The organism is Mesorhizobium sp. M8A.F.Ca.ET.161.01.1.1, assembly GCF_004792105.1.
Lineage (GTDB): Bacteria > Pseudomonadota > Alphaproteobacteria > Rhizobiales > Rhizobiaceae > Mesorhizobium.
Map to the genome: position 1 here is coordinate 49,370 of NZ_SRTD01000011.1, position 112,308 is coordinate 161,677.

At 63.4% G+C, this 112,308-nt stretch carries 115 protein-coding genes, 2 pseudogenes and 1 riboswitch (1 of these 118 running past the window's edge); of the genes and pseudogenes, 50 read left to right on the forward strand and 67 right to left on the reverse strand.

Going from position 1 to position 112,308, the window contains the following annotated elements; all coding sequences use genetic code 11:
• The 6 genes from EN804_RS24025 to EN804_RS24050 form a co-directional block, all read left to right on the forward strand.
• The coding region (locus tag EN804_RS24025; RefSeq protein WP_145972889.1) for a type I secretion C-terminal target domain-containing protein at positions 1-2,839 on the forward strand (2,839 nt) is incomplete at its 5' end.
• A 72-nt stretch (positions 2,840-2,911) separates the two neighbouring features.
• Positions 2,912-3,280 carry a hypothetical protein gene (locus EN804_RS24030; protein WP_127873133.1) on the forward strand — a complete coding sequence of 123 codons (369 nt, stop codon included), beginning with the start codon at positions 2,912-2,914 and terminating at the stop codon, positions 3,278-3,280.
• A gap of 29 nt (positions 3,281-3,309) precedes the next feature.
• Complete coding sequence (locus EN804_RS24035; RefSeq protein WP_135921538.1) at positions 3,310-4,509, forward strand: penicillin-binding protein activator; 1,200 nt, start codon at positions 3,310-3,312, stop codon at positions 4,507-4,509.
• Positions 4,469-5,218 carry a thermonuclease family protein gene (locus EN804_RS24040; protein WP_246693482.1) on the forward strand — a complete coding sequence of 250 codons (750 nt, stop codon included), beginning with the start codon at positions 4,469-4,471 and terminating at the stop codon, positions 5,216-5,218. Before EN804_RS24035 ends, EN804_RS24040 begins: the two co-directional genes overlap by 41 nt.
• A gap of 145 nt (positions 5,219-5,363) precedes the next feature.
• A complete protein-coding gene (locus tag EN804_RS24045; protein WP_135921539.1) occupies positions 5,364-6,119 on the forward strand; it encodes a GGDEF domain-containing protein in 756 nt (251 codons plus the stop codon).
• Positions 6,120-6,253: 134 nt separating this feature from the next.
• Complete coding sequence (locus EN804_RS24050; protein WP_189343688.1) at positions 6,254-7,126, forward strand: phytanoyl-CoA dioxygenase family protein; 873 nt, start codon at positions 6,254-6,256, stop codon at positions 7,124-7,126.
• An 89-nt stretch (positions 7,127-7,215) separates the two neighbouring features.
• Here EN804_RS24050 and EN804_RS24055 read toward each other — a convergent pair whose 3' ends face one another.
• Positions 7,216-8,115 carry a LysR family transcriptional regulator gene (locus tag EN804_RS24055; RefSeq protein ID WP_135921540.1) on the reverse strand — a complete coding sequence of 300 codons (900 nt, stop codon included), beginning with the start codon at positions 8,113-8,115 and terminating at the stop codon, positions 7,216-7,218.
• 125 nt (positions 8,116-8,240) lie between these two features.
• Between EN804_RS24055 and EN804_RS24060 the strand changes: the two genes are divergently transcribed.
• Positions 8,241-9,878: an ABC transporter substrate-binding protein gene (locus EN804_RS24060; protein WP_135921541.1), complete on the forward strand. Its 1,638-nt coding sequence runs from the start codon at positions 8,241-8,243 to the stop codon at positions 9,876-9,878.
• 453 nt (positions 9,879-10,331) lie between these two features.
• Here the strand turns inward: EN804_RS24060 and smc are convergent, their stop codons facing one another.
• The 3 genes from smc to EN804_RS24075 form a co-directional block, all read right to left on the reverse strand.
• Positions 10,332-13,790, reverse strand: coding sequence for a chromosome segregation protein SMC (gene smc / locus EN804_RS24065; RefSeq protein WP_135921542.1), 3,459 nt, complete (start codon positions 13,788-13,790; stop codon positions 10,332-10,334).
• 123 nt (positions 13,791-13,913) lie between these two features.
• The gene (locus tag EN804_RS24070) at positions 13,914-14,657 is read right to left on the reverse strand and encodes a DsbA family protein (protein ID WP_127278144.1); all 744 of its coding nucleotides are present in this window, start codon (positions 14,655-14,657) and stop codon (positions 13,914-13,916) included.
• Between the two features lie 164 nt (positions 14,658-14,821).
• On the reverse strand, positions 14,822-15,322 hold the full coding sequence (locus EN804_RS24075; RefSeq protein WP_127278143.1) for a DUF721 domain-containing protein: 501 nt from the start codon (positions 15,320-15,322) through the stop codon (positions 14,822-14,824).
• A gap of 53 nt (positions 15,323-15,375) precedes the next feature.
• Here EN804_RS24075 and mutY point away from each other — a divergent pair, with 53 nt between their 5' ends.
• Both mutY and EN804_RS24085 read left to right on the forward strand, forming a co-directional pair.
• Positions 15,376-16,515 (forward strand): A/G-specific adenine glycosylase, encoded by a 1,140-nt coding sequence (mutY, locus tag EN804_RS24080; RefSeq protein WP_135921543.1) that lies wholly within the window; start codon positions 15,376-15,378, stop codon positions 16,513-16,515.
• On the forward strand, positions 16,508-17,119 hold the full coding sequence (locus EN804_RS24085) for an HAD family phosphatase (RefSeq protein WP_135921544.1): 612 nt from the start codon (positions 16,508-16,510) through the stop codon (positions 17,117-17,119). The genes mutY and EN804_RS24085 overlap by 8 nt, the downstream gene beginning before the upstream one ends.
• 57 nt (positions 17,120-17,176) lie before the next feature.
• Here the strand turns inward: EN804_RS24085 and EN804_RS24090 are convergent, their stop codons facing one another.
• Complete coding sequence (locus tag EN804_RS24090) at positions 17,177-18,310, reverse strand: site-specific DNA-methyltransferase (protein WP_127278140.1); 1,134 nt, start codon at positions 18,308-18,310, stop codon at positions 17,177-17,179.
• A gap of 178 nt (positions 18,311-18,488) precedes the next feature.
• Here EN804_RS24090 and EN804_RS24095 point away from each other — a divergent pair, with 178 nt between their 5' ends.
• Positions 18,489-19,178: an HAD family hydrolase gene (locus tag EN804_RS24095; RefSeq protein WP_127278139.1), complete on the forward strand. Its 690-nt coding sequence runs from the start codon at positions 18,489-18,491 to the stop codon at positions 19,176-19,178.
• 42 nt (positions 19,179-19,220) lie between these two features.
• Here EN804_RS24095 and EN804_RS24100 read toward each other — a convergent pair whose 3' ends face one another.
• The gene (locus EN804_RS24100) at positions 19,221-19,946 is read right to left on the reverse strand and encodes a hypothetical protein (RefSeq protein WP_127278138.1); all 726 of its coding nucleotides are present in this window, start codon (positions 19,944-19,946) and stop codon (positions 19,221-19,223) included.
• A gap of 129 nt (positions 19,947-20,075) precedes the next feature.
• Here EN804_RS24100 and thrC point away from each other — a divergent pair, with 129 nt between their 5' ends.
• From thrC to EN804_RS24120, 4 genes are read left to right on the forward strand one after another with little or no spacing between them, the layout of a single operon-like run.
• On the forward strand, positions 20,076-21,473 hold the full coding sequence (thrC, locus tag EN804_RS24105; RefSeq protein ID WP_135881518.1) for a threonine synthase: 1,398 nt from the start codon (positions 20,076-20,078) through the stop codon (positions 21,471-21,473).
• Between the two features lie 14 nt (positions 21,474-21,487).
• Complete coding sequence (locus EN804_RS24110) at positions 21,488-22,780, forward strand: pitrilysin family protein (RefSeq protein ID WP_135921545.1); 1,293 nt, start codon at positions 21,488-21,490, stop codon at positions 22,778-22,780.
• 12 nt (positions 22,781-22,792) lie between these two features.
• Complete coding sequence (locus tag EN804_RS24115) at positions 22,793-23,389, forward strand: GNAT family protein (RefSeq protein ID WP_135921546.1); 597 nt, start codon at positions 22,793-22,795, stop codon at positions 23,387-23,389.
• Positions 23,390-23,392: 3 nt separating this feature from the next.
• The gene (locus EN804_RS24120) at positions 23,393-26,281 is read left to right on the forward strand and encodes an EAL domain-containing protein (RefSeq protein ID WP_127873126.1); all 2,889 of its coding nucleotides are present in this window, start codon (positions 23,393-23,395) and stop codon (positions 26,279-26,281) included.
• 25 nt (positions 26,282-26,306) lie between these two features.
• On the opposite strand, the gene EN804_RS24125 is transcribed toward EN804_RS24120, so the two are convergent.
• Positions 26,307-26,915 carry a YqgE/AlgH family protein gene (locus tag EN804_RS24125; protein ID WP_127281136.1) on the reverse strand — a complete coding sequence of 203 codons (609 nt, stop codon included), beginning with the start codon at positions 26,913-26,915 and terminating at the stop codon, positions 26,307-26,309.
• 172 nt (positions 26,916-27,087) lie between these two features.
• Here EN804_RS24125 and EN804_RS24130 point away from each other — a divergent pair, with 172 nt between their 5' ends.
• From EN804_RS24130 to EN804_RS24140, 3 genes are all read left to right on the forward strand, one after another.
• Entirely contained in the window at positions 27,088-27,894 is an 807-nt protein-coding gene (locus EN804_RS24130; protein ID WP_127873123.1) for a protein-disulfide reductase DsbD domain-containing protein, read from the forward strand.
• 84 nt (positions 27,895-27,978) lie between these two features.
• The gene (locus tag EN804_RS24135; protein ID WP_135921547.1) at positions 27,979-28,461 is read left to right on the forward strand and encodes a peroxiredoxin; all 483 of its coding nucleotides are present in this window, start codon (positions 27,979-27,981) and stop codon (positions 28,459-28,461) included.
• A 96-nt stretch (positions 28,462-28,557) separates the two neighbouring features.
• Complete coding sequence (locus tag EN804_RS24140) at positions 28,558-29,034, forward strand: DUF2938 domain-containing protein (protein ID WP_127280542.1); 477 nt, start codon at positions 28,558-28,560, stop codon at positions 29,032-29,034.
• On the opposite strand, the gene EN804_RS24145 is transcribed toward EN804_RS24140, so the two are convergent.
• From EN804_RS24145 to coxB, 13 genes and pseudogenes are all read right to left on the reverse strand, one after another.
• Positions 29,031-29,624 (reverse strand): histidine phosphatase family protein, encoded by a 594-nt coding sequence (locus EN804_RS24145; RefSeq protein WP_127280541.1) that lies wholly within the window; start codon positions 29,622-29,624, stop codon positions 29,031-29,033. The genes EN804_RS24140 and EN804_RS24145 overlap by 4 nt on opposite strands.
• A gap of 41 nt (positions 29,625-29,665) precedes the next feature.
• The gene (gene rnhA, locus EN804_RS24150; RefSeq protein ID WP_127873121.1) at positions 29,666-30,199 is read right to left on the reverse strand and encodes a ribonuclease HI; all 534 of its coding nucleotides are present in this window, start codon (positions 30,197-30,199) and stop codon (positions 29,666-29,668) included.
• On the reverse strand, positions 30,196-31,173 hold the full coding sequence (locus EN804_RS24155) for a homoserine kinase (RefSeq protein ID WP_135921548.1): 978 nt from the start codon (positions 31,171-31,173) through the stop codon (positions 30,196-30,198). Before EN804_RS24155 ends, rnhA begins: the two co-directional genes overlap by 4 nt.
• 6 nt (positions 31,174-31,179) lie before the next feature.
• On the reverse strand, positions 31,180-32,190 hold the full coding sequence (gene ispH, locus EN804_RS24160) for a 4-hydroxy-3-methylbut-2-enyl diphosphate reductase (RefSeq protein ID WP_135865340.1): 1,011 nt from the start codon (positions 32,188-32,190) through the stop codon (positions 31,180-31,182).
• Between the two features lie 87 nt (positions 32,191-32,277).
• Positions 32,278-33,033 (reverse strand): SURF1 family protein, encoded by a 756-nt coding sequence (locus EN804_RS24165; protein ID WP_189524560.1) that lies wholly within the window; start codon positions 33,031-33,033, stop codon positions 32,278-32,280.
• The gene (locus tag EN804_RS24170; protein ID WP_027142361.1) at positions 33,030-33,416 is read right to left on the reverse strand and encodes a DUF983 domain-containing protein; all 387 of its coding nucleotides are present in this window, start codon (positions 33,414-33,416) and stop codon (positions 33,030-33,032) included. The genes EN804_RS24165 and EN804_RS24170 overlap by 4 nt, the downstream gene beginning before the upstream one ends.
• An 18-nt stretch (positions 33,417-33,434) precedes the next feature.
• Positions 33,435-33,557 (reverse strand): annotated as a pseudogene (locus EN804_RS38840) (L,D-transpeptidase family protein); the annotation flags it as partial.
• Positions 33,558-33,637: 80 nt separating this feature from the next.
• Positions 33,638-34,519, reverse strand: a complete 882-nt coding sequence (locus EN804_RS24175; protein WP_127279330.1) for a cytochrome c oxidase subunit 3 — start codon at positions 34,517-34,519, stop codon at positions 33,638-33,640.
• Position 34,520: 1 nt separating this feature from the next.
• Positions 34,521-35,153, reverse strand: a complete 633-nt coding sequence (locus tag EN804_RS24180) for a cytochrome c oxidase assembly protein (protein ID WP_127279329.1) — start codon at positions 35,151-35,153, stop codon at positions 34,521-34,523.
• The gene (locus EN804_RS24185) at positions 35,153-35,320 is read right to left on the reverse strand and encodes a hypothetical protein (RefSeq protein ID WP_189522194.1); all 168 of its coding nucleotides are present in this window, start codon (positions 35,318-35,320) and stop codon (positions 35,153-35,155) included. The genes EN804_RS24180 and EN804_RS24185 overlap by 1 nt, the downstream gene beginning before the upstream one ends.
• A complete protein-coding gene (locus EN804_RS24190) occupies positions 35,317-36,261 on the reverse strand; it encodes a heme o synthase (protein ID WP_127279328.1) in 945 nt (314 codons plus the stop codon). The genes EN804_RS24185 and EN804_RS24190 overlap by 4 nt, the downstream gene beginning before the upstream one ends.
• 75 nt (positions 36,262-36,336) lie before the next feature.
• Positions 36,337-37,989: a cytochrome c oxidase subunit I gene (gene ctaD, locus EN804_RS24195; protein ID WP_127279327.1), complete on the reverse strand. Its 1,653-nt coding sequence runs from the start codon at positions 37,987-37,989 to the stop codon at positions 36,337-36,339.
• Between the two features lie 38 nt (positions 37,990-38,027).
• Entirely contained in the window at positions 38,028-39,044 is a 1,017-nt protein-coding gene (coxB, locus tag EN804_RS24200) for a cytochrome c oxidase subunit II (protein WP_167531500.1), read from the reverse strand.
• Between the two features lie 259 nt (positions 39,045-39,303).
• Here coxB and EN804_RS24205 point away from each other — a divergent pair, with 259 nt between their 5' ends.
• The 3 genes from EN804_RS24205 (at position 39,304) to EN804_RS24215 (ending at position 42,304) form a co-directional block, all read left to right on the forward strand.
• Complete coding sequence (locus EN804_RS24205) at positions 39,304-39,864, forward strand: invasion associated locus B family protein (RefSeq protein WP_127281239.1); 561 nt, start codon at positions 39,304-39,306, stop codon at positions 39,862-39,864.
• A 171-nt stretch (positions 39,865-40,035) separates the two neighbouring features.
• Positions 40,036-41,448 carry a metalloprotease TldD gene (gene tldD / locus EN804_RS24210; RefSeq protein ID WP_135916283.1) on the forward strand — a complete coding sequence of 471 codons (1,413 nt, stop codon included), beginning with the start codon at positions 40,036-40,038 and terminating at the stop codon, positions 41,446-41,448.
• A gap of 241 nt (positions 41,449-41,689) precedes the next feature.
• Complete coding sequence (locus EN804_RS24215; protein WP_246693477.1) at positions 41,690-42,304, forward strand: transglutaminase-like cysteine peptidase; 615 nt, start codon at positions 41,690-41,692, stop codon at positions 42,302-42,304.
• A 213-nt stretch (positions 42,305-42,517) separates the two neighbouring features.
• Here EN804_RS24215 and EN804_RS24220 read toward each other — a convergent pair whose 3' ends face one another.
• The 3 genes from EN804_RS24220 to EN804_RS24230 all read right to left on the reverse strand — a co-directional run bounded on the left by EN804_RS24220 (position 42,518) and on the right by EN804_RS24230 (position 47,149).
• Positions 42,518-44,995, reverse strand: a complete 2,478-nt coding sequence (locus tag EN804_RS24220) for a caspase domain-containing protein (protein ID WP_135921549.1) — start codon at positions 44,993-44,995, stop codon at positions 42,518-42,520.
• Positions 44,996-45,152: 157 nt separating this feature from the next.
• Complete coding sequence (locus EN804_RS24225; protein ID WP_127279342.1) at positions 45,153-46,388, reverse strand: class I SAM-dependent RNA methyltransferase; 1,236 nt, start codon at positions 46,386-46,388, stop codon at positions 45,153-45,155.
• Complete coding sequence (locus EN804_RS24230; protein WP_127873114.1) at positions 46,385-47,149, reverse strand: TlyA family RNA methyltransferase; 765 nt, start codon at positions 47,147-47,149, stop codon at positions 46,385-46,387. The genes EN804_RS24225 and EN804_RS24230 overlap by 4 nt, the downstream gene beginning before the upstream one ends.
• A 172-nt stretch (positions 47,150-47,321) precedes the next feature.
• Here EN804_RS24230 and EN804_RS24235 point away from each other — a divergent pair, with 172 nt between their 5' ends.
• Positions 47,322-47,723, forward strand: a complete 402-nt coding sequence (locus EN804_RS24235; protein ID WP_127873113.1) for a GFA family protein — start codon at positions 47,322-47,324, stop codon at positions 47,721-47,723.
• Here EN804_RS24235 and EN804_RS24240 read toward each other — a convergent pair.
• The 6 genes from EN804_RS24240 to EN804_RS24265 form a co-directional block, all read right to left on the reverse strand.
• The gene (locus EN804_RS24240) at positions 47,720-48,013 is read right to left on the reverse strand and encodes a hypothetical protein (RefSeq protein WP_127873112.1); all 294 of its coding nucleotides are present in this window, start codon (positions 48,011-48,013) and stop codon (positions 47,720-47,722) included. The genes EN804_RS24235 and EN804_RS24240 overlap by 4 nt on opposite strands.
• A gap of 148 nt (positions 48,014-48,161) precedes the next feature.
• Positions 48,162-50,099 (reverse strand): 1-deoxy-D-xylulose-5-phosphate synthase, encoded by a 1,938-nt coding sequence (gene dxs / locus EN804_RS24245; RefSeq protein ID WP_189524561.1) that lies wholly within the window; start codon positions 50,097-50,099, stop codon positions 48,162-48,164.
• Positions 50,100-50,171: 72 nt separating this feature from the next.
• The gene (locus tag EN804_RS24250; protein WP_135921551.1) at positions 50,172-51,092 is read right to left on the reverse strand and encodes a pirin family protein; all 921 of its coding nucleotides are present in this window, start codon (positions 51,090-51,092) and stop codon (positions 50,172-50,174) included.
• A 40-nt stretch (positions 51,093-51,132) separates the two neighbouring features.
• A complete protein-coding gene (locus EN804_RS24255) occupies positions 51,133-51,399 on the reverse strand; it encodes a DUF2277 domain-containing protein (protein ID WP_027035955.1) in 267 nt (88 codons plus the stop codon).
• A gap of 92 nt (positions 51,400-51,491) precedes the next feature.
• Complete coding sequence (locus EN804_RS24260) at positions 51,492-51,743, reverse strand: exodeoxyribonuclease VII small subunit (RefSeq protein ID WP_127280686.1); 252 nt, start codon at positions 51,741-51,743, stop codon at positions 51,492-51,494.
• A 3-nt stretch (positions 51,744-51,746) separates the two neighbouring features.
• Positions 51,747-52,673 (reverse strand): histone deacetylase family protein, encoded by a 927-nt coding sequence (locus tag EN804_RS24265; RefSeq protein WP_135921552.1) that lies wholly within the window; start codon positions 52,671-52,673, stop codon positions 51,747-51,749.
• Positions 52,674-52,851: 178 nt separating this feature from the next.
• Positions 52,852-53,034, forward strand: a riboswitch (cobalamin riboswitch).
• 171 nt (positions 53,035-53,205) lie between these two features.
• Here EN804_RS24265 and bluB point away from each other — a divergent pair.
• Positions 53,206-53,715: pseudogene (gene bluB / locus EN804_RS38085) on the forward strand (5,6-dimethylbenzimidazole synthase); the annotation flags it as partial.
• Positions 53,716-53,879: 164 nt separating this feature from the next.
• On the opposite strand, the gene EN804_RS24275 reads toward bluB, so the two are convergent.
• Together EN804_RS24275 and EN804_RS24280 are read right to left on the reverse strand one after the other, a co-directional pair.
• Complete coding sequence (locus tag EN804_RS24275) at positions 53,880-54,863, reverse strand: hypothetical protein (protein ID WP_246693478.1); 984 nt, start codon at positions 54,861-54,863, stop codon at positions 53,880-53,882.
• An 87-nt stretch (positions 54,864-54,950) separates the two neighbouring features.
• A complete protein-coding gene (locus EN804_RS24280) occupies positions 54,951-55,559 on the reverse strand; it encodes a TetR/AcrR family transcriptional regulator (RefSeq protein ID WP_135921554.1) in 609 nt (202 codons plus the stop codon).
• Between the two features lie 119 nt (positions 55,560-55,678).
• On the opposite strand from EN804_RS24280, the gene EN804_RS24285 reads away from it, so the two are divergent.
• A complete protein-coding gene (locus EN804_RS24285; RefSeq protein WP_135921555.1) occupies positions 55,679-56,899 on the forward strand; it encodes an MFS transporter in 1,221 nt (406 codons plus the stop codon).
• A gap of 19 nt (positions 56,900-56,918) precedes the next feature.
• On the opposite strand, the gene ribB is transcribed toward EN804_RS24285, so the two are convergent.
• Both ribB and aroC read right to left on the reverse strand, forming a co-directional pair.
• The gene (gene ribB, locus EN804_RS24290; RefSeq protein WP_127279981.1) at positions 56,919-58,019 is read right to left on the reverse strand and encodes a 3,4-dihydroxy-2-butanone-4-phosphate synthase; all 1,101 of its coding nucleotides are present in this window, start codon (positions 58,017-58,019) and stop codon (positions 56,919-56,921) included.
• A gap of 90 nt (positions 58,020-58,109) precedes the next feature.
• Positions 58,110-59,225 (reverse strand): chorismate synthase, encoded by a 1,116-nt coding sequence (gene aroC / locus EN804_RS24295; RefSeq protein WP_135881532.1) that lies wholly within the window; start codon positions 59,223-59,225, stop codon positions 58,110-58,112.
• A 185-nt stretch (positions 59,226-59,410) separates the two neighbouring features.
• Between aroC and EN804_RS24300 the strand changes: the two genes are divergently transcribed.
• The gene (locus tag EN804_RS24300; protein ID WP_135881533.1) at positions 59,411-59,674 is read left to right on the forward strand and encodes a DUF1344 domain-containing protein; all 264 of its coding nucleotides are present in this window, start codon (positions 59,411-59,413) and stop codon (positions 59,672-59,674) included.
• Positions 59,675-59,782: 108 nt separating this feature from the next.
• Here EN804_RS24300 and EN804_RS24305 read toward each other — a convergent pair whose 3' ends face one another.
• The 4 genes from EN804_RS24305 to EN804_RS24320 form a co-directional block, all read right to left on the reverse strand.
• Positions 59,783-60,370: a histidine phosphatase family protein gene (locus EN804_RS24305; RefSeq protein ID WP_135921556.1), complete on the reverse strand. Its 588-nt coding sequence runs from the start codon at positions 60,368-60,370 to the stop codon at positions 59,783-59,785.
• 52 nt (positions 60,371-60,422) lie between these two features.
• Positions 60,423-61,241 (reverse strand): enoyl-ACP reductase FabI, encoded by an 819-nt coding sequence (gene fabI / locus EN804_RS24310; protein WP_015318818.1) that lies wholly within the window; start codon positions 61,239-61,241, stop codon positions 60,423-60,425.
• 105 nt (positions 61,242-61,346) lie between these two features.
• Positions 61,347-62,279 carry a J domain-containing protein gene (locus EN804_RS24315; protein WP_135921557.1) on the reverse strand — a complete coding sequence of 311 codons (933 nt, stop codon included), beginning with the start codon at positions 62,277-62,279 and terminating at the stop codon, positions 61,347-61,349.
• Positions 62,280-62,380: 101 nt separating this feature from the next.
• The gene (locus tag EN804_RS24320; RefSeq protein WP_135921558.1) at positions 62,381-62,842 is read right to left on the reverse strand and encodes an RT0821/Lpp0805 family surface protein; all 462 of its coding nucleotides are present in this window, start codon (positions 62,840-62,842) and stop codon (positions 62,381-62,383) included.
• A 40-nt stretch (positions 62,843-62,882) separates the two neighbouring features.
• On the opposite strand from EN804_RS24320, the gene pdxH reads away from it, so the two are divergent.
• Entirely contained in the window at positions 62,883-63,500 is a 618-nt protein-coding gene (gene pdxH / locus EN804_RS24325; RefSeq protein ID WP_127280934.1) for a pyridoxamine 5'-phosphate oxidase, read from the forward strand.
• An 11-nt stretch (positions 63,501-63,511) separates the two neighbouring features.
• On the opposite strand, the gene EN804_RS24330 is transcribed toward pdxH, so the two are convergent.
• Together EN804_RS24330 and EN804_RS24335 are read right to left on the reverse strand one after the other, a co-directional pair.
• Positions 63,512-64,264 carry a crotonase/enoyl-CoA hydratase family protein gene (locus EN804_RS24330; RefSeq protein ID WP_127280933.1) on the reverse strand — a complete coding sequence of 251 codons (753 nt, stop codon included), beginning with the start codon at positions 64,262-64,264 and terminating at the stop codon, positions 63,512-63,514.
• Positions 64,265-64,284: 20 nt separating this feature from the next.
• Positions 64,285-66,054, reverse strand: coding sequence for an acyl-CoA dehydrogenase (locus EN804_RS24335; RefSeq protein ID WP_135921559.1), 1,770 nt, complete (start codon positions 66,052-66,054; stop codon positions 64,285-64,287).
• Between the two features lie 209 nt (positions 66,055-66,263).
• Here EN804_RS24335 and EN804_RS24340 point away from each other — a divergent pair, with 209 nt between their 5' ends.
• The 4 genes from EN804_RS24340 (at position 66,264) to EN804_RS24355 (ending at position 68,592) form a co-directional block, all read left to right on the forward strand.
• Positions 66,264-66,500: a hypothetical protein gene (locus EN804_RS24340; RefSeq protein ID WP_135921560.1), complete on the forward strand. Its 237-nt coding sequence runs from the start codon at positions 66,264-66,266 to the stop codon at positions 66,498-66,500.
• A gap of 58 nt (positions 66,501-66,558) precedes the next feature.
• Positions 66,559-66,846, forward strand: coding sequence for a DUF1778 domain-containing protein (locus EN804_RS24345; RefSeq protein WP_135921561.1), 288 nt, complete (start codon positions 66,559-66,561; stop codon positions 66,844-66,846).
• Between the two features lie 8 nt (positions 66,847-66,854).
• A complete protein-coding gene (locus tag EN804_RS24350) occupies positions 66,855-67,346 on the forward strand; it encodes a GNAT family N-acetyltransferase (protein ID WP_246693479.1) in 492 nt (163 codons plus the stop codon).
• Positions 67,347-67,482: 136 nt separating this feature from the next.
• On the forward strand, positions 67,483-68,592 hold the full coding sequence (locus EN804_RS24355) for a glycoside hydrolase family 25 protein (RefSeq protein ID WP_135881798.1): 1,110 nt from the start codon (positions 67,483-67,485) through the stop codon (positions 68,590-68,592).
• Positions 68,593-68,614: 22 nt separating this feature from the next.
• On the opposite strand, the gene purD is transcribed toward EN804_RS24355, so the two are convergent.
• Both purD and EN804_RS24365 read right to left on the reverse strand, forming a co-directional pair.
• Positions 68,615-69,892 (reverse strand): phosphoribosylamine--glycine ligase, encoded by a 1,278-nt coding sequence (gene purD / locus EN804_RS24360; protein WP_135921563.1) that lies wholly within the window; start codon positions 69,890-69,892, stop codon positions 68,615-68,617.
• Between the two features lie 164 nt (positions 69,893-70,056).
• Positions 70,057-70,878, reverse strand: coding sequence for a phytanoyl-CoA dioxygenase family protein (locus EN804_RS24365; protein ID WP_127278157.1), 822 nt, complete (start codon positions 70,876-70,878; stop codon positions 70,057-70,059).
• A gap of 90 nt (positions 70,879-70,968) precedes the next feature.
• Here EN804_RS24365 and EN804_RS24370 point away from each other — a divergent pair, with 90 nt between their 5' ends.
• Together EN804_RS24370 and ubiA are read left to right on the forward strand one after the other, a co-directional pair.
• Positions 70,969-71,880, forward strand: coding sequence for a LysR family transcriptional regulator (locus EN804_RS24370; protein ID WP_127278162.1), 912 nt, complete (start codon positions 70,969-70,971; stop codon positions 71,878-71,880).
• Positions 71,881-71,948: 68 nt separating this feature from the next.
• Positions 71,949-72,932: a 4-hydroxybenzoate octaprenyltransferase gene (ubiA, locus tag EN804_RS24375; protein WP_189343699.1), complete on the forward strand. Its 984-nt coding sequence runs from the start codon at positions 71,949-71,951 to the stop codon at positions 72,930-72,932.
• A gap of 213 nt (positions 72,933-73,145) precedes the next feature.
• Here the strand turns inward: ubiA and EN804_RS24380 are convergent, their stop codons facing one another.
• The 3 genes from EN804_RS24380 to EN804_RS24390 form a co-directional block, all read right to left on the reverse strand.
• Positions 73,146-73,712, reverse strand: a complete 567-nt coding sequence (locus EN804_RS24380; RefSeq protein ID WP_127278163.1) for a DUF6101 family protein — start codon at positions 73,710-73,712, stop codon at positions 73,146-73,148.
• Positions 73,713-73,902: 190 nt separating this feature from the next.
• Positions 73,903-75,333 carry an FAD-binding oxidoreductase gene (locus EN804_RS24385; RefSeq protein WP_135921564.1) on the reverse strand — a complete coding sequence of 477 codons (1,431 nt, stop codon included), beginning with the start codon at positions 75,331-75,333 and terminating at the stop codon, positions 73,903-73,905.
• A 9-nt stretch (positions 75,334-75,342) separates the two neighbouring features.
• Positions 75,343-76,317, reverse strand: coding sequence for an L-threonylcarbamoyladenylate synthase (locus tag EN804_RS24390; RefSeq protein WP_189524562.1), 975 nt, complete (start codon positions 76,315-76,317; stop codon positions 75,343-75,345).
• A gap of 154 nt (positions 76,318-76,471) precedes the next feature.
• Here EN804_RS24390 and EN804_RS37315 point away from each other — a divergent pair, with 154 nt between their 5' ends.
• Both EN804_RS37315 and EN804_RS38090 read left to right on the forward strand, forming a co-directional pair.
• Positions 76,472-76,942: a hypothetical protein gene (locus EN804_RS37315; RefSeq protein ID WP_348642052.1), complete on the forward strand. Its 471-nt coding sequence runs from the start codon at positions 76,472-76,474 to the stop codon at positions 76,940-76,942.
• Positions 76,943-77,276: 334 nt separating this feature from the next.
• A complete protein-coding gene (locus tag EN804_RS38090; RefSeq protein ID WP_246693480.1) occupies positions 77,277-77,504 on the forward strand; it encodes a hypothetical protein in 228 nt (75 codons plus the stop codon).
• Between the two features lie 85 nt (positions 77,505-77,589).
• Here EN804_RS38090 and EN804_RS24405 read toward each other — a convergent pair whose 3' ends face one another.
• Positions 77,590-77,886: an ATPase gene (locus tag EN804_RS24405; protein WP_135921567.1), complete on the reverse strand. Its 297-nt coding sequence runs from the start codon at positions 77,884-77,886 to the stop codon at positions 77,590-77,592.
• Positions 77,887-77,996: 110 nt separating this feature from the next.
• Positions 77,997-80,375: a glycine--tRNA ligase subunit beta gene (gene glyS, locus EN804_RS24410; RefSeq protein ID WP_135881545.1), complete on the reverse strand. Its 2,379-nt coding sequence runs from the start codon at positions 80,373-80,375 to the stop codon at positions 77,997-77,999.
• 194 nt (positions 80,376-80,569) lie between these two features.
• Here glyS and EN804_RS37320 point away from each other — a divergent pair, with 194 nt between their 5' ends.
• Positions 80,570-80,746: a hypothetical protein gene (locus EN804_RS37320; protein ID WP_189521882.1), complete on the forward strand. Its 177-nt coding sequence runs from the start codon at positions 80,570-80,572 to the stop codon at positions 80,744-80,746.
• Positions 80,747-80,749: 3 nt separating this feature from the next.
• Here EN804_RS37320 and EN804_RS24415 read toward each other — a convergent pair whose 3' ends face one another.
• The gene (locus EN804_RS24415; protein ID WP_127873087.1) at positions 80,750-81,697 is read right to left on the reverse strand and encodes a glycine--tRNA ligase subunit alpha; all 948 of its coding nucleotides are present in this window, start codon (positions 81,695-81,697) and stop codon (positions 80,750-80,752) included.
• A 203-nt stretch (positions 81,698-81,900) separates the two neighbouring features.
• Between EN804_RS24415 and EN804_RS24420 the strand changes: the two genes are divergently transcribed.
• Positions 81,901-82,362, forward strand: a complete 462-nt coding sequence (locus EN804_RS24420; protein WP_127873086.1) for a GNAT family N-acetyltransferase — start codon at positions 81,901-81,903, stop codon at positions 82,360-82,362.
• 101 nt (positions 82,363-82,463) lie between these two features.
• On the opposite strand, the gene EN804_RS24425 is transcribed toward EN804_RS24420, so the two are convergent.
• The 5 genes from EN804_RS24425 to EN804_RS24445 all read right to left on the reverse strand — a co-directional run bounded on the left by EN804_RS24425 (position 82,464) and on the right by EN804_RS24445 (position 87,322).
• Positions 82,464-84,239 carry a tetratricopeptide repeat protein gene (locus EN804_RS24425; protein WP_127873085.1) on the reverse strand — a complete coding sequence of 592 codons (1,776 nt, stop codon included), beginning with the start codon at positions 84,237-84,239 and terminating at the stop codon, positions 82,464-82,466.
• A gap of 143 nt (positions 84,240-84,382) precedes the next feature.
• Complete coding sequence (locus EN804_RS24430; RefSeq protein WP_127873084.1) at positions 84,383-84,832, reverse strand: DUF1284 domain-containing protein; 450 nt, start codon at positions 84,830-84,832, stop codon at positions 84,383-84,385.
• Positions 84,829-85,422: a biotin transporter BioY gene (locus tag EN804_RS24435; protein ID WP_127277510.1), complete on the reverse strand. Its 594-nt coding sequence runs from the start codon at positions 85,420-85,422 to the stop codon at positions 84,829-84,831. The genes EN804_RS24430 and EN804_RS24435 overlap by 4 nt, the downstream gene beginning before the upstream one ends.
• A gap of 106 nt (positions 85,423-85,528) precedes the next feature.
• Positions 85,529-86,197, reverse strand: coding sequence for a GntR family transcriptional regulator (locus tag EN804_RS24440; RefSeq protein WP_127277512.1), 669 nt, complete (start codon positions 86,195-86,197; stop codon positions 85,529-85,531).
• A 108-nt stretch (positions 86,198-86,305) separates the two neighbouring features.
• The gene (locus EN804_RS24445) at positions 86,306-87,322 is read right to left on the reverse strand and encodes a polyprenyl synthetase family protein (RefSeq protein WP_127277514.1); all 1,017 of its coding nucleotides are present in this window, start codon (positions 87,320-87,322) and stop codon (positions 86,306-86,308) included.
• A 189-nt stretch (positions 87,323-87,511) separates the two neighbouring features.
• On the opposite strand from EN804_RS24445, the gene EN804_RS24450 reads away from it, so the two are divergent.
• The 7 genes from EN804_RS24450 (at position 87,512) to EN804_RS24480 (ending at position 91,796) form a co-directional block, all read left to right on the forward strand.
• Positions 87,512-87,736 (forward strand): DUF2007 domain-containing protein, encoded by a 225-nt coding sequence (locus tag EN804_RS24450; protein WP_015318845.1) that lies wholly within the window; start codon positions 87,512-87,514, stop codon positions 87,734-87,736.
• Positions 87,736-88,536, forward strand: coding sequence for a methyltransferase (locus EN804_RS24455; RefSeq protein ID WP_127873083.1), 801 nt, complete (start codon positions 87,736-87,738; stop codon positions 88,534-88,536). The genes EN804_RS24450 and EN804_RS24455 overlap by 1 nt, the downstream gene beginning before the upstream one ends.
• 78 nt (positions 88,537-88,614) lie before the next feature.
• Entirely contained in the window at positions 88,615-89,478 is an 864-nt protein-coding gene (locus EN804_RS24460) for a S49 family peptidase (protein ID WP_127277532.1), read from the forward strand.
• A gap of 83 nt (positions 89,479-89,561) precedes the next feature.
• Positions 89,562-89,747 carry a hypothetical protein gene (locus EN804_RS24465; protein ID WP_127277518.1) on the forward strand — a complete coding sequence of 62 codons (186 nt, stop codon included), beginning with the start codon at positions 89,562-89,564 and terminating at the stop codon, positions 89,745-89,747.
• A 26-nt stretch (positions 89,748-89,773) separates the two neighbouring features.
• Positions 89,774-90,661 carry a 4-(cytidine 5'-diphospho)-2-C-methyl-D-erythritol kinase gene (locus EN804_RS24470; RefSeq protein WP_135865285.1) on the forward strand — a complete coding sequence of 296 codons (888 nt, stop codon included), beginning with the start codon at positions 89,774-89,776 and terminating at the stop codon, positions 90,659-90,661.
• A gap of 1 nt (position 90,662) precedes the next feature.
• Positions 90,663-91,217, forward strand: a complete 555-nt coding sequence (gene moaB / locus EN804_RS24475; protein ID WP_135865283.1) for a molybdenum cofactor biosynthesis protein B — start codon at positions 90,663-90,665, stop codon at positions 91,215-91,217.
• A gap of 138 nt (positions 91,218-91,355) precedes the next feature.
• Positions 91,356-91,796, forward strand: coding sequence for a hypothetical protein (locus EN804_RS24480; protein WP_127277524.1), 441 nt, complete (start codon positions 91,356-91,358; stop codon positions 91,794-91,796).
• A gap of 7 nt (positions 91,797-91,803) precedes the next feature.
• On the opposite strand, the gene EN804_RS24485 is transcribed toward EN804_RS24480, so the two are convergent.
• Together EN804_RS24485 and EN804_RS24490 are read right to left on the reverse strand one after the other, a co-directional pair.
• Positions 91,804-92,778, reverse strand: coding sequence for a hypothetical protein (locus tag EN804_RS24485; protein ID WP_135865281.1), 975 nt, complete (start codon positions 92,776-92,778; stop codon positions 91,804-91,806).
• A 149-nt stretch (positions 92,779-92,927) separates the two neighbouring features.
• The gene (locus EN804_RS24490; RefSeq protein ID WP_135921592.1) at positions 92,928-93,440 is read right to left on the reverse strand and encodes a glycosyltransferase; all 513 of its coding nucleotides are present in this window, start codon (positions 93,438-93,440) and stop codon (positions 92,928-92,930) included.
• A 151-nt stretch (positions 93,441-93,591) separates the two neighbouring features.
• Between EN804_RS24490 and EN804_RS24495 the strand changes: the two genes are divergently transcribed.
• Complete coding sequence (locus EN804_RS24495) at positions 93,592-94,746, forward strand: PA0069 family radical SAM protein (protein WP_023771004.1); 1,155 nt, start codon at positions 93,592-93,594, stop codon at positions 94,744-94,746.
• Between the two features lie 153 nt (positions 94,747-94,899).
• Positions 94,900-95,595 (forward strand): ribonuclease HII, encoded by a 696-nt coding sequence (locus EN804_RS24500; RefSeq protein WP_127280809.1) that lies wholly within the window; start codon positions 94,900-94,902, stop codon positions 95,593-95,595.
• A gap of 285 nt (positions 95,596-95,880) precedes the next feature.
• Here EN804_RS24500 and EN804_RS24505 read toward each other — a convergent pair whose 3' ends face one another.
• From EN804_RS24505 to EN804_RS24535, 7 genes are all read right to left on the reverse strand, one after another.
• Positions 95,881-96,372, reverse strand: a complete 492-nt coding sequence (locus tag EN804_RS24505) for a F0F1 ATP synthase subunit B (protein ID WP_127280808.1) — start codon at positions 96,370-96,372, stop codon at positions 95,881-95,883.
• A 10-nt stretch (positions 96,373-96,382) separates the two neighbouring features.
• Positions 96,383-96,982 carry a F0F1 ATP synthase subunit B gene (locus EN804_RS24510; RefSeq protein ID WP_127280807.1) on the reverse strand — a complete coding sequence of 200 codons (600 nt, stop codon included), beginning with the start codon at positions 96,980-96,982 and terminating at the stop codon, positions 96,383-96,385.
• Positions 96,983-97,044: 62 nt separating this feature from the next.
• Positions 97,045-97,269 carry a F0F1 ATP synthase subunit C gene (locus tag EN804_RS24515; RefSeq protein ID WP_013896722.1) on the reverse strand — a complete coding sequence of 75 codons (225 nt, stop codon included), beginning with the start codon at positions 97,267-97,269 and terminating at the stop codon, positions 97,045-97,047.
• A gap of 83 nt (positions 97,270-97,352) precedes the next feature.
• Positions 97,353-98,111 (reverse strand): F0F1 ATP synthase subunit A, encoded by a 759-nt coding sequence (locus EN804_RS24520; protein ID WP_027142301.1) that lies wholly within the window; start codon positions 98,109-98,111, stop codon positions 97,353-97,355.
• Between the two features lie 84 nt (positions 98,112-98,195).
• Positions 98,196-98,597, reverse strand: coding sequence for an AtpZ/AtpI family protein (locus EN804_RS24525; RefSeq protein WP_127281075.1), 402 nt, complete (start codon positions 98,595-98,597; stop codon positions 98,196-98,198).
• A gap of 257 nt (positions 98,598-98,854) precedes the next feature.
• Positions 98,855-100,039, reverse strand: a complete 1,185-nt coding sequence (locus tag EN804_RS24530; protein ID WP_127281074.1) for a cell wall hydrolase — start codon at positions 100,037-100,039, stop codon at positions 98,855-98,857.
• Positions 100,040-100,184: 145 nt separating this feature from the next.
• On the reverse strand, positions 100,185-101,474 hold the full coding sequence (locus EN804_RS24535) for an MFS transporter (RefSeq protein ID WP_135921568.1): 1,290 nt from the start codon (positions 101,472-101,474) through the stop codon (positions 100,185-100,187).
• A 119-nt stretch (positions 101,475-101,593) separates the two neighbouring features.
• Here EN804_RS24535 and EN804_RS24540 point away from each other — a divergent pair, with 119 nt between their 5' ends.
• Entirely contained in the window at positions 101,594-102,511 is a 918-nt protein-coding gene (locus EN804_RS24540; RefSeq protein ID WP_127873155.1) for a LysR substrate-binding domain-containing protein, read from the forward strand.
• 19 nt (positions 102,512-102,530) lie between these two features.
• On the opposite strand, the gene der is transcribed toward EN804_RS24540, so the two are convergent.
• Both der and EN804_RS24550 read right to left on the reverse strand, forming a co-directional pair.
• Complete coding sequence (gene der, locus EN804_RS24545) at positions 102,531-103,964, reverse strand: ribosome biogenesis GTPase Der (protein WP_135881555.1); 1,434 nt, start codon at positions 103,962-103,964, stop codon at positions 102,531-102,533.
• Positions 103,961-104,626, reverse strand: a complete 666-nt coding sequence (locus tag EN804_RS24550; protein ID WP_127281117.1) for a tetratricopeptide repeat protein — start codon at positions 104,624-104,626, stop codon at positions 103,961-103,963. The genes der and EN804_RS24550 overlap by 4 nt, the downstream gene beginning before the upstream one ends.
• A 216-nt stretch (positions 104,627-104,842) precedes the next feature.
• On the opposite strand from EN804_RS24550, the gene EN804_RS24555 reads away from it, so the two are divergent.
• Positions 104,843-105,847, forward strand: coding sequence for a polysaccharide deacetylase (locus EN804_RS24555; protein WP_127281116.1), 1,005 nt, complete (start codon positions 104,843-104,845; stop codon positions 105,845-105,847).
• 34 nt (positions 105,848-105,881) lie between these two features.
• On the opposite strand, the gene sbmA is transcribed toward EN804_RS24555, so the two are convergent.
• The 3 genes from sbmA to EN804_RS24570 all read right to left on the reverse strand — a co-directional run bounded on the left by sbmA (position 105,882) and on the right by EN804_RS24570 (position 108,712).
• On the reverse strand, positions 105,882-107,141 hold the full coding sequence (sbmA, locus tag EN804_RS24560; protein WP_135865271.1) for a peptide antibiotic transporter SbmA: 1,260 nt from the start codon (positions 107,139-107,141) through the stop codon (positions 105,882-105,884).
• 114 nt (positions 107,142-107,255) lie between these two features.
• Complete coding sequence (locus EN804_RS24565) at positions 107,256-108,416, reverse strand: YbfB/YjiJ family MFS transporter (RefSeq protein ID WP_135881556.1); 1,161 nt, start codon at positions 108,414-108,416, stop codon at positions 107,256-107,258.
• A gap of 71 nt (positions 108,417-108,487) precedes the next feature.
• Positions 108,488-108,712 carry a hypothetical protein gene (locus tag EN804_RS24570; protein WP_127278571.1) on the reverse strand — a complete coding sequence of 75 codons (225 nt, stop codon included), beginning with the start codon at positions 108,710-108,712 and terminating at the stop codon, positions 108,488-108,490.
• A 94-nt stretch (positions 108,713-108,806) separates the two neighbouring features.
• Between EN804_RS24570 and EN804_RS24575 the strand changes: the two genes are divergently transcribed.
• The 3 genes from EN804_RS24575 to EN804_RS24585 are packed head-to-tail and all read left to right on the forward strand — an operon-like array spanning position 108,807 to position 111,432.
• Positions 108,807-109,772 carry a LysR substrate-binding domain-containing protein gene (locus tag EN804_RS24575; RefSeq protein WP_135921569.1) on the forward strand — a complete coding sequence of 322 codons (966 nt, stop codon included), beginning with the start codon at positions 108,807-108,809 and terminating at the stop codon, positions 109,770-109,772.
• 23 nt (positions 109,773-109,795) lie between these two features.
• Positions 109,796-111,061, forward strand: a complete 1,266-nt coding sequence (locus EN804_RS24580) for an aminopeptidase (RefSeq protein WP_127278561.1) — start codon at positions 109,796-109,798, stop codon at positions 111,059-111,061.
• Positions 111,062-111,075: 14 nt separating this feature from the next.
• Positions 111,076-111,432 (forward strand): DUF488 domain-containing protein, encoded by a 357-nt coding sequence (locus tag EN804_RS24585; protein WP_135881557.1) that lies wholly within the window; start codon positions 111,076-111,078, stop codon positions 111,430-111,432.
• A 62-nt stretch (positions 111,433-111,494) separates the two neighbouring features.
• Here EN804_RS24585 and EN804_RS24590 read toward each other — a convergent pair whose 3' ends face one another.
• A complete protein-coding gene (locus EN804_RS24590) occupies positions 111,495-111,848 on the reverse strand; it encodes an ArsC family reductase (RefSeq protein WP_135921570.1) in 354 nt (117 codons plus the stop codon).
• Between the two features lie 151 nt (positions 111,849-111,999).
• On the opposite strand from EN804_RS24590, the gene EN804_RS24595 reads away from it, so the two are divergent.
• Positions 112,000-112,308: the 5' portion of a metalloregulator ArsR/SmtB family transcription factor gene (locus EN804_RS24595; RefSeq protein ID WP_127278564.1), read on the forward strand. The gene runs 48 nt beyond the window's last position; the window shows 309 of its 357 coding nt (coding positions 1-309); it begins with the start codon at positions 112,000-112,002; the stop codon falls past the right edge of the window.

A 112,308-nucleotide genomic window follows, 5' to 3' on the forward strand; every position in this document is an offset into this window, starting at 1 on the left:
CGGCGTCGTCACCTACGGCTATACCTATACGCTGACCGGTCCGTTGACCCACACCGGCCAGGGCGAGGTCAACCCGCTCAGCGACACAATCACCATGGCGGTCACCGACGCCACCGGCGACAGCGATGCCACGCCGGCATCGATCGTCATCTCAATCGTCGACGACATCCCGGTGGTTCTCGACAAGACGGATCTCTACTTCGCCAACAGCGGGACCGTCAGTGGAACCGGTGTGTTTGACTACGCAATCGGGGCTGACGGACATACGACGTACAGCAATGTCAATTCTGACTTTGCCGCCATCACATTGGCCGGTACGGTGGCCGGGAACGCTATCACGTCGCCGACCGTGACCTGGGCTTCCGAGACCTCGACAACGGCCGTGTTCAATGTCAGCTTCGACTATCTCACGGGTGGAGCATCCACCCACGAGACGGGCACCATCACTTTCGACAAGGTGGCGGGAACTTATACCGTGGATCTAGCCGACCCGATTTCGGCGGTAACGATCAGCACGGTGAGCAATTCGTCGTCGATCACCGGTTATCACGAAGGAACCTCGACGGTCGACAATAGCCAGCCGGACGTGGCGGTAGCGCAAGTCAACACAAACCTGTTTATTCAGTTTACCGGTTACGCGGAACCAGGCAGTGGCACTGGAGCCGACAACCTGAAAGCGGGTTCAATCGACGCCAACCCGCTTACTTTTGTGGACGGAGAACTGATCACCCAAGCTCCATCCTATGTGTCGATCTCCGGTACGGCAAACGGTGTCGCCGGCGACACAATGGGTAAGGGTGAAGTCATGGATATGGACTTCTTTACCACGAATCCGACCGGGCTTACGAATTTGGCTCCCACTGCCCAAGTGGATTCGATGTTCCTGAAGTTCGATGGCATCGGGAACTCCGAAGACTTCATCGTCATTCTGAAACTCTACGATACGGTGGCCGGAACCTATACGACCAAGGCAATGTACGTCGAGAATGCCGATATCTTTAAGGGCCCAGGTTCTGGCCCAGGCATCTACTCGAGTGTGACGCTCGACAACAATGATGGGCTTTTGATCATCGAATCTAACGATTACAATACTGCTGGTCAGCACTATGTGTTGGTTGGCGCGCAAATCACGCCGACCGATGAAGGCATCACCGGCACGGCCATCAACCTCAACGGCGCCATCGGTGCCGGCGGAGCGAGTACTGGCACTCAAAACCTGAGTTCCGATAGCAATGATCTTGGGTTCAAGATTTCCGATATCGGTCTCGCCAGCACCACTACGACGGCACAAAATGCCGATCTGACCTTCAATGTCACAGTAAAAGACGCTGACGGCGATACCTCAACGGCACAGCAACTGGACGTTCACGTTGTCAACGGTGTTACGTATACGGGCACTGCGGATGCCGAAACCATGCAGGGTACAGCCAACGGCGACAAGTTGAGCGGCAGTGGGGGCAATGACATTCTTTTCGGAGGCGATGGAAATGACATCCTCGTTGGCGGGGTCGGCAACGACACTCTAACCGGCGGCACCGGTGTCGATCAGTTCCGGATGGCAACAAACACCGACACGGATACCATCAAGGACTTCGTGGCGGGCACCGACAAGATCGGTCTGCTGGACACGGGGGCGACCGGAAGCGGCAGCGTCAATTTCGTCAACACCATCGGAACTTCCGCCGGCACTGCTCTCAACGCCAGCGACTTTGCGAACAGAACCTCGATCTCCGCACTCACGGCTGGAGACTCTGCGCATGTCGTTAGAATCGACGCGGCACAGACCCCGGTGCAAATTGCGGCGGCAACAGCTGCAGCGGCAACCAACGCCTATGTCCTTGTCTTCAACTCGACCACGGGGCACGGCGAACTCTGGTTCGACACAAATTGGAGCGATGCTACTGGCCGTACCCAGGTCGCAACCTTCGAAAACATCACCACGCTTGGGCAGCTTACCACGCTTACCAGCACGGATTTTGTCGTCTACAACAGCGCTACCGATCCCATCATCCTCGACCTGAATCATGATGGGTTCGCCTTCTCCGACCTTAGCCACGGTGTCCAGTTCGACATCAACGGCGATGGGGCGAAGGACCAGGTTGCCTGGAACACATCCCATGATGGCATGCTGGCCGTCGACCTCAACCATGACGGCAAGATCGACGATGGCACGGAGCTGTTCACGCCGAACTTCAATGGCGGCCACTTCGCCAGCGGCGCGGCAGCACTGGCATCGCTCGACAGCAACCATGACGGCGTCATCGACCACAACGACGCGGCGTTCAGCAGCCTGCTGATCTGGCAGGACGCCAATGCCAACGGCATCAGCGACACCGGGGAATTGTCGCACCTCGCCGACAACGGTATTGTCTCCATCAGCACGGCAGCGAACGCGGCTGTCGGCGAAATCGACGGGCAGACCGTGACCGGCAACGGCACTTTCCAGATGGCCGACGGCACGAGCGGCAACTATGTCGAGGTGGAACTCGATACATCGCTGGTTGCCTCGACGCAGCCGTCGGTTGCCATGGACGGCACTTCGGGAGCCGACACGTTCAAGATCGACAATCTCAACATCAAGGATCTGATCGTCGACTACCATGGCGACGAAGGGGATAAGATCGACCTGACGGCGCTTTTCGACAAGGCGCCGGCTGGCAACATCGCCGACTATGTGCATTACAACAGCGCGACCAGCACAGTAAGCGTCGATACCAGCGGCTCGGGCAACGCGGCAAACTTCGTGGATGTGGCCGTACTGCAGAACGCACCCGCAGCCGGTACGATCAACATCCTCTATGACGACGCAACACATACGCAGCAGCATGTCACGATTTAACACTTCTGCGTGCTTGTGCTCCCATGCTATGCATTAGCGGAACATGAAATGGCAATTTGGAGAGGGGCTTACATGAAAATTCGTTCAAGATTGCTGGGCACGGCCGCGGCGCTGCTCTTGGCTGGATCCACCGGCTTTGCCGCCGACATCATCGAAGGTCCGACGGCCGACTATTGCCGCACCGTTGGAACCTCCAATCTCGTGCTGACCGAAAACACGGTCGACCTCACGAAACAGGTCGTGAAGCTGATGGATGAGTCGATCGCCGTCGCCAAGAGCCCGGAATGGATCAACTCGTCGCGGCCGGTCTTCGTCTGGGCATCGGAAGCCAAGGTCGCCTGCGGCATGGCTTACGGCTACCTGAAGACGAACTACAAGGACGAAGACACGCTCAACAAGTGCGAGTGTTTTCACGACCGTATGGTCGAGTACATGAACTGACCGCAACAGCGAGAGCGCGCCGGCAGAAAATGGTATCTGACCGGCAGGTCCACAGCTTGCGAACGTGCGTGGTCGCTTGCGCGCTGGCAATGTCGTTGCTCGGCTGCCAATCGAAAGGCGCGGTGTCAGACGCGCTCGACCCCGCTGCCATCCAGGCCCCCAATCAGCCGGCTGCTGTTGCTGTCGCCAACGCAAGCATGGCAACGCAGTCTCTCGGCACCGGCCCCACAAAAGTCGCCATGCTGCTGCCCCTCTCCGCCTCCGGATCCGCAGGCGAAAACGGCAGAAAGATGCTCGACGCCGCCAAGCTCGCGATGACGGATCTCGGCAACCCGCTGCTGACGCTTACCGTCGAGGATACGAAGGGAGACGCGACCTACTCGCAGCAACTGGCGGTAAAGGCCATAACTTCGGGAGCGAAAGTGGTCATCGGTCCGACCGAACTGCCGGCGGCCCAGCATGTCGCGAAACTGTCCGGCGCAAACCGGCCGGTGGTTCTGGCTCTTGCGGACAATTTTGCCGGTGGCCCGGGCGTCTATGCGGTATGTCTCAGCGAGGCAGACAGCGCCGCTGCAGGCGCCGGCGCGATTGCGGCCAAGGGCGGCAAGAAGTTCGTCCTGCTGGTGCCGGCGGGCGCGAGTGCCGACATCGTCGAAAAGCGGGTTGCCAACAGCCTCAGCGTGTACGGAGCCGCACTTGCGATCACCATACCCTATACGAGCGCCGACAGCGCGACAAAGGCGGTGACGGACATGGGCTCGCTGGTGGACGCCCCCGATGCAGTGGTCGTCGCCAGCGGCGACAGCAATCCGTCGCCAATCCTGATCGCCCTGAAGGCAAAAGGCATTCCTGGAAAATCGACCTCCGTGGTTGGCACGAACCGCTGGCTGGAGTACCCGGCCAATCCACTATTCGAAGGCGCCTACATCGCGACCCTCGACCAACACGAAACAGGCCCCATTTCGGATCGTTTCAAGACAACCTTCAACTACCAGGCCGACGTCAATGTCGCCTATGCCTATGACATGGTCGCCCTGACCGCGGGCATCGCGAGCGCTGCCGGACCGACCGGCTTCAACAGGCAGGTTTTCGAGAACCCGAACGGATTTCGCGGATCGACCGGCTTGTTCAGGTTCCGCGCGGATGGATCCAGCGAACGCTCGATGCCGTTTTACCGGATTGAAAAAGGTGCGCTCAAACTGGTTGCCAAATCGACGTCCAGCTTCTAGCGAATTGGGCGCGGGCGGTCCGGCGGGACAAGCGGGGCGCCTTCGCGTGATGATCGCGGTCGCAAGCCTCGAGCTTCTCGTCGGCATCCTGCTGCTGGTCAAGGCAGCGACCCTGTTCCCTGTCGAGCGGACCGTCACCGACCCGGCCCCGGACGTCAGCGCCGACGTCGCGCGGCACCCGGTTCGATCGATCGTCAATTCAGCCCGCAAGATTGCCGAGGATCTCATCGCACCGCCGCAGGTCGTGGGGTCAGAAGTGGAGCGGGTGGAACCTCGCTTGCCCCTTGGCGACCTCGGCCTCGCGTCACAACCCAAGCCATCGATGCCCAGGGATTGGCGGGAAACACCGCTGTATCATCCGGTGGCCACGTCCTCGGCTGGTTTCGACTCCATGGGGCGGAAACTGTTCATCAGCGGAACCCAGAGCGTCGAAGCCGACAGGATCTGCCTGTTTCACGAGAGTGCCTGGCCTTGTGGACAGCGGGCGCGTGCGGCTTTCAACAACTGGATGCGCGGGCGGGCGCTGAATTGTTTCGTGCCTCCGTCGGTCGACCGCTTCCCTGTCGCGGCGACATGCAGGCTGGGCAAACAGGATGTCGGAGCCTGGCTCGTGTCGAATGGCTGGGCGTTGGCCTTGCCGGGCGGTATCTATGGCAAGGCCGAAGCAACAGCCAGGACGGCGGAGATGGGAATCTTCGGCTCCCCATAGGCGGCAGCAACCGGAGTCGCCGCAAAGGCCGGCATCGCCTCCAGAAAGCTGAGCGATCTATCCCGACGCCTCAAATTGTATTGTTCTTTGAAACCGAAATCCTAACTTGCCGGTCTTATGCTTGGCGATCCAACGGAGATCGATCATGTCCAACGCAGCAGCTGATGTCCCGGCCCATCACGAATGGAGGAGAGTCGGCTGGTTGGCTTTCCTTGGAACCATCGGCAGCCTTTGCGTCTCCCTGAGCCTGAACTATCTGCTGTTGTTCAGCGAGACGCTGACGCCTTTCGGGCGCGGCATGATCACCGCAACGCTTTTGCCTTTGGTGATCTGCCTGCCGCTTTTTGTGTTCATAGGCCTGAAACTGGCAGAGATCCGTCGCTACCGGCGGGAACTCAACAGGGCCGCTACCTTCGATACGCTGACCGGTTGCCTGAACGGCAGGGTCTTCACGTCGCTGATCGAGAGACGGGCAATCAGGCCTTCCGTTCCAGGCGAGCGATCGGGCGCCTTCCTGGTCATTCATCCTGAGCATCTGAACGCCATCAACTTGCGCTTCGGCCTGAGTTGGGGCGATGAAGCCTTGCGTCTCATAGCCTCAACCATCCGGTCTTGCGTGCGCTCGCAAGACGTCATCGGCCGCATAGGCGCGTCGATGTTCGGCGTCTTCCTTCCCGGAACGAACGAGGCCGAAGCCAGGATGGTTGGCGAGCGTATCCGCGCCAGTGTCTCGCAGGTCTATTTTTCCCCTCAGGGCGCCGAGGAGATCCTGGCCGTGACCGTCGGAGGCGTGGTTTTCGAGGAGGACCTCGACTTCGAGGACATGTTCCGGCCGGCGGAAGAGAGCTTGTCGGGCAAAGGCGGTTTTGAACTGTCACGTATTCAACGCGCTTCAGCCTGACGCCCTCCAAGACCGGTTCAGTTTGCCGCGACTTTTGCGATTATCGGGAAAGTCGATGCCAAAATCCGTGGCTTATCGCCCGCGGTCCCTTCGCTACGATCCTTGGAGATCATCAGACAGGGATAGCCAAGGACATGCTGACGGACAAGCAGGCACGCGAGGCGGTGGAGCAGTACCGCGAGGAGGGATACGCGGTCGTTCGACAATTCGTCGACGGCGACGAGATGGTCCGCCTGAAGAAGGAAACGGATGCCGTCTACGCCGAAGGGCTCAAGCATCACGCTACTTTCCGGGACGGCAATCTCAACTTCCAGATCCTGCCCGAGTCGGATTTCGGCCAACGCTACGTGCTGCAGGCCTACTGGTTTTCCTGGATCAATTCCTATTTCGAGCAATTCCGGCGCAATCCCAATTACCTGAAACTGCTCGAAGGCTTGATCGGGCGTGACATCAAGCAAATCGCCCAGCAGCTGCATTGGAAGCCACCCGGGGCCAATGTCACTGGTTATCGCTTCCATCAGGATCTGCGCTTCCGCAACCAGGCCGCCTTCGACAATGTCGCCGATGCGACAGTGACGACGGGCCTCGCCGTCGACCGAGCGACGCTCGACAATGGCTGCCTTCAGGTCGTGCCTGGCAGTCACAAGCTCGGCTATCTCGGCCTGTCCGACGAAGGCAAGGGCGAGTTGATGAAGGGGCTGACCGCCGAGGAAGAATTGCGCAAGGTCGGCATCGACCCGGCGACGATCGTTCCATTGGTCCTGGAGCCTGGCGACCTCGCCATGTGGGGGCTGCTTACCGTGCATGGCTCCTCGCCCAACCTGTCGCAGCACGACCGGGCCTTTGCCCTGTCCAGCTATGTGCGGGCCGACTCGACCCAACGCGGCGAGTGGGCGTTCAAGGATGGTGCCTCGGTGGCGCTCGGCAAGACGCCGGCGCTCTGCAAATACGAGAAGCTCTTCGAGGAGCCGGGACCGATGTACGACACCACCGCCTGGTGGAAATGACACCGCCGAGTTTGCCGTTGGGGGCAAGGGGGGCCTGGCGTTCGCGCCGGGCCTTTGCTGGCGCCGACTGGCGATGCCCCTGCCGCGCCTCAGGCGGTAAAATCCGCCGACAGCTCACGGATCAGGAAATCGACGAAGGCGCGGACCTTGGCGGCGATATAGGTCCGGTGTGGGTAGAGGGCATAGATTGGGCTGGAATCCGGGCGAAACTCGTCGAGCCGTATCTCCAGCCGTCCATCGCGGATTGCCGCATCGACCAGGAGGCTCGGCAGGTTGCCGATGCCGAAGCCGGCGATCGTCATCTGATAGGCGGCCTCGACGCTGTTGGTCGAGATGCGCCCGCCGATCGGTGCGTCAAACGGCCCGTCAGGCCCTATGAAGGGCCACGTGCCGAGCCGCTTGGCGAAATTGCTCAAGACGCAGGAATGGCTTGCCAGTTGGTCCGGATGGGTCGGTCGGCCGTTTCTGTCCCAATAATCCGGCGTGGCGCAGACATAGTTGCGGACTTCGCCCAGGCGCCGCGCAATCAGAGCGGAATCGGCCTGGCCGCCGAAACGGATGGCAACATCATAACCCTCCTCGACGATGCCGACGACGTAGCGCGCTGTCAGATCGAATTCGATGGTGGTCAGCGGGTTCTCCTCGAGGAATTTCGGCACCAGCTTGGTGATGCGCGTGTGGCCAAGGACATTGGAGCAGGAAACCCGGATCAGGCCGCGCGTCTCCTTGTGCAGGCCGCGCGTCGAATCCTGCAGTTCCGAAATCTCGTCCAGCAGGCTGCGGGCCCGCGGTGCATAGTCGCGCCCGGCTTCGGTGAGGCTGAGGCGCCGGGTCGTGCGGTTGATGAGACGCACGCCAAGATCCTCTTCCAGCTCCTTGATCGTCCGGCTGACCGCCGTCGTCGACATGTTGAGATCGCGCGCCGCCGCCGAGAGGCTGCCCAGCAGGCAGACCCGGTCGAAGACCCGCATGGCCGTCAGAAGATTCATCCTGTTTCCCCCTCGCCGCATCGGCTCGGCCGCTCGCGGTTTCCAACAAAAGACCGTGCCCAGCGCTGTTGCGGCAAGGGCATTCCACCCGATTTGGACGTAAAATCAACAATGGGAGAAACGATATGACATCCAAGCCTCTTCATCCCGCGATCGACGCCTTTGCGCGGGGTGCCAAAAACGGCGCGCTCAGCCGCCGCGAATTCCTGGCGCTGGCCAGCGCCTTCGGCGCCAGCACGGCGGTCGCCTACGGGCTCATCGGCCAGCCGGTTCCGGCCCTGGCCGACGACGCGGCCCAACCCAGAAAGGGCGGAATCGTGCGCGTCGCCATGCAGGTGATGGAGATGGAGGATCCGCGCAGTTTCAAGGTTTCGCAGATGGGCAACATCGCCATGCAGTTTCTCGAGCCGCTGGTGCGCTGGAAGCCGGATTTCACCTTCGAGCCGGTGCTGCTGCAGGGCTGGGAAATCAATACGGATGCCACGGAATATGTGCTCAAGGTACGCCCTGGCGTGAAATGGTCGAATGGCGACGATTTCACCGCCGACGACGTCGCCTTCAACGTCACGCGCTGGTGTGAGAAGGGGGCCGCCGGCAATTCGATGGCCGGCCGCATGACGTCGCTTATCGATCCCGAAACCAAAGCCGCCCGCACCGGCGCCATCACGGTTCGTGACGACCACACAGTGGTGCTGAAACTGTCGCAACCCGATATCACCATAATTCCAGCGCTGACCGACTACCCGGCGCTGATCGTGCATCGCACGTTCAATCCGAAACAGGCAGCCCTGTCCGCCAACCCGATCTCCACAGGCCCCTTTGAGCTCAAGAAGCTCGATGTCGGCGTCGCGGCCTCCGTGCGCAGGCGGCCTGAAGGCTCCTGGTGGGGCGGCGAGGTGTTCCTGGATGGTATCGACTGGATCGACTACGGCACCGACTCGGCCGCCACCGTCTCCGCATTCGAATCCGGCGAGATCGATCTGAACGGCCAGACGCAATCCTATGACGTCGCCATGCTCGACGGACTGGGCCTGAAGAAGAGCGAGATCGTCACCGCCGCCACGATCGTCTCGCGCTGCAACGTCAACGCCAAGCCTTATGACGACAAGCGCGTGCGCAATGCCATCCAGCTTGCGGTCGACAACGAGGCGGTGCTGCAACTGGGCGCCAACGGCATGGGCATCGTGGCGCAGAACGATCACGTCGGCCCGATGCATCCCGAACATGCCGAACTGCCGCCGATCAAGCGGGATCCGGCCCGGGCGAAAGCATTGCTCGCGGAAGCCGGCCAGCTCGATTTCGAGTTCGACCTGATCTCGGTCGAAGCCGACTACCGCAAGGAAAGTTCCGACGTGGTTGCCCAGCAGATGCGCGACGCCGGCTTCAAGGTGAAGCGTACCGTCATCCCGGAATCGGCGTTCTGGAACGACTGGACGAAATATCCTTTCGCCACGACCAACTGGAATGCCCGCCCGCTCGGCATCCAGACCTATGCTCTCGCCTATCAGAGCGGCTCGGCATGGAACGAGACGGGTTTCGCCGATGCCGCGTTCGATGCCAAGGTTCACAAGGCCAACGCCATCGCCGATCCGGACCAGCGTCGGGCGGTGATGAAGGAATTGCAGGTGATGTTGCAGGAGTCCGGCATCATCGTTCAGCCTTACTGGCGAAAGCTGTTCTGCCATATGAAACCCGCCTTGATGGGCTATCAGATGCATCAGGCCTACGAGCAGGATTTCACCAAGGCCTGGCTCGCCGCCTGATTGCTCATCCGACGGGGCGGTGCATTCCACGGTGCCGCCCTGCCGTTTTTTCACTGCGTGCTTCGCCTCGTGGCGACACTGTCGAGGACCGACGAGGCGCAGTTCAGGTTTCGCTTCGGACACGTCGCACAGATGCGCCCGCACGTGCCTTGCCCCGGCATGTCCGCGCGTATCCGTGGCCGCGTCGCCAGGTCCGCCGGATCGTCAGGCATACGAAGAATCCCGGTGTCTGGGTCTGTCATCGTCAAGCCGCTCCAATTGATGGCGAGAGCTTATCCTTGCCGAAATGAAGCGAAACCCGCTTTGACGGACAACAACCTTCCCTAAAAACGGGAAAATTCGCCTCGCGCACCAGCGGCAGCAGCGCGAGGGTCAGGACGCGACGGGGGCGTCACGACAAAGGCGGTCCGGATGACGGCTGATTGAGTTCCTACGGCCGCGGCGCTGTCGGCGTCAGCTTGCCTCGCGCATCGCCTCCGCGGCCTGCAAGTCGACGGAGACCAACTGGCTGACGCCCTGCTCGGCCATGGTCACGCCAAACAGCCGGTCCATGCGCGCCATGGTGATGGGATTGTGGGTGATGATGACGAACCGTGTCTCGGTGGTCTTGGCCATCTCGTCCATGAGATTGCAGAAGCGCTCGACATTGTGATCGTCGAGCGGCGCGTCGACTTCGTCGAGCACGCAGATCGGCGCCGGATTGGTCAGGAACACCGCAAAGATCAGCGACATCGCCGTCAGCGCCTGCTCGCCGCCCGACAGCAGCGTCATGGTCTGCGGCTTCTTGCCGGGTGGGCGGGCAAGAATCTCCAGTCCCGCCTCCAGCGGATCCTCGGATTCGATCAGTTGCAATTCCGCCGTGCCGCCGCCGAACAGGTGTGAGAACAGCCGCTGGAAATGGCTGTTGACCACATCGAAGGCGGCCAGCAGCCGCTCGCGGCCTTCACGGTTGAGGCTCTGGATTGCTTGCCTGAGCTTGCGGATCGCTTCGATGATGTCTTCGCGCTCCGACACGATGGTCTCCAGGCGCTCGGAAAGCTCCTTCTGCTCTTCCTCGGCGCGCAAATTGACGGCGCCGAGCCGCTCGCGCTCGATTTTCAGCCGATCCAACTGGCGTTCGATCTCGGGCATCTCGGGCATCGGATCGTCGGCTTCCAGGCCGGTGTGGCGGATGACCAGATGCGGCGGCGTGTTCAGCGTTTCCTGGATGCGCGCCTCGACTTCCAGCCGGCGCTCGTCCGCCGCCGTCAGCCGTTCCTCGGCGCGGGCGCGGGTTTCGCGCGCTTCGGCCAGCGACTGGATGGCTGATGTGGCCGCCTTGTCCAGTTCGGCCTGCCTGTTCTCCGCCTCCTGCAGACGGTCGGCGGCCGCCTTGCGCAAAGTCTCGGCCTCGGTGAGTTGCGACAGCAATGCACGGCGCTTGGCGTCGATCTCGTCGGGCGCATCGGCCAGCCGTTCGCGCTCGGCCTCGGCCTCCGCCTTGCGTTCGCCGAGCGAGGCGATCTGGGTCGAGGCGTTTTCAGCACGCGCCAGCCAGTTGCCGCGCTCGGCGCCGATGGCATCCAGACGCCGAGTGCGTGCCTCGGCTTCGCGCCGCAAGCCTTCATGGACGGCGCGCGCGTCGGCCAGTGCGGCGCGGTCGCGAGAGACATTGGCCGAGGATTGTTCGAGCTGCAATTGCAGGTCGCCGAGATCCGGCGCGTCCTGCAACAACATCTCGGCCTCGACGAAAGCCGCCGACGTCTCCTCGTGGCTGTCGACTATGCGGGCACGCGCCTCGTCCAGCGCGGCACGCCGGCTCGACAGCTCACCGCCGGCCTTTTCCGCCTCGGCCAGCGCATTGCGAGCGGCATCCAACCGATGCTGGGCCTCGCGTCCGGCCTGGCGCGTGGTCCGCTCCGCTTCGCTTGCCTGGCGGAGGGCCTGCTCGGCCTGTGCCAGCGCCTCCTCGGCCTGGCGCAGGACGAGCGTCGCCTGCACCGCTTCGGCATCGAGTTCGGCAAGCCGGTTCTTCTGCGCCAGCCTTTGTGCCGCGGCGGTCGGTGCATCGGCGCTGGCGGTCAGGCCGTCCCAGCGCCACAGCGCGCCCTCACGACTGACCAGGCGCTGGCCGGGAGCCAGAAGCCCCTGCAACCGGCGGCCGTCAGCGGCCTCGACGATGCCGATCTGCGCCAGGCGGCGGGCAAGCTGTGCCGGCGCGCGAACCATGCTGGCAAGGCTCCTGATCCCTTCCGGAAGCGCGGCGTCGCCGGGCTGGATTTCGCTTTCGCCCCAATGCGCCGGCGCGTTGCGGTCGAGCGGCACGTCGAGATCTTCGCCCAGGGCCGCCCCAAGAGCCGTCTCGAAGCCGCGCTCGACGCTGATCTGCTCCAGCACGGAAGGGAAGAGATCGCCGCTGGCCGCGTTCAGGATCTTGGCCAGCGTACGCGCTTCGGTCTCGATCCGCGCCAGTTCCGCCCTGGCGTCCTGAAGCGGCGGACGCGCGGCACTTTCGGCGCCACGAGCGTCGATGACCGACTGCTCGGCCTGCTCCGCCGCGGCCTCCGACTCTTCCAGCAACGCCAGCGCCTGTTCGACCAGGATCTGTTTCTCGGCCGGGTCCGGCAGGCCGGCCACCTTGGCGAGGATGTCCGACAATTCGCGGTCGACATCGGCGAGTTGGCGGGCGAAGCGATCGCGCCGCTCGGCGGTTTCGCGCAAAGTGCGTTCGATCTGATGGCGCGAGGCGGCAGCCTCCGCGCGCTCGGCGGTCAGCGCGGCGAGCTTGGCTTCGCTTTGCGCCAGCGTCGAGGCGGCCTGTTCGAATGCCGCGCGGGTGGTGGCCTCGCGCTCCGCGGCACCAGCGTTTTCGGAGTTCAGCGCGGCCTCTTCCGCGCGCAGGCGCTCGAGAACGTCGGCGTTGTCGCGCACCATCCGCTCTTCGCGGGCGATGTCGCCGTCGAGCTGCTGCAACCGGCGCTCGAGTTCGGCCTGACGGGTGCGGATGCGGCCGGCTTCCTCCTCGATCTGCGACCTGGCGATCGACAGCCGCTGGAAGGCGGCTGCGGCCGCGGCTTCCGCGTCGCGCAGGTCAGGCAAGCGATGGGCGGAGATGCCCTGCTCCTTGGCCGCGTTCATCTGCGTGGCGGCGCGGTCGCCAACGAGCGCCGTGGCCGTAGCCAGCGCCGAACGCGCCTCGCCTTCCTGCGTCTTGGCCAGCGTCCAGCGCAGGTGCAAGAGCGTTGCTTCGGCCTTGCGGATGTCGGCGGACAGGTTCTTGAAGCGCGAAGCCTGGCGCGCCTGGCGCTTCAGGCTTTCGATCTGGCTTTCCAGTTCGCCGACGACGTCGTCCAGGCGTTCGAGATTCTGTTCGGCGGCCTTCAGCCTCAGTTCCGCCTCGTGGCGGCGGGTGTGCAAGCCGGAAATGCCGGCCGCCTCTTCGAGCAGGGCGCGACGGGCCTGCGGCTTGGCCTGGATCAGTTCGCCGATACGGCCTTGCCCGACCATCGAAGGCGAGCGTGCACCGGTCGACTGATCGGCGAACAGAAGCTGCACGTCCTTGGCGCGTGCTTCCTTGCCGTTGATGCGGTAGAGGGAGCCCGCCTCGCGCTCGATGCGGCGCGACACCTGCAGCTCGTCGGCATCATTGAAGGCGGATGGTGCCGAGCGGTCGCTGTTGTCGAGGAAAAGCGTGACTTCGGCGGTGTTTCGGGCGGGACGCGTGCCCGAGCCGGAAAAGATCACGTCGTCCATGCCGGACGCGCGCATGTTCTTGTAGGAGCTTTCGCCCATCACCCAGCGCAGCGCCTCGACGAGGTTCGACTTGCCGCACCCGTTCGGCCCGACAATGCCGGTCAGGCCGCGTTCGATGACGAACTCGCCGGGTTCCACGAAGGACTTGAAACCAAGAAGGCGGAGGCGCGAAAACTTCATTCACGCGCCTCATACACCGGTTGCGCAAAAGTGTACCGAAGTTTTGCGATAGGGCGCATGGCGCGCGAACAGATAGAAAGGCAAGCAGCGCCGGAGCGCTGCCGCTTCAGCGCTGAGCCGATGTCAGAGCAGAGGGTCGATGATGGCCGACATTTCCTCAATCGACATCGCCCCTTTGTAGGTCTTACCGTTGATGAAGAAGGTCGGTGTCGAGTCGACCTTGAATTCATTGGCGCCACGCTTCTGGACCGATCTCACATCGTCCAGAAGTTTCTGGTCCGTCAAGCAGGCCTCGAAGGACTCCTGTGTAAAACCGGCAAGCTTGGAGATTTGCAGCAGCGCATCCTTGGTGTTGGACACGCCGACCCAGTTCGCCTGCTGCCGGAACAGGACATCGACCATCGGGAAATAGTTATCCTTGGCGCAGCGTGCCAACATGAAACCCGCCTCGGCGCTCGGATCGAACGGGAATTCGCGCAGGATGTAGCGGGCCTTGCCGGTATCGATGTACTTGGTTTTCAAATCCGGGAAGGTGGTCTCGGCGAAATGCGCACAGTGCGGGCAGGTCATCGAAGCGTATTCGACGATGGTGACCTTGGCGTCGTCCTTGCCGAGCTGCTTGTCGGGCAGCGCACCCGGCTTCAACAATTCGGCCATATCCACCGTGCCTTGCGCCTCCGGCACCTGGACCGCCGCGGGCGTGGCCGGCTTCGCGGGCGTTGCCGGGTCCGCGGGCTTGACATCCGCCGCCTTGGCCTGTTCGCCGGAATCACTGCAGGCCGCGAGCAGGGCCACCGCCGGAATGGCGGCCAGCGAAGTCAGGACGTTTCTGCGAGAGAAGCTTTGGCCAAACGGGGTGCGGCTCATACGAATCACCTGATAAGGGTTGAATTTTGCAATGCAAAGACACGAAAAAGCGAGAGTTGGCGCGAATTAAGGCATCCCTGTCCCCAATCCAATCGCGAAACCTGACAAGGGTGATCACGAATGCGCGAGATTAACGACAAACCTATGACTGTTTCCAGTCAGAACTAGGCTTTCCTTGTGCCCAAAATGGTCGCACCCAGCCTTTCCAGTGAGGCGCGCAGTCCGTCATCCTCGATCAATCCGACTGTATCGGCCAATTTCGCCTTTTCCGCCGCGCTCAGTGGCCTGAGAGCAGGTTTGGGCCGGGCTTTTCCAGAAGTCACCGGCTTCTGCACGATCCTGATGCGGCCTATCGCGATAAAGCCCAGGAAGGCGTTGACCCGGTTGATGATCTCGCCGGTCTCGTGCTGCAGGTGAAGCGCGGCCATGCCTTCGCAGGCGATGACCAGCACGGCCGGCTCGAATGGATCGTCCTCGTGCAGGCGGCGCGGCCACTGGATCTTTTCGGGCCGCGAGTGAATGGCCAGGCGCGGGCCAGCAATCTCTTCCCAGGACTGGACGAGACCGATCGAGATGCCTGCCCGCTTGCGCAGCACCGGGTCGAGGATCTCGGTGGCGAGGTCGCTCACCGGAACGGGATTGCCGAAGGGCCTTTTCCCTGCCATGTGCGTTCTCCAGCCACGACCCAGCAGACACCGGCCAAGCCTACGCAAGATCAATGGCACCAGCAGACCAGACCCGCAAGGCCCAGACCAGCAGAGCCAAGGCCGACGATACGGCGTCACGGCTGGTCGCCTGGTACGACGCGCATCATCGCGAACTGCCGTGGCGCGTGACGCCGCGCGAGCATGCACGCGGCGTGCGGCCCGACCCCTACCGTATCTGGCTGTCCGAGGTGATGCTGCAGCAGACCACCGTCGAAGCGGTGAAATCCTATTTCCGCGCCTTTGTCGAGAAATGGCCCGATGTCGAAGCCTTGGCCGCGGCGCCGACCGAGGATGTGATGAAAGCCTGGGCCGGGCTCGGCTACTATTCCCGCGCCCGCAACCTCAAGGCCTGTGCCGATCTGGTGGCGGCACGCGGCGGCCGGTTTCCCGACACCGAGACCGGACTTCGAGAATTGCCCGGCATCGGCGCCTATACGTCGGCGGCAATAACGGCGATTGCCTTCGACCGCCCGGCGGCCGTTGTCGACGGCAATGTCGAACGCGTCATCTCAAGGCTGTTTTCGATCACGACGCCGCTCAGCGAAGCCAAGGCCGAGATACGGGCCCAGGTCGAGCGCATGGTGCCGGCGACGCGACCGGGAGACTTCGCCCAGGCGATGATGGATCTCGGCGCCACGATCTGCACGCCACGCCGGCCGCGCTGCATGCTGTGCCCGCTGCGCGAGGACTGCAGCGCCGTCATTGCAGGCGACCCCGAGAATTTCCCGGTGCGGCTGCCAAAAGCCAACAAACCGCTGCGGCGCGGCGCGGCTTTCGTGGCCACGCGTGAGGACGGCGCCATTCTTTTGCGCAAGCGCCCGGAAAAGGGGCTGCTCGGCGGCATGACGGAAGTGCCGACCACCGCCTGGACAGCGCGGGTGGACGGCGCCACCACGCAAGCGGCGGCGCCCTTTCCCGGCGCCTGGCGGCACGCCGGGTCAATCACGCATGTCTTCACCCATTTCGCGCTCGAACTCGAAGTCTTTCACGCCCACATCAAAGGTGGTGCGGTGGCCGGGCACTTCTGGTCGCCTGCCAGTGAGATTTCCGGCGAGGCGCTGCCGACTGTCATGAAAAAGGCAATCGAGGCTGCGATTCCCGGCGCGACGAAAAAACCGTCGCCATCAGGTACAAAGAGGCTCCATGACTGAAATCCGCCACATCGTTTTCGACATCGGCCAGGTGCTGATCCACTACGATCCAAACATTCCGTTCAGCCGCCTCATTCCCGATGCTGACGAGAGAAAGTGGTTCTTCGACAATGTCTGCACGCATGACTGGAACCTCGAGCAGGATCGCGGCCGGACCTGGCAAGAGGCCGAGGCGCTGCTGATTGCTGACCATCCCGGGCACGCGGAAAACATCCGTAACTTCCGCCGCTACTGGAACGACATGGTGCCGCATGCCTATGACGACAGCGTCGCCATCATGCTCGGCCTGATCGAAAGCGGCCATGATGTCACCATGCTGACCAACTTCGCCTCCGACACGCTGGCCGAAGCCCAGCAGCGCTTCGATTTTCTCAACCGTCCGCGCGGCGTGACAGTGTCGGGCGATATCGGCAAGATCAAGCCCGACCGCGACATCTACGACCATCACGTGGCGGCGTTCGGCCTCGAACCGTCCGCGACGCTGTTCATCGACGACAGCCAGAAGAATGTCGACGGCGCCAAGGCGGCCGGCTGGAAAGCGGTGCTGTTCACCGATGCCAGAACGCTTCAAGCGGATCTTGAACGGTTCGGAATAAAGGCGTGATCTCTATCGCTTGCGGCGATCCGTTGAGACTTTGAATCAACGAATAAGCGGCAGGAGTCAGCCCCCTGCCCGCTCCATGCCGAGGCGGGCGATGCGGCGCAGTTCGTCAATGGGGGTAAGTCCGCCGCTGCGCTCATAATGCCAGAAGGTCCAGCCATTGCAGGCGTCCAGCCCCTGCACCTCGGCGCCGATCTTGTGGATCGAGCCGGCGCTGTCGCCGATCGCCACGGTGCCGTCGGCGCGAACCTTGGCGGCCCAGCGCTTCTTGGCGTCATAGAGCGTGGCACCGGGCGTCACCAGACCGGTGTCGATCAGGCTGACGAAGGCGACGCGCGGCTCGGCGCGCTTGCCGGTAAGCACGGTGAGATCCGCTTCGTCGAGTGGCCGCACGGCATCGATGCGCTCATTGGCGGCGTCGATATAGGCCTGCTCGCGCTCGATGCCGACGAAGTGGCGGCCGAGGCGCTTGGCCACGGCACCCGTCGTGCCGGAGCCGAAGAACGGGTCGAGCACGACGTCACCCGGCTTGGTCGAGGCCATCATGATACGGGCAAGCAGCGCCTCGGGCTTCTGTGTCGGATGCAGCTTGTCGCCATTGTCGTTCTTCAAGCGCTCGCCGCCGGTGCAGATCGGGAACAGCCAGTCGGAGCGCATCTGGATATCGTCGTTCGACGCCTTCAGCGCTTCGTAGTTGAAGGTATAGCCCTTGCCCTTCTGATCGCGCGAGGCCCAGATCATCGTCTCATGCGCGTTCTGGAAGCGGCGGCCGCGGAAATTCGGCATCGGATTGGTCTTGCGCCAGACCACGTCGTTGAGGATCCAGAAGCCGAGATCCTGCATCTTGGCGCCGACCCGGAAGATGTTGTGGTAGGAGCCGATGACCCAGATCGTGCCGTTGGGCTTCAGCACGCGGCGCGCCGCCAGCAGCCAGGCGCGGGTGAAGGCGTCATAGGCTTCGAAGCTCTCGAACTGGTCCCAGTCGTCGTCGACCGCGTCGACCTTGGACTGGTCGGGACGGTGCAGATCGCCGTCGAGCTGCAGATTGTAGGGGGGATCGGCAAAGATGACGTCGATCGACTTTTCCGGCAGGCGGTCGAGCGCCGCGACACAGTCGCCTTTCAGGATCGTGTCCAGCCATTCGGATTGCTGGGGAGCATGGGAGAGCTCGTCGAGAAGACGCACGGCTGACATTTTTATACCCAAGGCACGCGTTACTGTTTACTCCCCGTTATGGTTACCGATCAGCGTAAATATTCGGTGAAGCTTTATCGATCCGGCGCAGGAGTTTGCGAAGGCGTGCCCATTGGTGTATGCCGCGCCGCTTGAGCCCTGAGCGGCCATTTCTCCATCCTCCATCGTCCGGATCATCATGCCCCAGCCAGACCTTGTCATCTTCGATTGCGACGGCGTGCTCGTCGATTCCGAAATCATCGCCGCACGGGTCGAGGCCGAATTGATCACCCTGGCCGGATATGAAGTCTCGGCGGAGGAGATTGCCGAGACCTATGCGGGCCTGACCTTCAAGGACATACTGATGCGGATCGAGGAGAAGTCCAAGATCCCGTTCCAGGTCTCGTTGATCGATCGCGCCGAGGAACTGGTCGACCGCAAACTGCGCAGCGACGTTCGTGCCATCGAAGGCGTGCGGGAAGCGGTCGCCTCGGTCACGACGCAACGCTGCATCTGCTCCAATTCACGTTCGGAGCGGATCGAGTTCATGCTGGAGAAGGTGCATCTGCTGCCATTCTTCGCCGGACGCATCTTCTCGGCGCTGGAGACGCCGACCGGAAAGACCAAACCGGCCCCGGACGTGTTCCTGCATGCCGCCGAAAAGCTCGGCGCCAACCCGGCGAACACCTTCGTCATCGAGGATTCCGTGCACGGCGTCACCGGCGCCACGGCCGCCGGTATGCGCGTGATCGGTTTTACGGGCGCGAGCCACAGCTATCCCGGCCATGCCGATGCCCTGACGGAGGCCGGCGCCGAAACGGTGATCCGGCGGTGGGCGGAGTTGAAAAGCGTTATCGCGGCGCTGTCGGAGTGGTCTGCGAATGCTTGAGCTGCGTGCGCCCGACCGGACGCACGCCACGCTGAGGGCCGCTCAGTTCGTTGCCGCGGCTTTCTTCTTCTTGCGCTTCGACTTGTCGGTTGTAGCCTTGGGCGCGGTTTCATCATAACCGGCATAGGCCTGATAGTCCGCAGCCGTCGGCGCCGGTACGACAATATTGGAATCGGTGAAGACGAACTGGGTCGCGACCGAGGGATCGGTGACCTGGACCTGATACTGGTGGATTTGCGAATAAAGCACGTCGGTGCCGTGCATCACCGCGGTACGGATCGGCATGGTGATGGTGCCCGGAGTGAATTTCGGCCCTGGTACGATCTTGCCGGCAACCGCGATCGTCATCGTCAGTTGTCCGTCGGCACGGCTGCAATCGCGGGTCACGTCGCTGATCGATGCCTGATAAATGATCCTCGCCGAATCGTCGGGCGGTGTAGCGGCGGCGGCGTCAGCCGCTGCCTGGGCCGCTGCATCCGCAGCGGCGTCGCCGGTCTTCTTGAGCTTCGGCTTGGGCTTCCGGGCCTCGTTGACATAGGTGTTGAAGAACGCCGTGCCATCGCGCACCGTCACCCTTGGGCAGTAGGCGTTCAGCTGGCTGGCCAGCACCTTGGGGTCCTGCGGCGGCGGTGGCGCCGTCGGGTCCTTCTTGCCGAAACCGAGGTTCAAGATGCCATTGTCGCCGGATTGGCAGCCGGCGGCGGCAAGCATAAAGCCCGTGAGCGCGAGACCCGCCAAAAAGCGACCACTTGATATACGAAACGCCATGAAACTGCACTTCCCTCTCGCAAAGCTGGTGACGTATATCAACCGCGCGGCAAAAATGCGACTACAGCCGGTGCAGAAATTAACCACCTTGTGGTGAACGGAAAAACAGGCGGCAAACGGATCTGTGACATGCACTATGTGAGTACCCGCGGGGAAGCGCCCGCGCTTGGATTTTCCGACGCCGTCCTGGCCGGCCTGGCGCGCGATGGCGGGCTTTATGTGCCGCGCGAATGGCCACACTTCTCGTCATCCGAGATCCGCGCCATGCGTGGCCTTGCCTATCCTGACCTTGCAATCCGCCTGCTGACGCCGTTCCTCGGCGGCGAGATCGCCGCACCGGTCTTCGAGCGCCTGGTCCGCGAAGCCTATGCCACCTTCCGCCATGAGGCTGTCTGCCCGCTGGTCCAGACCGGCGCCAACACTTTTGTCCTCGAACTCTTCCATGGGCCGACGCTGGCGTTCAAGGACGTGGCGATGCAATTGCTTGCCCGGCTGATGGACCATGTGCTTGCCGAACGCGGCCAGCATGCCACCATCGTCGGCGCCACGTCGGGCGATACCGGCGGCGCGGCCATAGACGCCTTTGCCGGGCGCAGCCGCACCGACATCTTCATCCTGTTCCCGCATGGCCGCGTCTCGCCGGTGCAGCAGCGGCAGATGACCACGTCGAAGGCTGAAAATGTCCATGCACTGGCGATCGAAGGCAATTTCGACGACTGTCAGGGCCTGCTGAAGGATATGTTCAACGATCACGGCTTTCGCGACCGGGTGTCGCTGTCGGGGGTCAATTCGATCAACTGGGCGCGCATCATGGCCCAGATCGTCTATTATTTCTCCTCGGCATTGTCGCTCGGCGCACCGGACAGGCCGGTCTCCTTTACCGTGCCGACCGGCAATTTCGGCGATATCTTCGCCGGCTACGCCGCCAAGAAGATGGGCCTGCCGATCGACCGGCTGGTCATCGCCACCAACGACAACGACATATTGGCTCGCACCTTCGCGACCGGCGAATACCGCACCAAGGGTGTCTTTGTGACCACCTCGCCGTCGATGGACATCCAGGTTTCCTCGAACTTCGAACGCCTGCTTTTCGAGGCATCAAACCGCGATGCGGCGACGGTGCGGCGCTACATGGCCGGCCTGAAGCAATCGGGCGCTTTCACCATCGAAGCCCGGGAAATTGCCGGGATGCGGTCCGAATTCGATGCCGGCCGCGCCGATATGGACGAGGTCGCCGCCACCATCCGCTCGACGCTCGCGGGCAGCAATTATCTTCTAGATCCGCACACCGCCGCGGCCATGTATGTCGCGGCCGGCAAAGCATCGGGCGCCGTGCCGATGGTGGTGCTGGGCACTGCACATCCGGCGAAATTCCCGGCCGCCGTCGAGGCCGCCAGCGGTGTCTCGCCCGCCCTGCCCGCATGGCTAGGGGGATTGATGACATTTGAGGAAAAATACACGGTACTTCCATCCGACCTGAAAATGGTGGAAGATTACGTCAGCCGCCGTGCGCGGGCGGCGCGTTAGGGAGTACGAGCCATATGGGTGTTGAGGTAAGCCGTCTGTCGAACGGCCTGACAGTCGCCACCGAAACCCTTCCAAGTATCGAATCGGTTGCCTTGGGTGCCTGGGTCAAGTCGGGTGCCCGCAATGAACGCGAAGAAGAGCATGGCATGGCCCATCTGCTCGAACACATGGCGTTCAAGGGGACGAAGCGGCGAAGCGCCTTCGAGATCGCCTCGGAAATCGAGGACGTCGGCGGCGAGATCAATGCCGCCACCAGCGTCGAGACCACCTCCTACTACGCCAGGGTGCTCTCCGACGACGTGCCGCTGGCCGTCGACATCCTGTCCGACATCCTGCAGGAGTCCGAATTCGACCCGCAGGAACTCGAGCGCGAGCAGCACGTCATCCTGCAGGAGATCGGCGCCGCGCACGACACGCCCGACGACATCGTTTTCGACCGTTTCACCGAGACGGCCTTCCGCCACCAGACCATCGGCCGCTCGATCCTGGGCACGCCCGAAACGGTAAAATCCTTCACCTCCAAGCAGTTGCACGATTTCATCGAACGCCAGTATGGCGCCGAGCGGATGGTGATCGTGGCGGCCGGCGACATCAAGCACGACAAGTTCGTGCGCGAGGTCGAAAACCGGCTCGGCGGCTTCCGCAGCAAGGCCGACAGCACCATTCCGCAATACGCGCAATATGTCGGCGGCGATTTCCGTGAGGACCGCGACCTGATGGACGCGCAGATCGTGCTGGGCTTCGAGGGCCGTGCCTATCATGTGCGCGATTTCTACGCCTCGCAGGTGCTGTCGATGATTCTGGGCGGCGGCATGTCGTCGCGTCTGTTCCAGGAAGTCCGCGAGAAACGCGGCCTGTGCTATTCGGTCTATGCCTTCCACTGGGGTTTTTCCGATACGGGCATATTCGGCGTCCATGCCGCCACGGGGCAAAGCGACATCGCCAAGCTGGTGCCTGTCATCATTGACGAGTTGCAGAAGGCCGGCGAGAGCATCCTTCAAGAAGAACTCGACCGTGCGCGCGCCCAGTATCGCGCCGGGTTGATCATGTCCGCCGAAAGTCCGGCCAGCCGTGCCTCGCAGATCGCGCGCCAACTGCTGCTTTTCGGCCGTCCGATCGCAAAGGAAGAGTTGATGGAGCGGCTGGCGGCGCTGACGATCGAGCGCCTGACCGACCTGTCGTCGCGGATGTTCTCGACCAAGCCGACGCTTACCGCTGTCGGGCCCGTGGGTACGCTGGCACCATACGAGGCGATCCTCGATTCGCTTCCGGGTACACAGACCACGGCCCGCAGGCTCGCCGTCTAAGTCCCAAGCGCCGTGTTCGCGCTCCCTTTCTTTCGCCGTGACCTGCCGGCACTGAAGGGCAGCCTCGTCACGCTGCGCGTGCCGTTCACCAGCGACTACCGCGAATGGTCGGCGGTGCGCGGCGAAAGCCGGGCGTTCCTGGAGCCGTGGGAACCGCGCTGGACCCCCGACGAACTCGACCGCACGGCATGGCGCCTGCGCATCAGCCGCTATCGCGAGGACTATGCACAGGGAACCGCGATCGCCTTCTTCATTTTCGAGAAGTCGAGCGGCAAGCTCGCCGGCGGCATCACGCTCGGCAACATACGTCACGGCGTCTCGCAAAGCGGCCATGTCGGCTACTGGATCGGCGAACGCTTCGGCGGCCGTGGCCTGATGACCGACGCGGTCAAGGTGGTGGCCCGCTTCGCCTTCGATACGCTGAGGTTGCACCGGATCGAAGCCGCCTGTATTCCCGACAATATCAGGTCGATCCGCGTGCTTGAAAAAGCCGGATTCCGGCGCGAAGGACTTCTGCGATCCTATCTCAGGATCAACGGCATCTGGCAGGACCATTACCTCTACGCCCGGATCGCCGACGATCCGCCGGGCGCTGGAACGAAGGACTGATTTTTGACGAATTTCCTGCGAAACGGACCGCTGTTCGCCTTTCTGCTGGCGACGATGCTGACGCTGTGCGCGGCTTCGTCGGCCTTTGCCGTAGAACCCATCAAGATTGCCCGCGACGATGTCGCGCTCGACCTTTCGCGCGCCGTCGAGATCTACCGCAATCAGGGTGAGAACTTCCAGGTGTCGACCGCGCCCGGGCCGGACGGCATCGTGCGGCGCATCGAGGTCGAAGCCAACGACGCCCGCTCGACCGGCGACTGGGCGGTGTTCGCGCTCGCCAACACCACCGACCAGCAGCTCGACAGGCTGATCGTCGCGCCGCATTTCCGGCTGGTCAATTCCGGCATCTTCTGGCCGGATCTCGGCTCGACGCGCATCGCCGCCATCACGCCCAGCGAAGGCTTCGCACTCGACCGCCAGACCAGCCCCGATGCCGACGTGTTCCGGGTGACGCTGAACCCCGGCACGGTGATCACCTTCATCGCCGAGCTTGCCTCGCCGAAGCTGCCGCAGGTCTACCTCTGGGATCCGGAATCCTACAAGGACTCGGTCAATTCCTACACGCTGTTTCGCGGCATCGTCATCGGCATTGCCGGCCTTCTGGCGCTGTTCCTGACCATCCTGTTCGTCGTCAAGGGAACGTCGATGTTCCCGGCGACGGCAGCCCTCGCCTGGGCGGTGCTTGCCTATATCTGCGTCGATTTCGGCTTCCTCAACAAGGTCATCGAGATTTCGCCCGGCAACGAGCAGATGTGGCGAGCCGGAACGGAGGTGGCGCTGGCGGCGACCTTCGTGGTCTTCCTGTTCGCCTATCTCAACCTCAATCGGTGGCACGGCCATTTCAGTTATGGCGCCCTGGTCTGGATTCTAGGCCTGCTGCTGATCGCCGGCGTCGCCATCGTCGATCCGGCGGTCGCCGCCGGCATCGCCCGCATCTCGTTTGCCGCCACGGCGCTGACCGGGCTCGGCCTGATCATCTTCCTCGGCATTCGTGGTTATGACCGCGCCATCATGCTGGTGCCCAGTTGGGTCATGGTGCTGTTATGGCTATGCGGGTCATGGATGGCGATCACCGGCATGCTCGACAACGACATCGCCCAGCCAGCACTTGGCGGCGGGCTGATCCTGATCATCCTCTTGATCGGCTTCACCGTCATGCAGCACGCCTTTGCAGGCGGTGCGCTGCATCAGGGGCTGTTCTCCGACCTCGAGCGACAGGCGCTGGCCGTCGCGGGGTCGGGCGATACGGTGTGGGACTGGGACGTGCTGCGCGACCGCGTGGTGACCAAACCCGATGTCAGCATCCAGCTCGGCCTTGCTCCCAACAGCCTGGGCGGTGCCGCGCGCAACTGGCTGCCGGTGCTGCACGCCGATGACCGCGACACGTTCCGCACGACGCTCGACGTCGTTCTGGAACATCGCCGCGGCAAGGTGGCGCAGAATTTCCGCCTGCGCGGCGCCGACGGGCACTATCACTGGTTTGCCCTGCGCGCGCGCCCGGTCATCGGGTCGGACGGCGAGGTGATCCGCTGCGTCGGCACCATGGTCGACGTCACCGAACAGAAGAAATCCGAGGAGAGGCTGCTGCACGACGCCGTGCACGACAACCTGACCGGCCTGCCGAACCGCGAATTGTTCATGAACCGGCTGGAGGCGATCATCTCGATCGCCCGCACCGAGGAGAAGGTGCGTCCGACCGTCTTCGTCATCGACATCGACCGCTTCAAGCAGGTCAATGACGGGCTCGGCATCTCGGCCGGCGACACCATCCTGCTCACCATCGCGCGCCGCCTGCACCGGCTGTTGAAGCCGAAGGATTCGCTGTCGCGCTTCGCCGGCGACCAGTTCGCCCTGATGCTGCTGTCGGAGCAGGATCCCGCCCGCATCGCCGGCGTGGCCGATGCCATCAAGCACGCGATCAACAACCCCATCACCTTTGCCAAGCGCGAGATCGTGCTGACCGCCTCGATCGGGCTGATCACCTGGACCTCGGCGCAGACCTCGGCGGAGGACATGGTCAAGGACGCCGAGCTCGCCATGCATCAGGCCAAGCGTTTTGGCGGCGACAGGATCGAGCCGTTCCGCCCGGCTTTCCGCACCGTCGGCACAGATCGGCTGCAATTCGAATCCGACCTGCGGCGCGCCATTGAGCGGCGCGAATTCACGCTTGCCTACCAGCCGATCGTGCGGCTCGAGGACGGCAGCGTTGCCGGCTTCGAAGCGTTGCTGCGCTGGGACCATCCGCGCCGCGGCATGATCCCGCCGGCCGATTTCATCCCGGTCGCCGAAAGCTGCGGGCTGATTGTGCAGCTTGGCCTGTTCGCCATGCAGCAGGCGGCCGAGGATCTCGCAGGATGGCAAAAGCAGATCGGCGACGCACCGCTGTCGGTCTCGGTCAACCTGTCCAGCCGCCAGCTCATCCGCCGCGACCTGGTCAGCGATGTGCGTTCCGTGATCGCACGCGCCAATTTGAAGCCGCGCTGCTTCCGGCTCGAACTCACCGAGTCCCTGGTCATGGACAATCCCGAACAGACGGCCCATGTGCTGACCAAGCTGAAACAGCTCGGCATTGGCCTGTCGCTGGACGATTTCGGCACCGGCTATTCATCGCTCGCCTATCTGACGCGGTTCCCCTTCGACACCATCAAGATCGACAAGAGCTTCGTCGACGACAGCACGCCCAAGCGCGCCGTGCTGCTCAAATCCATGGTCAACATGGCGCATGAGCTCGGCCTGTCTGTCGTCGCCGAGGGCATCTCCGACGAGCGCGATGCGCTCGAGCTGCGCCAGATGGGCTGCGAATATGTGCAGAGCTTCATGTTCGGCGCGCCGATGCCGGGCGACCAGGTGCTGAAAACGCTGAAAGAGCAGTATCCGCTGACGCAGGCCTAGAAGCCTTGGGCGTCGGCCCGATATGTTACGCGTGGCCGGCGGCGAGGCTGAGATGCGCGAGATCGATGCCGATCGAGGCAAGGATCCGGTCGTATTTACGCTCGATATCGGCGTCGAACAGCAATTCCGGTGTTGCCGGGCAGGTCAGCCAGCCATTCTCGGCGATCTCGGTCTCCAGTTGGCCGGCGCCCCAGCCGGAATAGCCCAGCGCCATCAGCGCACGACGCGGCCCGCGCCCCGACGATATCGCCCGCAATATGTCAACCGTCGCGGTCAGGCAGATGTCGTCGGAAACGGTGAGCGAGGATTCCACGCGGTAGTCACCCGAATGCAGGACGAAGCCCCGGCTGCGGTCGACAGGCCCGCCATTGCGCACGACGAAATCGCGCGCCTGCGCCGGCAGGCGGATCGCCTCCTGCTCGTTCATGATGCCGAGCTGCACCAGAAGGTCCGGAAACAGCATCTGCTGCGTCTGATTGATGATCAGGCCCATCGCGCCTTCATCGCTGTGCGCGCAGATGTAGATGACCGAGCGCGTGAAACGGTCGTCCTTCATGCCAGGCATGGCAATCAGGAACTGATCGTCGAGAAAGCCACGGCGGGCGGCTGTCTTCTTGTGGCGCAACAAATCCATTCCAGGGAGGGTAACGCGTTTCCCGGGCGCCGAAAAGATGCGCCGTACCGGATTCGACCAAAGCCCATATTGCGGGGCCGGTCTTGGCTTGCCCACAAAGGTCACGCAAATATGATATCAGCACGGCCATGAAATCATTGCGCGGCAACGAACGGACGATCAAATCACCGCCATGCAAAGCTTGAAAATCCTGTTGCTCGGCGCCGCCATCGGATTGGCAACCGCCCTTCCCGCCACCGCCTCCTCATCCGCCTGGTACAACAGCGAAGGCGGCAAGGTACGGCTGGTGACATCAGGCAAGCCGGACGACGCCGGCCGCATCCGGGGTGTCCTCGACATAGCCCTCAAACCCGGCTGGAAGACCTATTGGCGCGACCCGGGTGACGCCGGCGTGCCGCCGCAGCTCGACATTTCGGCCAGCACCAATATCGGCGATGCGACACTGTCGTTTCCCGCGCCGCAGCGTCACGACGATGGCTATGGCAAATGGGCCGGCTACAACTATCCGGTTTCGCTGCCGGTGACGTTCACGCTGTCGACGCCGAACCAGCCGGCCGTCATCGATGCCGACGTCTTTCTCGGCATTTGCGAAACCATCTGCATCCCCGTGCAGACACGGCTGAGCGTCGACCCCGCTGCCGATCCCGACAATGCCGACGACACGGCATTGGTAAAGGCGAGTTTCACGGCATTGCCGGCGGCTGCAAAACCCGACTTTGGCATCAACGTGCTGCCGGGCAATCACGAGACGCTGGTTGTCGAGGCGAGTTTTCCTGGCGATCCGCAGGCGGCGGATTTCTTCGTCGCCGGCGAGCGCGACTATATGTTCGGCACCCCTTCCCGTGCGGAAAAGGACGGCAAGTTGATCTTCACCGTGCCGATCCTCGATCGCCCCTCGACGACGCCGACGGACGGCGGGCTTCATTACACGCTGACGAGTTCGGCGGGCGCGGTCGAAGGGCTGCTGCCTTTCCCTTGATCCAGCTTGCCCGAACAGTTGCAGGGAGCCCCCTAGTTCGCTACGCAAGCACCGTCCTTCCCCAAATCCCCAAGCGAGGAACTCATGACCCTTTCCGTTGGCGACAAGCTGCCCGAGGCGACCTTCAAGACCATGACCGCCGACGGCGCCAAGGCGATCACGTCGGCCGAGATTTTCCCGGGCAAGAAAGTGGTTCTGTTCGGCGTTCCCGGCGCCTTCACGCCGACCTGCAGCAACAACCATCTGCCCGGCTATCTCGAGAACCATGACGCGATCCTGGCGCGCGGCGTCGACACCATCGCGGTCGTTTCGGTCAACGACGTCCATGTCATGGGCGCCTGGGCGCGCTTCACCGGCGGCGAAGGCAAGATGCTGTTCCTCGCCGACGGCAATGGCGATTTCGCCAAGGCGGTCGGTCTTGACGCGGACTACTCCGGTGGCGGCATGGGCCTGCGCTCGAAGCGGTTTTCGATGATTATCGACGACGGCAAGGTCACCGCGCTCAATGTCGAGACCAAACCCGGCGTCGACGAGTCCGGCGCGGCTCATATTCTCGGCCAGCTCTGAGCTTCGACGGCCGGTCAGGCGGGGGTCGCAACGGCTGGCCTCGCCTAACAAGCGGCTGCGCTCCAGAACTGCCGGCTTTCGGGGGGAATTCCAACGATGTTTGACATCATCTGGCGCGCTATCGCGATCGGCGTCGGCGCCACTGTCCTGATGGATATCTGGGCCTTCTTCCTGCACAAGGCGTTCGGCCAACCACGGCCAAACTGGGGGCCGGTCGGGCGCTGGGTCTGGCATCTGCGTCACAAGGTGTTTCACGACGATATTGGCGATGCCACGCCCTACGCCCATGAGAAGGCGCTGGGCTGGGCTTTCCATTACTTCGTCGGCATTGTCTACGGCATCATCCTGGTGGTGCTGGCGGGCGCGGGCTGGTTGGCGGCCCCGACCTTCCTGCCGGCCTTCATCCTCGGCATCGTCACCATCGGCGCCGGCTGGTTCCTGCTGGCGCCAGGCATGGGCGCCGGCTGGGCGGCGTCAAAGCGGCCTAATCCGATGCTGATCCGCGCCCTCAACCTGGTCTCGCACACGGTGTTCGCTCTTGGGCTTTGGGGCACGGCGCTGCTGATCCGCTAAGGATTCAGGGGCTGTTCTACCCTGTCGATCGGCCGCCATCCATGGATGAGGCGGCGGGCGCCGATATCGTAGGCGAAATAGTTGCCGCCGCCCGCCGGCTGATCCGCGTCGCGGCTGATCCGGCTGTCGCTCAGCGACACCAGCAGGAGCGTGCCGACACCGCCATGTCCGACAAAGGCGATATCTCCGGCGCCGCCGGCATCAAGCACGGCCTCGACCTCGCTCACAATGCGCTGCTGCGCGTCGATGGCTCGCTCCCAGCCACGAATGCTTTCGTGCGGATTGGCGAAGAAACGGTCGGCGACCGCCTCGAACTCAGGAGGCGGCAGGAAACCCGTCGCCGACCGGTCGTTCTCATGCATCCGCTCCCTCACCTGCACCGCAAGGTCGAGGTGCCGCCCGAGCACCTCGGCGGTTTCAACGGCCTTGCGTTCGCCCGATGACACCACACGCGCGATCGATGCGATCCACGGCTGGTCCAGCATTGCATGCGCCCTGGCGCGGCCGATGTCGGACAGACCCCAATCCGGCACCGGAATGGTGGCGTCGATCTGAACCTGAGGATGGGTGATGTAGTAGGCGATCGACATGACAGAAACTCTCCGGCCGGTCAGCCCCCTCGAACAGAAGCTCAATAGCTCTGCGTAGAACGACGCGGCTTCGAAGCCAGCGGCTGCTCTGCCGGGCCATCAGGCTTTGGCGCCAGCACTGCCGGCCTGAAAGGCCCCTTCTTGAACGGCGCCATGCCTTCCCGTGCCAGTTCGTCGGCACGCTCGTTCTCGGTGTGGCCGGCATGGCCCTTCACCCAGTTCCAGGTGACCTTGTGGCGTCGGTTGGCCTCGTCCAGCGCCTGCCACAACTCGCCGTTCTTGACCGGCTTCTTGTCGGCGGTCTTCCAGCCGTTCTTCTTCCAGCCATGGATCCATTTGGAAATGCCGTCCATGACGTATTTGCTGTCGGTATGAAGCTCGACCGTGCAAGGCTCCTTCAACGCGTTCAGCGCCGAAATGGCCGCCAACAATTCCATGCGGTTGTTGGTCGTCTCGGCCTCGCCGCCGGAGAGTTCCTTGGTGGCGCCGTTGAAGCGCAGGATGGCGCCCCAGCCGCCGGGGCCGGGATTGCCGGAACAGGCGCCATCGGTAAAGATTTCAACCTGCTTGCTCATGATGCCCCATATTCGGCCAATCCATATTCCGAAGGAGATCTGATCGCCCGATGGAACCGCATCCTTCTGATGTATTCGGTCGGGTCGCGTTTCATGACGAGCCCGCCATCGGGGACGGTCAGCCAGTCGTAAAGCCGGGTCAGCATGAAGCGCAGCGCCGAGCCGCGCGCCAGCATCGGTAGCGCCGCCTTCTCCTCCGCGCTCAGCGGGCGCACGCTCTGATAACCGGCAAGCAGTGCCTTGCCCTTGGTAAGGTTGAAGGAAAAATCCTTCTCGAAGCACCAGGCGTTGAGGCAGGTGGCGACATCGTAGGCGTAGAGATCGTCACAAGCGAAATAGAAATCGATCAGACCCGAAAGCTTTTCGCCCAGGAAAAAGACATTGTCCGGGAAAAGATCGGCGTGGATTATGCCCTTGGGGAGGCCCTTGGGCCAGTTCTGTTCGAAATCGGCGAAGTCGGCATCGACCTCGGCCGCCAGTCCCGGCTCGACTTCGTCGGCGCGGGCGCGGGCCGCGTCCCAAAGCTTGCGCCAGCCGTCGATGGCGAGCGCGTTGGGGCGGCTCATAGAGAAATCGGCGCCGGCCAGATGCAGCGCGGCCAGCGCCTTGCCAACCTCGGCGCAATGGGTCGCGGCCGGTCGCCGCAGCGAAAGCCCTTCGAGGAAGGTGATGATGACCGCCGGCCGGCCGGCCAGCGTGCCGATGACGCTGCCGTCATGCGCGGTCACCGGCAACGGGCAGGACACCCCCTTGTTGGCGAGGTGGCCCATCAACCCAAGGAAAAACGGCAGATCCGCCTTCTCGACCCGCTTTTCATAGAGCGTCAGGATGTAGGAACCGCTGGAGGTGTGCAGCAGGAAGTTCGAATTCTCGGTACCTTCGGCGATGCCCTTATAGGACAGGAGGTCGCCGACCGGATAGTGCTTCAGGAAAGCGCCGAGTTCGCCCTCCGCAACGTCGGTGTACACCGCCATGGCCGTTCACGCGGCCCCGTTGACGAAGGCCATGTCGGCCGTCGTCAGTTCGACATCGCGCAATACCCGCATGACCGGAAAATCCTCTGTTTCGGTGGCCGTGATGGCCAGGTCGATGGTCACATCGAAACGCTGACGGAACGCGTCGATGATCTCGTCGACGATGATCTCCGGCGCCGATGCTCCCGCCGACAGGCCGAGCGTCGAAATGCTGCCGATGTCATTCCACGGAATTTCGGCGGCGCGCTGCACGAGAAGCGACATGGCGGCGCCGGCGCGTTCGGCAACTTCGACGAGGCGGCGCGAATTCGAGGAATTGGGAGCGCCGACGATCAGATAGAGGTCAGCACCGGGGGCCGTGTCCTTTACCGCTTCCTGGCGGTTGGTGGTGGCATAGCAGATCGATTCCGCCGCCGGCGCCTGCAGGTCCGGAAAGCGTTCCTGCAGCGCGCGGATGATACCGGCAGTATCCTCGACCGAGAGCGTTGTCTGGGTGACGAAACCGAGTGCCTCGGGATCGGCCGGCACAAGCCGGGCGGCATCGGCCTCGGTCTCGATCAGCGTTACCGCGCCTTCCGGCAACTGTCCCATGGTGCCGATCACCTCGGGGTGCCCGGCATGGCCGATCAGCAGAACGTGGCGGCCAAGCCGCTGATGCCGCATCGCCTGTTTGTGGACCTTGGAGACCAGCGGACAGGTTGCATCGAGATAGAACAGGTTGCGCGCCTGCGCGTCCGCCGGCACCGACTTGGGCACGCCGTGCGCCGAAAAGACGACGGGCGACTGCCGATGTTCGGCCGGGATTTCGGAAAGTTCCTCGATGAACACGGCGCCAAGGCTTTGCAACCCCTCGACGACGTAGCGGTTGTGCACGATCTCGTGGCGGACATAGACCGGCGCGCCATATTTCTTCAGTGCCAGCACGACAATCTGGATGGCACGGTCGACGCCCGCGCAAAAACCGCGCGGCTGGCAGAGCCGGATCGTCAGAGGAGGCTTGGCGGTTGTGTGAAGCATTAAATCCTGCCGGTTCGTCAGCGCCGAAATGAGGTGCCCACCCCCGCCCTGTCAAGGGTCTGTGTAGAAAGGGGGCGTCGCTCGCGTTCAGTCCTCTTTCGCGGGCCGGCGAAGCCGCAGGACGAGTATGGCGGCAAGCGCGGCGGCGAGCCCGTACCAGGTGACAGCATATTGCAGATGGCTGTTCGGCAGGTCGATGATGGTGACGCCTCCGACCGGCAGACCGCCGGGGTTAGGCGTCTTGTCGGCATCGATGAAGATCGGCACCAGCTTGAACCCAGCCGGCAGGCCGGCGCTCGCGGCCATGACGTCGCGGTCCTTCCAGTAGAAGATGTTCTTCCCCACGTCATTGTCTGGAAGCATCATCGAGGGCTTTGCCGACAGCGGGTTGCGAGCAAGCCCGGTGACCGTGACCTTGCCCGTTAGCTGTCCCTTGGCACGCTTGGCGGCATCCTTGAGGTCGTAGGGCACAAAGCCACGGTTGATCAGAACGAAACGGCCATCGTCGAGGGCCAGCGGCGTGTAGATGTTGAAACCGGCATCTCCTTCCCAGGTCGCGTAGAAGTGCCGTTCGCCGGAATGCAGGAAAGTGCCGGTGACCGTGACCGGCGTGTAGTCGACGTCGCCGGTTGCGGCGAATTCCTTCTCGACCTCTGCCAGCGGCAACGGCGCCGAATGGGTGCGCTGGTCGATGGTCTGCAGCAGGCCTTCCTTCCAGTGCAGGCGCTGGACCTGCCAGGTGCCGAGCGCCAGCAGGATGAAGAACAGCACAAGGCCAAGGGCGATCAACAGCGCCAATCTCGGCCGCGAACGGCCGCCGGCGTTGGCGAAAGCTTCGCTCATTCGCCGCGATCCAGCCGACCCTCGGCCGCTTTGTTGCGGTATTGCAGGGTGAGCAGCACGCCCTTGATCAAGCGAAGCGCCGTCAGGCACAGCACCAGGGCGAGCGGGATCCATATCAGCAGATGCAGCCAGAGCGGCGGGCTCAGCGTCACTTCAACCCAGAGCGCCAGCCCGACGATGATGAAGCCGATGATCAGGATGACGAACACCGCCGGCCCGTCGCCGGCATCGGCGTAGGAATAGTCGAGGCCGCAATTGACGCAGCGCTTGCCGACGGTGAGGAAGCCGGAAAACAGCCGCCCCTCGCCGCAGCGCGGGCAACGGCCGTGCAGGCCGGCCGAAATCGGATCGATCGGAGGCCAGATCGCCCTATCTTCACTCATGGTTGTCTTCATTCATGGTCATTGCTCGACATCGATCGGCGTCCCATCGGCCACCATTGCCCAGATTTCGTCCATGTCGGAGTCCGTAACCGCAATGCAGCCGTCGGTCCAGTCGACCAATTGAAGCAGCCAGCCCCACCACGACAATCATTGCGCCGAAAAGAAGAAGGCGGCCACGTTGCCGCGACCGCCTTCCCCAAATCGAAATCCCAAAGGCTGGATCAGTGGCCCTCGATCACCGCGCCGACCGATCCCCAGACGTAGATCGAGGCGAACAGGAACAGCCAGACCACGTCGACGAAGTGCCAGTACCAGGCGGCCGCCTCGAAGCCGAAATGCTGCTTGGGGGTGAAGTCGCCCTTCATCGCGCGGATCAGGCAGACCAGCAGGAAGATGGTGCCGATGATGACATGGAAGCCATGGAAGCCGGTCGCCATGAAGAAGGTGGCGCCGTAGATGGAATCCTTGAAGCCGAACGGCGCGTGCATGTACTCGTAGGCCTGCACCATGGTGAACAGCATGCCGAGGCCGACGGTCAGCACGAGGCCGTTGACCAGCCCCTTGCGGTCGCCATGGATGAGCGAGTGATGCGCCCAGGTGACCGTGGTGCCCGACAGCAGCAGGATGACGGTGTTGTAAAGCGGCAGGTGGAAGGGATCGAGAACCTCCATGCCCTTCGGCGGCCAGACACCACCGGTAAACGTGTGGCGCGCGTAGTTCTGCACCTCACCGGCAAAAAGACTGGCATCGAAATAGGCCCAGAACCAGGCGACGAAAAACATCACCTCCGAGGCGATGAACATGATCATGCCGTAGCGCAGGTGCAGCGACACGACGCGCGTGTGGTGGCCCTCATGCGCTTCCTTGATCGTGTCCGACCACCAGGCGAACATGGTGTACAGCACGATCACGATGCCGATGAAGAACAGCCAAGGATTGGCAATGTTGAAGCCGAAGATCGGGAAGGAACCGCCCTTCAGGTATTCCATGAGGCAGACACCGCCAAAAGCGGTGACAAGCGCCCCGACCGATCCCAGGAAAGGCCACGGGCTCGGGTCGACGAGATGGTAGTCATGGTGTGGTTTTGCGTGCGCGTCTGCCATATCAACCCCCGAGATTTCCTTCGGTATCTGAAACTGTCTTGCTATTGCCCTTGGCCGGCTCCGAGGAGGCGACCGGCTTGTTCTTCTCGACCGGGAACATCGTATAGGACAGCGTGATCGTCTTGATGTCCTTCAGTTCCGGCACGTTCACGATGTCGGGATCCACATAGAACAGGACCGGCATGTCCAGCGTCTCGCCGGGCTTCAGCGTCGTATCGGTGAAGCAGAAGCATTCGACCTTGTTGAAGTAAGGGCCCGCCAGTTCCGGCTGCACGTTGAACGTGGCGCGGCCGGTGACGGGGCGATCGAACTTGTTGGTGGCCTGATAATGTGCCTGCACGGTCTCGCCGATCTTCATGGTCATCGAGCGCTGGACCGGCTGGAACTCCCACGGCACGCCGGCAATGTTGGCATCGAAGCGGACGGTGATCTCGCGGTCAAGCACGCGGCCGGCATACTGCTTCTCGACACGCTGCGTCGTGCCGCCATAACCGGTCGCCTGGCAGAACATCTTGTACAGCGGCACGGCTGCATAGGCCATGCCGATCATGCCGGTGAAGAAGGCGAGGCAGACAGCCGCGACGACGCGGTTGCTGGTCTTGCCCGCCGTCTTTCTGGGCGTCTCGGCGCTCATCACATCTTGCCCGACAAATTGTGGCCGAACTTCACGATCGTCGCGATGTAGAAAATCACGACCAGCAGAGCCAGCGCCACGCCAATCGCAATGGAACGGCTGCGCTGGGCCTTCTTCTGGCGCTCGGTCAGGGTGACCGTCTCGAGTTCTTTCTCGACCATGGTCATGCCCCACCCATGGCAAGCGCGCGTTCGACGACACTGTCGGCCAGATAGGCGGCGAAGATGGCGAAGAGATAGAGCAGCGAATAGGCGAACAGGGCCTTGGCCGGCTTCATGGCGCGGTCATCGTCGGCCATGCCAAGCACTTTCCAGGCATACCAGACGAAACCAGCGCCCAGCAGCAGAGCGGCCACGCCATAGAATGGCGTCGTGTAGCCGAGCAGCCAGGGCAGCACGCCAACTGGGGCCAGCACCAATGCATAGGCGAAAATCTGACGACGGGTCGATGCATGACCTGCGACGTTCGGCATCATCGGGATGCCGGCGCGGCCATAGTCCTCGGACTTGAACAGCGCAAGCGCCCAGAAATGCGGCGGCGTCCAAAGGAAAATGATTAGGAACAGGATGATGCTTTCGAAACTGACCGACCCGGTCACCGCAGCCCAGCCGATCACCGGAGGAATGGCGCCCGCGGCACCGCCGATGACGATGTTCTGCGGCGTCGAGCGTTTCAGCCATATCGTGTACACGACGGCATAGAAGAAGATGGTGAAGGCCAGCAGCGTGGCGGCCAGCCAGTTGACCAGCACGCCGAGCGTCATCACCGACAGGACCGAAAGCACCAGGCCGAAGCTGAGCGCCTCGTGCGGCTGGATACGGCCCGACGGGACCGGGCGGCTGGCGGTCCTGGTCATTACCGCGTCGATGTCGGCGTCGTACCACATGTTGAGGGCACCGGAGGCGCCAGCCCCGATCGCAATTGCCAGGATGGCTATCACCGCCAGCAGCGGATTGATGGTCACCGGTGCGGCGACCAGCCCGACAAAGGCGGTGAACACCACCAGCGACATGACGCGCGGCTTCAGGAGTGCGAAGAAATCGCCCGCCGTCGCTTCCGACATGCGGAAGCCCGCTTCGTCAATGCTGGTTTCGTCGACTAGGGCCATGCGTACTGAAGTCCATTATTCCGTTGGCCAAAACCGCCGGCGGACCGGCGGTTTCGCATTCGAGGGGAAGCCGCCTTACTTGATCTTCGGCAACTGCTCCCACTGGTGGAAGGGCGGCGGCGAAGGCAGCTGCCATTCGAGCGTCGTTGCACCCTCGCCCCACGGATTGGCGCCGGCCACCCGCTTCTTCTGGAAGGCTTCGAACACGCAGTAGAGGAAGATCAGGACGCCGACGGCCGAGATATAAGAACCGATGGACGACACATAGTTCCAGCCCGCAAACGCATCGGGATAGTCGATGGTGCGGCGCGGCATGCCGGCGAGGCCGAGGAAATGCTGCGGGAAGAAGATCAGGTTGACGCCGACGAAGGTGACCCAGAAGTGGGTGTTGGCGATGACGGGCGAGTACATGTAGCCGGTCATCTTCGGGAACCAGTAGTACCAGCCGGCGAAGATGGCGAACACCGCGCCCAGCGACAGCACGTAGTGGAAGTGGGCAATGACGAAATAGGTGTCATGCAGCGACCGGTCGAGGCCGGCATTGGCCAGCTGGACGCCGGTGACGCCGCCGATGGTGAACAGGAAGATGAAGCCCAGCGCCCACAGCATCGGCGTCTTGAACGAGATCGACCCGCCCCACATCGTTGCGATCCAGGAGAAGATCTTCACGCCCGTCGGCACCGCGATGACCATGGTGGCGAAGACGAAATAACGCTGCGTGTCGAGCGACAGGCCGGTCGTGTACATGTGGTGCGCCCAGACGATGAAGCCGACGGCGCCGATCGCGACCATGGCGTAAGCCATCCCGAGATAACCGAACACCGGCTTCCTCGAGAAGGTCGAGACGATATGGCTGATGATGCCGAAGCCCGGCAGGATCAGGATGTAGACTTCCGGATGGCCGAAGAACCAGAACAGGTGCTGGAACAGCAGCGGATCACCGCCGCCATCGGGAGCGAAGAAGGTGGTGCCGAAATTGCGGTCGGTGAGCAGCATGGTGATGCCGCCGGCCAGAACCGGCAGGGACAGCAGCAACAGGAACGCAGTGACCAGCACCGACCAGGCAAACAGCGGCATCTTGTGCAGCGTCATGCCAGGGGCGCGCATGTTGAAGATCGTGGTGATGAAATTGATGGCGCCGAGGATCGAGGAGGCGCCGGCGATGTGGATCGACAGGATCGCCAGATCCATGGCCGGACCGGGCTGACCCGAGGTCGAGAGGGGTGGGTAGAGCGTCCAGCCGCCACCAACGCCGTAGGCGCCCGGCGCACTCGGCACGAACATCGAGGTGAGCAGCAGGATGAAGGCCGGCGGCAGCAGCCAGAACGAAATGTTGTTCATGCGCGGGAACGCCATGTCCGGCGCACCGATCATGATCGGCACCATCCAGTTGGCAAAACCGCCGATCAGCGCCGGCATGACCATGAAGAAGATCATGATCAGGGCGTGCGCGGTGGCGAAGGCATTGTACATGCTTTTGCCGCCGTCGACCGCGGCGTCACCGTTCATGCCGTAGACCATCTGCGCCAGGCCGCTGAAGATCTGGATGCCAGGCTCCTGCAGCTCCATGCGGATGGCGACCGACAGCGCGCCGCCGATGATACCGGCCATGATCGCGAAGATCAGGTAGAGCGTACCGATGTCCTTGTGGTTGGTCGAATAAACCCACCGCACCCAGCCATGATACGGCTTGTGGTCGTGCCCGTCGTGAGCTGCAGCGTCTGCCATGTTCCGCTCCGTTCCCTAAATCTTGCTAAACCGCGGCATCAATTGCCGGCGGCCGCTACCTTGTTCTGGCCATCGACCTCGGCCATGAGCGTCTTGTTGGCGCCCGGCAGATCGGTCTTGGCTGCCGCCAGCCAGGTCTTGAACTGCGCATCCGAGACGACACGGATGGCGATCGGCATGAAGGCATGGTCCTTGCCGCAGAGCTGCGAGCACTGGCCATAGTAGAGACCTTCCTTTTCCGCCTTGAACCAGGTCTCGTTGGTACGGCCTGGAATGGCGTCGATCTTGATGCCGAAGGACGGCATGGCGAAGGAGTGGATCACGTCGGTCGCGGTGACGAGCACGCGGGTCATGGTGTTGACCGGCACCACCAGTTCGTTGTCGACGGCGAGCAGGCGCGGATAGACCTTGCGGTCTTCCTTGCCGGCCTTGGCGCGGTCGCCGTCCTGGAGGATCGCGGAGTTGAAGGCGAGCGTGTTGTCGGTCTGGTATTCGTAGTCCCAGTTCCACTGGTTGCCGGTCGCCTTGACTGTCAGCTTGGCCTCTTCCGGCGGCGTATATTGCGCGGTCAAGAGCTGGAACGAGGGAATGGCCAGGCAAAGCAGGATGACGACCGGACCGACGGTCCAGATCACCTCGATCAGCGTGTTGTGGCTGGTCTTGGAGGGAACCGGGTTGGCGCTCGCGCGAAACCTCACGATGCAGTAGGCGAGGAGAAGGAGCACCAGGATGGTGATCGGAACGATGAACCACATCGTGTAGTTTCCGAACCACTCGATCTGCCGCATCATGTCGGTCGCCGGCGCCTGGAAGGTGGTCTCCCACTCCACGGGCTGGTCGGCTTGGGCGGATGTGCCGGCAAAAATCGTGGCGGCGGCACAAGCACTCAGAAACTTGGCACTTGCTAGAAACCTGGCGCCAGCTAGGAAATTTCTCATCGCCCTCTTCGTCTCCCAGTTCCTCGCGGCTGCGCCAACGAGAATAACGAACAATGCCGGGACGGGAATCCCGACAGTCTCAAGGTGGTTCAAACCATACTCTTTTTCCCTCCGCAAGAAAGGAGCGGTCGAAACCGTGCGGCATTTTTGCGCGCAAGCTGACATGGCTCTTCGAAGGCAATGGCGATGGTGGCGAATCGCGTATGTTCGGCGGGCTGTCCGCCCTACGCTGGCGGAGCCCGCAGAGCGTCGTAATTCAGGCGAATTTGACAGGGAAAAGCGCTGTATTGCCTGTTTCGGGACAGTCCGGCCGCGGTCTCGTCCTTTACTTGGCATTGGCGCAGCTTAAAGTGCCGTGATTCGCAATGGAGCCGTCATGAACTCTTGGCTTTCGAGACTGAGGCATACGCGACTGAGACTTTCGAGAACCCTGGCAAACGCCATGTTTCTCGCCGTCCTGTCGGCGGCCGGTCTGTTCGTCGCCGGGCAGGCCAATGCGGCCCAGCCGAGCGGCACGGTCAAGTCGACGCATGGCGCATGGTCGATCATCTGCGACACGCCGGCCGGCGCGACCTCGGAACAATGCGTGATGATGCAGAACGTCGTCGCCGAGGACCGTCCGGAGATGGGGCTTTCGGTCGTCGTGCTGCGCACCGCCGACAACAAGGCCGAGATCCTGCGCGTGCTGGCGCCGCTCGGCGTGCTGTTGCCGAACGGCCTCGGTCTCAACGTCGACGGCAAGGACATCGGCCGCGCCTATTTCGTGCGCTGCTTCCAGGACGGGTGTTATGCCGAGGTCATTCTCGAAAAGCCCCTGCTCGACACGCTGAAGACCGGCACCTCGGCAACGTTCATCGTCTTCCAGACGCCTGAGGAAGGCATCGGCATCCCGGTCGACCTCAAGGGTTTCGCCGAGGGTTTCGCCGCCCTGCCCTGATCGCGGCTTGGCGCTGAACCAGACCTGGACGCGGCTTTTGCCGACCACTGACGCATGCCTTGCATCGAGCGGACGACGTCATTCGTCGGCGCTGATCTTCATTGCCGATTGTGCGGGCGCGGCTTCACGCCTACATCGGGGGAAAGCAATCATCCCACGGACGGACGCGCCATGAACAGCCTGATCGGCCAATTCGACATTTCAGACGACCGCATCAAGCAGATCGTCGCCGACACCATCAAGGGCGCCGACGACGGCGAGCTTTTCCTCGAATACAGCGAGAGCGAGGCGCTGATGTTCGACAACGGCCGGCTAAAGACCGCCAATTTCAACACCGACCAGGGCTTTGGCCTGCGTGCGGTCGCCGGCGAAGCCAGCGGCTACGCTCATTCCAGCGACCTGTCCGAGGCGTCGCTGCTGCGCGCGGCCAATGCCGTGTCGACCGTCAAGGGTGGGTATTCCGGCACGCTTGCCGCGGCCCCCGCCCGCACCAACCGCCATCTTTACGGCGACGAGAATCCGATCCCCTCGCCGTCCTTCGAGGCCAAGGGGAAGCTGCTGCAGGAAATCGACGCCTGGCTGCGCGCCGAGGATCCACGCGTACGCCAGGTGACGGCCTCGATCGCCGCATCCTGGCAGCATATCGAGATCGTGCGCGCCGACGGCCAGGTGGTGCGCGATATCAGGCCGCTGGTCCGCGTCAACGTCTCGGTCGTCGTCGGCGATGGCGACCGCCAGGAGAGCGGCTCCTATGGCATGGGCGGGCGAAAGGCGTTCGGCGACTTCCTGGTCGAGGACAGCTGGAAGCACGCCGCCAGGGAGGCGCTCAGGCAGGCGCTGGTCAACCTCGAGGCGATCCCGGCCCCGGCGGGCACTTTCGACATCGTGCTGTCCAGCGGCTGGCCGGGCGTGATGCTGCACGAAGCCGTTGGGCACGGGCTGGAAGGCGATTTCAATCGCAAGAAGACCTCGGCCTTCGCCGGCCTGATGGGGCAGCAGGTGGCCGCCAAGGGCGTCACCGTCGTCGACGACGGCACCATCGCCGAGCGGCGCGGGTCGCTCACTGTCGACGATGAAGGCACGCCTTCGGCCCGCAACGTTTTGATCGAGGACGGCAAGCTGGTCGGCTACATGCAGGACCGGCAGAACGCGCGTCTGATGGGCATGAAAGCCACCGGCAATGGCCGGCGCGAAGGCTATGCGCACCAGCCGATGCCGCGCATGACCAACACCTACATGACCTCGGGCGACATGGAGCCGGACGAGATCATCGCCTCGGTCAAGAACGGCATCTATGCCGTGTCCTTCGGCGGCGGCCAGGTCGACATCACGTCGGGCAAATTCGTGTTCGGCTGCACCGAGGCTTACATGATCGAGAACGGCAAGGTGACGCAGCCGATCAAGGGCGCGATGCTGATCGGCAACGGACCTGACGCCATGCACCGCGTCTCGATGGTCGGCAACGACATGAAGCTCGACAATGGCATCGGCATGTGCGGCAAGGCCGGCCAGGGCGTGCCGGTCGGCGTCGGCCAGCCGCATCTGAGGATGAACCAGATGACGGTCGGCGGCACCCGGGTTTGAGGCTCGGCGCCGTTCGGAAGAGATCGACGAAGCGCTGACGCGTTTCGACCTGTTCGTGGCGATAGAACTTCGACGAACAGATCGAGCGGCCGGCGACACGGATGGTGCCTGCCTTCGTCGAGCGTATTCTCTCAGCGACAGGCTATTGCCGGCGTTCCCAACCTGAATCCCGGCCGCGACCTTGAAGCGAACACAATCCACATTAAGACATTATTAGGTCTTTGACTGCTTGGGCTGCCTTTTGCGCACGAACGCAGCACCAGTTCCTCGTTGCGGTGGTGGTTTGGCAATGCGGCCTGTCCTGACTTCGTCTTTCCTGCTTGGCTTCGTTTCGTTGATTGGCGCGACAGCACTGCAAGCCAGTCCGGCGGCAGCACAGTCGACGTGGTTCAAGGCGCGATCGACGCAATCTTCTGCCGCCGCCGTGGGTGGAAGCACCAGCGTCCCCTACGGTTGGATCGACTTCTGTCATCGCCGGCCAAAAGAGTGCAAGGTGCCCGCTCTGCCGGCCGCGAATGTCAAGCTGACAGCACGGAACCTCCGCATCCTCAAGCGGATAAATCAGAAGGCGAACAGCGCCATCGAACCCGTCAGCAATTTCGATCACTGGGGCACGATGGCGGACCATTGGGATTACCCGGTTGACGGCAAGGGCGATTGCAAGATCTACGCACTCTACAAACGCAAGCTCCTTCAGGAGGCTGGATTTCCCAGACAGGCGCTGCTGATGACGGTCGTGCGCGACCTCAACAATGAAGGCCACACCATCCTGACGGTGAAAACCGACAAAGGCGATCTCGTCCTCGACAATATGGTCGACGAAATCAGGCCCTGGAACGCGACCGGCTACTACTGAAACGTCAGTCGCAGCAGAATCCGAATGTCTGGCAGTCAGTCAACCAGCGAGGCGGCACGCCGAAAACCTGACGGATGCCGCCAAGCGCGTAATCTGAGCGGCCGGAGCGATCGCCTTTGACGGGCTGATGCGCCACACCAGAGGCCCCCTGTCTGGCAACGAGCAAGGATGTTCGCCCCGCGAACGGAAAGGGCGAATCCCGGCCGCGGCAGCCTACTGGTTGCAGGCCGGTTCGCCCTGCTTTCCGCAAGACGGCTTTTTCTTGAGCTGCTGTGGCGGCTGCTCCTGCGGGAGACGCCGCTCTTGCATCTGCTGTCTCGGCTGCGCCCGGAATTCCGGCTTCGGCTCCGATCTCTGCGGCCGGAGCACCTGCTCGTTAGGCCTTTCCTGTCTCAACTGACGCTGCGCATTCTCGTTCGGCCTGATCTTGAGGTTGCGCTGGACGTTAACCTGCGGGCCGGCGGCCCCCTGTTCGCTGTTCTGCAGCCGGCGCAACGTCCTGCCCCTGTCGTTCCTGCTGGCGGAGCCCTGATTCTCGTCGGAGAACACCGCCGGATTGTTCCTGCTGAACCGTTTCTGCACGCCCGGTCCGTTGTCGGTTGGCTCACCGTTGACGGTCGGCAGTCTGCGGAGCTTCCTGCTCCTGTCGTTTCCGCTGGCCGGGCCTTGACCTTGGTTGGAGAACAGTTCCGGATTGTTCTTCCTGAGCCGCTCCTGCACGCCAGGCCGATTTTCGGCCGGAGCACCGTTGACGGTCGGCAGCTTGCGGAACTTCTTGCCGTTCTGCCGAGCTGTGCCCTGCTCTCCGGTAACAGCTGCACCGGCATTTCCAGTCGCCTCTTGGTTGCGGCCAACGATGCCTTGCTTGCCAAGCTGCTTCCTGGACTTGTTGCTGGGCAAATTCTCGTCGTTCAGCGCCGGCCTACCGTTGATGAGCGGCAGCTTTCTACCGTTGGCTCCTGGCAGGGCGTGATCGGTTTCAAGCTTACCGGTCGACAAGGTCTTCGACAGCGGAGTCGCTGCATCAGGTTGCTGGCCCTGTATCACACGTTGGCCAGGCTTCGGCGGCAAGCCGCCCTGTTGCTGATTGGACGGGGCCTGACCGGACATGGCCACTCTCTTTTTCAGCAGCGGCGGCAGCGCGACCCTGGCCGCCAGTGCAGCCGGGCCGGCCCCAACCGTGCCTCCGGCCGTCTTCTGGCCTGTCGTGAGGCCACCCTGAGCATTGTGATTGATGGTCTCGTTTTTGATCGTCGTGTTGATGTTGTTGATGACGGTCGTGTTGTGGATGTTGTTGAAGATGATGTCGTTCGGCGGCGGCACGATGTGACGCGGCGGATTGATAAACACAGGTATCGGCACGAATACCGGTGTCGGCAGGACGAAGACGTCAACCGGCGGCGGAGGCGCTTCCAACACGACGAATTCCGGCGGCGGCGGCGGCAGGAAGATCACCGCGATCGGCGGTGGCGGCTCGAAGTCGAAATCGGGATCGTCGAAATAGAGCACCGGCCTGTCGACGTAGACGATTTCCTCCTCCGGCGGCGGCGGCAAATCATAGTCATAGACGGTGAATTCCTCCGGCGGTTCCAGCGCAGCGTCGAAATGCTCGAGCCGCCAGCGCGCGTCCCAGGCATGCGGACCATGCCGATAGCGTCGCAGATAAGACCAATAGGCTTCCGGGGTGTCCTGCAGCCAGGTCTCACGCCACGTGATCGCCTCGCGCCGCGCGGCGATGATGGCGCGCACGCGCTTGGCCATCGGATCGTGTGGATAAGTGACGAGGAAATCCTCGTAGCCGCGCATCGTGTCGCGATCGAGAGCCGCGACATAGGCGTCATGAGCATTGAAATCGCGGATCGCCCTGGTTCGATTGGACCGGGAGTCGGCCTCCGAGACCTTGGGCGCGGGCGCGTCCGCAGCGCGGTCGAAGAAGACGAAAGGCGTGACGATTTTCGAGGCGTTCCACGGCACTTCCGCACCTTGCGTCACCTCGTTGACACGCAATCGTGTGCGGTCGAACACGTCGTCAAGCGACAATCCGCCTTGGCGTATCATCTCGGCCAGCGCCTGGGCATAGGCACCGTAGGGGCCTTTGCCTTCGGGCGCGACCGTTCCGGGAGCGGCGTTGAAGGCAATCAGCATGTTCGGGTCGGGATCGACCAACGCAAGGCCGCCGGCCAGCGGCTCTTTCCACTTCGGGAAGGGATTTGGCCGCGCCGCGTCAAGCACGACGATGTTGACCTTCGTCGGCAATCCGGCCAGCGATTTGGTGACATCGGAGAGCCGCATCGCCTGAAGCGGCACGTCGGCTGGACTGGCAATCTGGGCATCGGTCGGCAAGTAGTAATTCTCGCCTTCGAACTGCACGCCGTGGCCGGCGAGATAGACGAAGACAATCGCGTCGGGACCGGCGGCGGAGACCTTGCCGAGGAAATCGCGCAATGCGCCGCGCAGCGATTCCTGATCGACATCGCGCGCCCCGACCACATCGAACCCGGCCGCCTGCAAGGTCTGCGCGATCAGGCCCGCATCATTGGCGGCGGTCGCGAGCTCGCCGGCCTGATACGCGCCATTGCCGATGACGAACGCCAAGCGCTTTTCACCTTGCGCGAGGGCTCCGGTCGAGGAGCTGACCGCGAAAAAGATAAGAACGATGATGAGGCCGGTGAATTTCTGAAGGGTCTGCATGTCCGTTATCGCCATCGGTTCATATTAGTAACGGCGAATGGGCCGAAATGTTTCCCAAAGATGCGAAATTAGGAACCCGCACAAAGGCGGCTTTAGGGCACAATTTGGTCGAAAGAACAGAGGCTTCAGAAATTTCCTGCGAACCGGCGGTCGTGAACTACCGCCGCCTCTTCGGCCTTTCCAGCAAGGCGACCGCTTCGACGTGAGGAGACCACAGGAACTGGTCGATGGGCGTCACGCTTTTCAAGCTGTAGCCGCCATCGATGAGGATGCGCAGGTCGCGAGCCAGCGTCACCGGATTGCAGGACACCGCGGCAACGAACGGGACATCCGAGCGGGCGATCTGCTTCGACTGATCCTCGGCGCCGGCGCGCGGCGGATCGAAGACAAGGCCGTCGAAGGCGTTCAACTCCTTGAACGTCAGTGGCCGGCGAAACAGGTCGCGGCGTTCGCCCGTCACCCGCTTGATGCCGGTCGCGAAGCGGGAACCCCGGTCGAGCGCCGAGAGTGCGGCCGCATCGCCTTCGACCGCGTGCACCTCCGACTTCGCGGCCAGCCGCAAGGCGAAGCTGCCGCAACCGGCAAAAAGGTCGGCGACCTTTTTCGCACGCTTCAGATGTCCGCCGACGATCTCGGCCATTGTCTGTTCGGCTGCCTCGGTCGCCTGCAGGAAGGCGCCCGGCGGCACGGCGACCGCGACGCTGCCGAACATGACGACAGGCTTCCTCGGCTCGATGACGATCTCGTCGTCGATGGACAATCTGGCAAAGCCCTGCGCAATGACAAAATTGGAAGCGATACGGCGCTGGTGTTCGCCGAGCTTGCCGGGGTCGTGCGCCGCGACGTCGAGGCCCGAAGCCGTCACGGTGACCGCCATCCGGAATGATTTGGTGGTGGCACATATCAATCCGGCCAGCGCCTTCAACGGGCCGAGCGCGGCGACGATCTCCGGCAGCGAGATCGGACATTCGGATATCGAGATGATTTCCGGCGACAGATGGCGATTGAAGCCGAGCAACATGCCTGTTTCAGTGCGCCGGGCGGCAAGCACGACACGGCGGCGCGATCGCGGCGCGCAGGCGACCAGTTCGCCAATCTCGCAATCGATGCCCTTCAATGCGTGCACCACCTTTTCGCGTTTCCACCCGCGATAGGCTTCGGTCTCGAAATGCTGGAGGGCACAACCGCCGCATTCGGTGAAATGGCGGCAGGCAGGGTCGACGCGCAGCGGCGAGGCCTCCAGCACCGCCATCAGCGTGGCGCGATCCCTTTCGCGCGCGGCGGTGACGGTCTCGCCCGGCAGCGTGAAGGGAATGAACAGATCGCCGCTTTCGGTTTCGGCGATGCCGTCGCCCTGCGATCCGAGCTTTCGTATTGTGAAGCGTGCGCTCATCGGTCCTTGATCCCACCGAGCAGGAATTCGCGATTGCCGTCGCCACCTTCGATCGGCGACAGATGGAGGCCGAGCGAGCGCCAGCCGGGAACGGCATCCAGCCAATCCTGCAGCAGGCCCGCGACACGGGCGGCATCGAAGGGGTCCTTCAACAGACCGCCCTTGCCGATCGCCTCGCGACCCGCCTCGAATTGCGGTTTGACCAGAAAGACCGCGCCGGCGCCGGGCCTCGCAAGAGCAAGCGCCGGCGGCAGCGCAAGTTTCAGCGAGATGAAACTGACGTCGGAAACGATGAAATCCGGACTGTGGCCGGCAAGATCGGCGGCGGTGAGATCGCGTGCGTTCAGGCCTTCGATCACGGTTACGCGCGGATCACCGCCGACATCAGGATGCATCTGGCCGTGGCCGACATCGATGGCCGTGACATGGGACGCGCCGCGTTCGAGCAATACCTGGGTGAAACCGCCTGTCGAGGCGCCGATGTCGAGGGCCTCGCGGCCGGCGGGGTCGAGGCCGAAATGGTCTAGCCCGCCGATCAGTTTGAGCGCCGCGCGCGAAACATAGCCTTGCGCCGGATCGTCGATGACAACGAGGCATTGCGGCGAAACGTTCTGGCCGGGCTTGCGGGCAATTGCGCCGTCAACCGTCACCGTGCCACGCTCGACCGCGTCACGGGCGCGCGAACGGCTGGCAAACAGCCCACGCTGGACGAGCAGGTCGTCGAGCCGCTGGCGTGTGCTGGCTGGCAGAGGCGAATTCATCGGCCTTCTCTGGCGAAAGCCCGCGATGAAGGCAAGGACATTACACGGAACAGGGTGACGTCGTGCGTGAACGGCTGGAGCAGCGGGCCAAGCCGCGGCTTGCGCGCATCGCGTCGGGTCCGGCAAAATGGCCGTCGGGGACAGCCTCCATCGGGGAATCCGGGGAGAACGAATGCTGACGGGAACCTGCCACTGCGGCGCGACCCACTGGACCCTGGAGGGCGATCCCGGCCCGGTGACCGCCTGCAACTGCACGCTTTGCCGCCGCTATGGCGCGCTCTGGGCCTATGATTATGTCGACGAGCGCATTCGCGTTTCGGGGCCGACGGCCAGCTATAGGCGCGCCGGAAAGGACACGCCGTCGCTCGAAGTCCTGTTCTGCCCGACCTGCGCCTGTGTGCTGGCCTGGCGCGGCTTGCGCGCCAGCGATTCTGGCCGAATACGCATCGCCGTCAATGTGCGGCTGGCGCCACCCGAAGCCGTTGCCGACCTGCCGATCGACCATTTCGATGGCCTCGACTCTTTCGACGATTTGCCACGCGATGGTCGCTGCGTGCGCGATATGTGGTTTTAGAAGATGGTTCGCGGAACCTGGCGCTCGATAGCCGGAGACAGACCATCGTTCCGGTTGCCCGACGCCTGTTCACGTGGATGCTCGGTCGTAACAGCGGGCTGAGGTGCGGCGTTGGGCACGACCACAAGCTGCGGCATCTGCTTGTAGGAAAAGCCGCCGCGGATACCGCCCATCTTGCCGGCGACAATCCCTGTCGCCGCCTTTTCAAGATTGCGGTCGTAGGGCGTCTCGGCGGCAGCCGGTACCACTATCACGGCCAAGAGGGCCGTGCCGCACAGAAGCGTCTTCATTTTCGTTGTCTCCCTGCCTGGCTGCTGTCTAGCAGGGCGCCGTTGAAAAACGGCCAAGGGACACGGTAAGCGAAAGGCCAAACGGCAGCGTTAACAATGCGTTATGAAATCAAGCCGGCAAACTGAGTCAGACTGTTCAGATTTTGATTCAGGCGCGCTGGGCGCGGACCGTGTGGCCGAGGGCGGTGAAAACGGTGCGCACGATCCCGGCGGCGTCGAGTCCGGCGTCGGCATACATCTTTTCCGGCTTGGCGTGATCGGCGAACACGTCGGGCAGAACCAGCGGGCGTACCTTCAGGCCGCTCTCCAGCAATCCTTCTTGGGCAAGGAACTGCAGCACGTGGCTGGCGAAGCCGCCGATGGCGCCCTCCTCCACGGTGACCAGAACCTCGTGCGAGCGAGCCAGCCTCCGGATCAGATCCTGGTCGAGCGGCTTGGCGAAGCGGGCATCGGCAACCGTGGTGGAAAGCCCGGCCGCGCCGAGTTCCTCGGCGGCGGCAAGGCAATCCTGCAGCCTTGTGCCGAAGGACAGCAGGGCGACCTTGCTGCCTTCCCGGACGATGCGGCCTTTGCCGATGTCGAGAACCGAGCCGCGCTCCGGCATGTCGACGCCGACGCCGTTACCGCGCGGATAGCGGAAGGCTATCGGCCCGTCGTCATAGCCGGCGGCGGTGCGCACCATGTGGCGCAGTTCCGCCTCGTCGGCCGCCGCCATCACCACAAAGCCCGGCAGGCTTGCCAGGAAGGTGGTGTCGAACGCTCCACAATGGGTGGCGCCGTCGGCGCCGACGAAGCCGGCGCGATCGATGGGGAAACGCACGGGCAGTTTCTGGATCGCGACGTCATGGACGACCTGATCGTAGGCGCGCTGCAGGAAGGTCGAATAGATCGCCGCGAACGGCTTGTAGCCTTCCGATGCCAGGCCGGCGGCAAAGGTCACCGCATGCTGCTCGGCGATGCCGACATCGAAGGTCCTTGACGGGAACACCTCGCCGAACAGGTCAAGGCCGGTGCCGCTCGGCATGGCGGCAGTGACGGCAACGATGCGGTCGTCCTCGCGGCCCTCCTGGATCAGGCTTTCGGCGAACACCTTGGTGTAGGCCGGCGCGTTGGCCGGCGCCTTGGCCTGCGCGCCGGTGATGACGTCGAATTTGTTGACGCCGTGATACTTGTCCGCGGCGGCTTCCGCCGGCGCATAGCCCTTGCCCTTCTGGGTGACGACATGGATCAGCACCGGGCCCTTGCCGTTGTCGCGGACATTTTTCAGGACCGGAATCAGATGTTCCAGATTGTGACCGTCGATAGGGCCGATGTGATAGAAGCCGAGTTCCTCAAACAAAGTGCCGCCGGTGACGTAGCCGCGCGCATGCTCGACCGCCCGCGTGATGGCGCGATCGGCCCGCTTGCCGAGATAGGAGGTCAGCTTCTTGCCGAAGTCGCGCAGGCCGACATAGGTCTTGCCGGAAGCCAGTCGCGCCAGATAGGCGCTCATGGCGCCGGTCGGCGGCGCGATCGACATGTCGTTGTCGTTGAGGATGACGATGAGCCGGGCATCGAGCGCGCCGGCATTGTTCATCGCCTCATAAGCCATGCCGGCCGACATTGCGCCGTCGCCGATGACGGAAATGACATTGTTGCGGCCGCCTGAGAGGTCGCGGGCGGCGGCCATGCCCAAGCCGGCCGATATCGACGTCGAGGAATGGGCGGCGCCGAACGGGTCGTATTCGCTCTCGGCCCGGCGGGTGAAGCCCGACAAGCCGCCTTCCTGGCGCAAGGTGCGGATGCGGTCCCGGCGTCCGGTCAGGATCTTGTGCGGATAGGCCTGGTGGCCGACATCCCAGATCAGCCGGTCATCGGGTGTGTTGAAAACATAGTGCAGCGCCACTGTCAGTTCGACCACGCCCAGGCCGGCGCCAAGATGGCCGCCGGTGCGGGACACGGCATCGACCAGTTCGGCGCGCAGCTCGGATGCCAATTGCGGCAATTCGCTCTCGGCCAGCGTGCGCAGGTCGGCCGGGATGCGAATCCTGTCGAGAAGCGGCGTATGCGGCGTTGCGTTCACGTTGGGCCCAGACTTTCTGTTCATCGGCGGGATAGGCCGCCGGCCGGCGAAAGTAAATGCGTGTCGGTGACGCGGACGGCCAGCCTCTCGATCCGCTCAGCCTTCCGGCAGCGGAATGAATTCCTTCTCATCGCCAGGAACGATATCGAAGCGGCCGGTCTTCCATTCCTGCTTGGCCTGCTCGATGCGCTCCTTGGACGAGGAGACGAAATTCCACCAGATGTAGCGCTTCGAACCGAGCGAGGCGCCGCCGAACAGCATGAAATGCGCCCCGGTCAGCGATGATATGACGATCTCGTCGCCGGGGCGGAACACCAGCAGCCGTTCCGCCGGAAAGACGTCGCCCGAAATCGAGACCTCGCCCTCCAGCGTGTAGATGGCGCGCTCTTCCGCATCGGCCGGGATTTTGACACTGGCACCAGGCGCCAGCCGCAAATCAACGTAGAGCGTTTCGGAATCCGCCCGCACCGGAGACCGCAACCCCTGGAAATCGCCGATGACGACGCGGCCGCTGACGCCTTCGGCATCGATTTCGGGAAGCCGAAGCGCCGCTGTGTTCTCGAACACCGGCGCAACCTCTTCCTTGCCGTCGGGCAATGCCAGCCAGGTCTGCAGGCCGGAGATGGACATCGGCGCGCCGCGCAATTCCTGCGGCGTGCGCTCGGAATGGACGATGCCGCGGCCCGCGGTCATCAGGTTCACGTCGCCGGGCTCGATCACCATTTCGGTGCCGAGCGAATCGCGGTGCCTGATCTTGCCGTCGAACAGATAGGTCACGGTCGACAGGCCGATATGCGGATGCGGACGGACATCGAGCGCCTGGCCGGCGCGCAGGATCGCCGGACCCATGCGATCGAAAAAGATGAACGGCCCGACCAGGCGCCGCTTGGCGGTCGGCAAGGCGCGGCGCACATCGAAGCCGCCAATATCCTTGGCGTTCGGGATGACCATCAGCTCGATCTGGTCGCTGGCGAAGGCATCGCCGGCCTCAGGGTCTTTCCCCGGGAAGAAGCTCATGAACTCTCCTGGTCAGCGCTCGGTGGCTGCCTCGGCCGCATCAGGCAAAGCGGATCGCGGCCTTTGCTCTTAGTTTGGCCGCCACCTCTTCGCGATTGCGCGGATGCTGGTGGGTTTCGAGGGAATCAAGCAATTCGCGTGCGGATGCCGCGATGGCTTCGACAGCATGATCGAACGCATGCTGGTTCTGTTTCGACGGACGCGTCGTTCCGCTCAGCTTGCGGACAAACTGGAGTGCCGCGTCGCGGACTTCGTCATTGGTTGCCGGCGGATCAAAATTGAACAGGGTCTTGATGTTTCTGCACATCGTTTCCAAACCTCCTCTGGTCCGTTTCAATCGGGACGAACTGTATCCTCAATCATGATCGTGTCCAAAAATCGGTAAGGCTGCTCGGAGCCTTAGTCCGCGTCGAGCGGCTCGGTTCCAACCGGCTTGCCATCGCGCGACAGCCTGATCTTCTCGACCTTGTCTTCGGCTGCCTTCAGCAACCGGTCGCAATGCGCCTTCAGCGCCTCGCCACGCTCGTAGATCCGGATCGACTGGTCGAGCGGCACGTCGCCACGCTCGAGATCATCGACGATCTTCTCCAGCGCGTCGAGTGCCTGTTCGAAGCTCATCGCCTTGACGTCTTCATTGATCTCACCGCTCATCATTCATCCTTTCATCAGTCGCCCGACATGGGCGGCGACCGAAAATGCCAATCCCTGCAGATCGTAGCCACCCTCGAGTAGGCTGACGAGCCGGTTGCCGCCGTGGCGTGCGGCGCGCTGCATCAACTGGCCGGTCGCCCAGTCGAAATCGTCCTCGGTCAGATTGATCTCGGCCAGCGGGTCGCGGTGGTGCGCGTCGAAGCCGGCCGAAATGATGATCAGGTCGGGGGCGAAATTGTCGAGCGATGGCAGCACGCGCGACAGGAAGGCATCGCGAAACACCTCGCTGCCGGTCTGTGGCGCCAGCGGCGCGTTGACGATGTTGCCGGCACCGGTCTCGTTCTTCGCCCCGGTGCCTGGGTACAACGGCATCTGGTGCGTCGAGCAATAGAGCACCGACGGATCGTCCCAGAAAATATCCTGCGTGCCGTTGCCGTGATGCACGTCCCAGTCGACGACGGCGACACGCTCGGCGCCGTGCCTCTTCTGCGCATGGCGGGCAGCGATCGCCGCCGTGTTGAAGAAGCAGAAGCCCATTGCGGTGGTCTTTTCGGCATGGTGGCCGGGCGGACGGGCGGCGACGAAGACATTGTCGGCGCGGCCCGCAAAGACGTCGTCGACGGCGGCGTTGGCGGCGCCGATCGCCGTGATCGCGGCCTGCCAGCTCTTCGGGCTGGCGGTGGTATCGGCGTCGATGTGGGCAATGCCTTCGTCGGGGATGGCGGCGCGGACACGCGCGACGAAATCGGCGGGATGCGCGTAGAGGATCGTCGCCTCGTCGCCTTGCGGTGCCTCGACGCGGTCGAGCGCGGCAAAAGCTTCGTCGTCGAGCACGCGCTCGATGGCGCGCAGGCGGTCGGGCCGCTCGGGGTGACCCGGCGGGGTGACGTGTTCGAGAAAGATGGGGTGCGTGTAGAGACGGGTAGCCATCTCCCCTATCTAGTGCCCCGACGCCGTAATGGCCATGCGTGGCGGCTTGATCGCTGGGGAAAATCACGCCTGCGTCCATTGGCGTCGCTGCGGGGATTGGCGCCGCCGGGGCTTCGGCGTAAGGTTGCCGCCACTGCCTGGTGCCTGCCGGTCTGTTTGTTTTAGCCGCATTCTGCGACGCCAAATGATTTCACTTGGCTGCAAATGCTCCGGCGGGAGAATCGGGAACACGGTTGAATTCCGTGGCGTGCCCAACGCTGTAAGGGGGACCGCGCCGGTAAATGCCACTGTCGATGACGGGAAGGCACCGGACGCGGGTTGATCCCGAGCCAGAAGACCGGCCTGGCAGGCATCGTCATCCGCATGGTCAGGCGGATGACATCAGAGCGATGTGGGTCCTCTTGGACGCGCAAAGTTCGCTCTGAGAATTTGAATTGCTGCAATCGCAAGGGGACAAGCGATGCCGGAAGCCATGACCGCTCCATTGGGCGATGGATTTGATCAGATAGCGCGTGACGCGGTTTATCGCGCCATGTTCACGCGGCGCGACGTCCGCAGCCATTTTACATCGGAGGCGATCGACGATGCAGTGCTGGCGCGGCTGCTGCTTGCCGCCCACCACGCGCCATCGGTCGGCTTCATGCAGCCCTGGAATTTCATCGTCATTCGCGATGCCAAGCGACGGGCGGAGGTGCGCGACCTGTTCCTTGCCGCGCGTGAACAGGAACTGCCGGCAATCGAGGCAGACCGGCAGGCGATTTACCGCAAGCTCAAGCTCGAAGGCATTTGCGAAAGCGCATTCAACATCTGTATCACCTGCGACCGCGAGCGCTCGAAAGGCTCGCCGCTGGGGCGCTGGCACAACCCCGAAATGGACCTCTACAGCACGGTCTGCGCGGTGCAGAATTTCTGGCTGGCCGCTCGCGCCGAGGGTGTTGGCGTCGGCTGGGTCAGCATCATCGAGGCGCAAGCGCTGAACAGCCTGCTGTCCATCCCCGATCACGTGACGCCGATCGCCTATCTCTGCGTCGGTCGTGTCTCGGAGTTCGCGCCGAAACCGGACCTCGAAACGCATGGCTGGGGCCGACGCCTGACGCTGTCCGACCTGATCATGAGCGAGACGTTTTGCGGCCAGGGTGAGGCACCGCTCAAATCGGCGGTGGCCCGCCTCGACACCGTCACAGGTGCGCCCACCAGCCCCGCCGATCAATGCGTCGCGGCGGCCGTGCCCCAGCGCGAGCCGCCGAAGGTCGAGAGCGCCTTGTCCTTGAGTTCCCGGAACTTCGACGAGGCTTCGGCCAGCCTGGCGTCCCAGGCCGGATCAGGCACCTGGCCCTCGATGGTCTTGAAATAGACCTGCATCAGGCAGGCAATGGCGAATGGCTCGATGAAGGCCGCCTTGAAAGCCCAGGCAAAGACGATGGCGAGCACGAAAGCCCAGCCGGCGAGTTGCCCGGGCATGACATAAAGAATGGCGGCTGCCGGAGCCAGCATCAGCAGGAAGATCACGAAAGACACGCCCCACATGATGACCGCCAGCCAGACGGCGTTCTTGACCAAGGTCTTGCCGTTCTGGGCGTAGAGCACCACGCCTTGCCGCGCCGTCTCGAAGGGCGAGGACGAATTGATGCGGATGTTGTAACCGAGAATGATCTCGTCGACATAGGTCAGCGACAGGCGGATCACCGTGTTGAGGAACGAGACCAGGCCGCTCAGGCCGGGAATGGGCAGGAAGGCCGCGATGCCGCCCAGCAGGCCGGTGATGGCGCGGATGGCGCCCTTGACCAGCTGGTCGACGACGAAAAGGATGTTCGCCTCGGCAAAGCGCTCGGTCACAACCTCTTTCGCGTAGGCGATCTGGTTCTGGCCGTCGGGAACGTCATGTCCGTCGATCAGATGCACCATGACGGCGATATGGCCTGCCTTGACGACGTAGAGGATGTATTCGCGCAGCCAGTAGACAGCGATCGAGACGACGCCGAATCCGACCACGCCGCCCCAAAGGGCAAAGGACAACGGTCCGTCGGGATCGGTGGAGATATGGCCGACGCCATAGCCGACCGAGGCACCGGTGCCGGTGGCCATGATGTAGGCCAGCGTGATGCCGAAATAGACGATCATGCGAAAGACAATGAAAGGCCAGGTCCGCATCATGATGGATACCGACCTGCCGATATCGAAATCCCACATGCCCCGAATCCCCCAGAGGTGGCTGTGGAGGATGCGCCCAAACCAGCTATTGTCAATTGGAGGCGGTGGCGGAAGCGCCACGGCGGCTCAGTTTGGCCGTGCTTCCGGTTTGTCGAGCAGGCCTTCGAGCAATTGCTTGAACGCGGCCACCACCTTTCTCGACGTCGCTTCGGGATCGTTCGAGTTGGCGATCCGCTGTGCGGCCTGACTGCTCGCACCGTTGATCAACCCCGCCGCCGTTTCGGGATCGACGCCCGGCACCACCATCCCCTCCTGTTGCAGCGCCGTCAGATGATCGGTCATTGAACCGACGCAGGCATTGGCATTAGACCATTGCGCCGGATCGCCCAGCACGGCCGGGCCATCCCGGAACATGATGCGCTGGATTTCCGGCTCCAGCGCCATTTCGATATAGGTCGTGCATTCGTCGACGAAATGCTGCCAGCGGGTCGGCGCCCTCGCCGCGACCTCATTCACCCGGGCGGCCATTTCCGCGTCGATCTCGGCGATAACCGCCTGCAGCAGTCCCTTCTTGTCGCCGAAGTGATGATAGAGGGCACCGCGTGTCAGTCCGGCCGACGCGGTGAAATCGTCCATCGACGCTTCGGCGTAGCCAATGGTGCCGAAAGCCTGGCGGGCCGCCGTGATCAGCTTGGCTCGCGTCTCGGCAATCATCTCCTTGCGGGGTTTGTGCATGGTTCTGGACCTATTCACATACGCCTCGTATGCCAATTGACATACGCTACGTATGAACTATCTGACATTCATACGCATCGTATGTAATTGTCGCTTCATCCTTTGTCGAGGAACCCGCCATGCAAAACCCCTATTCGGAAATCTTTCGCGCCCCCGGAGCCAAAGGCTTTGCGGCCGCCGGCTTCCTGGCGCGCCTGCCGATCGCCATGGCACCGATCGGCATCGTGGCTATGCTGTCTCAGACGCGTGGCGAATACTGGCTGGCCGGCGCGGTCTCGGCGACTTTCGCGCTGGGCAACGCTTTCGTGGCGCCGCAAATATCAAGGCTGGTGGACCGTCTGGGCCAGACACGCATCGTGGTCCCCACCACCATCATCACCGTGATCGCCTTCGCGGTCCTCATCTCGGCAGCCAATCAGGATTGGCCGGTCTGGACGCTGTTCGTCTCGGCACTGGCGGCCGCGGCCATGCCCAGCATGCCGGCAATGGTGCGCGCCCGCTGGACCGAGATCTTCAGAGGACGGCCGCAGATGAACACCGCTTTCGCATTCGAATCGGCGGCGGACGAACTGGTCTATATTGCCGGCGCGTCGCTGTCGGTGGGGCTCAGCGCAGGCCTCTTTCCTGAAGCCGGCGTCCTGGTCAGCACCGTGCTGCTGGCCATCGGTTCAACGGCTTTCATCCTGCAGCGCTCGACCGAACCGCAGGTGCGGCCGGTGGACCGTGCCACGAGCGGCTCGGCAATAAGGCTGCGGCCGGTGCAGATCATCACCCTTGCCTTGATTTTCATCGGCGCGACCTTCGCGACGACGGAAGTGAGCACGGTGGCCATCACTGGGGAATTCGGCCAGCCGGGCGCCGCCAGCCTTGTCATCGGCGTCTATGCGCTGGGATCGTTCGTGCTCGGCATCATCGTCGGCGCCCTCAACCTGCAAGCACCGCTGCAACGCCAGTTGGCAATCGCGGTCGCCCTGGTCGCGCTTGGCACGCTTTTGCCGCTCACCGCCGGTACGGTGCCGCTGCTGGCGCTGACCGTGTTCATCAGCGGCGTGGCGATCTCGCCGACCTTCATCACCGCCTTCGGCCTGATCGAACGGCATGTGCCGGAAGCGATGCTGACCGAAGGCATCACCTGGGTGATGACCGGCATCGGCATCGGTATGGCGCTCGGTTCCTTCGCCGCCGGCGCGGTGGTGGATGCGTTCGGCGCCCAGAACGGGTTCTGGGTTTCGGTTGCATCAGGCGTTATCGCATTGGTTACGGTGCTGCTCGGCCAGCGCAGCCTCGCCACCCACGAATGCGAGTTGGAAGGATGCGAGGCGGCAATCCCTGCCGAATGACCGCCAGGGTTTGTTGAGCTCAGATAATCTCGGTCTTGGCGATATGAATGCCAAAGCCTTCGAGGCCGACATAGTGGCGCTCGCGTGAGGCGATCAGGTTGATCGAGGAAATGCCGAGATCCTTCAGGATCTGGGCGCCAAGCCCGATCTCGCGCCATTCGCTCTCGCGCCGGCGCGCCTCTTCATGGTCCTCGCGGTCGCCCGACACCGGCCGATTGCGCTCCTGGTGGGCGACGCCGACCGAGCCCTCTCTGAGATAGACGATGACGCCGCGCTTGCGCTCGCCCATCGCCTTCATGATGGCGTCCAGCCGGTGGCTGGTGCCGAACACATCGGTCACCACATCCTCCGAATGCAGCCGCACCGGGACGTCCTCGCCGTCGCGGATGTCGCCGAAGACGATGGCGACGTGATGCATCGTGTCCCAGGGCAGCGTGTAGGTGAAGACCTGCGCCTTGCCGCCCAGCGTTTCGATGTCGGAGCAGGCGACGCGCTCGACCAGCGTTTCCTTGCGTTGCCGGTAAGCGATCAGATCGGCGACCGAAACCTGCTTCAGGCCGTGTTCCTCCGCGAAAGCCTGTACCTGCGGGCCGCGCTTGACGGTGCCATCGTCGTTGACCAGTTCCGAGATGACGCCGATTGGCGGCAGGCCAGCGAGCTTGCACAGATCCACGGCCGCCTCGGTATGGCCCGAGCGCATCAAGACGCCGCCTTCACGCGCGATGAGCGGGAAGATGTGGCCGGGGCGGACGAAATCCGAAGCGCCGACATTGCCGTTGGCAAGATTGCGCACGGTCAGCGTGCGGTCGTCGGCTGAAATGCCTGTCGTCGTGCCGTGCTTGAAGTCGACGCTGACGGTGAAGGCGGTGGTGTGGGCCGAATCATTGTCGGCGACCATCGGCGCGAGGTTCAGCCGCTTGGCTTCTTCGCGCGGCATCGGCGTGCAGACGATGCCCGACGTGTTGCGCACGATGAAGGCCATCTTCTCCGGCGTGCAGTGGACTGCGGCGACGATCAGGTCGCCCTCGTTCTCACGCCCATCATCGTCCATGACGACGACGATCTCGCCGCGTTCGAAAGCCCGGATGGCTTCGACGATCTTCTTCTGGTCGTAAGGCATGGAAATGCTCGCTTCGCTCGCAGGAAATAGGCAATAGGCAGTAGGGAAAGGAAATTTTGGCTCTTTCGGGCGGGCAGACTGGCCTACTGCCTAATCCCTACTGCCTATTCCCTTTCCTGTCTGTCCTCGGTGCCGCAGATAGTGGTCGGCGATGGCGCAGGCAACCATGGCCTCGCCGATCGGCACGGCTCGGATGCCGACGCAGGGGTCGTGGCGACCCTTGGTCATCACCTCCACGTCGTTGCCGTCCTTGTCGATGGATTTGCGCGGCGTCAGGATCGACGAGGTCGGCTTGACGGCAAAGCGCGCGACGATCGCCTGCCCGGTGGAGATGCCGCCGAGGATGCCGCCGGCATTGTTGGAGAGGAAGACCGGCTTGCCGTCATTGCCCATGCGCATCTCGTCCGCATTCTGTTCCCCAGTGATACGCGAGGCCTCGAAACCATTGCCGATCTCGACGCCCTTGACGGCGTTGATCGACATCAGGCCGGAGGCGATATCCTGGTCGAGCTTGGCGTAGATCGGCGCGCCGAGGCCGGGAGGCACGCCGTCAGCGACGATCTCGATCACCGCGCCGACCGAGGAGCCGGCCTTGCGGATGCCGTCGAGATACTGCGTGAAGACAGGCACGGAAGCCGGATCCGGGGTGAAGAACGGGTTCTCCGCATCGCCGATGAAATTCCAGTTCCAGTTGCCGCGATCGATCGACTTTTCGCCCATCGACACCAGCGCGCCGCGCACCACCATGCCCGGCACCACCTTGCGGGCGAGCGCGCCGGCGGCGACCCTGGCCGCCGTCTCGCGCGCCGAGGAGCGGCCGCCGCCGCGATAGTCGCGTATGCCGTATTTGACGTCATAGGTGTAGTCGGCATGGCCCGGCCGGAACTGGCGGGCGATCTCGCCATAGTCCTTCGAGCGCTGGTCGACATTCTCGATCAGCATCGACACCGGCGTGCCGGTGGTGATCATCGTCGTGCCGTCCTCGTCGAGGACGAAGCCTGAGAGGATCTTCACCTCGTCCGGTTCGCGGCGCTGGGTGACGAAGCGCGACTGGCCCGGGCGGCGCTTGTCGAGCTCGGCCTGGATTTCATCGCGCGTGAAACGGATACCCGGCGGACAGCCATCGACCACGCAGCCGAGCGCCGCGCCATGGCTCTCGCCCCAGGTGGTGACGCGGAAAAGATGGCCAAACGTGTTGTGAGACATGGAAAAGCGCCCTGCCCGGCATCAAAACCGGCTGAAGCCAGCCTTCTATTGGCGTTTTCCACAGTGGTCAAACTGTCATCCCCGCCGTTTAAGTTTTGACACATTCGGCTGGTTTCTGCTTTCTTCCATTCGCCGTTGAGGACCCGCCGCCACCCAGGCCGGCGCAATGACCAAAGAGGACGATAATGCGTACCCTGATTGGCGCTGTTGCCGCCACGCTGTTGCTTTCCACCGCCGCCTTTGCCGGCCAGACCGAAGGCCTGATCAAGAAGGTCGACAAGGATGCGCTGACCCTGACGCTGGACGACGGCAAATCCTACAAGCTGAATGCCGAGACCGATCTCGACGCGCTGAAGCCGGGCATGGACATCGTCATCGCTTTCGATGTGACCGACGGCGAAAACGTCGTCACCGACATGCAGTTGCCGGGAGACGGCGACACGAACTAAAGCGCGTCGCGACGCGCTTTAGTTCTTTGTTTTTATGCATGTCGTCTTCCCCAAAACCGAGGTCACTTTTGGGCGACATGCATTAGCAATAGGCCGTCATCAGGCGCCCTAAAGCCATTCCAGGCTCCGGCCTTCAAGTTTGAGCACGCGATCCTGCGGTATCTCCAGGTTCGCGGCTTCGTCCTCGGGCATATCAAGCACGAAGCGAAACAGGGTGCGCATGACGCCGCCATGCGTGACACAAATCGTCTCGCGGTCGATCTCGTCGAACCATGGCTTCACCCGCTCGAGCAGCATCTGGTAGCTCTCGGCACCTTCGCCCGGCGGCTGAAAATTCCATTTGTCGCGAGCACGCGTCATGCTTGCCCCGGGAGACCGCGTCTCGAGCTCGGCAAAAGTAAAACTCTGCCAATCGCCGAAATTGACTTCAATGAGCCTGATATCGGTTCGGTAGGCGAGCGGATCGAGCTTCATGGCGGCGCGGATGCGTTCCATCGTCTCGCGCGTGCGTCTCATCGGACTGGCGACGAAGTCGAATTCCTGGGGATCACCGACGAATTCGGCCAGCCGATGGCCGTTTCCGGTCGCCTGTTCGCGGCCGCGAGCATTGAGATCGGTGTCGGCCTGGCCCTGAAGCCGGAACTCGGCGTTCCACGCGGTCTGGCCGTGGCGCACGATATAAACCAGCGGGTACATCAGCTCTTCCGGAGATCGGGCCAGGGCCTGGACGCAGGACAGGCGGAGAGAACTAGTCCTTGACCGTCGAAATATCCGGCGCGTCGACCGCCTTCATGCCGACGACGTGATAGCCGGAATCGACATGGTGCACCTCGCCGGTGACGCCACGCGACAGGTCGGACAGGAAATAGACGCCGGAATCGCCGACTTCTTCCTGCGTGACCGTCTGTTTCAGTGGCGAATTGTATTCGTTCCACTTCAGGATGTAGCGGAAATCGCCGATGCCGGAGGCGGCAAGCGTCTTGATCGGGCCGGCGGAAATCGCGTTGACGCGGATTTTCTTGGCGCCAAGATCAACGGCGAGGTAACGCACGCTGGCCTCGAGCGCCGCCTTGGCGACGCCCATGACGTTATAGTGCGGCATCACCTTCTCGGCGCCGTAATAGGTCAGCGTCAGCAGCGAACCGCCCTCGGTCATCAGCGCTTCGGCGCGCTTGGCGATGGTGGTGAAGGAATAGACCGAAATGTCCATGGTGCGCAGGAAATTGTCGCGCGTCGTCTCGACATAGCGGCCGGTCAGTTCGTCCTTGTCGGAAAAAGCGATGGCGTGGACGAGGAAGTCGAGCTTGCCCCAATGCTTGGCGACATTGGCGAAAACCTCGTCCAAACTCGCGGGATCGGTGACGTCGCAATGACCGGCGACAAAGGCGCCCAACTCCGCCGCCAGCGGCTCGACTCGTTTCTTGAAGGCTTCGCCCTGATAGGTCAGTGCGATCTCAGCGCCGTGATCGACGCAGGCCTTGGCAATGCCATAGGCGATCGACCTGTTGTTGGCGACGCCAAGAATAAGGCCGCGCTTGCCGGCCATTAGGCCCTGTCCACCCGCCATGTCAGCGCTCTCCGCAAGGTTTCTGCTTTGTGGAGTGCCTATCGCACAGGCACACAGCCCCTTCAAGCGTTCAAACCAGACAGTTCGGGGGACAAAAGCTCTCGATCAGCCCTTTTGGCCGCGCAACAGCGATTCGAGCGCGCTGTCGCCGCCTTCCGGCAGCATGATGCGCACATGGACATAGAGATCGCCATGGCCGCCGGCTTTCTCGGGCAGGCCCCTGCCCTTGAGCCGCAGGACCTTGTCCGAGCTCGACCAGGCGGGAACATTGACCGCCAGTCTGCCGGTCGGCGTCTCGACCGGCACCTTGGCGCCCAGCACCGCATCGGCCAACGTCACCGGCAGATCAGCATGGAGGTCGCGGCCCTCGATGCGGTAGCGCGGGTGGCGACGGATGTGAATCTTGACCAGCGCGTCGCCGGGCTGGCCCGGCCCCTGCTCACCCTGGCCCTTCAAACGGATGGTTTGGCCATCCTCGACATAGGCCGGCATCTTGACCGCGACCTTGCGGCCGTCCGGAAACACCGCCGTCACCTTTTCGGCGTTCGCGGCTTCCTCGATGGTAATGTCGAGCGTGACGTTCAAATCGGCCGATGTCGCCGGCTGGCGGCGGTCGCCAGCGCTTGGCCCGCGCGCGCCAGAAAAGGCATCGCCGAAAATCTGGCTGAAGATGTCGCTGTTGCCGTCGAACGGATCGCCACCCGGACGGCCCGAGCGGAACTCGAATCGCGAGCCGCCGGCGCCCTGTTGCTGGCGGCGAAACCCGGCAAAGGGGTCGCCGCCACCGGCCGCGCCTTCAAAACCCTGGAAACGCGGCTTGCCATCGGCGTCGATCTCGCCACGATCGAAAGCGGCGCGGTTCTTCTCGTCGCCGATGACCTCGTAGGCCTGATTGGCCGCGGCAAAACGGTCCTTCGCCTTGGGATCATTCGGATTCTGGTCCGGATGATGCTTCTTGGCGAGTTTCCGATACGCCGATTTTATGTCCTTGGCCGATGCGTTCTTTGCAACGCCCAGGACCTCATAGGGGTCGCGCATGCTTCCTGCCCTGGAAAAGGAGTTGAGTCCATACTTGCCCCCTATATGCGCTCGCATAGGAAGAAATTCCAGTAGCAGTGCGTCATATCAAAGGTGGAAAATCAGAGCGCCTTGAAGCCCTGCATGCGCCAGCCGCCGGCACTGGCAAGACAGAGTTCGCCCTCGAACATGGCAACGCCGTCAAAGCTCTCGCGCGAAGCCTTGAAGCGGCGGCACGTCATGCCGCTGTCCTTCAATTCCGCCAGCTCCGTGATGGAGCCGCGCGAGCCGGTGCCGGCATTCGCCCAGGGCACTGCCTGGCCACCGAGTTGCTCGATGTCGGCGGACGATACCGCATTGCCGATCGTCGTCTGGTCGGAGTCGCGATCCGAATCGGCAGGCTTGGCCGAAGCCGATGTGCTTGAGGTCAGGATCGAGCGGTCGACTGCGGCTTTCTCAAGGCTGAAGCCTCCCGCGCCGCAGCCAGCAAGCGACAGGACGATTGACACGATCGCAACTTTCGCGCTGGCAGAAGCGATAACGCCCCATTGCCTGCTGTCAAAAGCTTGCGCGATACGCGACAATCGGCAACCTCCCTGATTTCGTGACAATTTGAGAAAAACTATGAGTGATGCAGAGTTAACAAGCGGTGACTTTACCGAGGCCGCCGAGCCGTTTCGCCTTTTTGCCGCATGGCTGGACGACGCCACCAAGAGCGAGATCAACGACGCCAACGGCGTGGCGCTGGCGACCGTCGATGCCGAGGGCATGCCGGACGTACGGATGGTGCTGCTCAAGGGGTTCGATGAAAGCGGCTTTGTGTTCTACACGAATTTCGAGAGCGCCAAGGGCCAGGAGATTCTAGGCAGCATGAAGGCGGCGATGTGTTTCCATTGGAAATCGCTGCGCCGGCAAGTGCGCGTGCGCGGTCCGGTCGAGATCGTCAACAATGCCGAGGCCGACGCCTATTATGCGACGCGCCCGCGCGGCAGCCGCATCGGCGCCTGGGCCTCGAAGCAATCGCGACCGCTGGAAAGCCGCTTCGCGCTGGAAAAGGCGGTCGCCGAATACACGGCGCGTTATGCCATCGGCGATATCCCGCGACCGAAACATTGGTCGGGCTTCCGCATCGTACCGAAGACCATCGAATTCTGGCACGACAGGCCGTTCCGGCTGCATGACCGAGTGGTCTTCTCGCGCGACGCCGATGGTGGCTGGAGCAAGACGAGGCTGTATCCCTGAAAGGGTAAGGTTCAGCCCTTTTTCCTGGTCATGAATGCCGTGAGGGCGGCGCGCGCCTCGTCGGATTTCAGCCGCTCACGGAAATGCTCGCTCTCTACCCCGATGCGGGCGACGAGGTCGTCGCGTGAGCCACGCATCAGGTCGCGCGCGATCCTCAGTGCCTGCGGCGGCTTGGCCGCGATCTGGCCAGCCGCCGCCAGCACCGAAGCCTCCAGCGCGCCTTCCTCGACCACCTCGTAGATCAGCCCGACGGCCTTCGCCCGCTCGGCCGAAAAGCCCTCGCCGAGGCCGAGCAGCGCAAACGCAGCTTGCTGGCCGAGGATGCGCGGCGCCAAAAGGCTCGATCCGGCCTCGGGCACGAGGCCGAGATCGACGAAGGGCGTGCGGAACACGGTGCGTGGCGTGGCGAAGGTCAGGTCGCAATGCAGGTTGATCGTGGTGCCGATGCCGACCGCGATGCCGTCGACGCCCGAGACCATCGGTTTCTCGACCCGGGCCAGCGCCATCAGGAAATCCCAGACCTCCGTGCCACCATCGCCGCCAGTGGCCACCACCATGAAGTCGCCAAGGTCGTTGCCGGAGGAGAAGGCGCCGGGCACGCCGAGAAAGACATGGACGCGGATCGCCGGATCGGCGTCGCCTTCGGCAAGGGCCGCCGACATCGTCGCATACATGGCGCGCGTCAGCGCGTTCTTCTTGTCGGGGCGGTTCATGCGGATGATCTGGATCGCGCCCTGGCGCTCGACGAGAATGTGGTCTGTCACGATTGTATCCTCAGTGAATGTCAGGCGGAAATCAGCGCCTTGCCGGCAGCGGCAAGGCTGTCGCCGCCGTCGATGACGCGGTCTTTCAACGCGCCGGCCTCGCCGATAAGATTCTCGGCGAAGAAGCGGCACAGCGCGATGCGGCCCTGATCGGCAAGAGCGCCGCGCGCCAGATAGGCGCCGCCGGCGGCGAGCGAGATCAGCCGCAGATACGGCGTGGCGCCAGCCAGCGCCTTGTCCGTCTGACCATCGGCCGCCAGTTTTTGCAGGAAGCGGGTCGCTTGCGTCAGATCGCCAAGGGCCGCACCCAGAAGATCGGCGGTTCGGCCGAAGCCTTGCAGGTTGAAGGTGCGCACTGCATTGGCGATACCAGCCAGTTCGTCGATAAAGCGATGCACGTGCTCGCCGCCGCCGAGCGGCAGCTTGCGCATCACCAGATCGATCGCCTGGATGCCGTTGGTGCCCTCATAGATCGGCGCGATGCGGGCGTCGCGGTAGAGAGCCGCCGCACCCGTTTCCTCGATGAAGCCCATGCCGCCATGCACCTGGACGCCGAGCGAGGCAACCTCGACGCCGACATCGGTGGAAAAAGCCTTGGCCAGCGGCGTCAAGAGATTGGCACGGTCGCGCCAATGCCCCGCCTCGTCACCCGACGATACGCGCGCGAGATCGATGGCGTGGGCGCAACTGTAGCTGATGGCGCGGGCGATCTGCGTCAGCGCCTTCATCGTCAGGAGATTGCGTTGCACGTCCGGGTGGTGAACGATCGGCGCCATGCCGGCACCAGCGTAATCCGCCGCCTTACCCTGACGCCGTTCATTGGCGTAGGCGATCGCTTTCTGGGTCGCGGCTTCCGCGACCGCGACACCCTGCATGCCGACGGCCAGACGGGCATTGTTCATCATGGTGAACATGCAGGCGAGGCCCTTGTTCTCCTCGCCGATCAGCCAGCCGATGGCGCCTGGCTTGGCGCCTTGAAAGCCGTCGCCATAGATCATGGTGCAGGTCGGCGAGGCGTGGATGCCGAGCTTGTGCTCGAGGCCGGAACAGAAGACGTCGTTGCGCGCTCCGATCGACCCATCGTCGCCGACCAGGAATTTCGGCACCAGGAACAGCGAGATGCCGCGTGTTCCGGCGGGCGCATCGGGCAGCCGCGCCAGCACCAGATGGACGATGTTGTCGGTGAAATCGTGCTCGCCATAGGTGATGAAAATCTTCTGGCCGAAGATGCGGTAGGTGCCGTCGCCGGCCGGCTCGGCGCGGGCGCGTAGCGCGGCGAGGTCGGAGCCCGCCTGCGGCTCGGTCAGGTTCATCGTGCCCATCCACTCGCCGGAGACGAGCTTTGCGAGGTATTTCGCCTTGAGGTCCTCGGAAGCGTGCTTGTCCAGCGCTTCGACCGCGCCCATGGTCAGCGTCGGGCCGATGCCGAACGCCATGGCGGCCGAATTCCACATTTCGAGCGCGGCGACGCCGAGCATCGTCGGCAGCGCCTGCCCGCCATACTCTTCCGGCCCGGAGAGCGCGTTCCAGCCGCCGTCGATCCAGCGGCGATAGAGTTCTTTCCAGCCCGTCGGGGTGGTGACGACCGCATCCTTCAGCACGGCACCTTGTTCGTCGCCGATCTTGTAAAGCGGGGCCACCTCCTCGGTGGCGAAACGGCCGGCCTCGCCAAGGACGGCATCGACCAGATCCTCGCCGAGATCGCCGAACGCTCCGGCATCGATGGCCGATTTCATGCCGGCCACATGCTTCACGGTGAACGCGATATCCTCGACCGGTGCCCGATACATGCCGCTCGATCCTCCCTGATGCATCGGCCTCGCCGACCCTAGAGCGAGTGCCACCGCAAAACCATCCGCCTTTGGGCGGTCTCCCATCTTCTTTTTACGTAAACGTCAAATTTTGTCACGCGGATTTTGCAATCGGGCCGGCCTGTACTAAATTCGACCGATGCCGGATCAAATCGACCGGCGAAAAAACCAGCCGACCGGAACATTCCATGCTTGCCAGACCTGACGCCTATCGCTGTATCGAATGCGGCTTGCCCTACCGGGCAGCCGGGTTTTCCTACTATCACGGCGAACTGGCAAACGGCCCCGCCTACTGGTCGGATCGCGGCATATTGTGCTCGCCGCGATGCTCGCTTGCCCATCACCGCAAGCGCGCTGCCGAGGGCACGCTGCGGGAGGAGCCGGCGCCAGATCCGTTTGAATTTCCGCCAGTCGGCCGGCGGTGACCACAGCGCTTGATATGTACGGTCAAAACCCGTACATATTGCGTCAGAGGTGATCGCGATGCCAAACCAGCAAACCCGCACTGCCCGTATCGAGGCTCGTATTTCGCCAGATATGCTCAGCGTGGTGAAGCGTGCCGCCGAAATTCAGGGCCGCAGCGTCAGTGACTTCGTGGTTGCTGCCGCGCAGGAGGCCGCACAACGCACCATCGAGGAGACCGCTATCATCCGCCTATCCATTGAGGATCAGCGCGCTCTGGTCGAGGCCATTCTCGATCCACCCGAACCCAATGAAGCACTGCGCAAAGCCGCCGACGCCTACAAGCGAGTTGTCGTCGAATCCCGGTGAGTCTGGACTTGATCATTGAGCCGCTGGGCGGGTCGCATCCTCGTAAGGGGTTCAACTGCGGTGTACCAGCACTGGACCACTATCTTCGTGAGCAGGCGAGCCAGGACATCAAACGCCGAGTCAGCAATTGCTTCGTCGCCGCAAACCGTGATGTCGGTCTCATTGCCGGATATTACACTCTTGCAGCAGCAAGTGTGCCCATCGCTTCTCTGCCAGAAGACCTGACGAAACGCCTGCCGCGTTATCCAGTCCTGCCCGCCATATTGATTGGAAGGTTGGCTGTCGACACCCGAAATCAGGGGCAACGTGTTGGATCGACATTGATCGTGGATGCGCTCCGGCGCTGCGCCGAGGCTGCTCCCGCCTCTTTCGCGCTGATCGTCGACGCCAAGGACGACAAAGCCGCCGCTTTTTATCTCAAGCATGGTTTCACGCCGTTTCAAGGTCGCCCGTTGTCGATGTTCCTGTCAGTAGCGACGGCGTTGAAGCTGTTCGTCTGACGCACCGCATCGTCTCGAGAAGCATTTCCTTAACCATAGCGGTTCAGCATTCGCCTTTGATCAACGGGGATTCCCTGTTTTGAAAAGGACGGCGCGCTTCCTTCGCCGCACGGCGCTTCTCACTTTCGCGGCAGCAATGGCGCTGTCGCCCGCGGCAAAGGCTTCGGATTTCTCCGAGCCGTGGAAGAACGCCGACCGCGCCCTGGTCATCGACGCCTACGAATACAATTCCATCGACTGGGCCCAGCTTGCCACCGACAGACGCATCGTCGCCTTCATCAACAAGGCGTCCGACGGCATGCCGCCGCCCTATTTCTGTTCGGGCGGCGACACCGAGGTGAAGCTTTGCAAGACGCTGTGGAAGCGCCACGCGGTGACGCGCGAGCTGTTCCAGACACGCAGGGTCGTGGCCAAGGCGCTCGGCATGAAATGGGGCGCCTATCACCTCGCCCGCCCCGGCAATCCAGTCGAGCAGGCCAACAATTTCCTCGATTTCGCCGACCCCGCGCCGGACGATCTCATGGCCCTCGACATCGAGGGCATCGATCCCACGCAATGGATGTCGCTCGACGACGCCGAGGAGTTCGTGCGCCAGGTGCACCGGCGCATCGGCCGCTTCCCTGTGCTCTACACCAACGGCAAGACCGCCCAGTACATCGCTGACAACCGCTACAAATACCGGCTCCTGTCGCGGCTGCCGCTTTGGTACGCGCGCTACAAACCTGACATCGAAGTGCATTTTCCGATGGGCAACTGGCAGGGCTATGCGCTCTGGCAGTTCTCGGCGCAGGCCAATTGCGGCCGCTTCCGCTGCCCTTATCGGGTCGCCGGCACGCCGAACGATATCGACGTCAACGTGGTGCCGACGAATGCCGCCGCGCTGCGCCAGCAATGGCCATTCGGCGGACTGCTCGACGTGCCTTCCGATTATCTTGCCAGCGTGCCGGTGCCGCTCTCGCGGGAAGCCGCACTGGCCGGCAAGGCCACCATCATTTATGCCGACGTTGCGACGCCGCCGACTGTCGAGGAAATGGTCGCTGTGCTCGGTTCGCGCTGGTCGAAATTCCGCGACGGGTTTCGCATGCCTGTCGTGAAGACGGTGCCGCCACGGCCGGGCTTCGGCATCGTCCAGTATGTCGCCTGGAAGCGGGCAGGGCAGCGCTCGCCCGCACAACTCGACGCCGCCTTCGCTGCGGCCGATCCGCTCAGCACCGCTTCGACCGAACTCGATCGCAGCCAGCGGTAGCCGTCGCCCACCGGTCGGAGCTTCAGCCCGCCTTCTCGCGCGCCACGGCCTGCCAGCCGATGTCGCGGCGACAGAATCCGTCCGGCCAATCGATGCGGTCGAGCGCGGCATAGGCTCGCGCCTGCGCCTCGCCAACCGTGGCTCCGGTCGCCGTGACGTTGAGCACGCGGCCGCCATTGGCGACCAGCGCACCGCCATTGATGGCGGTGCCGGCATGGAAAACCTGAACGCCTTCGCCCGCGGCGTCCTCGACGCCGCGAATGACGGAGCCTTTTTCCGGCGTGCCGGGGTAACCCCGCGCCGCCATCACCACGGTCAGCGCCGCCTCGTCGCGCCAGCGCACCGAGGTATGCGCAAGCTGGCCGTCGACGGCGGCATTGAGCAGGACCAGCAGGTCATCCCTGAGCCGCATCATCAGCACCTGGCATTCCGGATCGCCGAAGCGGGTGTTGTATTCGATCAGCTTCGGCCCGTTTTGCGTGATCATCAGCCCGGCGAACAGAATGCCGGCGAAAGGCGCGCCAAGCTCGGCCATGCCGCGCATGGTCGGCTCGATGATTTCGCGCATAGTGCGCTCGATCATGTCAGGCGTCATTACAGGGGCCGGCGAATAGGCGCCCATGCCGCCGGTGTTGGGCCCGACATCGCCATCACCGACGCGCTTGTGGTCCTGGGCCGTGCCGAAAGGAAGTGCCGTGGTGCCGTCGCAGAGGCAGAAGAAACTCGCCTCCTCGCCGGTCATGAATTCCTCGATCACCACCTCCGCGCCGGCGGCGCCGAAGGAGCCGTCGAAGCAGGAAGCGAGTGCCGCCTGCGCCTCATCCATTGTCATGGCGACGGTGACGCCTTTGCCGGCGGCGAGCCCATCGGCCTTGATGACGATCGGCGCGCCTGTCTTTTCGAGGTAGGCCTTGGCGGAGGCCAGATCGCCGAAACGGCCATAGGCGGCGGTCGGGATGTTGTACCGGGCGCAGAGATCCTTGGTGAAGCCCTTCGAGCCTTCCAGCCGCGCGGCGGCCTTCGAAGGCCCGAAGACGCGGATGTTTTCGGCGCGCAGATCATCGGCGATGCCGGCGACGAGCGGCCCTTCCGGGCCAACCACGACGAGGTCGATTTTTTTCTCCCGGCAGAAGGCGGCGACGGCGGCGTGGTCGGCAATATCCAACTTCACCAGCTCGGCCTCTGCGCCGATGCCCGGATTGCCTGGAGCGGCATAGAGCTTGGTCAGCAGCGGCGAGGCGGCGATCTTCCAGGCCAGTGCATGTTCGCGGCCGCCGGAGCCGAGAAGAAGAACGTTCATGGCCACCTCTTGATGCCAACTATCCCATAGAGAGAACAACCCGCTATTGCTCTCTGGACGACGGGTCAAGGCATCAGGGTGGATTGATCGGAATTGCGCACGGGAACGTTATCCCCCTGCGCCATAGGGGCGCCCGCCACCGGCGCCCCTATTCCGGCACTCGCTCAGCCCTGGTGGACCACCGGGAACCAGTCCTCGCGCAGCTTCTGCCCCGGCTGCATGCCATGGCCATGATAGGGTGGCGAGGTTCGGCCGGGCCGCTCGACATAATGGGCATCGTCGCCGACCCAGCGCAGCGACAGCGCCCGGCGCCGTGCCGCTGTCATATTGCCGCGCGCGCCGTGCGCCGTCCTGAAGTCGAACAGGATGGCGTCGCCGGGCTCCATCTCCCATTCGATAACTTTCATCGATGGATCCTGGTCGGGATCCGGCACCGGACGATAATCGCCCTCGGCGGCATAGAAATTGCCGTCGTCCAACCAACGTACCGGCAGGATCATCTTGTCCCATTTGTGCGAGCCGGCGATCAGGCGCAGCGTCGCCTCCTTCACCGGATCGATGGGGATCCAGAAGCTCACGGTCTGCTGGCCATCGACAAAATAATAAGGAATGTCCTGGTGCCACGGCGTCGGTTTCTGCGTACCGGGTTCCTTGACCAGGACATGGTCGTGGAAGAACTGCGCCGTGCGCGACTGCATCACCGCGGCTGCCAGTCGCGCCGCCGGCGATTCGCGCACCACCTTGACGAATTCGGGGATGCGTTCCCAGTTGCAGTAATCGTCGAAGAAACTGCCGCGGCCATTGGCGATGTCGGACGCGGTGGCGCTGCGGTTCTGCATGTTGCGCTCGATGCCGGCGGCGATCGTGTCGACCCAGCCCTTGAAGGCGCCGCGGATGCAGACCGCGCCGTCACGCTGGTAGTCGGCGATTGTCCGGGCATCGATGATTTCGGTGTCCGTTGCCCGTGTAGCGGTTTGGGAAGCCATAATGTCCTCCTTTCAGGATGGAGGCGACTATCGCAATGGCCGCTCATTCAGTAAAATAATAACTTCTCATCTGACACATAGGTTTTGACTATGAGTCTCACCCTCACCCAACTCCGCTATCTCATCGCCGTCGCCCGCCATGGCAGTGTCACCGGCGCGGCCCGGGCGCTCAACGTTTCGCAGCCGTCTATTTCGGTGGCCATCGACGCCATCGAAAAGGATTTCGGCCAGAAACTGTTCGTGCGCCAGCGGGGAAGCGGTGTTTCGCTGACCTCCTTCGGCCGTGTCGTGGTGGCGAAGGCCAGGCAGGTTCTTGCCGAGACAGACGAACTCCTGGGCCTGGGGAAGGCCAACTCGGCGGTCGGCGGCGAACTGGTGCTCGGCTGCTTCGAGGATCTGGCGCCCTTTTTCGCGCCGGGCCTCATCCGCGCCTTCTCCGAACGCCATCCAGCGGTCACCGTCATCGTCCGCGACGAGACGTTCGAGACGCTCGGGCGGCGCCTGGCGGACGCGGCCGTCGATCTCGGCCTCAGCTATGATCTCGGCCTGCCGTCGCATTTCGCCCGCATCCTGATGCACGAGCTGCGGCCGCATGCGCTGTTGCCGGCGGGCCATGCGCTGGCCGAGCGTTCCGAGGTCAGCCTTGCGGATCTGGCCGCCTACCCGCTGATCACAACCGACCAGCCACATAGCTGGCAGCATATGCTCGACCTGTTCCGCGGCCGTGGCCTGTCGCCCGTCGCCGACATGCGCACAAGCTCGTTCGAACTCCAGCGCAGCATGGTGGCCAACGGCTTCGGCGTCGCGGTCAGCTATACCCGCCCGCATGGCGACCACAGCTATGACGGCTTGCGTCTGGTGTGCAAACCGCTGTCGGATCCGCTGCCCATGCAGCGCATCATTCTCACCCACGATACGCAGCAGCGCGTGTCGAACGCGGCGCTGGCTTTCATCGAGGTGGCGAAAGTCTGGTTTTCCACACGCGATATCTTCACCTCCTGACGGATGGTTGGGCGCTCCCTGCCTGCTTGCCGCTTGACGGGTTCCGCCGCTGCTGCCACTCCATGCCAATGGAACCTGTCCAGTCGAAAGCATCCCAGGGCCGCGTCGCCGATGCGCCGAACGGCCATTGGGTCTACCGCGTGCTGCCGCGCGCGATCTGGCCCTATGCCCAGCTTGCGCGATGGGACAGGCCGATCGGCTGGCAGTTGCTGTTGTGGCCATGCTGGTGGTCGGCCGCGCTGGCGGCGAGCGCCTATCCCCGGCCTGGCGACCCGCTGCTTTCGCTGCTGCCGGCGCCCTTGTACCTCGTGCTGTTCCTGATTGGCGCCATCGCCATGCGTGGCGCCGGCTGCACCTATAACGACATTGTCGACGAGGACATCGACAACCAGGTCGAACGCACACGCTCGCGCCCGCTGCCGTCCGGCCAGACCACGCGCCGGCGAGCCTGGCTGTTTCTTGTGCTGCAGGCCCTGGTCGGCCTGGCGGTTCTCCTGCAGTTCAACAGCTTTGCCGTCCTGCTCGGCGTCTGCTCGCTGGTGATCGTCGCCGTCTATCCATTCATGAAGCGGATAACCAACTGGCCGCAACTGTTTCTCGGCTTTGCCTTTTCCTGGGGCGCGCTGATGGGATGGGCGGTCGAGTTCGGTGATCTCGATGGCCCCGCCATCATGCTGTATATCGGTTCGATCCTGTGGGTGATCGGCTACGACACGATCTACGCGCACCAGGACAAGGAAGATGACGCCATTGTCGGCGTGCGTTCGACGGCACGGCTGTTCGGCGACAACACCAAGGCGTGGCTCGCGGGGCTTTATGGCGGCATGCTAATCTGCTTCGCTGTCGCCTTCGCCTCGGCGCAGGCCCCAGTGGTGGCGCTGGCGGGACTGATCGCCGCCGGTGCGCATCTTGCCCGGCAGATCGCGGTGCTGCATATCGACGATCCGGACCAGTGCCTGCGGCTGTTCCGGTCGAACAACCAGGTCGGCTGGCTGATCTTCCTCGGCCTGATCGGTGGCGCGCTGTGGGTGGCGCTGAAGCCGCTGGTGTAGCGGCTTTTTCCTTCTCCCCGTCACTATACGGGGAGAAGGTGGCGGCAGCCGGATGAGGGGCAGCGCCGACCTTGAAGGCGAGGCGAAATGCACGGCGGCGACAGGCCGCTTGCATTCTACCAAAGTTTGAAATGGCCAAATCAGCGGAGGTCGGCGCTGCCCCTCATCGCCCTGCCGGGCACTTCTCCCCGTATAGAGACGGGGAGAAGAAAGCTAATCGCGGGAAATGATTTCCTGGCCGTCGATGACCAGCCTGAGGCCGAGGTCCCCGGTTCTGCGACGGGCAAGGAAGCGTGGGCGGCGCGTGTTGGAAACGCGGCCCTTGCGACGGTCCTGCGGCGGCAGTGTCTTGATGGCGGCGCCGAGCGATTCCTCCAGCGTGCGGGCGACGCCGTCCGATTCGATGAGCAGCATCGGCAGACGGTAGGCATCGGCCCAGGCGCGCCAGTCGGCGGCGACGTCTTCGAGATCGTCGGCCACCAGCAGCGGCACCGACAGCATCGGATCGTTGTGCAGGAGTTCCAGGGTCACCGTGACATTGCCTTCCGGATCCTCCATCGCACGGGCGGCGACGCCGCGAAATGCATTGGCGGGCAGCACGATGATCGCCGGCAGGCCGCTCATCTCGAGCAGGCGGCGGATCACGGCGCCACGCTGGTCGATGGTGAAGGTTACGTCGCCATAATCGTCGCGCGTCGCGTAGCTCACCACTTGCGGCAGGCGGAATGGGTCGAGACGCATGTTGCGTCCCGCCCAGACTGGCTTAAGTCCGGTGTTCACGTTCATAGAGCGCCTTCCTGTCTGTCTGCTGAGAGCCGGTGTCCGGTTCTCTCCGGGCCAGTTTTCCCGGCCTCGTTATGGGGAAACAGTAGCGCCGGCTCCTTACCGCCGCGCTTAAGAAAGTCGGTTAAATTTTGCTGATCTCAGGGATGGTTATCGGAATGCCACCAGCCACAAGATGTTGAAAGGATCAGATAACCTTACCGGGATTCATGATGCCGGCCGGGTCGAAGGCGGTCTTCACCCTGCGCATCAGATCGATGGCCATCGGCGGCGCGGTGGCGATCAGTTCGTCGCGCTTCAACTGGCCGATGCCGTGCTCCGCCGAGATCGAACCGTGCAGGCTGCGCACCACGTCATGCACGGCCTTGTTCATGGCATGGTAGAGCGCCAGAAACGCCTCGTCGTCGCCGTCGACGGGCCGTGAAATGTTATAATGAAGATTGCCGTCGCCCATATGGCCGAAGCAGACCACCCGGGCGCCGGCACTGACCGAGGCCACCGCGCCGGCGGCCTCCGCGATGAAACGCGGTATCGATGCGATCGGCACCGATATGTCGTGCTTGATCGAAGCGCCTTCCGGCTTCTGTGCCTCGGGCAACAGCTCGCGGAAGTTCCAGAAGGCATCGCCCTGCCCGAGGCTGGCGGCGATGACGGCATCGCCGACGAATTCCTGCTCGAGACCCGCCGAAAGCACGTCCTCGATCAGCGCCCGCGAATCCTCCGACGAACGGCCGGATGAAATCTGCATCAGCACATACCAGGGCCAATCCTCCATCAGCGGCCGTGTCACGCCCGGGGCATGCGCCAGCGTGAAATCGTATGGCCGCTTGCCGATCAGTTCGAACGCGGTGAGCGCGGCCCCGGCGCGGTCCATGGCCAGGCTGAACAGGGAAAGGGCGGCCTCGGGCGACGACAGGCCGACGAAGGCGACGTCCCTTCCCTTGGGCTTCGGAAACAGTTTGAGCACGGCGGCGGTGATCACGCCTAGCGTGCCTTCGGCGCCGACGAACAGGTTCTTCAGGTCGTAGCCGGTGTTGTCCTTCTTCAGCTTGCGCAAATCGTCGAAGACCTCGCCGGTCGGCAGCACCACCTCGACGCCGAGGCAGAGCTCGCGCGCATTGCCATAGGCAAGCACGCCGGTGCCGCCGGCATTGGACGAAAGATTGCCGCCGATCTGGCAGGAGCCTTGCGCGGCGAGCGACAGCGGGAACAGCCGGTCGGCGGCATCGGCCGCCTCCTGCAAGGTCTGCAGAATGACTCCGGCCTCGACCGTGACCGTATTGGACAGGACGTCGATCTCGCGGATGCGGTTCAGCCGCGACAGCGACAGGACGATCTCATGGCCGGATTTGTCCGGCACCTGCGCACCGACCAGCCCGGTGTTGCCGCTTTGCGGCACGATTGGCGTTCCGGTCTCTGTCGCCAGCCGCATGATCCGGCTGACCTCGTCGACGCTGCCCGGCCGCAGCACCAGGGACGTCGCGCCATGCCAGAGGCCGCGTCGCTCGATGAGATAAGGCGCGATGTCCTGCTGGTCGCGCAGCGCATATTTGTCGCCGACGATCGCCGCGAAACGATCGATGAGAGCGGGATCGAGTGTCTTGGCGGTTTCGGTCATCCGGGAAAACTACGTTGTGGGCTGTGCGTTGTCACGAGGAGCGGCGGCACGGGAGAGCCGGTCGTTGATCGCCTCGCCGAGCCCGTCAAAGGGAATCTTCTCGACCGCGATGGTGCGCGCGCCGCTACGGTCGAGATCCTGCATGTAGGCGAAGAGATTGCTTGCCGCTTCACGCAGGTCACCTGTTTCGGACAGGTTCAGGAATGCGGCCGCATGATGCCAGCCTTCCGCGCGCTGGTCGCCGAAGGCAAGCAACGCTTCGTCTTCGCCAACCGTGCCGGCATTGAGCCGCACCGCCGCGCCCGGCGCGTAGTGCGAGGCAAGCATGCCCGGCGCCTCGACCCCGGCGGCGCCGCCGCGCAGCAACTCCATGCCGATGGCCGCCTCGATGTCCGCGGCGGCGATGCCGCCTGGCCGAAGCAGGCGCAGTCTTTCGCCTTCGGCCTTGACGATGGTCGATTCCAGCCCGACCGGTGTGGCGCCGCCATCAACCACGAGCTTGATGCGGGCGCCGAGGTCCGCCGCCACGGCCTGCGCAGTGGTGGCGCTGATCCTGCCGGATGAATTGGCGCTGGGCGCGGCAAGCGGTCGGCCAAGCCTGGCGATCAGGTCGCCGCCAAACCCCCTCGGCATGCGCAAGGCGATCGTGTCGAGCCCGGCGGTGACCAGCGGATGAATGCCGTTGCCGGGGCGCTGCGGCAACACCAGCGTCAGCGGACCCGGCCAGAAGGCAAGCGCGAGTTTCTTCGACAGCGGATCGAACAGCGCGATGCGCTCGGCCATCGGCATGTCGGCGACATGGGCGATCAGGGGATTGAAACGCGGCCGACCCTTGGCTTCGAAAATGCGCGCCACGCCGATGCCGTTGGTGGCGTCGCCGGCCAGTCCATAGACGGTCTCGGTCGGTATGGCGACGACATCGCCGCCCTCAAGCAGCGCCAACGCCGGTTCCATCGCTTCGCCGACGGCAAGTATTTCAGCCACTCTCGTCACCTCGCGGATGCCGGCTGCGTAGTACGACAGCGCCGCCGGGGCAAGCGGGCATAGGCAATTCATCAATTCCTAAAATGCTATCTTTCCATGAAAGCCGGCATCAATCGCCGAGCACTATCGTGCCGCTTCTGGGCAATGGGGAGCTATGTCAGTGTCTGTGCGTATCTGGGGAACGCTTGTCATCACTCTGGCTGCCATGGTTGGCGAGGCTCAGGCCTCGTCGCTGGTCTTTCCCGGCGCGCCGGCCTCGACGCCCTCCGTCGTTGTGCTGAAGGCAACCGACGGCAAGGCGAGCGACGTGGTGTCGGTCGTTGCACTCGGCGAGCCCGACGTCACCTATGAAAAGGTAGCGGCAATCCCGGACAAGGCCGAGCCGAGGCATGCCTTCCCGCACAGCCCGATGATCATTCGTGGCGGCGTCGTCGGCGGCGCCTTCTCGACGCCAGTGCAAGCCAAGGCGCCTGCCGCGGCAACCGCCCCCGTTACGGCACCCGCGGCAGCGACCGCACCCGCGACAGCGACCGCCTCGGCAGCCCCCGCGCCAGCGCACGGAAAAGCGGCAGCCGCGCCACCGCCAGCCAAACAGCCTGCTTCAGGAGCCGGCAAGGTCAAATAGCGACCTGCCAACTGGCCGATCAAAATGCTCAACGGCTTGACGGCAGTCGGGCGCCCCGTGCACCATTGTCAGGCGAATTTCTTCCAGACGTATCTCGCTGGCGGCCCTGCGGCCGGCCTTTCGCCAAGCGGCTCCGTCAGATGGGGATTGCATCGTTCAAGGCAAGGGGGTTGCTCATGAAAAAATCGAAGACCGTTACAGTGGCTGGGCTTTTGCTGGCGTCATTGCTTGGCGGCGTGGCCCATGCGGACGACATGCTGGATCCTATGTTGCGCGCATTTCCGATCGCGATCACCAGGCAAGTGACGGCTATGCGCTGGACAGCGCCGCGCAGATGGTGCGGCAGGACCGCGCCAACTGGCACAAATTCCATCGCCGCGACAGCGACGACGAGGGCGACGCCTGGTTCAGGACCAATGACCAGCGCGCCGACCTGCAGCGCATGCTGGAGCGCCCCGGCGCGATGAGTTCCTCAACCAAGCGCGCCATCGTCAATGGCGAGCCGCTGATCCAGGTCGACGTCTACGAAAACAGCGTGCGCGTCAGCATTCTGGAGAACTGAAAAGTCGGCGTTCGGGAAAACCAATCAAATCGAAAAAGGGCGACGCGAGAGCGCCGCCCTTTTTTCGCGAAATCCGCCTGAAAAATCAAGCCGCTTCTTCCTTGTCGTCGTCGTCTTCTTCGGCCTCGCCGTCTTCGGATTCTTCCTCGCCCTCGGCGTCGTCGCCTTCGGCCTTCACGGCGTCATCGGCGTCGTCTTCGTCGGACTCTTCGCCGTCTTCGTCGTCGCCTTCTTCGTCATCACCATCCTCGTCTTCGTCTGACAGATCGGCGGCTTCGACCGCGGCAGCGGCATGATCGAGAGCGGTTTCGGAAGCGGATTCAATCGCCTCGGCGGGGGCCGAGGTTTCTTCTGTCACTTCGATTTCGTGATCGGAATTCATGGTAGCCTCCGTTGGGTTGGGGAACATGTCCCTTTTGCCACGGAGAGATCATCGTCATATGACTGTAAGCCGGCTCGAACGGCCGGCTGGACGATATTTTTCCTCGCCTCTCAACCAGCGATTTTCGAGAAATCCGCGACCTGACCGGTAGCCGTGCGAATGCGCGTGAGCAGCGCAAGGCGGTTGGCGCGCACGGACAGGTCCTCATCATTCACGAGAACATGCTCAAAGAATGAATCAACGGGTTCACGCAACACGCTAAGCGCCAGCATGGCAGCGGAAAAGTCTTGGTTTTGAATCGCTTCGCCGGCTTGCTTCTCGGCCTGATTCACCGCCGCAAACAGCGACTTCTCCGCACCCTGCCGGAACAACGCCGGCTCAACGGTTTCGGCGACCAGCGTTTTCTTCTTCTCCTCGGCGGCCAGGATGTTCGCCGCACGCTTGGTGCCGGCGAGCAAATTCCTGCCGTCCTCGGTGTCGAGGAAGGAGCCGAGCGCTTCGACGCGCCGAACGATCTGAAGCAAGTCGTCGGACTGCGGCGTGATGACGGCGTCGATCAGATCATGCCGTGCGCCCTGGTCGCGGAGATAGACTTTGAGGCGGTCGTGGAAGAACGACAAGAGGTCAGCGATCAATGGCGACAGCGATGCCTCAAGCTCCATCAGACGCTGACCGTCAAAGAACTCTCGCTCCTGATCGGCGGAGCCAAAGGTTTCTGAGTTCGCCTTGGCCAGCCCGCCTTTCAACAAGTTGGAAATCACGCCTGCTTCCGACAACAATCGGCTTGCACCCTTGTAGTCGCGAATGCGCAAGTCGAGCATCGCAACGACGCCACTGCTCTCGGCGCCTTCGCCTTTTTGTTCGTACGCGGCGAGTGCCGAGGAGACCGCGGTCGCGATGGCGATGCCCAGCGAAAGCTTGAGCTTGTTTTCCAGTATGACCCTCACGACGCCGAGCGCAGCGCGACGCAGCGCGTAGGGATCCTTCGATCCAGTCGGCTTTTCGTCGATGGCCCAGAACCCGACCAGCGTATCCAGCTTGTCCGCGAGCGCCACGGCGACCGACACCGGATCGCTCGGCACATAATCGGACGGGCCCTGCGGCTTGTAGTGCTCTTCCGCCGCCGCCGCGACAGAAGAATGATCGCCTTGCAGCAGCGCATATTTGCGGCCCATGGCGCCTTGCAATTCCGGAAATTCGCCGACCACTTCGGTGGTGAGATCGGCCTTGGCCAGGACAGCAGCACGGCGCGCCAGCACTGGATCCGCACCGACGATCGGCGCCAGTTCTTCCGCCAGCCGGGCAATCCGCTCCACCCGCTCGCCCTGCGTGCCGAGCTTGGCATGGAACGTGACATTGAGATGGTCGAGCCGGGCCATGCGCTGGTCGAGCGGCTTCTTCAGATCGAGCCCAAATTTTTTCGCCGATGCTTCCAGTTCGACGAGATCGGGCAGATCGCCCTGGTCGGTCGTCCAGAAATAGAGCGCGTCGGACAGGCGGGCGCGCACCACCTTGCCGTTGCCGTGGGCGATCTCCTTGCCGCCGTCCTTCGCCTCGATGTTGGCGGTGAGGATAAAGCGGTTGGAGAGCGCCTCGCTTTCACCCTGTGGCCGCGTGACAAAGCACTTCTGGTTGGCGCGGATGGTCAGCCGGATCACCTCGGCCGGAATGGCCAGGAAAGCCTCTTCGAACTCGCCCATCAACACGACAGGCCACTCGACCAGCCCGGACACTTCTTCGAGCAAGCCCTCGTCCTCGACCAGGTCGAGCCCGTTGGCGAAGGCGAGGTTGCGGGCATCGGCAAGGATGATCTCCTTGCGCCGGTCGGCATCGAGCACGACCTTGCCCGCTTCCAGCTTGCTCACGTAATCGTCGAAGCGGCGCACCGTGATTTCGCCTGGTGCAAGGAAACGGTGGCCGTAGGTGATGTTGCCGGAACGGATGCCGTCGATCTCGAAATCGACCACGACCGGCTCCTCGGTCTCGGGGCCGAAGGTGCACAGGATCGATTGCAGCGGCCGCACCCAGCGCAGCGATCCCGGCTTGGCCGAGGCCGGTCCCCAGCGCATCGACTTCGGCCAGGGGAAATTGCGGATGATATCAGGCACCAGTCCGGCGATGATCTCTTCGGCCGCCCTGCCCGGCTTCGAAATATGGGCGACGTAGAAGTCGCCCTTCTTCGGGTCGGAATGGACATGCGCTTCGGCGATCGATGACAGCCCGGCCTTGCGCAGGAAGCCCTGGACGGCCTGTTCAGGCGCTGATGTCGACGGCCCCTTGATGTCCTCGTGAATGTCCTTCGAGCGAGCGTTGAGGCCACGGATATCGAGGGTAAGGCGCCGCGGCGTCCAATACTCACGCGCCGCCTCATAGGTCAGTCCCGCCTCGACCAGACCGTCGGTCAGCATCTTTCTCAGATCGCCCGCCGCCTTGCGTTGCATGCGAGCGGGGATTTCCTCGGAGCGAAGTTCTAGAAGCAGGTCAGGCATAGGGTCAGCTCATGCGGGAGAGTGGTCCGCGCGGGGCATAGCAACTCGGCTGGCCGCTGTCACCCTTTCCAGAAATTTTGACCCTCCTGTCGGGATGAGGCGATCCGGCCCGTCCTTGGATCAAAGATTTCCATGAACCTAACGCAGCGCTGAAGCGACCCACGCTCAGGCAGAGAACTATTGGCTGAACGACGATGAAAACGGCATCCAGACTTCTTCAAATCCTCGCGCTCAGCGCCTGCTTCACCGCGCAGGCCCACGGCGCCTTCTCCATGCCGGGCGTGCGGCAGGCGCTGCGGACGATGTCTGGTCCGAGCGGCCAGATCCTGCCGCCGATCAGCGCTTCCCTCGAAATGATCAACGGCGCTTGAGACTCAGGCCGCCGCCAATCCACCGGCCTGCGTTTTCAGGAACGCCTCGCCGCAGGCTTTCGCCAGATTACGCACCCGCAGGATATAACTCTGCCGCTCGGTGACCGAGATCACGCCACGCGCATCGAGCAGGTTGAAGACGTGGCTCGCCTTGATGCACTGGTCGTAGGCTGGAAAGACCATTTTGTGCATCGGCAGATTGTCGTTCGATGCCGGCGCGCCGGCCTCGAGCAACGCCTTGCACTCGGCTTCGGCGTCCTCGAAGTGCCGCAGCAGCATCGCCGTGTTGGCGTATTCGAAATTGTGGCGCGAATATTCCTGCTCGGCCTGCAGGAACACGTCGCCATAGGTGACCTTGTCGGCGCCTTCGCGGCCGTTGAAGTTGAGGTCGTAGACATTGTCGACGCCCTGCACATACATGGCCAGGCGCTCCAGGCCGTAAGTGAGTTCGCCCGCCACCGGCGCGCATTCGATGCCGCAGACCTGCTGGAAATAGGTGAACTGCGACACTTCCATGCCGTCGCACCAGCATTCCCAGCCAAGGCCCCAGGCGCCTAGCGTCGGGCTTTCCCAGTCGTCCTCGACGAAGCGTATGTCGTGCAGCAGAGGGTCGACGCCGATCGCCGCCAGCGAGCCGAGATAGAGCTCCTGCAGGTTTGGCGGATTGGGCTTCAGGATCACCTGGTACTGATAGTAATGCTGCAGCCGGTTGGGGTTCTCGCCATAGCGGCCGTCCTTGGGACGGCGCGAAGGCTGGACGTAGGCCGCGTTCCAGCGCTTTGGCCCGAGTGCGCGCAGCGTCGTTGCCGGATGAAACGTGCCGGCGCCAACCTCCATGTCATAGGGCTGCAGGATGACGCAGCCATAGGCGGCCCAATAATTGTGCAAGGTCAGGATCAGCCCCTGGAACGAGCGGCTGGGGTGCATATGGGCTGGGATTTCAATCGTCACGATGGCCTCGGCGACACAGGCTAGCTTGCGGCCACGTCCTAGAGACACGGCGGCGAAGCGTCAAGCAAGGCGCGTCCGATGCGAGCCGCGGTGAGCATGCCGGACTATGTTGAAACGTTGCCCAGCGACTGGCCCATTGCCCGCCGCCACGGTCCGCGATCCAATTCGACAAAGCATCCGCGTCAAGCACAGCAGGTCGAGCCATGTCCAACCCGATCATCATCCGCCCCGTCACGCGCCACGATTTCGAGCAGTGGCTGCCGCTGTGGGACGGCTACAACGCGTTCTATGGCCGTTCGGGCGAGATGGCGCTGGCGAGCGACATCACCGCAATGACGTGGTCGCGCTTCTTCGACGCCTACGAGCCGGTCCATGCGCTGGTCGCCGAAAGCGGGAGCCAGTTGCTTGGCCTCGTCCACTACCTGTTCCACCGCAGCACGACGGCGATCGCACCGAACTGCTATCTGCAGGACCTTTTCACCAACGAGGCCTCGCGCGGCAAAGGCATCGGCCGGGCGCTGATCGAAGGCGTCTATGAGCGCGCCCGGGCGGCCGGTTCCGGCCGAGTGTACTGGCTGACGCATGAAACCAATCACACGGCGATGAAGCTCTATGACAAGGTCGGCGAACGCTCGGGCTTCGTCGTCTATCGAAAGATGTTCTGAGGACGCTCCAGCGCGTCGCCGCGTCTACTGGGAACGCCATGCGCCTTTCCAACGAAAACGGGGCTCCGAAGAGCCCCGTTCGCATTTCAAAAAGGCGATTTTCACCCCTTCGGGGCGGGAACCGGCTCTGGCTTGACCTTCGGGGTTTCCTGCGCCGTGTTGGACTCGATCGGCGGCAGGCCCTTCATCAGCTTCTGCTGCAAGGTGGCCAGCACATCGGGATCGGGCTTCAGGTCGCGGGCCTGGTTCCACTGGAAAGTCGCTTCCAGCTTGCGGCCGACGCGCCAATAGGCGTCGCCCAGATGGTCGTTCAGAACCGGATCTTCCGGCTTCAGCGAGACCGCGCGTTCCATCTCGCGCACCGCGTCATCGAAGCGGCCGAGGCGGAAATAGGCCCAACCCAGGGAATCGACGATGTAGCCGTCGCTCGGCCTGAGATCGACGGCCTTCTGGATCATCTCCAGGCCTTCCTTCAGGTTGGTGTTCATGTCGACCCAGGAATAGCCGAGATAGTTCAGCACCTGCGGCTGGTCTGGCTGCAACTCCAGCGCCTTGCGGAAATTCGGCTCGGCTTTCGGCCATTCCTTCAGCCGCTCATAGGCGATGCCGCGCTGGTAGAAGATGTTCCAGTTGGCAGCGGTCGGCGTCTTCAGCACCTCGACGGCCTTGTCGTAGAGATTGGCGGCGGAACGGAAATCATCCTTCGAGGAGTAGACACCGCCGAGCGCCAGATAGGCGCGCATGTCGTCGGGATGGGCTTCGACGAAGGCCTTGAGATGCGTGATCGCCTCGTCATGGCGGTCGAGATCGGCAAGGTTGAGGCCAAGCTGCAGGTCCGAAATCTCCTTCAGCGGCGAAGAGTCGGGGATACGCCGATAGAGCGCGATGGCGCCTTCGCCGTCCTTCAACTGTTCGGCGACGGCGGCGAGCTGCACGAGGGCCGCGTCGCTGTCCGGCTTCAGGGCCAAGGCATATTGCAAATAGAGGCGCACGAATGGCTCGCCGCCGCCACGGTTGAGCGCGGTGGCAAGATCGAGCAGGATTTCGGAAGCACCGTCGGACGGACCGGACACGAAGGGCGCGATCTTGTCGCCCTTGCTTATCCTGGCGCGCAAGGCGACGATTTCCAGCTTGCCCGGCGAAAACGCCTCGGCCTGGTCGAGCACCGAGATCGCCTTGGCCTTGTCGCCCTTGCGGGCCAGGAATGAGGCATAGGCCTGCGCGTTGCGCATCCAGGTTTCAGGCGCCGCACCGCCGGCGGCGGTATCCTGCATCGTCGCGGCGTAGATCGCCTCCGCCTTTTCAGGCATGTTGGCGGCATCGGCGACCAGGGCGCGGTGGAAGGATTTGAACAGGCCGAACCAGTCCGGCCCCTGCAGCTTGTCGATCGAAGCCATCGCTTCGCTGGCCTGGCCGGCACCTTGTTCGGCCCAGCCGGACATGACGCCGGAGATCAGCCGGTCAAGATCGGATTCCAGCGACAGCTTGAGCCAGTACTGCGCCTTGGTGAAATCCTTCTTGTGGAAGGAATCGACCGCCAGCGCCAGGCGCGAGAAGCGCTCGACATCGGGCACTTCCTTGAGCTTGTCGGCATAGACCAGCGACTCGTCGAAGCGGCCTTGCGCGATCAGCGACAGCATCAGGCTCTGCTGCAGCGCGGTGTCGCTCGGATTGAAAGCCAAGGCCTGCTTGTAGTACGCGATGGCGCTGTCGAGGTCGTTGTCGCCTTCCGCGATCCGGGCAGCCAGGTAGGCGCCCGAGAACGACGAGATCTTGACCGGTTCGGTTGATTGCTTGGCATAGGCCGGCAAAGCCGAGATCGCCATGCCCGTCACAATTGCCAGCCTTGTCAGCCAGCGCGCACGTCCTTGCTGCATCATATCCCTTTCAGCCAGGCGCCATCTCCGCATCAGCGGGATCGACCCAGACTCGATCTTTCCGGGCAAAGCATGGCCTTTTTGGGGTCGCGCTTCAATCTACCCGAAATTCACAATCGGGTCACCCGATTAACAAACCATGGCTAAATGGGACAGTTTTGCGCGTCAACAGGCCGTTGCAGCCGCGTATCGCGATAACCACCGCTTGCCACCGCGCCGCACAGCCCGTTCCATTCGCAGCCCACGCAAGCCTTGCGCACGTGGCCGGCCGAAAACGCCTGCCGTAGCCGCATCAGGATCGTGGCATCGAGATCGAGGCGGACGCCGTCACGGATCGGCCGAGCCAGCAGCGCTTCCACGTCATCCCTTGCCTGCCGGTCTCGCCCGGCCGCGCTGTCGCGCAAGCAGTGCGGATCCGGCTCGCCAAGCAACGGGGCGCAGATGTCGTCCGGTCCGGAAACGAGGAGGATGTCCTCGCCCCGGCTCAGGCGCTCCGCGATCCCGTCATAATTGGCGGTGAAAGCGGGACTGTATCCCTTGCCCACATAGGTGAGCAGGCAAAGGAGATGATGGGCGCGAAGCCTGATCGTCACGGCGTCGGCAGGTTCATCTTGCCGCGCGGAAGCGCCATCAGCGTCGCGGCGCCAAGCGCCGACTTCAGCAATCCGCCGACGATGAACGGCACGAAGCCGAGGGTGATGGCCTTCTCGGCGCCGATCATGACGGCAAGCCAGGCCGTTCCGAGCACCAGGCAGGCAAGGTTGCCGAGCAGCATGGCAATAAAGGCGAGCACCACCCTGTTACCGTTCCAGCCGCGTTCGGCCAGCCAGCCGACAAGTGCGCCGACAACCGGGAAGGCAAAGAGATAGCCGCCCGTAGGGCCGACGAAGTGCTGCATGCCGGCAGCTCCCCCGGCCAGGACAGGAAAGCCGACAGCGCCTTCGACCAACCAAGCGGCGATCGTCACCGCGCCAAGCCGCCAGCCATAGAGTGCGCCGATCAACGTCACGGCGAAGGTCTGCATGGTCACCGGAACCGGCACCATCGGCACCTCGATGTAGGAGGATAGCGCCAGGAAGAGCGTGCCAAGCACGACGGCGCCGGCCTGCCAGCCGACCGATCGCTGCTGGAGGCGCAGCGGGCTGAAGGACGGTCTTGCGGACGAGAATGCGAGGTTGGTCATAGGCTTCCCTTCAATCGATCCAAAATTATAGATAATTTCTGCATTCGATCTATTATCGAATCCACATTTTTGGATCTTTGGCAAGCCTGAGCTCGGAAAAGGTCGCTTAACCCACGATCGCGAAAGCTTCGCGCGTGGCGCCGGACGCTGTCCTGATCGGCTTGCGACCAATCCATTGGACATGCCGTCCCAGTGTTGCCGCGGCCGATTCGGCGTTGCCCTGCCGCAAGGCGGCGAGGATCGCCCGGTGGTCCTGATCGGTGCGCGTCTCCCATTCCGAGCGCCATGCCGCGAACAGGAAGCGGGCGCTTGCCGCGTGGAGGTCGTCGATGGTGGCAAGCAGGCGCGGCATGCCGCATGGTGCGAGGATCAGCCGGTGAAAGGCACGATTGGCCTCCTCCCACGACCTGACGTCGCGGGATTTGTCGCCGGCCTTGGTCGCCTCCTCGGCCTGGTCGAGAATGGCCGAAGTCAGGTGCGGCGCGGCGTGGCGCAGTGCCAGCACTTCGAGTGCGGCCCGCATTTCGGCGACTTCCTTGACCTCGCCCAGATCGAAGGCAGCGACGCGCACGCCACGGCGCGGCTCACTGACGGCCAGGCCCTGCGCCTCGAGGCGGCGGAACGCCTCGCGCACGGGGACATGGCTGGTGTTGAATTCCTCGGCGACATGATCCTGCCGCAGCCTCGCCCCCGGCTCGATCGCGCCGGAGATGATGCGGTCCGCCAGTACCTTGCTGATGCGCACCGCTATGGTGTCGTCCGTGCCCTTTGCCATGATTTATAGATAATTTGCGGCAAGGCCGCTTGTCGAGACGGCGGGGGCGAATTCACAGGCGTCTTTCCTCTAGCGCAGCCGGCAGGTGCCCCGTGAAAGCCGGTCTTCTCAGTTCACCCGGCTGATGCAGAAGTCGATGACGTCGACCAGCGCCGATTTCTGCGGCGTCTCTTCCAGCGGCGCCAGCGCGTCGCGGGCGATCTCGCCGAAATGGCGGGCGCGCCCGATGGTGTCGGCAATGGCGCCGTGGCGGGTCATCAGGCCGATCGCCTTTTCCAGTCCGGCGTCATCGGTGACATTGTCCTCGATGGCGCGCTTCCAGAAGGTGCGTTCGGCCTTGCTGCCGCGCCGGTAGGCGAGGATGACCGGCAAGGTGACCTTGCCCTCGCGGAAATCGTCGCCGACATTCTTGCCGAGATCCTTGCTGGTGCCGCCATAGTCCAGCGCGTCGTCGATGAGCTGGAAGGCAAGACCGAGATTCATGCCGTAGGAGCGCAGCGCCGCGCGATCGTTGCGGGTCGCCTGGGCGATGACCGGGCCAACCTCGGCGGCGGCCGAAAACAGCGCGGCGGTCTTGGCCTTGATGACGGCGAAGTGCTCGTCCTCCGTGGTTTCGAGGTTCTTGGCGGCGGCAAGCTGCATCACCTCGCCCTCGGCGATGATCGAAGCGGCGCTCGACAGGATGTCGAGCGCTTCGAGCGAGCCGACATCGACCATCATGCGGAAGGCCTGGCCGAGCAGGAAATCGCCGACCAGCACGCTGGCCTGGTTGCCCCAGATCATGCGGGCGGTCTTCTTGCCGCGCCGCATGCCGCTTTCATCGACGACGTCGTCGTGCAGGAGCGTGGCCGTGTGCATGAACTCGACCGAAGTGGCGAGCTTGACATGGCCTTCGCCGGCATAGCCGAACATCTGCGCCGCGGCCAGCGTCAGCATTGGTCTCAGCCGCTTGCCGCCGGACGAGATCAGGTGGTTGGCAACCTCGGGAATCATCTCGACGTCGGAGCCGGCCTTGGACAGGATCAGCTCGTTGACGCGCCCCATATCGGTCGCCGTCAGATCGATCAGATCCTTGATGGAGGCGGGCTCCCGCTTCCCGTTTTCAATGTTGAGAACGACACCCACGACAATCACTCCCGTCTTGGTATAACGCGTGCGACGGCACCCTTAGTCCCGGCATGGACTCTAGGGCGGCGGACACGGGCACGGCAAGTGGCGAATTGGCGCGGCGGCGGCGACAGCGTGTCAACGCCGGGAAATGCGGGAATGCGGCCGCACGTTTACATGCACGCTGCAACCTGCGAGTTTCTTGCGATGATAGAACTCATCCGCACCAACGACGCCGTCATCATCTCCTTTGTCGAATCGCTGATGCGCGATGCCGGCATCGGCTGCTTCGTCGCCGACCAGAACATGAGCGTGCTCGACGGCTCGCTCGGTATCCTGCCGCGGCGCGTCATGGTCGATGCCGACCAGGCCGACGCCGCGCGCCGCATCCTGACCGATGCCGGCATCGCAAACGAGATCCGGGGGAAATAATGTCGGCCGCGCCAGCCGCCCTTGCCACGGATGCGCCGGCCCATACGGTCGATGCCTTCCACCGCGGCCGGTTCTGGCTGGTGCAGCCCAAGCATGGCGGCCATCGCGCCGGGATGGATGCGATGATGCTGGCCGCGTCCGTGCCATCCTCCTTTGGCGGACGGCTCGCCGATTTCGGAGCCGGCGCCGGTGCTGCCGGTCTGGCGGTGCTGTCGCGCTGTCCGGGCGCCCAGGCTGTGCTGGTCGAACGCGCGCCCGAGATGGCGGCCTTCGCGGCGGCCACGCTTGCCCATCCCGGCAATGCACATCTCAGCGATCGCGCGGCCGTGCTTGTGGCCGATGTCACCGTGTCGGGTCGGGCCCGGGCCGCCGCCGGCCTTGCCGACAATGATTTCGACTTCGTCATCATGAACCCGCCTTTCAACGCCGCACGGGACCGCGCCACTCCCGAGCAGCTAAGAAAGGAAGCCCATGTCATGGAGGACGGGCTGTTCGAAAACTGGATCCGCAGCGCGGCGGCGGTTGTCAGGCCGCGCGGCGGACTTGCCGTCATCGCCCGGCCCGAACAGCTCGGCTCCATTCTCGACGCGATTTCAGGCCGCTTCGGCGAAGCCGAGATGCTCGCCGTGCACCCTCGCCCGGACGCAGCGGCAATCCGCATTGTCGTGCGGGCAGCACTTGGGGCACGGGGAAAGCTCGCCATCCGTCCGCCCCTGATGCTTCACGCGCGATCGGGCAACGGCCCCGACGAGCGCAGCGAAATGATCACCAACGGGCTCGCCTCGCTGTTCGGAGATTGAGCTGTTCGCGGCCCTGCACATTGCCGTTGGCCGGGAAATCCCTACATGCCTGCAACCACCGCCGGAGACCACGTCATCGTGAAACGTCTTTTCAACCGTCTGCTGCCGAAGTCCTGGCGCTCCACCGTCGTCACCGTTCCGGTCATCCGGCTGCACGGCACCATCATGGCCGGCGGCGGCCAGTTCCGGCCGAGCCTGTCGCTTGCTTCCACCGCCGGACTGATCGAAAAAGCGTTTTCCTTCGACGCGCCGGCGGTCGCGATCTCGATCAACTCCCCCGGCGGCTCGCCGGTGCAGTCGCGACTGATCTTCAAGCGCATTCATGACCTTGCGGTCGAGAAGAATAAAAAAGTGCTGGTCTTCGTCGAGGATGTCGCGGCCTCCGGCGGCTACATGATCGCTGTCGCCGGCGACGAGATCTTCGCCGACCCATCGTCCATCGTAGGCTCGATCGGCGTGGTGTCGGCCTCGTTCGGTTTTCCGGAGCTGATGAAGAAGATCGGCATCGAGCGGCGCGTCCACACCGCCGGCCAGAACAAGGCGGTGCTCGACCCGTTCAAGCCGGAGAAGAAGGAAGACGTCGAGCGGCTGAAAGCGCTGCAGCTCGAAGTGCACGAGACTTTCATCGATCTGGTCAAGGAGCGGCGCGGCACGAAGCTCAAGGACGATCCGGATCTGTTCACCGGGCTGTTCTGGACCGGCAAGCGAGGCCTGGAACTCGGCCTCGTGGATGCACTCGGCGACATGCGCACGGTGCTGAAGACCCGCTTCGGGCCGAAGACCCAGCTCAGGCTGGTCTCGGCGCCGCGCGGTTTCCTCGGCCGCTTCGGCCTGTTCGGCTCGAACAAGGGCTTTTCAGCGCCCGATATCGCCGCGGCTGCCGCCAGCGGCGTCATCGATGCGGCGGAAGAGCGCGCATTGTGGGCGCGCTTCGGGCTTTGAAAAAGCCATGAAAGCGTCTAGCATGGTTGCCCGAAAGACCCGACCGGCCGCCCTTACCGGCCCAGCGTGGTAGGAGTTTTGACATGCCGCAGCTCATTTTCTTCGCCGTCGTCGGCGTCGCCGCCTATTTCGGCTACCGCACCTTCCTGCGCGAGGCCGAGCGCGTGACGGCCAAGGTGCGGCGGACCGAAAAACAGGCGGCCAACGGCGCGATGGGAACGCTGGTCAAGGATCCGAAGACCGGCGAATACCGGCTGGCCAAGGACTGACCCTCATTTCACTCGCAATAGAGACTGTGGAATCCGGTCCGCGTGTCCGGACCTGGGCGGCACCCGCCAAGATAAATCTTGCTTTGCACGTCACCGGCAGGCGCCCCGACGGTTACCATCTCATCGAAAGCCTGGCTGTGTTCACGCGCTTTGGCGACAGGATCGAGATCGCGCCGGCTGAAGCCGACGATTTCAGCGTGTCCGGCCGCTATGCGGCGGACGTCCCGCTCGATGGCGGCAATCTGGTGCTGAAGGCACGCGATGCGTTGCGGCAGGCCGCCGGCATTCGGAGCACGCCGCCCGTGACCATCAGGCTCGAAAAGAACCTTCCGGTCGCGTCCGGCGTGGGCGGAGGGTCGAGCGACGCGGCGGCCGTGCTGCGCGGGCTGGCGGAGAGCTGGGGCCTGGACATCGACAGCACCGAGCTGGCGCGGATCGGTCTTTCGCTAGGCGCCGACGTGCCGATGTGCCTGGCGGCAAAGCCGCTGGTGGCGCGCGGCATCGGTGAGGAGCTGTCGATGGTGCCGGATTTTTCGGCGCTGGGTCTGGTGCTGGTCAATCCGGGAACGCCCGTCTCGACAGCGGAAATCTTCGCTTCACTGTCCCGTCGCGACAATGAGCCACTGCCGCCGCTGCCGCGCAGCATCGAGTTTCACAGCCTGCGCAACTGGCTGGAGGTGACCCGCAACGATCTCGAGCAGCCAGCCCTTGCGATGCAGCCCGCCATAGGCAGGGCGCTTTCATGGCTTGATAAGGCTGGATCGGGTTTTTCACGAATGTCCGGATCGGGCGCGACGTGCTTCGGCCTGTTCGAGACCGGCAATGTCGCCAAGCGCGCGGCGGCCGAGATCCGCGGCCGCCAGCCCGACTGGTTCGTCGCGGCAACGCGCAGCATGGCATCGGAGGCTGAGTGAGATGGCCAGGACTGACGAGAGCCGTGCCTTCATTCCGGTGCGCATCGCGGTGCTGACGGTTTCCGACACACGCAGCCTCGCCGAGGACAAGTCCGGCCAGACGCTGGCCGATCGCATCACCGCGGCCGGCCACATCCTGGCCGGCCGCGACATCGTCACCGACGACCGCGAAAAGATCCGCGACACCGTCCTGGCGTGGTCGCGGGACAAGGCCATCGACGTCGTGATCACCACCGGCGGAACCGGCTTCACCGGCCGCGATGTGACGCCCGAGGCGCTGGAGCCGATTTTCGAAAAGCGCATGGACGGCTTTTCGGAAGTGTTCCACCGCATCTCCTACGACAAGATCGGCACCTCGACCATCCAGAGCCGGGCGACCGGCGGCGTCGTCAACGCCACCTTCGTCTTCGTGCTGCCGGGCTCGCCCGGTGCCTGCAAGGACGCCTGGGACGGCATCATCGAGGCACAGCTCGACTACCGGCACATGCCTTGCAACTTCGTCGAGATCATGCCGCGCCTGGACGAACATCTGCGGCGCGGCAAATCAGCCCCTTAAAAAGCCTAGGCAAAGTGCCGACTTCACGCCGTGTTCGCCAGGCAGAACAGCGCCGGGCGCCTTCGAACGGCCATTCCAAACCGGATGCCGGAGACAGTATCTTCGTGGGCGATCCCTACCGTTCACGAGAAGGCAGATATGGCCGTGCAAACTGGAACCATGCACACTGGTGGGTGCCATTGCGGCAATATACGCCTGCGATTTTCGACCGAGCTGGATCCATCGCAAATCGAAGTCCGCGCCTGCCAATGCTCGTTCTGCACAAAGCATGGCGCGCGCGCCGTCGCCGATCCTGACGGCAGGCTGATCATCTCGGTCAAGGACGCAAGGCGATTGCGCAAATACCGGTTCGGACTGGAGACCGCCGACTATCTGATTTGCCGAGAATGCGGCGTCTATGCCGCCGCGATCGCCGGGGAAAATGACGAGGCCAGGGCCATCCTGATCGTCAACGCCCTGGACGATCACAGGGCGTTCACCGGAGAATCGGTCCTGGTCGACTTCGACTGGGAAAACAGAGCTGAGCGGCAAGCCAGGCGTCGCCTTCGCTGGATGCCGGTCGAGATGAGCTTCGCCTGACCTGCCTTCAGCGGATGACCGGCTCGCCATGGAAACGACGGCGCGACGGCTTGGAGACGCCGAAGCCAACTTCCATCATCAGCCGTGGCGTGCGTGCCGGCACCGTGCCCATGTGGAAACCGAAGGGGTCTTCGACGAAGCCGAGGCCAGCCTCTCCGGTCAGGGTCACCGGGCTCTGCTCGCCATACACGTCCAGCACATCCTTGGCGGGATGGCCGACGAGAAGGGTGAGCTGATGCCTTATGGCGCGGCGCCTGTGGCTTCCCCTGACATAGACATGCGGACCGGTCTCGGCGTCGACGGGCTTGAGGTAGAAAAAGAATTTCAACATCCGCCAGTCATCGAGATCGAAATGATACTTGCCGAGCGAGGCAAGGTTCTTGTCGGCGTCGGACGCCTCGCCGGTAGGAAAACTCCACCAGACGCGTGTCGTGATGAGTTTCGCCTGAGCGCCGAGATAGTGCGCGGCGATGTCGAGCAGCAGCGGGTCGCGCTGTATGGCGAGTGCCGCCGGGCAGTCGAGGATGCGTTCGAAATAATGGCCGCTCAGCAATGAGCGGCCAAGGCGCTTTTCGGCTTCGGCATGTTCGCCGGGCACGAATTCGAGCCGGCGGTCGAAATTGCCGTAGCAGGGCGTGCGCCGGGCGAAGCTGGCAATCTCCTCGTGGATATCAGGCGGCAGGATCAGCCCCGAGAACAGCCCGTCCGACCGCAACGCGCCGACGACGGCCTCGCGCTGAACGCCCCTGAACATCGTGTCCCCGGCATTGTCGGCCGGACGAGCGCGCTTCGCGCCCAGCCAATGCATCCGGCGCCCGGGCATGGTACGCGCCAGAACGAACATCGGCAGCCAGGCAGGGTTTTCGCGCAGGTCCTTCAGATAGGTCGGGATGCGCACGGCGATGCGGCGCAGCAGGCTGCCATTGCGTGCAATGGCCTCGAGACTGGCAGTGCCGGACTTGTCAGTGGTCGAAAGGTTCATGGGGATCCTCAAGGGTATGATGCAGCGCCGACGCAATGTCGGAGCCTGCCGTTCCGGCATGACCCAAACCCAATTCACCCGCCTTGTCGGAAAGTTACCCGCGCGTCAGTTTTTGTGCAACGCACAATGGACAGAGCAGCCGCAAAAAATCACCTCTGCCTCGGCGGCGCCGCCCAGATCTCGGCGTCGAGCTTCTTTGTCGCCAGACCGCGCGCCAACGCCTCGGCGCTGCCGGCATTCTTGGACAGAGATGCCGCCTGCCGCTTGCTGATCACCAGGCCGTCGGCGAGCGCACGGTTTGCCGAAAAGACCCGGGCCAGGAACGGCGGACGGCTGCCCCGCGCCCGCGAGAACCGGGCGGCCATTGTCTGCCTGGCGGTATGGGCGACAACCGCGTCGATCCAACCCTCCACCAGCCTCGCACCCGGTTCGAGAAACAGCAGCCAGTCACCCTTGGCCTGGCGAATGCCAGCGGCGATGCCGCCGCTCCCCACATAGTGGCAGCCGGCATGGTCGGCCACGCGATGCGTGTGGTCGGTGGAGCCGGTGTCGCAGACGACGACATCGCGCACCACGCCCTCGACCGCGCCGCCGATCAGCGTCGCCAGCGTGCGGGCGAGACCCTCCTCGTCATTATGCGTTTCGATGAGAACACTGAGCATCATGAGCCGAATAGCGGAAAGCGCCGACCGACGCCAGTTTTTGCGCCGCACCATAAAAAGTTCTTGCTTTGTTCTCATCAACAAAATAGGAATAATTTCCATGAGCAGAGCGATTCGACAGAACATGGACAGTCCCTGGGAGCGGGCGAAGATGGAACCGATCATGCGCGCCGACATTGCAGCCTTCGGAGCAGGACGAGCCGAAATGGCCAACGCGATGATCGAGCAGAGCGGCATGCGGGTCCGTCCGGACCGCAACCGTGGCCGGTCGGCAGGCATCAATCCGTCCGGCCGGTTCGAACCCGTGAGCCGACATGTCTTCGACGACGGCTGGAGTTCGCTGGAGGAACTGCCCCCGTTCAAGACCGAGGTGCAGGTGGAGAAGCCGCGCACCATCATCACCCGCAACGAATCGCCGGACATCTCCTTCGACCGGTCGATCAATCCCTATCGCGGTTGCGAGCACGGCTGCGTCTATTGCTTCGCGCGGCCGACACACTCGTTCATGGGCCTGTCGCCGGGCCTGGATTTCGAATCCAAGCTGTTCGCCAAGCCGGACGCGGCACGCCTGCTCGACAAGGAGTTGTCGAAGGACGGCTACCAGCCGCGCACCATCGCCATCGGCACCAACACCGATCCCTACCAGCCGATCGAGAAGCAGTACCGGATCATGCGCGAGATCCTCGAAGTGCTGGAGGCACGCGGTCATCCGGTCGGCATCGTCACCAAATCGGCCCTGGTGGTGCGCGACATCGACATTCTGTCGCGCATGGCCGAGCGCGGGCTCGCCAAGGTGGCGCTGTCGGTGACGACGCTCGACCGCATGCTGGCCAGGACGATGGAACCCCGCGCCTCGACGCCGACCAAGCGGCTGGAAGCGATCAGGCAGCTTTCGGATGCCGGCATTCCGGCTTCGGTGATGGTGGCGCCGATCATTCCGGGCCTGACCGACCAGGAGATGGAACGCATCCTCGACTCGGCACACCATGCCGGAGCGCGTGAAGCTGGCTATGTGGTGCTGCGCCTGCCGCTGGAGGTCAGCCCGATCTTCAAGGACTGGCTGCTGCGCCACTATCCCGACCGCTATCGCCACGTCATGTCGCTGATCCGTTCGATGCGCGACGGCAAGGACTACGATTCGGAATGGGGCAAGCGCATGAAGGGCGCCGGCCCCTATGCCTGGCAGATCGGCCGGCGCTTCGAAATCACCGCCAAGCGGCTCGGCCTCAATGCGGAGCGACGCACGTTGCGGACTGACCAGTTCGTGGCCGCCGGCAAGGACCAGGAGCAGTTGATGCTGCTCTGAAAATTGAAAATCGCCGCGGCTGTTCATGACCGCTGCGGCCAATAATCCCGTCCGGCCTGCCCCGGCCTGCAGACGGTGCCCTCCCGGTCCGGCGCCCCACCCGACCCGGAGGGACTTGCGGAGAATCGGAGCCGATGCGAACCTCGCCGCAACATGGCTCGCGCGCGTTCTGATTCTCCGCTTCTCTTCGAGATCGTCGAGAAACCCGATTTCTCCTTCGAGACGAAGGCGATGGCCGATGGTTTGTGGCCGGTCGCGGGGATGGACGAAGCCGGCCGTGGCCCGCTGGCGGGTCCGGTCGTCGCGGCAGCAGTGGTGCTCGACCCCGCCAACATTCCCGAAGGACTCGACGATTCAAAGCGGCTTAGCCACTTGCAGCGCGAAGCGCTGTTCCTGCGCATCCTCGGTTCCGCGCTCGGCGTCTCGATGGCGTCGATCAGCGCGGAGGGTATCGATGGCAGCAACATCCTCAAGGCGAGCCTCGAAGCGATGCGCCGCGCGCTGGTCGGGCTGCCGGTTCAGGCAAAACTCGCGCTCGCCGACGGGCGCGACGTGCCCCCGGGACTGCCCTGCGAAGGGCGCGCGCTGATCAAGGGCGACCAGCGCTCGCAATCGATCGCCGCCGCCTCGATCGTCGCCAAGGTCATGCGCGACCGCATGATGTGTGGCTGCGGCAATCATCACGATCGTTACGGCTTCGAAGTCCATATGGGTTACGCCACGGCCCGGCATCGCACGGCGATCGAGGCGCACGGGCCGGTGGCGCGGCTGCACCGCACCTCGTTTGCGCCGTTCAGGCTTGGGGGTGTCGAGGTGGTTGAGGAAGAGAGCTTGGCCGGGCTGGAGTGAGGCGAAAGCGGCGCCGAACTACAGCCGATCTCCCCCTCGGGGGGGGAAATGTCCGGCAGGACAGAGGGGGCGCTGTCCCGCCGACCTGTCAGTTCATTGCGATCAGATTCGCCGGATACTTCTCAGCCGGTGCGACGGATAAAGAATCGAACGCCGGCGATCCTTCGCGCCCCCCTCTGCCCTGCCGGGCATCTCCCCATGAGGGGAGATTGGTGGCGTCAACGCACCGTACAAAAAAAGCCGCCAAGTTTCCCGGACGGCTTTGATTTGCTTGATGTTGTCAGCTCAGTTCAGCTTGGCCTTCACATCCTGCAGCGCGGACTTGAACAGATCGGCTCCTGCCTTGGCGTCAACCTTGGCGGCGAGCAATGCACGTGCCGCCTCGACAGCGATGTCGACGGCGCTGGCGCGCACTTCGCCGATCGCTTCGCGCTCGGCCTGGCCGATCTTCTGTTCGGCAAGCGCGGTGCGCCGGGCGACATAGTCCTCGGTCTTCTTGTGGGCCTCGGCGGCCAGCAGTTCGGCCTCGCGCTTGGCGGCCGCGACAATGTCGGCAGCCTCCTGCTCGGCTTCCTTGCGCTTCTTCTTGTACTGGCCAAGCAATTGCTGGGCTTCGTCGCGCAGCTTGCGGGCCTCGTCGAGCTCACTGCTGATCCTGGCGGCGCGGGCGTCGAGCGCCTTGGCGATCATGCCGGGCACCTTGATGTAGACGGCGATGGCCAGGAAGATGATCAGGGCAATCGTGGCCCAGAGCGTTGCGAGAGATGTAGCGTCCATGATGCGCTCCTCACCGGGCCACGGATTTGACCGCGGCCGCGATCTCGGCCTTGCTGGCCTTGCCGCCAACGAGTGCCTCGACGATCGCCGAAGCGGTATCCTCGGCAATGCTGCCGACTTCCTTCATGGCATTGGCCTTGATGGAAGCAATGCGTGCCTCGGCCTCGCCAAGCTTCCCATCGAGCGCAGCCTCGATCTTCTTGCGCGCGGTATCGGCTTCCGCCTTGGCCGCATCGTTGGCTTGCTGGCCGATCGAGTTCGCGTTCTTCTTGGCTTCCGCCAGTTCCTGCTCGTAAGCGGCAACGGCGGCGTCTGCCTCGCCCTTCAACTTGGCAGCCTGGTCGAGATCCTGGCTGATGCGGTCGTTGCGGACATCGATGATGCCCCCGACGCGCGGCATCACGACCCGCTTCAGGAAGAGGTAGAACAGCCCGAACGTGATCGCCAGCCACAGAAGCTGCGACGGAAACGTCTCCGGATTGAATGGCGGAAACGTGCCGTGCGCTTCGGCAGGCACGCTGGTGCCGGAATGCGTGTCGCCTCCGGTCGCAGCGTGGCTGGTGTCGGCTGATGGCGCGGACTCTTGCGCGAAGGCAGATGTCACGAACATGGACTATCCCCAGATATCAGGCCCGCCGCTTGCGCGGCCGGCCTGTCCAATCTTCTCAGTACTCAGCCGAACAGGGCCAGCAGCGCGATGAGAAGCGAGAAGATGCCCAGAGCTTCGGTCACGGCGAAGCCGAAAATCAGGCGGCCGAACTGGCCGTCGGCAGCCGAAGGGTTGCGCAGCGCGCCCGAGAGGTAGCTGCCGAAGATGTTACCCAGGCCAATGCCCGCGCCACCCATGCCCAGGCAAGCGATGCCGGCGCCGATGTACTTTGCTGCTTCTGCGTCCATTTGTTCAACTCCTTTGGATCTGAAAATTCCGTTGCGATTTCATCCGGCACCAATGTTGAAAACTCTTGGCCGGAACTCTTGCCTCAGTGCCCGGGATGCAGGGCGTCGTTGAGATACATGCAGGTCAATACGGCAAAGACGTAGGCCTGCAGGAAGGCGACCAGCAGTTCAAGCGCCGTCAGCGCCACCGCCATAGCCAACGGCAGGATCGAACCCGCCACGCCGACCGCGCCCAGCGCGGAGAGGCTGACGACGAACCCGGAGAAAACCTTGAGCGTGATGTGGCCGGCAAGCATGTTGGCGAACAGACGAACCGAGAGGCTGACCGGGCGCGACACGAAGGAAATGACCTCGATCAGCACCACCAGCGGCAGCAGGAACACCGGCACGCCATGCGGCACGAACAGCTTGAGGAAACCAAGACCATGCTTCATGAAGCCGTAGACCACCACGGTTCCAATCACCAGGGCCGCGAGGCCGAAGGTGACGATGATGTGGCTGGTGACCGTGAAGAAATAGGGAAACAGGCCGAGCAGATTGGCGACCAGCACGAACATGAACAGCGAGAACACGAAGGGGAAGAACTTCATGCCCTGCGTGCCGGCGGCGTCACGCAGCATGTTGCCGACGAATTCATAAGCCATTTCGGAGACCGACTGCAGCCGGCCTGGAACCAGGCTGCGGCTCGACGTCGTCAGGAACAGGAACGCCGCGGCGACAACCACGGTGGCGACCATGAACAGGGCGGAATTGGTGAAAGACAGGTCATAGCCGCCGATCTCGATCGGTATCAGCTTGTTGATATGGAACTGGTGGATCGGATCGACCTTGTCAGCTGCCACGTTCAAACCCCGTCAATGCCGCGTACGGCCAAAATTACCTTGCCGCATGGAAGCGGCTATTTCCAAATGCCACCTGAAGGGCGGTCATTTGCCGTCGTCCCGGTCACGGCGCGGCTTCGCGCCTTGTCCGAATTCCGCCACAACGCCAGCCGAACGCATGACATTGAGCACGCCGGCGCCAAAACCAAGCAGCAGGAAAACGATCAGACCCCACGGCGATGTCCCCGCCATACGGTCGATGATCCAGCCGATGCCGGCGCCCACGACCACCCCGGCGATAAACTCGCTGGATAGTTTGATCGCCTGACCGTATCCGGTCACTGGTTTCGCGTCGTCTTTCCCCTCGAGCCGGTTCGGCAGCCTTGTCGCAAGCGATGCTCCAAGTTCACGCCGACGTCGCTCAAGATCGTCGTCGCGGATTTCGGCGTCATGCTCTTTGCCGCGGCCGGTTTCTCCGGTTCCGTCTGGCCCTTTTTTCTCGGCCATCGCAACCCCCCTGCCCGGGCAGACCGTCACCGTCCGTCCGCTTCTAAAGTCGCCGGCAACATAGTTAGAGGGTTTGCGCCCGTCAAGCCACGGAGGGAAGTTCCGCGCTGTGTATTTTAAATAGTAAAATCAAAGGATTAGAAAGGTGCGACATCGTGCCCGCGGCGATCGGAGGGATGCGTTGCGCGAATCCCCCGGGCAATGGCTCTCCGATCGACCGTGCGACCGCCCGAAAAGAGAGGCGCCCGGCGGTCGGCTCAGCTCCAGCCGCCACCATAGGTCCGGTAAAAGATATGCAGGCCGATCTTGGTCATCTTCTGCATCGTGCGCGCCCAGCCGGGATGGACATAGTTGGCGTAGTAATGTGTTGACGATCCCACCTCCGGAATGAAGATCTTGCCAGCGGTGACGGCCATGCCGATGTCTTGCGCGGTCTTGTAGGCGACGGGGTTGTCGATGCGCTTCTTTCTGCCGTCGCAAGCGAATGAAAACTGACAGCGGTTGAACCAGCTGTCGTTCTGGTAGACGACGCCGCAGATCGAATTGGGATAGGCGGGATTGCGGACCCGGTTGAGGATAACCTGGGCGACGGCGGCCTGACCGCGCACGGTTTCGCCGCGTGCCTCGAAATAGATGCCGTTGGCCAGGCATTTCTGCTCCGGCTTGGAGAAGACGCTGGCCGGAAGCGGATTCTGGATCCAGGCATGGTCGCCCTTGGCCATCGGCGGAATGAAGCGGCCGCTGTTGGACTGCTCGTCCTGAAGCAGGGCTTCAAAGGGTGAAGCCTTGGCGTAGTCCGGCTCGGATTGTGCGTAGGCGGTCGCCAGCACATCGGGGTGGTCGTTGTTGACGAGGGCGGCGAGCATGGCCGGCACGCCGGGATCCGGCTTCTTGTCTTCACGCGCGTGGAATGCGGCGGCGATCAGGATTTCCTTGCCTTTGATCTGAGGCTTGGCGAAGGCCATTTTCAGGTCGCTGTCCATGCTCGGCCGCATCAGCGAAGAGGTCCGCTGGAAGATCGAGCCTGCATTGAAGTTCTTCGGCGGCGCTACCGGAGAGACCTGGACGATGCGGCCCTTCTTGTCGGCGCGCACGACACGATCCTCGTCGGGCGACCCGCTGACCTTGCCGCCCTTGCCGCGGAACGAGACGGAGCCGATACCGGGAAGGCGAACGCCGGAACCCGAGATCGAGCCGGTGACGTCGGAATCGACGAACGGCATCTCGGCGGCGTGGACCGAGCCGGCGACGGATTTCTCGACATAGGAGTTCCAGCGGGCGGTCGGCGCTTCGAGGCCGGATACAAGGCTTGTCATGTCCTGGTAGGCGGCGACGGTCGGAAAGCCGATCCAGATGCCGAGGCCGATGATGAACGGAGACACAAGGCCGCGTTTCTTCTCACCGGCGGCGGCGGCCAGCCGCGTCAAGACACGTCGATGCACGGAACTCTCTCCAGGAACGCTACTGACCCCACTGGAGAGCAAAATGATGCATTAACCTTGATGGGACGTTAACGGGATCGGTCGGGTTTTCTCAGCCGGCTGGAGGTCGTGGCTTCGAAGTCCGGCGGTTTTGCGGCGGGAGCGCTCAGGCCCGCTTCAGGAAGACCGGCCAGGCAACCAGGGCGCAGGCGGCGGCCGACAGCCAGACGCCGGGCCATGACCAGAGGTGCAGCAGCCCTGGAATGGCCACCGGGACGAGGAAGAAGCCGACGAAGACAAAGCTGTTGGCAAGGCTGAGTGCCGTTCCGACATGGCCGGCACCGGCCAGCGTGGCAAGTTCGGTATAGGCAACGCCGTGCCAGGCGGAGACCGAGATGCCGGCAACAACAAGCACCAAGGGCAGGACGGCGAGCAGGAAGGATTGGCTGGCAGGCATAGCGGGAACGGCCAGAACCAGCACCCAGAGCACGACGAAGGCCAGCGCGCTGAGCGCACTGCACAAGCGAAGAAACTGACGGCGGTTGCCGTGGCGGTCGGTAAAGCGGCCGCTCCAGACGCGCATGACCATGGCGCCGACCTGTACAGCGACGAGGCTCGCGCTGATCGCCGTCGTGCCAAGCCCGGCGAAGTCGTGCAGGAACACCGACGCGAAAGTGAGGACCGCCACTTGCGGAAAGCAGAGCAAGCCGATCGCGGTCGAGATGCGCCAGACCTCGATGTTGCGCAACGGAGCCGGTCCATCCGATAAGACGGCGTGGGCTTCACCCGCCGGCGGCGGTTCGTGCAGCCAACGCCAGGCAAACAGTGCGGACAGGGCGGATGCCGCCGCCAGAAGCCCGAACACCGCGGCAAAACCGAAAGCCAGGGCAAGCGAAGGCAGGACGAGTGCGCCGAGGCCGCCGCCGAGCGGTACCGCCGTCTGCCTGATGCTCATGGCAAAACCGCGCTCATTCTCCCTGAACCAGGCCATGATGGCGCGGCCGCTCGAACCATTGACACTGCCGCCGAGCAGCCCCGTGACGAGCAGGCTTGCCGCCAGCAGCATGACATCGGGAATGCCTGATCTTGTCGGCACGACCAGCATCGCCATGACCAGGAGCCAGGCCGCCGTCGCGCCGAGACCGATCAGAAGCACGCGGCGATCCCCCCAGCGGTCAGTGAGCAGACCCCAGGGCAATTCGCTGAGCGCGACGCCCAGCCCAAGCAGGCCGAGCGCCAGGCCAAGTTCGGCATTGCTCAAGTGATAGCTCTGGCGAAGCACGACCGCCGTTGCCGGTATGCCCGAGAAAGTGGCCGAGAAACCGGCATTCGCGGCAACCCCGATGCCCAGGACCTTCCAGCGGTGGTTGGGGCCGAACACTCGGCCGGCAGGGCTGGCAGCGCTGCCTTGCAGGATTTGTGGTGGCTGTTGATCGGCACAGTCGATGGCGGACATGATTTCATTCCCGTTGCGGGCCGGTGTCTCAGGCCTTGACGGCATCTCTCTATCGCCATAAATCCGTCCTTAAAATAAGGAAGTTTTTGACGATCAATCCTGAAAAACAGGACATTACGTTGCAACGGGTGACATTCGACCTCGACGTCCTCAGAAGTTTCGTCACCGGCATGGAGCTGGGCAGCTTCGCCAAGGCCGCCGACCGGCTTGGCCGGTCGACCTCGGCGGTCAGCGCGCAATTGAAGAAACTGGAAGAACAGGCAGCGACGCCGATCTTCCGCAAAGTGGGGCGCGGCCTGGCGCTGACCGAGGCCGGCGAGACCATGCTCGGCTATGCGCGCCGGCTGCTCGATTTGAACGACGAAGCGGCGGCGGCCATCCATGACGTCGAACTGGAAGGCTGGGTGCGGCTCGGTCTGCAGGAGGATTTCGGCGAGGCCGTGCTGCCGGACGTGCTGGGCCGATTTGCCCGAGCCCATCCCAAGGTCAAGATCGAGGCCAGGATCGCGCGCAGCCACGACCTCGCCGAAAGGGTGATGTCAGGCAGCCTCGACATCGCGCTTGCCTGGCACTGTGGCCAGACGCTGCCCTATAGCGAGCACGTCGCCGATGTTCCGATGCGCTGGATCGGTCCGGCCAAGCGCATCGAGACGAGCCTGCGCGACGGCGAGCCACTGCCGCTGGTGGCGCTCGAAGCGCCATGTCTGCTGCGCACGGTCGCGACTGAAACGCTCGACCGCGCCGGGCTGCCCTGGCGCATGGCCTTCTCGAGCCCCAGTCTGGGTGGCATCTGGGCGGCTGTCGCCGCGGGGCTGGGGCTGACGATCCGCACCGACATCGGCTTGCCGGCCAGCGTCAGTGCGATGAAGCCCGAGATCGCCGGCCTGCCGGCGTTGCCCAAGATGGCGCTGTTCCTGCATCGTCGGGATGCCGAACCCGAGCCCGTGGCGGCCCGCCTTGCCGACATATTACTGGAGGCGGCGCGGCAGGCCCTGCCGGAAAATACGCGGACCGCCGGCTTGCGTGCCGCGGCCTGATCAGCACGAGCGCCGAGGCTCAGCCGCGCTTCTTGGCCCGGCCGGCGAACGGATTGTCCGAGGTGCGCAACGCGATGCGGATCGGCACGCCCGGCATGTCGAAGGCTTCGCGCAGGCTGTTGGAGAGATAGCGGACATAGCTCTGCGGCATCGCGTCCGGCCGCGAGCACTGGACCACGAAACCCGGCGGCCGCGTCTTGGCCTGGGTGACGTATTTGACCTTCAACCGGCGCCCGGCAACGGCGGGCGGCGGGTGATGCGCCAGTATGGCCTCGAGCCAGCGGTTGAGCTTGCCGGTGGAAACACGGCTGTTCCAGACCCTGTGCGTCCTCAGCACCGCATCCATCAGCTTGTCGAGGCCGCGTCCGGTCTCGGCCGAGACCGGCACGGCCTGGATGCCGCGCGCCTGCGGCAGCAGCCGCTCGGTCTTCTCGCGCAGTTCGGCCAACAGCTCCTGCGGGTTATCGATCAGGTCCCATTTGTTGAAGGCGATTACCGGTGCCCGCCCCTCGCGGATGATCAGGTCGGCGATCTGCAGATCCTGCTTCTCGAAGGGAATGGTGGCGTCGAGCACGATGATGACGATCTCGGCGAAACGGATGGCGCGCAGGCCATCCTGCACCGACATCACTTCCAGCTTTTCGTGGATCCTGGCCTTGCGGCGCATGCCGGCCGTGTCGAACAGTTTTATGCGGCGGCCGCGCCAGTCCCAGTCGACGGAGATGGAATCGCGGGTGATGCCCGCCTCCGGTCCGGTCAGCAGCCGTTCCTCGCCGATCAGCGCATTGATCAGCGTCGACTTGCCGGCGTTAGGACGGCCGACGACGGCGATGCGCATCGGCTTGGTATCGTCATAGGCCGGCTCGGCATCCGGATCGGCGATGTCCTCGCCGATCAGCACTTCGTTGATGGCGGCTTCTTCGTCTTCGCTGTCCTCGTCTTCACCGAAGGCGCGCGCCTCTCCAAGCGCTTCGATCACGGCGTCGCGCAGGTCGGGCATGCCCTGGCCGTGCTCGGCCGAAACCGGGATCGGCTCGCCAAGCCCGAGTTCCCAGGCCTCCAGCATGCCGCCTTGCGCGCCCTTCGCCTCGGCCTTGTTGGCAACGAGGACGACCGGTTTGCCGGATTTGCGCACGATCTCGGCAAAGGTCCTGTCATCGGGCAGCAGGCCGGACTTGGCGTCGATGGTGAAGAAGATCAGATCCGCCTCGCGGATGGCGATTTCGGTCTGCGCGCGCATGCGGCCCGGCAAGGTCGAGGCGCCGGCATCCTCAAAGCCCGCTGTGTCGATGACGTCGAAATGCAGATCGTAAAGCTTGGCGGCATGGACACGGCGGTCACGGGTGACGCCCGGCGTGTCGTCGACAAGCGCCAGCTTCCTTCCCACCAGCCGATTGAAAAGAGTCGATTTGCCGACGTTAGGTCTGCCTATGATGGCGACTTTGAAGGTCACGATGCACTGCCCGACCCGCGGATCAGTTCGGACATCAAGGTCGCCCGCTCGCGCGTGTTGCGCGGGGCGCCGTCATCGGAGGCGATCTGGTCGAACAGTTTCAGCGCGTCCTGCGTCTTGCCTTCCTTCCAGGCCGCAAGCCCGAGCGCCTCGCGCGCGCTGTGGCGCAGCGTGTTGGTGTCCGAGGTCAGCGCCTCGACACGGCTGGACACGTCGGCGAAGGAGCCATGGTCGACGAGCAGGAGTGCTGCCCTCAGCCGCGCCATGTCGCGCAGGCCCTGGGGAATGGCGGTGTCGGCGGCGACGTCGTCGAAATCCTTGACGGCTGCGTCGACGTCGCCCTTGTTGGCCTTGACGGTCGCTGCGCGCATGCGGGCGAGCAGCGGATAGGCGCCGTAGCCATCCTTCTCCAGCTGATCGAGCGCGGCCAGCGCGTCGTCGTTCTTGCCGTCATTGGCAAGCTTCAACGCCTGCGAGAAAGCATCGCCGGAGCGGTTGGCGCGCGTCTCGTCCCAATAGCGATAGCCGACGAAGGCGGCGGTACCGAGCACCACCAGGATGGCAATCACAAGCAAGGCCGGGCCGAAACGGTCCCACAGCTTCTGCGCCTGCTCGCGGCGCATCTCGTCATTGACTTCACGGATAAAACTGTCGTCGGACATCGATCAAAACCATTCTTGGCCCCGGGCCGGGGCCGTTCGTGAGCCCGCGTTTTAGCGAAATTTTGTCGGCATGGAAGGGGTTCGACCGGAAAATCGGCTATTCCCGGGGGCAAACGGATGTTTGCCCCGGGGCAAACCCACGAAAACCCAATCGCACCGGCGCCACATTTCGGGGATAGCCGGCTTGCTGACCACCCGGAGCCTGTAAAATTGCCGATGCCCAGTCTGTCCCGTGTTATTGCGTTTTCGCTTGCCTCGCTCGCCGCCGCCGGCGCGGCCCTGGCCGACCCGCCCGCGCCAGCAGAACCAGCGAGGCCGAAGCAGGTCGTCATCATCTCGTTCGACAGTGCCCGCGACATCTCGCAGTGGAAGCGTAGCCGGGCGCTGGCCCAGCGCACCGGGGCGCATTTCACCTATTTTCTGTCCTGTGTCTTCCTGCTGTCGCCCGAGACACGCGGCCAATACGCGGCACCTGGCAAGACCGCGGGCAAATCCAACATCGGCTTTGCCGCCTCCAGGCAGGACGTGGCCGAGCGGCTGGAACAGATCGGTCTCGCCGCCCATGAGGGCCACGACATCGCCAGCCACGCCTGCGGCCATTTCGACGGCAAGGACTGGAGCAAGGCCGACTGGCTGACGGAATTCGCCTCGTTCGAGCACATTCTAGAAAACGCCTATGCCATCAACGGCATTGCGCCCGAACCCGAGGGCTGGCGCGATTTCGCGCATGCGGTGGCGGGTTTCCGGGCGCCCTACCTGTCGGCAAGCAAGGCGCTTTACGAGGCGCTGCCGGCAGCCGGCTATCAGTTCGACGCCAGCGGCGTTTCAAAGGGCCCTGCCCTGCCGCCGACCATCGGCGGCATCACCCGCTTTTCCCTGCCGCTGATTCCGGAAGGGCCGAAATCACGGCCGGTGATCGCCATGGATTACAATCTCTATGTCCGGCATTCCGGCGGCTTCGAGCGGCCAAGCAAGGCCGGCGAATTCGCCGACCGCACCTACCAGGCCTTCCGCGCCGCCTTCAACACGCAATATCAGGGCAAGCGCATTCCGCTGGAACTCGGCTTCCACTTCACACTGATGAATGACGGCGCCTACTGGAACGCACTGGAACGCTTTGCCGGCGAGGTCTGCGTCAAATCAGATGTCGAGTGCATCAGTTTTCGCGATTATGTTTCGCGGCGGGACGGCAGCCAGAAGCAGGCGACGGTTGGCGGCTGAGCTGCCAACCCGTTTCGCATAAATCCCAGACTTCCTAAGCCGGGTCTTCTGCACCCTGCCTTGCCAGATAGCGCTGATCGATGTCCGGTAACGGCTCACCCAGCAGCGTCGCCTCGAAGGCGCGCAAGCGTTTATGGACCGACTGCAGTTCGACGATAGTCGACCAGGAGGTAAGCAGGAATTGCAGCGAACCCGTCACCTTGCCGAAGGCGTTGGAGATCTGGTTCAGCGCACCGAACGTTATCTTGTGCGCGACCAGCGACGGACCCAGGATCAACAGCGAGAAAATGTTGTCGGCCTGCAGGTAGGTGTACCGGACGACGTTGAAATAGATGTAGTGGAAATAGAGCCGGAAATAGTTGTGCCGGACATTGGCAAACAGCTCGGCGGTGGTGGCGGGTTGCGCCCTGTCCGCATGATCCTCGCCATAGACGAGTTCCTTGCGGTAGGCGGCTTCGACGCGCTGGTTACGGAACTGCAGCCCCGGAAGCTTCATGCCGGCAATCATCACCGAGATCGTGCCGAACAGACACCAGGCAAGTGCCGCGACCACCAATGGCTGCGGGATCGCGCCGATGATCGGCAGTTCGCTGATATGGGCCTGCAACTGGATCATCACCGGCAGGAAGGCGATCAAGGTCATGATCGACTGGACGAAACTGGAACCGAGATCCTCCATGATCTGCGAGAACCGCATCGTATCCTCCTGGATACGCTGCGAGGCGCCCTCGATATGGCGCAGCCTGCTCCAGTTCTCGATAAAGTAGTTGTTCATCGCCGTCCGCCAGCGGAAGATCCAGTGGCTGACGATGAAGGCATTGACCACCTGCACGTTCATGCCGACCAGCGCGAGCCACGAAAAGTCGGCCAGCCCGGTGTAGAATTCGCCGTTGGTCGATTTTCCGGTCCCCGACATCAACCCTTGCACATAGTCGAAGAAGGGGCCGTACCAGGCGTTGACGGCGACGCTGACCTGCACGTTGAAATAGATGAAAAATAGGATGACCGCCGTCATCAAGATCGACCAGCGCTGCCAAGGATGCGGCGAATACCAGCTCCAGAATGCGTAGAAGATGGCCACGCAAAGCGCGAAATAGATGTAAAACCAGAGGAACGGTTTCGACACCAGCACGGCGATGCCGATGATGGGCGCCGCATCGGCGGCTGCCGGCGGAAGGCCCACAAGGCCCCCCAATTGCTCCCCGCCGAAAAACCAGAACAGGATCGCCGCAAGGCTCCAGATGGCGGCCGAAGAGAAGAAAAGCTTCGGCTGCGGGAAGAAGGATACGAACACTGTGGCGAATTCCTCGATCTATGCGCAAATCAGGTGGGTTCGGCGGGCATAAGGTCACACATTAGGGGGAAAGAAAATGCCTGCCCGAGTTCAGGCGCAGAGCAAGACCACAAATCATGGCGATTTTGGCGCGGCCGACCATGTGACGGCGCCGGAGACGACCAGGACGGCCGCGGCGACGATGGAGGCGAGGAAGAAATCGCCCGACGCCTGGGCCAGAAGCCCGGCCGCGATCGGGCCGATGATCTGGCCAAGACCGAAGGAGGCGGTCATCAAGGCAAAGATGCGCCGGGGTGACTTCGGCGCCTGCTGCCGTGCGGCCTGCAGGCCAAGCGCCGTGATGGCAATGAAGGTGCCGCCGAGCAGCACGCCGCCAAGCAGCGGCCCCGTGCGCCCGCCTGCGGCGACGCTCGCGGTAACGCCGACAACTTCGACGAAGCACCCCAACGCATAGGCGGCATAGAGCCCGATCCGCGCCGATATCTTCTGCCAAAGCCAGACCGAAGGGAAACCGGCAAGGCCGGCAACCATCCACACTTCGGCCTCGAAGACGCGGCTGCCGCCGCCTTGGCGGACGATGGCGACGAGGAAGGTCGCCGTCACCACATAGCCGAAACCGAACAGGCCATAGGCGACGATCGCCTTCATCAGCGACAGGTCTTTCGGCAGCGCCGGCTCGTGGACGGCTTCGCCATTGGTGAGCGGACCCTGGTTCGCCAGCAGCGCCACGGCGACGAAGCCGCAAGCCGAAATCGCGCCCGACCACAGCCAGCCCTGCGCCCAGCCGGCATGTTCTGTGACCAGCACGGCCATCATCGCCGCCGACATCGCGATGCCGAGGCCAACGCCGCCGAAATGCCATGCCTGCAGGTCGCCCCGCCCGGCCTCCGCGATATGGCTGAAAACGATGCTGGCCATGAACACCATGACGAAGGCGCTGGCCAGACCGGCCAGAAAACGGATGGCGAGAAAGGCGGCCATGGCATCGGTCAGCCCCATAAGGGCGGCCAGCACGGCGCTGGCACCGAGGGCTGCCAGCATCAGCGAACGCTCGCGTCCGTGCGCCCAGTTGCCCGCCGCCACCAACGCGCCGACGAGGTATCCGAGATAGTTGGCCGAGGCGATCCAGCCGGCATCGGCCGGCGACAGATGCAGTTCCTCCATCATGCCGGGCAGGATCGGCGTGTAGACGAAGCGGCCGATGCCCATGGCGACGGCCATGGCGATCATGCCGGCGAAGGCGTAGCGAAGCGCTGTCGATGGGGCCGATGTCATTGCAGTGCACAATAAATCTGCGCACGGGTGAAACAATCCGCCTTGTGTTGGGCCAGTGCCGGACCGCGCGCTCAGCAGCGCCCGCCGAAACCGGCGTTCAGCGAAACGGTCTCATGCACGGTCCGGCGCGCCGTCAAGCGGAACGGCACATCGCCGAGTTCGCGCTCCGACATCGCGTCAAGCGCGGGATGCGCAAGCGGATCGGTCAGCCAGCTCAGCGTGTCGACGTCGCAGCGCGTGTCATCCGACGAAGTGGCGGCGAACAGGACCTTCAGCGACGACAACATCCTCAGCATTTCCGGTTCCATGGGCCTGTCTCCGTCCAAAAGTCAGCCGTTTCGGTATCTCTTTCAATTGAGATTTCGGCCGGATCGGTTTAGAAAATCTCAAATGGCCATGCTCAACCGCGTTCATCTCAACGGCCTTCGCGCCGTGGAAACCGTCGCCCGTCCCGGCTCGCTCGCGACCGCCGCCAGCGAACTCAACGTTTCCGTCAGCGCCGTCAGCCAGCAGATCAGCCGCACCGAAAAGCAGCTCGGCCAGGCCCTGTTCGAGCGGACGACGAGCGGTCTCGTCCTGACCGAATTCGGCGCCGTCTTCGCGGCCCGCCTTGGCGCCGGATTTCGCGAGCTTGCGCAGGCCGTGGCACTGGCCGACGAGGCAACCCAATGCACATTGGTTGTTTCGGCGGCACCTGCGTTTGCCTCCAAATGGCTTCTGCCACGGCTGTCGCGGCACTTCGACCGGCATCCCAACGTGCTGTTGCGCATCGACGCCTCGGTGCGGCTGGCCAATCTCGATCATTCCGACATCGACATTGCCATCCGGCTTGGCGACGGCAAATGGCCGGGCGGGAAGGCGGAGCTCATTTTGGCGCAGGAAGTCTTCCCGGTCTGCGCACCGGGCATTGCAAGAAAACTGAAGTCGATCGGCGACCTTGCGCGGACCTGCGCCATCACCGACGAGCGGGCGATGATCAACTGGGAAAGCTGGTTCGCCGCTGCCGGCGTTCCACCCGTCAACTTCCAGAAAGGCGCGCGCTTCACCGACCCGATGCTGTGCCTGGAATCGGCGATCGCCGGCCATGGCGTGATGCTGGGCTGGCAATTGCTGACGGCCGATGCGCTGGCCGATGGGCGGCTGGTGGCGCCGTTCGGAATCCGCGCCCAGAGCGGCCTCGGCTACTGGCTGGTGACCTCCGCCACCAAGCCTGAAAGCCGCAAGGTCCGGGACTTCAAAATCTGGATCAAGGAAGAGATCGCGGCGACCATGGCGCAGTTCGGATCGTCGGTCGCGGGGCCCAGTGGCGCGATCGCGGTGGAAAGCGCCGCGGTACCGGTCTATGTTCAATCATAAATCCCACGACGACAGGCAGGATCATGACCACACATTCGCGCGGCGTTTCCGCAACGATCGACCCGGTGAAGCTCGACAGGCTGGCGGAAGTCGCCATCAAGGTCGGGCTGCAATTGCAGCCCGGACAGGACCTGGTGCTGACATCGTCGATCGCGGCGCTGCCGCTGACCAGGCGCATCGTCGAGCACGCCTACAAGGCCGGCGCCGGGCTGGTGACGCCGATCTTCAACGATGACGAGATGACGCTGGCGCGCTACCGCTTCGGCGCCGATGCCGGCTTCGATCGCGCCGCCGGCTGGCTCTATGAAGGCATGGCGAAGGCCTTTTCCAACAATGCCGCCCGGCTCGCCGTACGCGGCGAGGATCCGTCGCTGCTGTCGGCGCAGGATCCGGCCAAGGTGGCGCGCGCCAACAAGGCCAATTCGATGGCCTACCAGCCGGCGCTGGAGAAGATCACCGGCTTCGACATCAACTGGAACATCGTCGCCTATCCGGATCTGGCCTGGGCCAGGCAGGTTTTCCCCGGCGACGCCGACGACGTGGCGGTGGCGAAACTCGCCGACGCCATCTTCGCCGCCTCGCGTGTGGATGTCGAGGACCCGATCGCCAACTGGAAGGCGCACAATGCGGCCTTGCGCGGCCGCACTGAATGGCTGAACGGCCACGATTTCCATTCGCTGCATTTCACTGGACCCGGCACCGACCTGACTGTCGGGCTGGCGGACGGCCATGAGTGGATGGGCGGCGCCTCGACCGCCAAGAACGGCGTCACCTGCAATCCCAACATCCCGACCGAGGAAGTCTTCACCACGCCGCATGCGAGGCGGGTCGAGGGCCATGTTTCCTCGACCAAGCCGTTGTCCTACCAGGGCACGCTGATCGACGACATCTCGGTGCGCTTCGAGGGCGGGCGGATCGTCGAGGCCAAGGCCTCGAAGGGCGAGGACGTGCTGAAGAAAGTGCTCGACACCGACGAAGGCGCGCGCCGCCTCGGCGAAGTGGCGCTGGTGCCGCATTCCTCGCCGATCTCGGCCAGCGGCCTGTTGTTCTTCAACACGCTGTTCGACGAGAACGCCGCCTGCCATATCGCGCTCGGCCAATGCTATTCGAAGTGCTTCGTCGACGGCGCCTCGCTCAGCCAGGACGAAATCGGGGCGCGCGGCGGCAACAAGAGCTTCATCCACATCGACTGGATGATCGGCTCGGACAAGATCGACATCGACGGCATCGCCAAGGATGGCAGCCGCGTGCCGGTGATGCGCAAGGGCGAGTGGGCCCAGGGGCTCTAGCCGGCTGAGATGTGATGGCCTTCGATATTGCAGTCAGGCGCGTCTACGAAGCACCCGAGAAGGCCGATGGCCAGCGGGTGCTGGTGGATCGGATATGGCCGCGCGGCGTCGCCAAGAAGGATGCCGCGTTGACGCTGTGGCTGAAGGAGATCGCGCCGAGCGACGAACTGCGCAAATGGTTCGGGCATGAGCCGGAGCGCTGGGCGGAATTTCAGAAGCGGTATGGTGGCGAGCTGGACCGCAACGAGGAGGCGTTGGCGAGTTTGCGCGCCCTGCTTCGCGACGGCAAGGTAACGCTGCTTTACGGCGCCCATGACGAGGCGCACAACAATGCCGTGGCGCTGGCGGGGTATTTGCGAGCCCACCCGTAACATCGAGACGCCGGCGGGATAGAGGGGGGCGCGAAGGATCGCGGCGCGGGTGAGAGTCGGGTCTACTTCCCGCCCACCGCCTCTTCATAAACATCCGGCTTGAACCCGACGAGGATGCTGTCGCCGACTTCCAGCACCGGCCGCTTGATTATCGTCGGCTTGGCCAGCATCAGCGCTTTCGCCTTCTTCTCGTCGAGGCCCTGCCTGTCCGCCTCCGGCAGTTCGCGAAACGTCGTGCTGCCTTTGTTGAGCAGCTTTTCCCAGCCCACCTTGCCGACCCAGCCATTCAGCTTGCCGGCCTCTATTCCTTCGGCCCGATAGTCATGAAAACGATAGGGAACGTCATGGCTCTCCAGCCAGACGCGCGCCTTCTTGATCGTGTCGCAATTGGTGATGCCGTACGTGGTGATCGTCAAGACGTGCTTCCTTTGGGCTGACCGTCGAATCCGTTTCGCAACCTAGAACCGCCCTTCCCGCTTTGCCAGAAGCTCGTGAAATTTGCCGCTTGCAAACACTAAGGAATTTACCTAAGTATTAATGACCACTTTTGACGACCCAGGACCATCGATGACCAGCCTCCAGAGCGCAAATCCGATCCCCCCGCCGATCGATGGTATTTTTCGCGCGCTTGCCGACCCGACACGGCGGCGCGTGGTCGAGCGACTCAACAGGAGCCCCGCTTCGGTCAGCGAACTGGCACAGCCTTTCGAGATGGCCCTGCCTTCCTTCATCGACCATCTCAAGATTCTCGAAGGCTGCGGGCTGGTTCGGTCGCAGAAGACCGGCCGGGTCAGGACTTACGAGCTTGCGCCCGAGCCATTGAAGCTCGCCGAAAGCTGGCTGGCTGAGCAGCGCACGCTCTGGGAGCGCCGCCTC

Coding starts and splice junctions, on each gene's coding strand:
- EN804_RS24155 (WP_135921548.1), bottom strand. CDS start 31,173: ATGGCGGTGTACACCGACGTTGCGGAGGGCGAACTCGGCGCTTTCCTG.
- EN804_RS24465 (WP_127277518.1), top strand. CDS start 89,562: ATGCCGCAGCTCATTTTCTTCGCCGTCGTCGGCGTCGCCGCCTATTTC.
- EN804_RS24440 (WP_127277512.1), bottom strand. CDS start 86,197: ATGGCAAAGGGCACGGACGACACCATAGCGGTGCGCATCAGCAAGGTA.
- EN804_RS24510 (WP_127280807.1), bottom strand. CDS start 96,982: ATGTTCGTGACATCTGCCTTCGCGCAAGAGTCCGCGCCATCAGCCGAC.
- EN804_RS24220 (WP_135921549.1), bottom strand. CDS start 44,995: ATGCAGACCCTTCAGAAATTCACCGGCCTCATCATCGTTCTTATCTTT.
- purD (WP_135921563.1), bottom strand. CDS start 69,892: ATGAACGTTCTTCTTCTCGGCTCCGGCGGCCGCGAACATGCACTGGCC.
- EN804_RS24480 (WP_127277524.1), top strand. CDS start 91,356: ATGGCCGTGCAAACTGGAACCATGCACACTGGTGGGTGCCATTGCGGC.
- EN804_RS24175 (WP_127279330.1), bottom strand. CDS start 34,519: ATGGCAGACGCGCACGCAAAACCACACCATGACTACCATCTCGTCGAC.
- EN804_RS24255 (WP_027035955.1), bottom strand. CDS start 51,399: ATGTGCAGAAACATCAAGACCCTGTTCAATTTTGATCCGCCGGCAACC.
- ispH (WP_135865340.1), bottom strand. CDS start 32,190: ATGCTTCACACAACCGCCAAGCCTCCTCTGACGATCCGGCTCTGCCAG.
- EN804_RS24060 (WP_135921541.1), top strand. CDS start 8,241: ATGACATCCAAGCCTCTTCATCCCGCGATCGACGCCTTTGCGCGGGGT.
- EN804_RS37315 (WP_348642052.1), top strand. CDS start 76,472: ATGTCAGTGTCTGTGCGTATCTGGGGAACGCTTGTCATCACTCTGGCT.
- EN804_RS24515 (WP_013896722.1), bottom strand. CDS start 97,269: ATGGACGCAGAAGCAGCAAAGTACATCGGCGCCGGCATCGCTTGCCTG.
- EN804_RS24125 (WP_127281136.1), bottom strand. CDS start 26,915: ATGGATTTGTTGCGCCACAAGAAGACAGCCGCCCGCCGTGGCTTTCTC.
- EN804_RS24170 (WP_027142361.1), bottom strand. CDS start 33,416: ATGAGTGAAGATAGGGCGATCTGGCCTCCGATCGATCCGATTTCGGCC.
- EN804_RS24145 (WP_127280541.1), bottom strand. CDS start 29,624: ATGTCGATCGCCTACTACATCACCCATCCTCAGGTTCAGATCGACGCC.
- EN804_RS24300 (WP_135881533.1), top strand. CDS start 59,411: ATGCGTACCCTGATTGGCGCTGTTGCCGCCACGCTGTTGCTTTCCACC.
- EN804_RS24240 (WP_127873112.1), bottom strand. CDS start 48,013: ATGAAGACGCTTCTGTGCGGCACGGCCCTCTTGGCCGTGATAGTGGTA.
- EN804_RS24185 (WP_189522194.1), bottom strand. CDS start 35,320: ATGACCATGGTCGAGAAAGAACTCGAGACGGTCACCCTGACCGAGCGC.
- EN804_RS24505 (WP_127280808.1), bottom strand. CDS start 96,372: ATGGACGCTACATCTCTCGCAACGCTCTGGGCCACGATTGCCCTGATC.
- ctaD (WP_127279327.1), bottom strand. CDS start 37,989: ATGGCAGACGCTGCAGCTCACGACGGGCACGACCACAAGCCGTATCAT.
- fabI (WP_015318818.1), bottom strand. CDS start 61,241: ATGGCGGGTGGACAGGGCCTAATGGCCGGCAAGCGCGGCCTTATTCTT.
- ubiA (WP_189343699.1), top strand. CDS start 71,949: ATGGAACCTGTCCAGTCGAAAGCATCCCAGGGCCGCGTCGCCGATGCG.
- EN804_RS24230 (WP_127873114.1), bottom strand. CDS start 47,149: ATGAATTCGCCTCTGCCAGCCAGCACACGCCAGCGGCTCGACGACCTG.
- EN804_RS24100 (WP_127278138.1), bottom strand. CDS start 19,946: ATGGCGTTTCGTATATCAAGTGGTCGCTTTTTGGCGGGTCTCGCGCTC.
- moaB (WP_135865283.1), top strand. CDS start 90,663: ATGGCCAGGACTGACGAGAGCCGTGCCTTCATTCCGGTGCGCATCGCG.
- dxs (WP_189524561.1), bottom strand. CDS start 50,099: ATGAACAGAAAGTCTGGGCCCAACGTGAACGCAACGCCGCATACGCCG.
- EN804_RS24490 (WP_135921592.1), bottom strand. CDS start 93,440: ATGCTCAGTGTTCTCATCGAAACGCATAATGACGAGGAGGGTCTCGCC.
- EN804_RS24345 (WP_135921561.1), top strand. CDS start 66,559: ATGCCAAACCAGCAAACCCGCACTGCCCGTATCGAGGCTCGTATTTCG.
- EN804_RS24250 (WP_135921551.1), bottom strand. CDS start 51,092: ATGAGCTTCTTCCCGGGGAAAGACCCTGAGGCCGGCGATGCCTTCGCC.
- EN804_RS24425 (WP_127873085.1), bottom strand. CDS start 84,239: ATGCAGCAAGGACGTGCGCGCTGGCTGACAAGGCTGGCAATTGTGACG.
- EN804_RS24035 (WP_135921538.1), top strand. CDS start 3,310: ATGGTATCTGACCGGCAGGTCCACAGCTTGCGAACGTGCGTGGTCGCT.
- EN804_RS24225 (WP_127279342.1), bottom strand. CDS start 46,388: ATGAGCGCACGCTTCACAATACGAAAGCTCGGATCGCAGGGCGACGGC.
- EN804_RS24565 (WP_135881556.1), bottom strand. CDS start 108,416: ATGACATCGGCCCCATCGACAGCGCTTCGCTACGCCTTCGCCGGCATG.
- EN804_RS24495 (WP_023771004.1), top strand. CDS start 93,592: ATGGAACCGATCATGCGCGCCGACATTGCAGCCTTCGGAGCAGGACGA.
- thrC (WP_135881518.1), top strand. CDS start 20,076: ATGCACTATGTGAGTACCCGCGGGGAAGCGCCCGCGCTTGGATTTTCC.
- EN804_RS24135 (WP_135921547.1), top strand. CDS start 27,979: ATGACCCTTTCCGTTGGCGACAAGCTGCCCGAGGCGACCTTCAAGACC.
- EN804_RS24305 (WP_135921556.1), bottom strand. CDS start 60,370: ATGTACCCGCTGGTTTATATCGTGCGCCACGGCCAGACCGCGTGGAAC.
- tldD (WP_135916283.1), top strand. CDS start 40,036: ATGAACAGCCTGATCGGCCAATTCGACATTTCAGACGACCGCATCAAG.
- EN804_RS24550 (WP_127281117.1), bottom strand. CDS start 104,626: ATGTCCGACGACAGTTTTATCCGTGAAGTCAATGACGAGATGCGCCGC.
- EN804_RS24555 (WP_127281116.1), top strand. CDS start 104,843: ATGCCCAGTCTGTCCCGTGTTATTGCGTTTTCGCTTGCCTCGCTCGCC.
- EN804_RS24450 (WP_015318845.1), top strand. CDS start 87,512: ATGATAGAACTCATCCGCACCAACGACGCCGTCATCATCTCCTTTGTC.
- EN804_RS24235 (WP_127873113.1), top strand. CDS start 47,322: ATGCTGACGGGAACCTGCCACTGCGGCGCGACCCACTGGACCCTGGAG.
- EN804_RS24335 (WP_135921559.1), bottom strand. CDS start 66,054: ATGTATCGGGCACCGGTCGAGGATATCGCGTTCACCGTGAAGCATGTG.
- EN804_RS24285 (WP_135921555.1), top strand. CDS start 55,679: ATGCAAAACCCCTATTCGGAAATCTTTCGCGCCCCCGGAGCCAAAGGC.
- EN804_RS24585 (WP_135881557.1), top strand. CDS start 111,076: ATGGCCTTCGATATTGCAGTCAGGCGCGTCTACGAAGCACCCGAGAAG.
- EN804_RS24340 (WP_135921560.1), top strand. CDS start 66,264: ATGCTTGCCAGACCTGACGCCTATCGCTGTATCGAATGCGGCTTGCCC.
- EN804_RS24500 (WP_127280809.1), top strand. CDS start 94,900: ATGGCTCGCGCGCGTTCTGATTCTCCGCTTCTCTTCGAGATCGTCGAG.
- EN804_RS24580 (WP_127278561.1), top strand. CDS start 109,796: ATGACCACACATTCGCGCGGCGTTTCCGCAACGATCGACCCGGTGAAG.
- EN804_RS24370 (WP_127278162.1), top strand. CDS start 70,969: ATGAGTCTCACCCTCACCCAACTCCGCTATCTCATCGCCGTCGCCCGC.
- EN804_RS24050 (WP_189343688.1), top strand. CDS start 6,254: ATGCTGACGGACAAGCAGGCACGCGAGGCGGTGGAGCAGTACCGCGAG.
- EN804_RS24420 (WP_127873086.1), top strand. CDS start 81,901: ATGTCCAACCCGATCATCATCCGCCCCGTCACGCGCCACGATTTCGAG.
- EN804_RS24095 (WP_127278139.1), top strand. CDS start 18,489: ATGCCCCAGCCAGACCTTGTCATCTTCGATTGCGACGGCGTGCTCGTC.
- EN804_RS24085 (WP_135921544.1), top strand. CDS start 16,508: ATGACTGAAATCCGCCACATCGTTTTCGACATCGGCCAGGTGCTGATC.
- EN804_RS24110 (WP_135921545.1), top strand. CDS start 21,488: ATGGGTGTTGAGGTAAGCCGTCTGTCGAACGGCCTGACAGTCGCCACC.
- EN804_RS24535 (WP_135921568.1), bottom strand. CDS start 101,474: ATGTCCGCCATCGACTGTGCCGATCAACAGCCACCACAAATCCTGCAA.
- EN804_RS24435 (WP_127277510.1), bottom strand. CDS start 85,422: ATGACCAACCTCGCATTCTCGTCCGCAAGACCGTCCTTCAGCCCGCTG.
- EN804_RS24405 (WP_135921567.1), bottom strand. CDS start 77,886: ATGAATTCCGATCACGAAATCGAAGTGACAGAAGAAACCTCGGCCCCC.
- EN804_RS38090 (WP_246693480.1), top strand. CDS start 77,277: ATGGTGCGGCAGGACCGCGCCAACTGGCACAAATTCCATCGCCGCGAC.
- EN804_RS24485 (WP_135865281.1), bottom strand. CDS start 92,778: ATGAACCTTTCGACCACTGACAAGTCCGGCACTGCCAGTCTCGAGGCC.
- EN804_RS24130 (WP_127873123.1), top strand. CDS start 27,088: ATGCAAAGCTTGAAAATCCTGTTGCTCGGCGCCGCCATCGGATTGGCA.
- EN804_RS24315 (WP_135921557.1), bottom strand. CDS start 62,279: ATGCGCGACCCCTATGAGGTCCTGGGCGTTGCAAAGAACGCATCGGCC.
- EN804_RS24275 (WP_246693478.1), bottom strand. CDS start 54,863: ATGTGGGATTTCGATATCGGCAGGTCGGTATCCATCATGATGCGGACC.
- EN804_RS24045 (WP_135921539.1), top strand. CDS start 5,364: ATGTCCAACGCAGCAGCTGATGTCCCGGCCCATCACGAATGGAGGAGA.
- aroC (WP_135881532.1), bottom strand. CDS start 59,225: ATGTCTCACAACACGTTTGGCCATCTTTTCCGCGTCACCACCTGGGGC.
- EN804_RS24525 (WP_127281075.1), bottom strand. CDS start 98,597: ATGGCCGAGAAAAAAGGGCCAGACGGAACCGGAGAAACCGGCCGCGGC.
- EN804_RS24055 (WP_135921540.1), bottom strand. CDS start 8,115: ATGAATCTTCTGACGGCCATGCGGGTCTTCGACCGGGTCTGCCTGCTG.
- EN804_RS37320 (WP_189521882.1), top strand. CDS start 80,570: ATGAAAACGGCATCCAGACTTCTTCAAATCCTCGCGCTCAGCGCCTGC.
- EN804_RS24455 (WP_127873083.1), top strand. CDS start 87,736: ATGTCGGCCGCGCCAGCCGCCCTTGCCACGGATGCGCCGGCCCATACG.
- glyS (WP_135881545.1), bottom strand. CDS start 80,375: ATGCCTGACCTGCTTCTAGAACTTCGCTCCGAGGAAATCCCCGCTCGC.
- ribB (WP_127279981.1), bottom strand. CDS start 58,019: ATGCCTTACGACCAGAAGAAGATCGTCGAAGCCATCCGGGCTTTCGAA.
- EN804_RS24280 (WP_135921554.1), bottom strand. CDS start 55,559: ATGCACAAACCCCGCAAGGAGATGATTGCCGAGACGCGAGCCAAGCTG.
- EN804_RS24075 (WP_127278143.1), bottom strand. CDS start 15,322: ATGGCAGGGAAAAGGCCCTTCGGCAATCCCGTTCCGGTGAGCGACCTC.
- EN804_RS24140 (WP_127280542.1), top strand. CDS start 28,558: ATGTTTGACATCATCTGGCGCGCTATCGCGATCGGCGTCGGCGCCACT.
- pdxH (WP_127280934.1), top strand. CDS start 62,883: ATGAGTGATGCAGAGTTAACAAGCGGTGACTTTACCGAGGCCGCCGAG.
- EN804_RS24070 (WP_127278144.1), bottom strand. CDS start 14,657: ATGAGCCGCACCCCGTTTGGCCAAAGCTTCTCTCGCAGAAACGTCCTG.
- EN804_RS24090 (WP_127278140.1), bottom strand. CDS start 18,310: ATGTCAGCCGTGCGTCTTCTCGACGAGCTCTCCCATGCTCCCCAGCAA.
- EN804_RS24205 (WP_127281239.1), top strand. CDS start 39,304: ATGAACTCTTGGCTTTCGAGACTGAGGCATACGCGACTGAGACTTTCG.
- EN804_RS24355 (WP_135881798.1), top strand. CDS start 67,483: ATGGCGCTGTCGCCCGCGGCAAAGGCTTCGGATTTCTCCGAGCCGTGG.
- mutY (WP_135921543.1), top strand. CDS start 15,376: ATGGCACCAGCAGACCAGACCCGCAAGGCCCAGACCAGCAGAGCCAAG.
- rnhA (WP_127873121.1), bottom strand. CDS start 30,199: ATGAGCAAGCAGGTTGAAATCTTTACCGATGGCGCCTGTTCCGGCAAT.
- EN804_RS24385 (WP_135921564.1), bottom strand. CDS start 75,333: ATGACCGAAACCGCCAAGACACTCGATCCCGCTCTCATCGATCGTTTC.
- EN804_RS24575 (WP_135921569.1), top strand. CDS start 108,807: ATGGCCATGCTCAACCGCGTTCATCTCAACGGCCTTCGCGCCGTGGAA.
- EN804_RS24190 (WP_127279328.1), bottom strand. CDS start 36,261: ATGGCCCTAGTCGACGAAACCAGCATTGACGAAGCGGGCTTCCGCATG.
- EN804_RS24030 (WP_127873133.1), top strand. CDS start 2,912: ATGAAAATTCGTTCAAGATTGCTGGGCACGGCCGCGGCGCTGCTCTTG.
- EN804_RS24365 (WP_127278157.1), bottom strand. CDS start 70,878: ATGGCTTCCCAAACCGCTACACGGGCAACGGACACCGAAATCATCGAT.
- EN804_RS24265 (WP_135921552.1), bottom strand. CDS start 52,673: ATGGCTACCCGTCTCTACACGCACCCCATCTTTCTCGAACACGTCACC.
- EN804_RS24570 (WP_127278571.1), bottom strand. CDS start 108,712: ATGCTGAGGATGTTGTCGTCGCTGAAGGTCCTGTTCGCCGCCACTTCG.
- smc (WP_135921542.1), bottom strand. CDS start 13,790: ATGAAGTTTTCGCGCCTCCGCCTTCTTGGTTTCAAGTCCTTCGTGGAA.
- EN804_RS24165 (WP_189524560.1), bottom strand. CDS start 33,033: ATGAGCGAAGCTTTCGCCAACGCCGGCGGCCGTTCGCGGCCGAGATTG.
- EN804_RS24180 (WP_127279329.1), bottom strand. CDS start 35,153: ATGAGCGCCGAGACGCCCAGAAAGACGGCGGGCAAGACCAGCAACCGC.
- EN804_RS24260 (WP_127280686.1), bottom strand. CDS start 51,743: ATGAGCGGTGAGATCAATGAAGACGTCAAGGCGATGAGCTTCGAACAG.